This window comes from Tenacibaculum aquaeponti (assembly GCF_052084715.1).
Lineage (GTDB): Bacteria > Bacteroidota > Bacteroidia > Flavobacteriales > Flavobacteriaceae > Polaribacter.
On sequence record NZ_CP197288.1, the window covers coordinates 3,526,029 to 3,641,371 of the forward strand.

At 29.3% G+C, this 115,343-nt stretch carries 92 protein-coding genes and 3 tRNA genes (2 of these 95 cut by a window edge); 27 read left to right on the plus strand and 68 right to left on the minus strand.

The annotated features are described in order from the left end of the window. The 16 genes from ACSIGC_RS16140 to ACSIGC_RS16215 all read right to left on the minus strand — a co-directional run. A protein-coding gene (locus ACSIGC_RS16140) for an efflux RND transporter periplasmic adaptor subunit (protein WP_442265807.1) crosses the window boundary here: on the minus strand, positions 1–1,145 show its 5' portion. 556 nt of this gene lie to the left of the window's left edge; only the first 1,145 of its 1,701 coding nucleotides appear in the window; the start codon lies at positions 1,143–1,145; the stop codon falls past the left edge of the window. Between the two features lie 2 nt (positions 1,146–1,147). Beyond that, the gene (locus ACSIGC_RS16145) at positions 1,148–1,858 is read right to left on the minus strand and encodes a hypothetical protein (RefSeq protein WP_442265808.1); all 711 of its coding nucleotides are present in this window, start codon (positions 1,856–1,858) and stop codon (positions 1,148–1,150) included. Next, complete coding sequence (locus tag ACSIGC_RS16150; RefSeq protein WP_442265809.1) at positions 1,855–2,418, minus strand: DUF2911 domain-containing protein; 564 nt, start codon at positions 2,416–2,418, stop codon at positions 1,855–1,857. Before ACSIGC_RS16150 ends, ACSIGC_RS16145 begins: the two co-directional genes overlap by 4 nt. A 23-nt stretch (positions 2,419–2,441) precedes the next feature. After that, positions 2,442–3,170 (minus strand): heavy-metal-associated domain-containing protein, encoded by a 729-nt coding sequence (locus tag ACSIGC_RS16155; protein WP_442265810.1) that lies wholly within the window; start codon positions 3,168–3,170, stop codon positions 2,442–2,444. Beyond that, positions 3,167–4,396 carry a TolC family protein gene (locus ACSIGC_RS16160; RefSeq protein ID WP_442265811.1) on the minus strand — a complete coding sequence of 410 codons (1,230 nt, stop codon included), beginning with the start codon at positions 4,394–4,396 and terminating at the stop codon, positions 3,167–3,169. The genes ACSIGC_RS16155 and ACSIGC_RS16160 overlap by 4 nt, the downstream gene beginning before the upstream one ends. Further along, on the minus strand, positions 4,386–8,105 hold the full coding sequence (locus tag ACSIGC_RS16165) for an efflux RND transporter permease subunit (protein ID WP_442265812.1): 3,720 nt from the start codon (positions 8,103–8,105) through the stop codon (positions 4,386–4,388). Before ACSIGC_RS16165 ends, ACSIGC_RS16160 begins: the two co-directional genes overlap by 11 nt. A gap of 99 nt (positions 8,106–8,204) precedes the next feature. Continuing rightward, the gene (locus tag ACSIGC_RS16170) at positions 8,205–8,624 is read right to left on the minus strand and encodes an HYC_CC_PP family protein (protein ID WP_442265813.1); all 420 of its coding nucleotides are present in this window, start codon (positions 8,622–8,624) and stop codon (positions 8,205–8,207) included. A gap of 232 nt (positions 8,625–8,856) precedes the next feature. Continuing rightward, positions 8,857–9,825, minus strand: a complete 969-nt coding sequence (locus tag ACSIGC_RS16175) for a succinylglutamate desuccinylase/aspartoacylase family protein (protein WP_442265814.1) — start codon at positions 9,823–9,825, stop codon at positions 8,857–8,859. Next, a complete protein-coding gene (locus ACSIGC_RS16180) occupies positions 9,825–11,249 on the minus strand; it encodes a hypothetical protein (protein ID WP_442265815.1) in 1,425 nt (474 codons plus the stop codon). The genes ACSIGC_RS16175 and ACSIGC_RS16180 overlap by 1 nt, the downstream gene beginning before the upstream one ends. Positions 11,250–11,367: 118 nt before the next feature. Then, the gene (locus tag ACSIGC_RS16185) at positions 11,368–11,781 is read right to left on the minus strand and encodes a VOC family protein (RefSeq protein ID WP_442265816.1); all 414 of its coding nucleotides are present in this window, start codon (positions 11,779–11,781) and stop codon (positions 11,368–11,370) included. Between the two features lies 1 nt (position 11,782). Further along, positions 11,783–12,046 (minus strand): hypothetical protein, encoded by a 264-nt coding sequence (locus tag ACSIGC_RS16190; protein WP_442265817.1) that lies wholly within the window; start codon positions 12,044–12,046, stop codon positions 11,783–11,785. 15 nt (positions 12,047–12,061) lie between these two features. Then, positions 12,062–12,334 carry a hypothetical protein gene (locus tag ACSIGC_RS16195; protein WP_442265818.1) on the minus strand — a complete coding sequence of 91 codons (273 nt, stop codon included), beginning with the start codon at positions 12,332–12,334 and terminating at the stop codon, positions 12,062–12,064. 5 nt (positions 12,335–12,339) lie between these two features. Next, the gene (locus ACSIGC_RS16200; protein WP_442265819.1) at positions 12,340–13,320 is read right to left on the minus strand and encodes a deoxyhypusine synthase family protein; all 981 of its coding nucleotides are present in this window, start codon (positions 13,318–13,320) and stop codon (positions 12,340–12,342) included. Then, entirely contained in the window at positions 13,307–14,248 is a 942-nt protein-coding gene (gene speB, locus ACSIGC_RS16205) for an agmatinase (protein WP_442265820.1), read from the minus strand. Before speB ends, ACSIGC_RS16200 begins: the two co-directional genes overlap by 14 nt. Further along, entirely contained in the window at positions 14,235–15,635 is a 1,401-nt protein-coding gene (locus ACSIGC_RS16210; RefSeq protein WP_442265821.1) for an arginine decarboxylase, read from the minus strand. Before ACSIGC_RS16210 ends, speB begins: the two co-directional genes overlap by 14 nt. Before the next feature lie 413 nt (positions 15,636–16,048). Then, a complete protein-coding gene (locus ACSIGC_RS16215; RefSeq protein ID WP_442265822.1) occupies positions 16,049–18,328 on the minus strand; it encodes a fibronectin type III domain-containing protein in 2,280 nt (759 codons plus the stop codon). 169 nt (positions 18,329–18,497) lie between these two features. Here ACSIGC_RS16215 and ACSIGC_RS16220 point away from each other — a divergent pair, with 169 nt between their 5' ends. Beyond that, entirely contained in the window at positions 18,498–19,367 is an 870-nt protein-coding gene (locus tag ACSIGC_RS16220) for a hypothetical protein (RefSeq protein ID WP_442265823.1), read from the plus strand. 738 nt (positions 19,368–20,105) lie between these two features. Here ACSIGC_RS16220 and ACSIGC_RS16225 read toward each other — a convergent pair. The 4 genes from ACSIGC_RS16225 to ACSIGC_RS16240 form a co-directional block, all read right to left on the minus strand. Then, positions 20,106–26,489, minus strand: a complete 6,384-nt coding sequence (locus ACSIGC_RS16225; protein ID WP_442265824.1) for an MG2 domain-containing protein — start codon at positions 26,487–26,489, stop codon at positions 20,106–20,108. Positions 26,490–26,647: 158 nt separating this feature from the next. Further along, positions 26,648–28,708 (minus strand): OmpA family protein, encoded by a 2,061-nt coding sequence (locus tag ACSIGC_RS16230; protein WP_442265825.1) that lies wholly within the window; start codon positions 28,706–28,708, stop codon positions 26,648–26,650. A gap of 10 nt (positions 28,709–28,718) precedes the next feature. Beyond that, the gene (locus ACSIGC_RS16235) at positions 28,719–29,669 is read right to left on the minus strand and encodes a PorP/SprF family type IX secretion system membrane protein (RefSeq protein WP_442265826.1); all 951 of its coding nucleotides are present in this window, start codon (positions 29,667–29,669) and stop codon (positions 28,719–28,721) included. A gap of 9 nt (positions 29,670–29,678) precedes the next feature. Further along, positions 29,679–32,582: a gliding motility-associated C-terminal domain-containing protein gene (locus ACSIGC_RS16240; RefSeq protein WP_442265827.1), complete on the minus strand. Its 2,904-nt coding sequence runs from the start codon at positions 32,580–32,582 to the stop codon at positions 29,679–29,681. A gap of 111 nt (positions 32,583–32,693) precedes the next feature. Between ACSIGC_RS16240 and ACSIGC_RS16245 the strand changes: the two genes are divergently transcribed. Next, positions 32,694–34,052, plus strand: coding sequence for a UDP-N-acetylmuramate--L-alanine ligase (locus tag ACSIGC_RS16245; protein WP_442265828.1), 1,359 nt, complete (start codon positions 32,694–32,696; stop codon positions 34,050–34,052). Here the strand turns inward: ACSIGC_RS16245 and ACSIGC_RS16250 are convergent. Genes ACSIGC_RS16250 through ACSIGC_RS16265 form a run of 4 tightly spaced genes read right to left on the minus strand, consistent with a single transcriptional unit; the run spans position 34,014 to position 39,806 of the window. Continuing rightward, positions 34,014–35,081 (minus strand): nucleotidyltransferase family protein, encoded by a 1,068-nt coding sequence (locus ACSIGC_RS16250; protein ID WP_442265829.1) that lies wholly within the window; start codon positions 35,079–35,081, stop codon positions 34,014–34,016. The two genes, ACSIGC_RS16245 and ACSIGC_RS16250, sit on opposite strands and share 39 nt — an antisense overlap. Further along, the gene (locus tag ACSIGC_RS16255) at positions 35,071–36,207 is read right to left on the minus strand and encodes a hypothetical protein (protein WP_442265830.1); all 1,137 of its coding nucleotides are present in this window, start codon (positions 36,205–36,207) and stop codon (positions 35,071–35,073) included. The genes ACSIGC_RS16250 and ACSIGC_RS16255 overlap by 11 nt, the downstream gene beginning before the upstream one ends. 58 nt (positions 36,208–36,265) lie before the next feature. Then, positions 36,266–37,192, minus strand: a complete 927-nt coding sequence (locus ACSIGC_RS16260; protein WP_442265831.1) for a septum formation inhibitor Maf — start codon at positions 37,190–37,192, stop codon at positions 36,266–36,268. A 55-nt stretch (positions 37,193–37,247) separates the two neighbouring features. Beyond that, entirely contained in the window at positions 37,248–39,806 is a 2,559-nt protein-coding gene (locus ACSIGC_RS16265; RefSeq protein WP_442265832.1) for an ATP-dependent Clp protease ATP-binding subunit, read from the minus strand. Between the two features lie 299 nt (positions 39,807–40,105). Here ACSIGC_RS16265 and gyrA point away from each other — a divergent pair, with 299 nt between their 5' ends. Together gyrA and ACSIGC_RS16275 are read left to right on the plus strand one after the other, a co-directional pair. Further along, the gene (gyrA, locus tag ACSIGC_RS16270; protein ID WP_442265833.1) at positions 40,106–42,595 is read left to right on the plus strand and encodes a DNA gyrase subunit A; all 2,490 of its coding nucleotides are present in this window, start codon (positions 40,106–40,108) and stop codon (positions 42,593–42,595) included. A gap of 32 nt (positions 42,596–42,627) precedes the next feature. Beyond that, the gene (locus ACSIGC_RS16275; protein ID WP_442265834.1) at positions 42,628–43,872 is read left to right on the plus strand and encodes a tetratricopeptide repeat protein; all 1,245 of its coding nucleotides are present in this window, start codon (positions 42,628–42,630) and stop codon (positions 43,870–43,872) included. A gap of 58 nt (positions 43,873–43,930) precedes the next feature. On the opposite strand, the gene ACSIGC_RS16280 is transcribed toward ACSIGC_RS16275, so the two are convergent. The 3 genes from ACSIGC_RS16280 to ACSIGC_RS16290 all read right to left on the minus strand — a co-directional run bounded on the left by ACSIGC_RS16280 (position 43,931) and on the right by ACSIGC_RS16290 (position 47,275). Next, positions 43,931–45,225 (minus strand): IS3 family transposase gene (locus ACSIGC_RS16280; protein ID WP_442265835.1). Its coding sequence is split into 2 segments (ribosomal slippage): positions 43,931–44,859 and positions 44,859–45,225, totalling 1,296 coding nucleotides; the frame shifts between segments, so codons are not numbered across the junction. Positions 45,226–45,313: 88 nt separating this feature from the next. Continuing rightward, the gene (locus tag ACSIGC_RS16285) at positions 45,314–46,081 is read right to left on the minus strand and encodes a C40 family peptidase (protein WP_442265836.1); all 768 of its coding nucleotides are present in this window, start codon (positions 46,079–46,081) and stop codon (positions 45,314–45,316) included. Between the two features lie 18 nt (positions 46,082–46,099). Further along, the gene (locus tag ACSIGC_RS16290) at positions 46,100–47,275 is read right to left on the minus strand and encodes an acetyl-CoA C-acyltransferase (RefSeq protein WP_442265837.1); all 1,176 of its coding nucleotides are present in this window, start codon (positions 47,273–47,275) and stop codon (positions 46,100–46,102) included. 98 nt (positions 47,276–47,373) lie between these two features. Here ACSIGC_RS16290 and ACSIGC_RS16295 point away from each other — a divergent pair, with 98 nt between their 5' ends. The 4 genes from ACSIGC_RS16295 to ACSIGC_RS16310 all read left to right on the plus strand — a co-directional run bounded on the left by ACSIGC_RS16295 (position 47,374) and on the right by ACSIGC_RS16310 (position 49,785). Continuing rightward, positions 47,374–49,434 carry an HD family phosphohydrolase gene (locus ACSIGC_RS16295; protein ID WP_442265838.1) on the plus strand — a complete coding sequence of 687 codons (2,061 nt, stop codon included), beginning with the start codon at positions 47,374–47,376 and terminating at the stop codon, positions 49,432–49,434. Positions 49,435–49,519: 85 nt separating this feature from the next. After that, a tRNA-Ser gene (locus tag ACSIGC_RS16300) sits at positions 49,520–49,601 on the plus strand. A 21-nt stretch (positions 49,602–49,622) separates the two neighbouring features. Beyond that, a tRNA-Pro gene (locus tag ACSIGC_RS16305) sits at positions 49,623–49,697 on the plus strand. A 14-nt stretch (positions 49,698–49,711) separates the two neighbouring features. Further along, positions 49,712–49,785: transfer RNA gene (locus tag ACSIGC_RS16310), tRNA-Arg, on the plus strand. 203 nt (positions 49,786–49,988) lie between these two features. Here ACSIGC_RS16310 and ACSIGC_RS16315 read toward each other — a convergent pair. The 6 genes from ACSIGC_RS16315 to ACSIGC_RS16340 all read right to left on the minus strand — a co-directional run bounded on the left by ACSIGC_RS16315 (position 49,989) and on the right by ACSIGC_RS16340 (position 56,333). Beyond that, a complete protein-coding gene (locus tag ACSIGC_RS16315; protein WP_442265839.1) occupies positions 49,989–50,693 on the minus strand; it encodes a hypothetical protein in 705 nt (234 codons plus the stop codon). 11 nt (positions 50,694–50,704) lie between these two features. Beyond that, positions 50,705–50,863 carry a hypothetical protein gene (locus tag ACSIGC_RS16320; protein ID WP_442265840.1) on the minus strand — a complete coding sequence of 53 codons (159 nt, stop codon included), beginning with the start codon at positions 50,861–50,863 and terminating at the stop codon, positions 50,705–50,707. A 241-nt stretch (positions 50,864–51,104) separates the two neighbouring features. After that, the gene (locus tag ACSIGC_RS16325; RefSeq protein ID WP_442265841.1) at positions 51,105–52,484 is read right to left on the minus strand and encodes a S41 family peptidase; all 1,380 of its coding nucleotides are present in this window, start codon (positions 52,482–52,484) and stop codon (positions 51,105–51,107) included. A gap of 16 nt (positions 52,485–52,500) precedes the next feature. Further along, complete coding sequence (locus tag ACSIGC_RS16330) at positions 52,501–53,055, minus strand: hypothetical protein (protein ID WP_442265842.1); 555 nt, start codon at positions 53,053–53,055, stop codon at positions 52,501–52,503. Positions 53,056–53,071: 16 nt separating this feature from the next. Then, entirely contained in the window at positions 53,072–54,997 is a 1,926-nt protein-coding gene (locus ACSIGC_RS16335) for a hypothetical protein (protein WP_442265843.1), read from the minus strand. A 193-nt stretch (positions 54,998–55,190) separates the two neighbouring features. Continuing rightward, a complete protein-coding gene (locus ACSIGC_RS16340) occupies positions 55,191–56,333 on the minus strand; it encodes a helix-turn-helix domain-containing protein (protein WP_442265844.1) in 1,143 nt (380 codons plus the stop codon). A gap of 495 nt (positions 56,334–56,828) precedes the next feature. On the opposite strand from ACSIGC_RS16340, the gene ACSIGC_RS16345 reads away from it, so the two are divergent. The 5 genes from ACSIGC_RS16345 to ACSIGC_RS16365 all read left to right on the plus strand — a co-directional run bounded on the left by ACSIGC_RS16345 (position 56,829) and on the right by ACSIGC_RS16365 (position 62,449). After that, the gene (locus ACSIGC_RS16345) at positions 56,829–57,566 is read left to right on the plus strand and encodes a LytR/AlgR family response regulator transcription factor (protein ID WP_442265845.1); all 738 of its coding nucleotides are present in this window, start codon (positions 56,829–56,831) and stop codon (positions 57,564–57,566) included. Between the two features lie 33 nt (positions 57,567–57,599). Then, positions 57,600–58,127 carry a peroxiredoxin family protein gene (locus ACSIGC_RS16350; protein WP_442265846.1) on the plus strand — a complete coding sequence of 176 codons (528 nt, stop codon included), beginning with the start codon at positions 57,600–57,602 and terminating at the stop codon, positions 58,125–58,127. Positions 58,128–58,138: 11 nt separating this feature from the next. Next, positions 58,139–58,915: an alpha/beta hydrolase-fold protein gene (locus tag ACSIGC_RS16355; protein ID WP_442265847.1), complete on the plus strand. Its 777-nt coding sequence runs from the start codon at positions 58,139–58,141 to the stop codon at positions 58,913–58,915. A gap of 26 nt (positions 58,916–58,941) precedes the next feature. Beyond that, on the plus strand, positions 58,942–59,436 hold the full coding sequence (locus ACSIGC_RS16360; RefSeq protein WP_442265848.1) for a DinB family protein: 495 nt from the start codon (positions 58,942–58,944) through the stop codon (positions 59,434–59,436). A 106-nt stretch (positions 59,437–59,542) separates the two neighbouring features. Next, positions 59,543–62,449, plus strand: coding sequence for a histidine kinase (locus ACSIGC_RS16365; RefSeq protein ID WP_442265849.1), 2,907 nt, complete (start codon positions 59,543–59,545; stop codon positions 62,447–62,449). A gap of 13 nt (positions 62,450–62,462) precedes the next feature. Here the strand turns inward: ACSIGC_RS16365 and ACSIGC_RS16370 are convergent, their stop codons facing one another. The 6 genes from ACSIGC_RS16370 to ACSIGC_RS16395 form a co-directional block, all read right to left on the minus strand. Beyond that, positions 62,463–63,347, minus strand: a complete 885-nt coding sequence (locus ACSIGC_RS16370) for a hypothetical protein (protein WP_442265850.1) — start codon at positions 63,345–63,347, stop codon at positions 62,463–62,465. A gap of 4 nt (positions 63,348–63,351) precedes the next feature. Continuing rightward, complete coding sequence (locus ACSIGC_RS16375; protein ID WP_442265851.1) at positions 63,352–63,531, minus strand: hypothetical protein; 180 nt, start codon at positions 63,529–63,531, stop codon at positions 63,352–63,354. Beyond that, positions 63,528–64,496 (minus strand): hypothetical protein, encoded by a 969-nt coding sequence (locus ACSIGC_RS16380; RefSeq protein WP_442265852.1) that lies wholly within the window; start codon positions 64,494–64,496, stop codon positions 63,528–63,530. The genes ACSIGC_RS16375 and ACSIGC_RS16380 overlap by 4 nt, the downstream gene beginning before the upstream one ends. 68 nt (positions 64,497–64,564) lie before the next feature. Beyond that, entirely contained in the window at positions 64,565–64,729 is a 165-nt protein-coding gene (locus ACSIGC_RS16385) for a hypothetical protein (RefSeq protein ID WP_442265853.1), read from the minus strand. Positions 64,730–64,798: 69 nt separating this feature from the next. Continuing rightward, complete coding sequence (locus ACSIGC_RS16390; protein WP_442265854.1) at positions 64,799–64,963, minus strand: hypothetical protein; 165 nt, start codon at positions 64,961–64,963, stop codon at positions 64,799–64,801. Positions 64,964–65,002: 39 nt separating this feature from the next. After that, positions 65,003–65,158, minus strand: coding sequence for a hypothetical protein (locus ACSIGC_RS16395; RefSeq protein WP_442265855.1), 156 nt, complete (start codon positions 65,156–65,158; stop codon positions 65,003–65,005). 583 nt (positions 65,159–65,741) lie between these two features. Between ACSIGC_RS16395 and ACSIGC_RS16400 the strand changes: the two genes are divergently transcribed. From ACSIGC_RS16400 to ACSIGC_RS16425, 6 genes are all read left to right on the plus strand, one after another. Further along, positions 65,742–69,074 carry a leucine-rich repeat protein gene (locus ACSIGC_RS16400; RefSeq protein WP_442265856.1) on the plus strand — a complete coding sequence of 1,111 codons (3,333 nt, stop codon included), beginning with the start codon at positions 65,742–65,744 and terminating at the stop codon, positions 69,072–69,074. A gap of 18 nt (positions 69,075–69,092) precedes the next feature. Then, entirely contained in the window at positions 69,093–69,260 is a 168-nt protein-coding gene (locus ACSIGC_RS16405; RefSeq protein ID WP_442265857.1) for a hypothetical protein, read from the plus strand. Positions 69,261–69,482: 222 nt separating this feature from the next. Continuing rightward, on the plus strand, positions 69,483–70,286 hold the full coding sequence (locus tag ACSIGC_RS16410) for a helix-turn-helix transcriptional regulator (protein ID WP_442265858.1): 804 nt from the start codon (positions 69,483–69,485) through the stop codon (positions 70,284–70,286). 65 nt (positions 70,287–70,351) lie between these two features. Further along, positions 70,352–71,692, plus strand: coding sequence for a serine hydrolase domain-containing protein (locus ACSIGC_RS16415; RefSeq protein ID WP_442265859.1), 1,341 nt, complete (start codon positions 70,352–70,354; stop codon positions 71,690–71,692). A 394-nt stretch (positions 71,693–72,086) separates the two neighbouring features. Further along, positions 72,087–74,408 (plus strand): GH92 family glycosyl hydrolase, encoded by a 2,322-nt coding sequence (locus ACSIGC_RS16420; RefSeq protein WP_442265860.1) that lies wholly within the window; start codon positions 72,087–72,089, stop codon positions 74,406–74,408. Between the two features lie 479 nt (positions 74,409–74,887). Continuing rightward, positions 74,888–75,253, plus strand: coding sequence for a hypothetical protein (locus tag ACSIGC_RS16425; protein WP_442265861.1), 366 nt, complete (start codon positions 74,888–74,890; stop codon positions 75,251–75,253). A 93-nt stretch (positions 75,254–75,346) separates the two neighbouring features. Here ACSIGC_RS16425 and ACSIGC_RS16430 read toward each other — a convergent pair whose 3' ends face one another. From ACSIGC_RS16430 to ACSIGC_RS16535, 22 genes are all read right to left on the minus strand, one after another. After that, the gene (locus tag ACSIGC_RS16430) at positions 75,347–76,618 is read right to left on the minus strand and encodes a S8 family serine peptidase (protein ID WP_442265862.1); all 1,272 of its coding nucleotides are present in this window, start codon (positions 76,616–76,618) and stop codon (positions 75,347–75,349) included. 371 nt (positions 76,619–76,989) lie between these two features. Then, positions 76,990–77,484 (minus strand): phosphoglycerate mutase family protein, encoded by a 495-nt coding sequence (locus ACSIGC_RS16435; RefSeq protein WP_442265863.1) that lies wholly within the window; start codon positions 77,482–77,484, stop codon positions 76,990–76,992. 245 nt (positions 77,485–77,729) lie between these two features. Next, positions 77,730–78,812, minus strand: a complete 1,083-nt coding sequence (locus ACSIGC_RS16440) for a hypothetical protein (protein ID WP_442265864.1) — start codon at positions 78,810–78,812, stop codon at positions 77,730–77,732. Continuing rightward, a complete protein-coding gene (locus ACSIGC_RS16445; RefSeq protein WP_442265865.1) occupies positions 78,805–79,269 on the minus strand; it encodes a hypothetical protein in 465 nt (154 codons plus the stop codon). The genes ACSIGC_RS16440 and ACSIGC_RS16445 overlap by 8 nt, the downstream gene beginning before the upstream one ends. A 10-nt stretch (positions 79,270–79,279) precedes the next feature. Continuing rightward, positions 79,280–80,149: a nucleotidyltransferase gene (locus ACSIGC_RS16450; protein WP_442265866.1), complete on the minus strand. Its 870-nt coding sequence runs from the start codon at positions 80,147–80,149 to the stop codon at positions 79,280–79,282. A 673-nt stretch (positions 80,150–80,822) separates the two neighbouring features. Further along, positions 80,823–82,940 (minus strand): hypothetical protein, encoded by a 2,118-nt coding sequence (locus tag ACSIGC_RS16455; protein WP_442265867.1) that lies wholly within the window; start codon positions 82,938–82,940, stop codon positions 80,823–80,825. Positions 82,941–82,964: 24 nt separating this feature from the next. After that, complete coding sequence (locus ACSIGC_RS16460) at positions 82,965–84,221, minus strand: hypothetical protein (protein WP_442265868.1); 1,257 nt, start codon at positions 84,219–84,221, stop codon at positions 82,965–82,967. Between the two features lie 36 nt (positions 84,222–84,257). Further along, complete coding sequence (locus ACSIGC_RS16465; protein ID WP_442265869.1) at positions 84,258–86,477, minus strand: hypothetical protein; 2,220 nt, start codon at positions 86,475–86,477, stop codon at positions 84,258–84,260. 18 nt (positions 86,478–86,495) lie between these two features. Then, positions 86,496–88,145: a hypothetical protein gene (locus ACSIGC_RS16470; RefSeq protein WP_442265870.1), complete on the minus strand. Its 1,650-nt coding sequence runs from the start codon at positions 88,143–88,145 to the stop codon at positions 86,496–86,498. Positions 88,146–88,171: 26 nt separating this feature from the next. Further along, the gene (locus tag ACSIGC_RS16475; RefSeq protein ID WP_442265871.1) at positions 88,172–88,546 is read right to left on the minus strand and encodes a hypothetical protein; all 375 of its coding nucleotides are present in this window, start codon (positions 88,544–88,546) and stop codon (positions 88,172–88,174) included. Between the two features lie 112 nt (positions 88,547–88,658). Next, positions 88,659–89,075 carry a hypothetical protein gene (locus ACSIGC_RS16480; RefSeq protein ID WP_442265872.1) on the minus strand — a complete coding sequence of 139 codons (417 nt, stop codon included), beginning with the start codon at positions 89,073–89,075 and terminating at the stop codon, positions 88,659–88,661. A gap of 124 nt (positions 89,076–89,199) precedes the next feature. Continuing rightward, positions 89,200–89,514, minus strand: coding sequence for a hypothetical protein (locus ACSIGC_RS16485; protein ID WP_442265873.1), 315 nt, complete (start codon positions 89,512–89,514; stop codon positions 89,200–89,202). Between the two features lies 1 nt (position 89,515). Continuing rightward, positions 89,516–89,701: a hypothetical protein gene (locus ACSIGC_RS16490; RefSeq protein WP_442265874.1), complete on the minus strand. Its 186-nt coding sequence runs from the start codon at positions 89,699–89,701 to the stop codon at positions 89,516–89,518. Between the two features lie 2 nt (positions 89,702–89,703). Further along, the gene (locus ACSIGC_RS16495) at positions 89,704–90,282 is read right to left on the minus strand and encodes a hypothetical protein (protein WP_442265875.1); all 579 of its coding nucleotides are present in this window, start codon (positions 90,280–90,282) and stop codon (positions 89,704–89,706) included. 1 nt (position 90,283) lies between these two features. Then, complete coding sequence (locus tag ACSIGC_RS16500; RefSeq protein WP_442265876.1) at positions 90,284–91,357, minus strand: late control protein; 1,074 nt, start codon at positions 91,355–91,357, stop codon at positions 90,284–90,286. A gap of 7 nt (positions 91,358–91,364) precedes the next feature. Beyond that, positions 91,365–91,937: a DUF6046 domain-containing protein gene (locus ACSIGC_RS16505; protein WP_442265877.1), complete on the minus strand. Its 573-nt coding sequence runs from the start codon at positions 91,935–91,937 to the stop codon at positions 91,365–91,367. Beyond that, positions 91,937–94,114: a hypothetical protein gene (locus ACSIGC_RS16510; protein ID WP_442265878.1), complete on the minus strand. Its 2,178-nt coding sequence runs from the start codon at positions 94,112–94,114 to the stop codon at positions 91,937–91,939. The genes ACSIGC_RS16505 and ACSIGC_RS16510 overlap by 1 nt, the downstream gene beginning before the upstream one ends. 179 nt (positions 94,115–94,293) lie before the next feature. Beyond that, positions 94,294–94,584, minus strand: coding sequence for a hypothetical protein (locus ACSIGC_RS16515; protein WP_442265879.1), 291 nt, complete (start codon positions 94,582–94,584; stop codon positions 94,294–94,296). A 192-nt stretch (positions 94,585–94,776) separates the two neighbouring features. Further along, the gene (locus ACSIGC_RS16520; RefSeq protein ID WP_299682975.1) at positions 94,777–95,202 is read right to left on the minus strand and encodes a hypothetical protein; all 426 of its coding nucleotides are present in this window, start codon (positions 95,200–95,202) and stop codon (positions 94,777–94,779) included. A 43-nt stretch (positions 95,203–95,245) separates the two neighbouring features. Then, positions 95,246–96,415 (minus strand): DUF2586 family protein, encoded by a 1,170-nt coding sequence (locus ACSIGC_RS16525; protein WP_442265880.1) that lies wholly within the window; start codon positions 96,413–96,415, stop codon positions 95,246–95,248. A gap of 4 nt (positions 96,416–96,419) precedes the next feature. Continuing rightward, entirely contained in the window at positions 96,420–96,914 is a 495-nt protein-coding gene (locus ACSIGC_RS16530; RefSeq protein WP_442265881.1) for a hypothetical protein, read from the minus strand. 9 nt (positions 96,915–96,923) lie between these two features. Next, positions 96,924–97,373 (minus strand): N-acetylmuramoyl-L-alanine amidase, encoded by a 450-nt coding sequence (locus ACSIGC_RS16535; RefSeq protein WP_442265882.1) that lies wholly within the window; start codon positions 97,371–97,373, stop codon positions 96,924–96,926. A gap of 281 nt (positions 97,374–97,654) precedes the next feature. Here ACSIGC_RS16535 and ACSIGC_RS16540 point away from each other — a divergent pair, with 281 nt between their 5' ends. After that, positions 97,655–97,948, plus strand: coding sequence for an oxidase (locus tag ACSIGC_RS16540; protein ID WP_442265883.1), 294 nt, complete (start codon positions 97,655–97,657; stop codon positions 97,946–97,948). Between the two features lie 19 nt (positions 97,949–97,967). Further along, positions 97,968–98,426: a hypothetical protein gene (locus ACSIGC_RS16545; protein ID WP_442265884.1), complete on the plus strand. Its 459-nt coding sequence runs from the start codon at positions 97,968–97,970 to the stop codon at positions 98,424–98,426. Here the strand turns inward: ACSIGC_RS16545 and ACSIGC_RS16550 are convergent. The 5 genes from ACSIGC_RS16550 to ACSIGC_RS16570 form a co-directional block, all read right to left on the minus strand. Next, positions 98,423–98,620, minus strand: coding sequence for a hypothetical protein (locus ACSIGC_RS16550; RefSeq protein WP_442265885.1), 198 nt, complete (start codon positions 98,618–98,620; stop codon positions 98,423–98,425). The two genes, ACSIGC_RS16545 and ACSIGC_RS16550, sit on opposite strands and share 4 nt — an antisense overlap. Positions 98,621–98,705: 85 nt before the next feature. After that, on the minus strand, positions 98,706–98,840 hold the full coding sequence (locus ACSIGC_RS16555; protein WP_299682990.1) for a hypothetical protein: 135 nt from the start codon (positions 98,838–98,840) through the stop codon (positions 98,706–98,708). 205 nt (positions 98,841–99,045) lie between these two features. Continuing rightward, positions 99,046–99,693 carry a DUF3164 family protein gene (locus tag ACSIGC_RS16560; protein ID WP_442265886.1) on the minus strand — a complete coding sequence of 216 codons (648 nt, stop codon included), beginning with the start codon at positions 99,691–99,693 and terminating at the stop codon, positions 99,046–99,048. A 17-nt stretch (positions 99,694–99,710) separates the two neighbouring features. Beyond that, complete coding sequence (locus tag ACSIGC_RS16565) at positions 99,711–99,962, minus strand: hypothetical protein (RefSeq protein ID WP_299682996.1); 252 nt, start codon at positions 99,960–99,962, stop codon at positions 99,711–99,713. Next, positions 99,937–100,101: a hypothetical protein gene (locus ACSIGC_RS16570; RefSeq protein WP_299682998.1), complete on the minus strand. Its 165-nt coding sequence runs from the start codon at positions 100,099–100,101 to the stop codon at positions 99,937–99,939. The genes ACSIGC_RS16565 and ACSIGC_RS16570 overlap by 26 nt, the downstream gene beginning before the upstream one ends. Before the next feature lie 492 nt (positions 100,102–100,593). On the opposite strand from ACSIGC_RS16570, the gene ACSIGC_RS16575 reads away from it, so the two are divergent. Then, the gene (locus ACSIGC_RS16575; RefSeq protein ID WP_442265887.1) at positions 100,594–101,304 is read left to right on the plus strand and encodes a S24 family peptidase; all 711 of its coding nucleotides are present in this window, start codon (positions 100,594–100,596) and stop codon (positions 101,302–101,304) included. Between the two features lie 136 nt (positions 101,305–101,440). On the opposite strand, the gene bglX is transcribed toward ACSIGC_RS16575, so the two are convergent. Beyond that, on the minus strand, positions 101,441–103,651 hold the full coding sequence (gene bglX / locus ACSIGC_RS16580) for a beta-glucosidase BglX (protein WP_442265888.1): 2,211 nt from the start codon (positions 103,649–103,651) through the stop codon (positions 101,441–101,443). 220 nt (positions 103,652–103,871) lie between these two features. Beyond that, positions 103,872–104,744 (minus strand): helix-turn-helix domain-containing protein, encoded by an 873-nt coding sequence (locus tag ACSIGC_RS16585; protein ID WP_442265889.1) that lies wholly within the window; start codon positions 104,742–104,744, stop codon positions 103,872–103,874. Positions 104,745–104,978: 234 nt separating this feature from the next. On the opposite strand from ACSIGC_RS16585, the gene ACSIGC_RS16590 reads away from it, so the two are divergent. From ACSIGC_RS16590 to ACSIGC_RS16610, 5 genes are all read left to right on the plus strand, one after another. Continuing rightward, the gene (locus tag ACSIGC_RS16590; RefSeq protein ID WP_442265890.1) at positions 104,979–108,014 is read left to right on the plus strand and encodes a SusC/RagA family TonB-linked outer membrane protein; all 3,036 of its coding nucleotides are present in this window, start codon (positions 104,979–104,981) and stop codon (positions 108,012–108,014) included. Between the two features lie 29 nt (positions 108,015–108,043). After that, on the plus strand, positions 108,044–109,582 hold the full coding sequence (locus tag ACSIGC_RS16595; protein ID WP_442265891.1) for a RagB/SusD family nutrient uptake outer membrane protein: 1,539 nt from the start codon (positions 108,044–108,046) through the stop codon (positions 109,580–109,582). A gap of 187 nt (positions 109,583–109,769) precedes the next feature. Then, positions 109,770–112,976 carry a VCBS repeat-containing protein gene (locus ACSIGC_RS16600; RefSeq protein WP_442265892.1) on the plus strand — a complete coding sequence of 1,069 codons (3,207 nt, stop codon included), beginning with the start codon at positions 109,770–109,772 and terminating at the stop codon, positions 112,974–112,976. A gap of 1 nt (position 112,977) precedes the next feature. Next, positions 112,978–113,952, plus strand: coding sequence for an SMP-30/gluconolactonase/LRE family protein (locus ACSIGC_RS16605; RefSeq protein ID WP_442265893.1), 975 nt, complete (start codon positions 112,978–112,980; stop codon positions 113,950–113,952). Positions 113,953–113,964: 12 nt separating this feature from the next. Continuing rightward, positions 113,965–115,343 carry the 5' portion of a glycoside hydrolase family 3 N-terminal domain-containing protein gene (locus ACSIGC_RS16610; RefSeq protein WP_442265894.1) on the plus strand. It continues 877 nt past the right edge of the window, so the window shows 1,379 of its 2,256 coding nt (coding positions 1–1,379); the start codon lies at positions 113,965–113,967; the stop codon falls past the right edge of the window.

Below are 115,343 nucleotides of genomic sequence, written 5' to 3' on the forward strand. Positions count from 1 at the left end.
TCATCTCCTAATTGTAAACCGGTTTTTACTTCGTAATTCTCACCTAATTTTTCACCTAGTACTATTTCTTTCATTTCAAATACAGGATTATTTGTGTCAGATTTTATGTATACGATTGAGCGTTTACCAGTCCATAAAATTGCCGAAGCGGGTATGATTATCTTTTTTTTAAGGTTTTTTAGTTCTTTGTCTATTTTTCCTAATACAAACATTTCAGGTTTAAATAGCTTTTTTTTATTGGTTAAAATAGCTCTAATTGTTACTGTTCTTGTTTGTGGATTTAAAACAGGATCGATAAAAGATATTTTTGAAGTAAAAACTTCGTTAGGATACGAGTTCGTTGTAATAGTTATAGGTTGTCCTACTTTAAAATTACTGATTTGATTTTCATAAACATCAAAGTTTGCCCAAACTGTTTTAAGATTGATTAATTTTAGTAAAGGTTGACCTTGTTTTACATAATCGCCTTGTTCTACTAGCTTTTTTGAAACTGTTCCTGATGTGTTTGCATATATAGGAAAGTTTTCTCTTATTTTTTTAGTTTTTAAAATTTGATTTATTTGATTTTCTGATAACTTCCATAATTTTAGTTTATTACGGACTGCTTTGTGTAATTCAGGTTGTGTTTCTTTTAATGCAAATGTGGTAAGTAATTCTTGTTGAGCTTTAACTAATTCTGGCGAATAAATGGTAGCTAATAACTGTCCTTTTTTAATGTTTTCACCTGTGAAATTAACATGTAATCGTTCTATTCTTCCTGAAAAATAACTTACTAATACAGCATTGACTTCTTCATTTTCAGTAATTTTTCCCGATAATTGTATTGTGTTATCTGAATTTTGTGAGGTATTACCAATAATAGTGGTTTGCACATTTGCTATAGCCATAGCGTTTTTGGTAAGTTTAAATTGATTAGTTGATAAACCATCTGCTCCAGCTTCAGCAGGAATTAAATCCATTCCACATATTGGGCAATCTCCTGCTTCAGGTTGCATAATTTGAGGATGCATTGAACAGGTCCATTTTTGCGATATACTTACTTCGTTATTATGCTTGTGATTAGTTTCAGCTGAGTAACCAAATAATACTTTCCCCAAAATTAATCCAATCATTAAAATTATGATGTAAATGATATATTTTTTCATCTTTATTTATTATTTCTTCTTACTAACTTTCTAATTGTAGTTGAAGATATATACCACAATAAAAAGCCGCTTAAAACTGTAATTAATCCTAAAAGAGAAAATATTCTTAATATCATAGTATTAAAATTATCTCTACTTTCATAATCCATTGTATGGGTCATCCATAAAAAATCAAACCAACGCCAATTACGATGTCTTAGTGTTTGAAATTTTCCATCTATAATAGAAACATAAGCTTTTAATGAGTCGTCTGTTTTGTAAGATAATACATAGGCTGGTAATAATTTTTCCCTGTATTCGTGGTGCTTATCAACTTTATCGATCTCTTCAATAGAGATAATTTCTAAGTCCGATTTTAAATGGTTTTTTGCTATATATAACGCTTCATTTTTTGATATTCGATTTTTTTTAATACCATTAATCGCATTATATAGTTGTTTTTTATTAACCCAATAATATGGAGTATTATTTATATCTCTTAGTTCTATAGTTTTAATTCCTTCAGAAATTGTTAGTTGAGATGGACTTATTAAGTTAGTGAAAGCTTTTGGTTGATAATTTAAGTTTTTAAAATGATCACCATGAATTGCATCTATGTCTGTCCAACTAAAGTATAATCCACTGAGCGTCCATAATAAAAACTGAATTCCTAAAAATAAACCTAAATAACGATGAGCTTTCCTTATTTTTAAAGCTATGTGTCTTTTTATCATTTTACATTAAAATTAAATTTGACAGTTATTTTTTCCCAAGACAATTTAATTTCACCAGACTCATCATTTGTTTTGTTTATTTCATATTTTAAATGTTCTACATTTTCCTCTAAAAATGTTGGCTTTACTTTAAGCCTAATAATATCATCTTTCTCATCGTACTCGTCTTTACCATGTTGGTTCCAATTTGAGTTAAAGATCAAAGTCCATTTATTTTTAGAAGGAATAGTAAAGAAACCATATTTACCTGCTGGTAAGATAGTTTTGTTAATTTCTAAATCTTTATTAGTTTCAAGCCATGTAGCGTTATGTGCTCCAGCTTGCCAAACTTGGTCGTAAGCTAATAATCCTCCAAAGATTATTCTATCTCGTACTCCTGGTGAAGAATAATCTATATGAATATGAGCATTTCCTATTATTTCCATTACTGAAGTATGAGGACTTAAAACTTTTTTCTTTGAAGATACTGATGTTGTTTGTTCTTGGTTATGTTTTTTATGTTCTGTTTTACAACTAAAAGAAAACATAATAATTATTATAAAGAATACTATTTGTTTCATGATTTTTCTGATTTAAAGATGGGTTAAAAGAGCATTATTATTGCCATAATTATCATTATAGCATTTTCTATAAAAGTAGCTTCTGTCATAGGGAGTTTTAAAGCAGTACCTAAACAAGCGCAACGAATCGATTTCTTATCTAGTAAAGTTTTTGTTACTCCAATAGTTGTAATTCCTAAAATTAATAAAGTTAGTATTAAGGCTACTTTTATTTCAAAACGAAGTAGAAACATTAAGCCTAAAAAAGTTTCAATAAAAGGATACAATTTAGCATATATAGGAACTCGCTTTGCTAATGGATCATACATTCTAAAACTATCTGGGAAACCTTTTAAATCTAACATTTTAAAAAAACTAAATACGATATAAAATAGTCCCATAAAATCGAACATAAAACCACTCCAACTCCAGTTTTTATAATGAATTAATATACTAGAAACAGAAATGTATAATAAAATTAAAAAAAGAGGCTTTAATTGTTCGATTTTACTTTTACCCAGATCTATTTCATCATCTACAAAGGTATTTGTAGGTTTATTTTTAACAGATTTTTTTTCTGAAATAGTGTATTTTTCAGGTAAAGCATTTTGTAATTCTAATATATTAACATGCTTACTCATTGTTATTTCAACTTCCTTGTTTTTTAAATTCACATTTACATTGGTAATGTTTTCTATATCAATTAAGCTATTTTCTACGTTAGCTTTACAGCTTCCGCAAGACATACCATCTATGTTATATATATGTTTCATTTATTCTGAATTAAATAATTAATAATAGTACTTTGTATATAGTAATCGTGTACTGCTTTGATTTGATTAAGTTGAAGTTTTAACTGTAATTCTTGAATATCGAGAACATCGTTAAAGTCAATAGTACCAGTTTGATAACTTTTAACAAGTATGGTTTCTGCACTTTTGGCTTGTTTTAAGTTTTTGGTTTGTGTTTTGTAACTTATTTTTGCAGATAAACGGAGATTTAGAGCTTTGTTAAGTAAAGTTTCTAATTTATTAAGACGTTCTTGTTTCTGTACATTTAATTCTTCTTGTTGAATTTGATTTTGTTTAGTTTTAGAAGTATATTTTTTATTGAAAATAGGAATTGAAAGGGTTACCATTGGCATAACAATATCTTTTCCATTATCGTTAAAATTCATATTAGGTCTTTGGATAACATTAATATAATTTAATCCAAAGCCAATCATAGGACTACTTTCTTTTTGGTTTAAGAGTTCAGACTTTTCAATTGATTGGTATAGTTTATCATATTTTATTAATTCAGGATGAAATTGTAAACTGTCAATATTTATTATTTGGTCTTTTAATGGAATTTTTAACTCAGAATCTATATTTATAAAAATACTTTTATCTCTGTTTAATAATTTGTTAAGTGAAGTTTGTTCTGTTGAAAAATATTGTTCTAAAATTTCTTTTGATTGATTTAAATCATTTTTTCGAATTTGTAAACGTAAAACATCTACAGTTGATGCCGTTCCTACTTCTATTGATTTTAAAGCCATAGTTTCGTAGGTGTTTAATAAGTTTATGTTTTCGATTAAAACTTTTTGCTTAGCTTTAATTGTATGTAGATTGTAATAAGCGGTAGATATTGAAGCTATTAATTTTCGTTTAGCAATTGTAATGTCTTCAAACTTACTGTCTGCTAACGAACTTACATAATTTTCTCGTGAACTTATTGTACCAAACCAAGGTAACATTTGATTAATAGAAACTTTAAAGCGTTGTGCACCTGTTCGTGTTTCTGGTTCACTAACAAAATATCCTAAACCTATATTGGTGTTGGGTAAAGAGTTAACTTCATTTACTTTTTCTGAAATTCGTTTGTATTGTAATTCAAACTGTTTAATTTTAGGATTGTTTTCTAAGCCTTCTTTAATAAAAAATTGTAATTCTTGTGCTTTAGAAAAACAATTAAAAACTAAAATAAATACAAGTGCTAATATGTTTTTAGTTTTCATTATTTCTTTTCTTTTTTAATAAAAATTCTTCTCGTAAACAATATAAAACAGGTAATAAAAAATACGAGGTAATATCTATAATCATACCACCAAATGCAGGAATAGCCATTGGTATCATAATATCACTTCCTCTTCCTGTAGATGTTAATACAGGTAGTAATGCTAAAACTGTTGTTGCTGTTGTCATTAAACAAGGTCTAATACGTTTTTCTCCAGCTTCTATTACTGATTTTCGTATGTCAAATTCTGTTGCAGGTTTATTCTTATTAAAAGTTTGCTTTAAATAAGTTGCCATTACAACTCCATCATCAGTAGCAATACCGAATAAGGCAATAAAGCCTACCCAAACTGCTACACTTAAGTTAATTGGTTGCATTTGAAATAAATCTCTAATATTCTGCCCTAAAAAACTGAAATTTAAAAACCAAGATTGACCGTAAAGCCACATCATTATAAATCCGCCTGCAAATGCTACAACGATAGCTGTGAAAACCATTAAAGACGTTGTGGTTGAACGGAATTGAAAATATAAAATGATAAAGATGATGAGTAATGCCAACGGAACAACTATTGTTAAAGTTTTTTCAGCTCTTATCTGGTTTTCATAAGTTCCAGTAAATTGAAAGTTGATACCTTTTGGCACAATTAATTCACCACTTTTTATTTTTTGTTGTATAGTTTTTTGTGCATTTTCAATAACAGTAACCTCTGCAAAATTGTTTAGTTTATCGAATAACACGTAACCAATTAAAAAGGTATCTTCACTTTTAATAACTTGTGCGCCTTGTTCGTATTTAATACTTGTTAATTCGCTTAGAGGTACTGGATTTCCATTTTTAACAGGTACATAAATTTGCTCTAAATCATTTGGAGTGTTACGAAGTTCTCTCGGATATCGTACACGTACTGTATAACGTTCTCTACCTTCAATAGTTTGTGTTAAAGGTATACCCCCAACAGCAACTTTTAATACATTTTGTACTTCTTGTATAGAAATTCCATAACGTGCAATTTTTTCTCTATTAATATCAATTAATAAATAGGGTTTACCAACTATTCTATCAGCAAATACAGCTTCTTTTTTAACTCCTACAACAGATTTTAAAATTGTTTCTAGTTGTACTCCAAAAGTTTCAATTTCTTTTAAATTTTGCCCTTTTACTTTTATTCCCATTGGTGCTCGCATACCTGTTTGTAGCATTACTAATCGTGTTTCAATAGGTTGTAATTTTGGCGCTGAGGTAACACCAGGTAATTTTGTCACTTTAACAATTTCATTCCAAATGTCATCAGTAGATTTTATATGTGGTCTCCAATTACGATAAAATTCACCATTTCTATCTTCAATTAACTCATTAGTAGAAACATTAGAATAAAATATTTCTGAAGTAAGATTTGTTAAATTTGGATTAGCGACAGTTTTACCATTTTTTAGCACAAACAATCCATTGTTATTTACTTGATAGCGTTGACGTTTTCCTTTAGAATTAACTTTGTATTCTGGTTTGTAGATAATTACATTTTCGTACATTGAAAGTGGTGCAGGATCTAAAGCAGATTCTGTTCGTCCGGCTTTACCAACTACTGTTTTAATTTCAGGAATATTAGCAACACTCATATCTAATTGTTGTAATACACGTTTGTTTTCTTCAACTCCTGAATGTGGCATAGATGTAGGCATGAGTAAAAAAGAGCCTTCATTTAAAGAAGGCATGAATTCTTTGCCTGTATTTTTAAAGATTAAAAAACCAAGAATAGTAATTGTTGTAGGAATAGTTAAAAAAAGTATTTTATTAGCTAATGCCCATTGTAAAATCAAACTATAATACTTCCGTAGTAAAGAAAAAACACCTAATAACCCAAAACAGATAATTGCTACAAATAATACGTTAAAAAGTAAGCTTTTTTCTAAGCCAAAAGGTCTCCAGTATTCTGCTAATAATAAGATAATTAATATAGTTACAATAATAATATTTATGAGGTTGGTTTGTTTATCTGAAATTTTACCTAATAACTTTGAGATACTAGTAATTCCAAAAGCAATTAAAAATATACCTAACCACTGCTCAAGGATGATAGAAAATACTCCTAAAGTTGTTAATATGATATTAATCAAAAAAGAAAGGTTTTTAGAACTACTTCTTCTTTTAAAAATAATTGCAGCAAAAGGAGGAATTAAGAATAAAGCGACCAACAAGGCCATAATTAGCGCGAAGGTTTTGGTGAAGGCTAATGGACTAAACAATTTACCCTCGGCACCAATCATTGTAAAAACAGGTAAAAAACTAATAATGGTTGTCATTACAGCCGTAACTATAGCACCAGATACTTCAATTGTAGCATTATATACTACAGTATTAATAGGGAGATTATTTTTTTCTAAATGATTTAAAATGTTTTCAGATAAAATTACACCAACATCAACCATTGTTCCTATAGCAATAGCAATTCCAGATAGGGCTACAATATTAGCATCAATGCCAAAAGCTTTCATCGCAATAAAAACCATTAAAACAGCAACTGGTAATAAACTTGAAATTAATAAAGATGCTTTTAAGTTATATACCATTATAATAATTACTAAAATCGTAATTAGTATCTCTAGTGTTAATGCTTCATTGAGAGTGTTTAATGTTTCTTGAATTAATTCAGAACGATCATAAAAGGGAACAATGGTTAGTTGTGAAGTTGTTCCATCTGCTAATACTTTTGATGGTAATCCAGAACTTAATTCTTTTATTTTTTCTTTAGTATTATTAATTACTTCTAAAGGATTTGCACCATATCGAGCTACAACAACTCCACCTACGACTTCTGCACCTTCTTTATCTAAAATTCCTCTACGTGCTTTTGCGCCGATTGAAACTTTAGCAATATCTTTAATTTTTATAGGTGTAAAATTGGTAGAGGAAACCACTGCATTTTCTATATCTTTTATAGATGTTATATAACCTAAGCCTCGAACTAGATATTCTACTTGGTTAATCTCTATAGTTTGTGCTCCAATATCTTGATTACTTTGTTTAACAGCTTTTACAACTTGTTGTAAATCTATATTGTACTGACGCATTAATTCAGGATTAACGTCAATATGATATTCTTGAATATATCCACCAATAGATGATACTTCAGATACACCACTAGCAGATGACAAAGCGTATTTTACATAGTAGTCTTGTATGCTTCTTAGTTCATGTAAGTCCCAACCCCCTGTTACGTTTCCGTTTTTGTCTCTACCTTCTAGTGTATACCAGTAAACTTGCCCTAAACCTGTTGCATCTGGTCCTAAAGTAGGATTTACACCGTTAGGTAATAGGTTGTTTGGTAGTGAGTTGAGTTTTTCGAGAATACGAGAGCGACTCCAATAAAATTCAATATTTTCCTCAAAAATTACATAAATACTTGAAAAACCAAACATAGAAGAACTTCGAATAGTTTTTACTCCTGGTATTCCTAATAAGGATGTGGTTAAGGGATAAGTGATTTGATCTTCTATATTTTGAGGAGAACGTCCTTCCCATTTTGTAAATATAATTTGTTGGTTTTCTCCAATATCAGGAATAGCATCTACTGCGACAGGAGCATTAGGTAGAAATCCTGTATTCCAATTAAAGGGTGCGGTTATAATTCCCCATCCAATAAATATGATGAAAATTAAAACTGAAAAGAGTTTATTTTCTATTAAGAATTTGATGCTTTTGTTGAGCATAAAAATGATTTTAAACAATTAGATATAGGTATGTTAAATACCTTGTATAAGAAAAACTCCATTGAGTTTTCAAAGGATAGGTTGTCTAAATGTTTGTAATCAAATTAAATATACTTCGTCAAGAACCTGAATGTCTTTAATAACGAGTGGAGGTGAGTAATCTTTAAAAGGAATTACTTTGTTGTGTAATCCTACAAATAAATTAATATATGAATAATAAAAAGATAGAACGAAAAGTTGTTTATTGAAAGATACTTTGTCAAGTGAAGTTTTCTTTAGGTTATTTTGACCTTCTACTAGCTGTGTGATATCTTTACAACAGTTTTTCTTGGTAATAGAACATCTTTCATTATCTATTTCTTGCGTTATTTCCATTCCGCAAGTTTTTGCTTTATTAAAATAGCTTGTATTTACCAATGTATCACCACAAAAATGACTATTGATAGTAAACGACATTGTAGAAAATACTACTACTAATGCCATTAAAATAGATACTATTTTATTTATAAGTATGTTCATTTGTTACGAAACAAAATTACAAATATTATATAACTAATGGAAAAAGAATTATTTAATTCGCTAATTATTATGCTAATTTTAACTATAATGCAATTAATAGATTACAGATAAATTAATTGTTAAAAACAATTTAATGTTTTTAGTTTTTATATCTAGAGGTAATTGAAAAAATAGGATTTTAAACTTTATTATATAATAAAAAACTCTTCAGAATATGAAGAGTTTTTATAAATTATTTTAATATACCTAAATGAATAATTCTACTACCAGTTTGTCCAATAGGATTGGTGCTTTTACCAATAACAATACCGTCTTCTGGTGCAAAATATTCTTTTAAAATTGTACCGAAAACATCTCTTACTGTTGCTATTAGATCTCCTTTTTTTAAAAGTTGAGTTAATTCACAATGAACTTGAATTATACCACCAACTTGACTGTAAATCCAATATGATTTTTTACAAATTAGTGCTTTTTGCTCTGCTTTGTCTATAGGGTCATCATACATACTTAAAAAAGAAAGAGTATTATAAACACCAGTTAAGCTTGATCGAATCATACCTTTTTGAAATTTATCAGGATCTCCAACTTCAACAGTGATGGCATCAATACCTAAGTCAGCAGCAGCACCTCTAAGAGTTCCGTCTTTTGGAGGAGCGTTAAGTATTATTTGGGGGTTTTGAATTAAAGCTAGTTGTTTTGCTATTTTAGAAGATAAATCTGCTCTAATGTAATAAGAATTTACCCTACCAAAACTAGCAGTATGTAGGTCTAGTAAGTAATCGAAGTTTTTAATAATTCTATTTATAATTCTATTAGCATAAACTTTACTTCTATTGCCATCTTTATCACCAGGCATAATTCTATTTAAGTCAACACCATCAACAAATCTTCTCTCATTAACTAAAATTGAGGGAACATTAACAACAGGAATACCGATTATTGTTCCAGAAAGTTTTTCTAAGTTAATAGAATTAAATAATCGTTGTATTACAGACATACCGTTTAGCTCATTACCATGAACTACTGCTGTTATTCCTAGTACAGGGCCATCTTTTATTCCTTTGCCTATAATTACAGGAACGTAAATTGGTTGAGCAATTCCGTTAGAAACTAAATGTATCCAACGATGCGATAAAGAATTATTATCATATTCATTTAGTTTAATTTTTTTGATGATTGGAATTTTTTCGAATTTAGCCATTATATTATTTCTTTAATTAAAGAATCATCATCGTTTAAAGACTTAAATAATTTGTGTTTAAACCCCCCTTTTTTATTCAGTAATTGAATAGCCATTTTATCTATGGCAATAGAAGTTAAAACAGTTTGAATATAAGCTTCGATTAAATCGTCTAACCCTATACCTAAATTATTAAATTCTTTTCTTTCCATTAATAAGAGTCTATTTGTATCTGAACCCCAATCACCATTTTCTTTTTTATAAGATAAATTTGTTCCTAAAATATCCCATGAAGCTTTACCGTCTTGTAATGTGTCTTTTAAAGGAGCTTTAGCTCTTCTTGAATAAATAGAAATAGGTTTGTATCCTTCTTTGGTAGCATGAATCATCATTCTAAAATCTAGAACAAATGACTGTCCTTTTTGGTTAGGAACTGTCCCTACATGATAATACTTTCCTTCCGACGTAGTGGAGCTCCAATTATAGTTTCCTACTAAACTTTGAACAATGAATTTATTATAATCAAAATCCATTTTCATAAAATTATCTAATTCTTCTTGGTTAACTATAGTAAAAACTCCTTGTCCTGCATTACTATAGGGAATTTTTACAACAGCTTTACCACCTAGATTATCAACCCACAAAGGGACTTCATTTTTGTTAACATCCCAAATTGTATGAGGAGTTATAATTTTTAAATTTTTTTGTTGTAATTCAGAATTATAAAAAGAATATGCTTTTGAAGCAATTAATTTATTTCTTCCTCCTGCTAAACAAACAATAGTTGGATTAATGATTTTAGTTTTTGAAGATATAGGTAGACGATTCCATGGTTTTTGAGTTAAATATCTAAAAACTAAATCTAATTGTATCCATTCTCCGTTAATGTTTAAACGAATAAAATCTCCAGAAATATCTATATGATTTTTATCTAAGTCATTATAGTAAGGAACAAGGTAAACCTTTTTATTTAGCATATCTGACATGGCATGAGCATAACCAGAAGCTTCCATATAATTTTTGTCGTAAATAACAGCTACAGCATTATTTATTTTCTTTTTAAGTAAAGGTTTAATAGTGTGTTCCATAAACTTTCTATATCCACCTTGTTCTTTAAATTCATTTAAAAGAGGCATAGATTTTTGTCCGGAAGGACAAGAATTATTTTCTATAATTACCATTTGTCTTTTACCTTTTTCGGTAGTAACATGTAGTAAATCAGCTCCTGATAGATGATAATATTTTGGGTTATAACTCAAAATCTCTTTTAAATCGTTTGAGTTTACCTTAGGGTTTAAATGGCAGTAACGTTTTACTATTCTATCATTAGTTAAGTTTAAAAAATAACTAACCATTGGATGTATAGTTGCATTTAAAGATTTTTCATACCAGTGATTTTCAGATTCAAAGGTATTTGGTTCTATAATTTCAGTGTACTTAATCACGAATTAAAATATGTATTACTTTTTACAATTAAATTTTTTATAATAGAAAAAATTAAAATCAATTCAGTTAGAATCGTGTAAGAATTGATTTTAATTTTTAAATGAAGTTTACTAGCTGTTACATGAAAATCTCATTAGATTTTTTAAAAGTTTTGAACTCAATGTAATAGCCATTAGGATCTTGAACAATGAAGGTGTTTTGTTCACCGTTTTTATCTTCAAAGAAGGTCTTTTTTATAATCGTGTCAAAAGACCATTGTCTATTTAAAATTTCATAAATATTTTCCCAAGCATCATGATCTAAAACAACACCAAAATGAAAAGAAGGTAACTTCTCATTATCTAAAGAATAGAAAGGGAATTGAAAATCGAATTTTTCTGATAAAACAAATGTTACTTGATGACCAAATAAATTGATATCAACCCAGTTATTGGTTTTTCTCCCAATTTTTAAATCTAATTGATCGCGATAGTAGTTTATTGTTTCTTCAATGTTTTTACATGGAAGGGAAATGTGAAAAGAAGCACTCATATTATTTAATCAACTTAATCTCTTGTAATTTAAATACAACAAAATCTTCATCATCTAAATCATCGATGATTTCTTTATAAATAATTTCAAACTTTTTGCCTTTAAATTCATTTGATTTTAAATCGAATTGAACTAATATCATTTTATTAATCTCATCAAAATCAATAATATCATTATTTTCTAAAACAAAAGTATAATACCCATCTTTGTAACCTGCATATACACCGAAAGCAGACATGCTTTGTTCTGTACTGTAATAATTCATGTTTAAGTTTTTAAATTAAAAATCGTTATCAGTAAAATCATCAAGATTATTTTCATCAAAAGAATTTTCATCTTCCATATAATCATCCATAGTTTTTTCAAGTTTTCTGCTGATTTTCACTAAATAAATAGTGTCATCAGTTCTTACTTCTACAGCACTAATGGTTTCTCCTTTCGAATTTTGAAAAGAAATAATGTCATCGTAGTCATATCCATCTGGATACTTTTCTATCAGCAAGTCTAATATATTTGCTGTTAATTTTTCATAATCAACAATTATTCGTTTCATAAGAGTTACATTTTTAATATATAAGCAAATATTAATGGGGCTACAATAGTAGCATCACTTTCTATAATAAATTTAGGAGTATCTATATCTAGTTTTCCCCAGGTAATTTTTTCATTTGGAACGGCTCCAGAATATGAACCATAACTTGTTGTAGAGTCCGAAATTTGACAGAAATAACTCCAAAAAGGTGTGTCTTCTCTCTCTAAATCTTGATATAGCATTGGTACTACACATATTGGAAAATCACCTGCGATACCTCCACCTATTTGGAAAAATCCTATACCATTTTTAGAATTTTTTGTGTACCAATCGGCTAAGAAAGTCATATATTCAATCCCCGATTTCATGGTAGACGCTTTAAGTTCTCCTTTTACCACATATGAAGCAAAAATGTTACCCATTGTAGAATCTTCCCAACCTGGTACAACCATTGGTAAATTTTTTTCGGCTGCGGCATACATCCAAGAATCTTTAATATCTATTTCATAATATTCCTCTAAAACTCCAGAAAGCAAAAGTTTATACATGAATTCATGAGGAAAATAACGTTCACCATCTTCTTCCGCATCTTTCCAAATTTTGAAAATATGTTTCTGTAATCGTCTGAAAGCTTCTTCTTCTGGAATACAGGTGTCTGTTACACGATTTAAACCTTTTAGTAATAAATCCCATTCATCTTGGGGTGTTAAATCGCGATAATTTGGTACACGTTTGTAATGCGAATGTGCAACCAAATTCATAATATCTTCTTCAAGATTGGCTCCTGTACAAGAAATAATTTGAACTTTATCTTGTCTAATGATTTCTGCAAAGATTTTACCTAACTCAGCTGTACTCATAGCCCCAGCTAATGATACTAGCATTTTCGAACCATCTTCTAATTGTTTTTCGTAAGCTTTAGCAGCATCAACTAAAGCTGCTGCATTGAAGTGAAGAAAGTATTTTTCTATGAATTCAGATACTGGATGTGTATTAGTATTCATCATTGTCTTTGAATTTTGTTAGTTTATTAAAAGGTGAATCGTTAGTGTCCTCTTCTTCATAATTATCATCTCCATCATTAGAGTTAAATTTATAACTCAACATTTTATAATATAATTTAGCAGCTAAAAAATCTGAAGATTTATCCTGCTCGTTAGGACATAATTCAACAATATCAAATCCTACAACATTTTTTTCTTCAAATACTTTTCGAAGAAATTCTAAGGTTTCATACCAAAATAATCCTCCAGGTTCTGGAGTTCCAGTACTAGGCATTATAGAAGGATCAATAGCATCTAAATCAAAAGTGATAAAAACATTTTTACCAAGTTGTTCAATAACATCATCCATCCAATATTCATTAGTCGCCATTTCATGAGCAAAGAAGATTTTATCTCTGTTCATAATACGGGTTTCCGATATATCCATACTTCTAATACCCACTTGAACTAGATTTGTATTTTGATTTGCCTCGTAAACTGCGCAAGCATGATTACAAGAGCTTCCTTCATATTCTTTGCGTAAATCTGCGTGAGCATCAATGTGTAAAACAGTTAAGTTATTAAAACATTCATTAAAAGCTCTAATGGAACCAATCGATATAGAGTGTTCTCCGCCAAAAAGAGTTACAAATTTATTCTTGTTGATATATCTTTTAGTGACTTGATGTACTTCTTCAACCATAGCTTCAGGAGAAGAATCTTCGGTTATCGGATTAGCTAAATATATTCCTTCTTTGTACACTTCACTATTGGTTTCTATATCGTATAGTTCCATGTTTTCAGATGCTTGCAAAAAAGCTTCTGGTCCTTTATCGGATCCTTTTTGCCATGTGCTAGTTCCATCATAAGGAACAGGTATTAAAACTATTTTAGCGGTTTCTAATTTCCCATATTTTTCAGGAATATCTGCATAAGTTCTATTCGTTTTCATATCCTAAAATTGAAAGTAATTCTTCACTTTTTTGTTGTTCTTTAAATAATTGAGTTGTAATATCTCCGTTTTGGTTTTTTGTTATCAGAATGTGTTTTGGGTGTGGAATTAAACAGTGTTGTAATCCTCCAAATCCCCCGATAGATTCTTGATAAGCACCAGTGTTAAAAAAACCAATGTATAATGGTTTTTCTTTCTCGTATACTGGTAAATAAATAGCATTAACATGTTGTTCTGAATTGTAATAGTCATCACTATCACAAGTTAAACCTCCTAATAATACACGTTCATATTTATGTTCCCATTTATTTACAGGGAGCATGATAAAACGTTTGTTAATTGCCCAGCTATCTGGTAAAGTAGTAATGAATGATGAGTTTATCATGTTCCATTTTTCTCGATCATTTTGCTTTTTTTGATACAAAACTTCGTATAAAGCACCTCCGCTTTCACCTACGGTAAAACTTCCAAATTCTGTAAAAATGTTAGGAGTTTGAACATTTTCTTCATCACAAGCAGTTTTAATTTGATTGATAATTTCTTCAATCATATATTGATAATCGTATTCAAAAGCTAATGAGTTTTTAATAGGAAAACCTCCACCAATATTTAAACTATTTAAAGTAGGGCATACTTTTTTTAATTGAGTGTATACTTTTAAACATTTTAATAATTCATTCCAATAATAAGCGTTGTCTCTTATTCCTGTATTGATAAAAAAATGTAACATTTTTAATTCTACTTGAGGATTGTTTGCTATTTCTTTTTCATAAAAAGAAACTATATTTTTGTAGCCAATTCCTAAGCGACTTGTATAAAATTCGAATTTAGGTTCTTCTTCAGAAGCAATTCTAATTCCAATATTAAGTTTACTTTTTGTTTCTTCTAAAAGTAAATTTAGTTCTTCATAGTTGTCGATTATAGGAATACAATTTTTATGTCCTCCTTCAATTAAGCTGACAATGTTAGCTATATATTGATCTCTTTTAAAACCATTGCATAAAACAAAGGCATCTTCTTTTAATCTTCCTTGTTTTTTTAATGATTTAACAATATCAATATCAAAAGCAGATGAAGTTTCTATATGGATGTTGTTTTGTAATGCTTCATCTAAAACGTACTTAAAGTGTGAGCTTTTTGTACAATAAGAATAGTTGTATGTACCTTTATAGTCATATTTTTCCATAGCATTTTTAAACCACTTCTGTGCTTTTGTAATGTTTTCGGAAATTTTAGGTAAATACGTGAATTTTAATGGAGTTCCATATTGTTTAATTAACTCCATTAAATTGATACCATGAAAAAACAAATCTTCATGTTTTGTTTGAAATTCCTCTTGTGGAAAATCAAAAGTTTGTTCGATTAAATCTTTATATTTAGTATTCATTTAATTTCAATTAAAATTATAGATAACAAACCCTTTAGCTATCTAATTGCTTGATTTGATATAACCAAAATTGAAATTGAGGTACTAAACTCTAAGTTCTAAATACACACCTCGTAAACGAAGATTTTGAAGTGTGTTTAAAGTAAGATCGGAAGAAACCTTAATTTTTTCGTTGTGTTTCTCAAACACAAAACAATTTTTTATCTTCCTTAAAAAATTGTTTACGAAATAAGTAAAACTTAACATTTTATTTTACCATAGGTAAATCAAATGTAAACTTTTTTTAAATACAAAATAATAATTATTGCTTTTTTGCATTATAATATTTTGATATAAAAAACCGCTAATCCATTTTTCAGAATTAGCGGAATAAAGATCAAAAAAAATTCTCCCGGTTTTTTTTGATTAATTATCTATTTCTTAATAAGTTTTTTCTTCATTATAATTTCATCACCTTCTTTAATATGTATGAAATATATTCCTGAAGCTTCTGATTTTGGTGTTATTATTTTACTACCATTAATATCTTTCATGCTTTTTTCTTGGAATACAATTCTCCCATTTACATCATATATGATGATTTCTATCGGCGCGCGAATATACATTTTTTTCATAGAAATAGTAATGTAGTTTGTAAATGGATTTGGTTTTATTTCAAAATCATTAACAGATAGTGTAGGAGGGTAGTTAAGATTATTTTTAGAATAAGATCGATTAGTTATAGTTTCACAGGTATTCAAAAATTTCCATTCGCTAGATGTTTTCTCAAATAAATTACCTTGGTAAACCACTTTTGTACCTATTGAATATCTCACACCACTTTTCCATTCAGGAATACTCGAGCAAACGTTTGGATTAGTAGGGTTTTCATTTGTTGTATAGGAAACAATTAATCGAGCTGCTTTTCCAGATCCGCCTTCGTAAGAATCTGCGACACGTTTAGCAGAAGTGTTTGTTAAACTTATTCCTTTACCTTTAATAATGAAACTAAGATTGTTTCCAGAAGCCCATTCACTTTTATTTACTAAACTTTGAACCATCGCTTTTAAGTTTGGGGAGCGTTGTGCGCTTCCATTTTGACCACTAGACCAAGAACTAGGACTCCAAACTATTTTTGAATTAAAAGTGGTTCTTGAAGAAACATTATTAGAATTAGAGAAACTAGGAGAGTTACTGTTATCGTGTAAACTTATTTCAAGTTCGGCATTAGTACTATTGCTCTCATCTGCATTAAACTGTATATAAGCATTAGAAATAGTTGCATTTTTGGGAAGGTTTACATTCGTAAAACGTAAGCCAATTTTTTGATATCCATTATTATTATAGCTATCATAAACAAGCTCTAAGTCACTACTATTAGTGTAAATTGAACCGTTTTCACTTTCTTCAACATCATCATTCCCAGAAGCAATGGCAACTTCAATAGTTTTAAGATCGTTATCAGAATCTCCGTCTCCAGAAGTATTCCTGTTTATGGTAACAACACTACCGTTTGAGGGATTCCAAATATCTAAATTAGAAGGAATTTGAAAAGGATTACTATTAGAAACAGAACCGACATCTGCAGCATTGTCTACACGAATAGTTCTGATTTCAATTTTTTTTTCATCAACAAATATCCATTTAAATTGATTAAATCTCCCTGAATTACGAGTCCAATCTTTATTATCATCATTAGAACGTAATGGAGCTCCCCAACAACCTTCACCAGCATATACTGTTCCGTTAGTGTTGTCTCTTACAAAACCTTCATCATTTCCAGAACTAGTAGAAGGTCTAACTGGCCAAGTAGTTTTTACTGTATGTGCATCGCACTCTACAACTAATTGTACTTTATTGTCATAAAAAGTACGTGCCCAATTACTGTATTGACTATTTCCTTCTGATTTAAAACGAACGTGCGGACGCATAGGTTTGTGGTATTGAGCAATTTTCCATTTTGTACTTGAGTTATTTGCTAAGTCACTACGCAACCAACTTGTTTGATTTCCTGAAATAGAAATTTCTGTATTTAAAGTATAAGTTCTTACTAAATTATTCCCAAAAGTAATAGCATAGTATATATTTGAAGAGGGTGTGTCAAAAAGGTTATAAATACTATTATTACTATCTTCATGATTACCTCTTGCAGTAATAATAGGAAACATTCTTCCGTCTGAGGCAATAGTTAATTGCCAGTCATTAAACCAAGTTTGCCATTGACTATTAGTGTCGTCATCTGTCATATCTCCACCAAATAAAACTGCATTTGGTTTTAATTTAGAAACTAATAAGTTAGCATTTCTTCTTGGAGTTCTGTTGTTTCTAGAATCTCCACCAGCAATAAAAGAAAGTTTACTGTTATCTGAAGTAGCAGTCTTAAACCATAACCTTTTGCTTACTCCTTCACTATCTCTAATTACAAAATAGTAAGCAGTATTAGGGTTTAACCCTGTTAAACGGACAAAATGGTTATTCATTCCTTTATAAAAAGAAGTTCTACTAGGTGAAGCAGAATAAGGATAATTACTATAATTTGTTCCATAATCTGTAGTTCCAAAATATACTTGTGGGTTACTACCTGAAATTTGATTCCATCCAATAACGATAGAAGTAGCTGGATTTCCTCTTAATGTTAAACGATATTTATCGTTGCTAGCATTAAGATTGAATCCTACTAATAAAAGAATTACTAATGATAAAATTTTTTTCATTTTGAAGTAGGGGTTAATTGGTTAAGTTGCAACGAATGTATAAAACTTATAAAATGATTTATGTTGATTTTCAATTGTTAATTAAAAATTAAATCACTTAACTATTACTTCAAGTAAATTTAACATCTCCGTTTTTATCAGTTAACATTGTTTACACTTAATTTGGGGTATGAATAAAATTAATCTCCTTAAACTATCTGTTTTTTTTATTTTTATTGGTAGAGCTTGGCAACATCTTTTTTGGGATGCTCCTTATCGAACTTTTTTCTGGGATGAATCTCTTTTAAAGCCTATAATTGAAAATTGGTTTGGTGTTTCTTGGAGAATTTATGCTACAAGTAGTACTACTGATTTTTTAGTACAATCATTAATTATAGGAAAAGGGTTTTTATATGTGATGGCTGCAATTTCAAGTTTGTTAATTACAAAGTCTAATAAAAAAATATTAAAGATTCCAATATTTATAGGAGGAGTAAGTTTGGTTATTTTAACTATTCTTTTAACCAAAGAAAAATTTTATCATTTTGCTCAATTTTTCGAACATAGTATTCAATTTGGTTTGCCGTTTGTTCTATTGTATTCTTTAAAAGAAGGTTATAATAAACAAAAACTAATTGTCATTTTAAAAATATTAATTGTAGTAACATTTTTCTCTCATGGTTTGTATGCTTTTGGAGTGTATCCTGTACCGGGGAAATTTGTAGATATGGTAATAAATATCTTTGGATGCTCTGAATCTTTTGCGCTTTCATTTTTATATATAGCAGGAATTTTAGACTTTGTTATAGCGGTCTTGATTTTTATTCCGAAGTTAAGTAAGTATGTATTGATTTATGCAGTAGTTTGGGGCTTGTTGACTGCTTTGGCTAGAGTAGCCGCTAATTTTTATTGGGATTTTCCTATACAATCTCTTCATCAAAATTTGTATCAGGTAATATATAGGTTACCTCACGGTATTACTCCATTGATAGTGTTAACTGGTATTGTAGTTTATTTAAAACAGAAAAAAACTTTAAAAATTAAAGAAATTACCGGTTGAAATTTCAAATTTATATCACTTTAATCATTGTAACTATTGGTGTTATCTTTATATTAAGTTCATTCGTCTATAAAACCCTGTTTTTTATTAAAGTAATTTATAATTTTAAATTGTTTAAATAACAATCCCCAAAATTATAAGTTATGATCACCAATACAATGCTATTAAAAAAGTTGTGTTTTAAGAACGCAGATAGAAAAATGATATTAGAATTAATTAAATCTGAAGACTTTTTCAAAAAAGAAAGTATACTAAATAATAAGGAATTTGAATATTTACTGAGGTTGCAGATTAGTAATTAATTTAATAGTTGTGTTCTTATACACAGACATTAATCTTCTTAAGTTTTTTGAAGAGTACAAATTTTATTTTTTTTCTGAAATTTAAAATAGTTACTATTTCTACGACCCTTAGCTTTATGCTAAATATCACTCGTATAGTTTTGATCTAAAAAGTAAAGCAACTTTTCCTCTACATAATATTAATTCTACATATCCATCTGTTAATTAATGAAGGAGATTTATATCAAACTCTCCTTGATTTTTATTCTAAGCATTCGTATTAATTAGTGAAAACACAAAACTTTTATTGTCGATCATTTTTTTAAATAAATATATGACTAAGAAAACCTCAATCTAAATCAAGTATTGAGGTCTTCTTAGTGTCACTTGGCTATATGTTATAAAGATTAATTATATATTTTTATTTATAATATTAAGTTTCTGTATAGGAAGAAGTTTATTTTACAGAAACACGAGTTCCTATAGAATGACTTGTAAATTCTGGTGCATACATGCTTTGTATGGTAGTTATACCATTACTAAAGTTACCTTTACTATTTACACGAACATCATATTCAAAAACATAAACTCCTTTAGGCAAACGATCAAAGAAAAAGTGAGTTGCTGCATCTTTAGTGCTTTCATAATAACCTAAACCATCTTGCCATTTGTATTTTGATAATACATTAACAGGTTCAAAAGCTGAAGCTCTCATGTCTTTCATGTGAATGAACTCCATATTTCTATCAACTTTTAATTCAATTCTTACAGTAATCAAATCACCAATTTCCAAATCAGTTTCCGATAGTTTTCTTAATTCTTTACCAGAATCTGAATTTACCTTTTTAAATAATTTTTTAGTGATTTGTAAAGGCGTTTTAGCGTGTGTAATTTTATCTAAATCTTCAAAATATTGCCAGTATAATCCACCCCAAGCAATACCTTTGTTGTTTTTAGTTAAGGTAACTTTTGCTTTATCTGGAGTAACTTCTTTTCCGTTCCAAGAAGTTTTAAAATAACCTGTTCCAGCTTCAATTTTAGTGTTTTCAAGTTGAGTTGGATCGATGATTTTATTTCCAACAGTAACAGTTACTAACTCGTCAGAAGCTAGCCAATTTGTGCCTTGTAAAAGTAACGCATAAATTGCTTCAGAGGTAGATTTTGTGGTTTTCCAACGATTTACTTGTTTGTTTTTAAGTAACCAAACTTTTAAGTTGTCAATAATTTTAGTGTCATTTTTAATTTCAGCAAAAACTTCAATTAATAAAGCTTGAGTTTCTACAGGCGCTTGATGCCAATACCAACCTGCTTTATTTTCTTTCCAATACATTCCTAATTCTTCTGAAGTAATACTGTTTTCTTCTAAAGATTTTAAAATTAAATTGGCAGATTTTTTATTGCCATTTCTAAATTGAATTAAAGCATTTAAACCTTTTCCATATAAATTAAAACTATTCCAATATTTTGCAGCTTGTTTAGTGTAATAATCAATAGCTTTTTTAGTTTTCTTTGAAGTTTTATAATCTTTAAAGAAACTTTTCATGTATAAATACTGAAGTTCGAAATAACCGATATGTTGTTGAGCTAAAAATTCATCATATGCTTTTTTATTTTTAGAAACTTTTACACGTTTAGCACTATCTAAAAGTAAATTATATTGATATTCAATATGTTCATCTAAAAATTGAATAGCTCTTATAATCATGTCTTCTGAAACAGTACCTTCATTTGTCACACCAAGTTTTTGTAAATGACCGAATCCTGTTACGATGTGATTTGTAATGTTCGGACTAGCATAGTTTGATCCTTTAAACCATGGAAAACCGCCATTTTCCATTTGCATGAGTTGTAATTTGTTAATTGTGTTACTTTGCTCATTTTGCATTTTGTTTAAATCGAAAAGTAAGGCAATACGTTTCTTTTGTTCATTTTCTGATTGTGCGTCCCGTAACCATGGTGTTTCTTGAATGATTAGTGATTTTAATTCTTGATTTTTTTCTAGATTACTGATTAAAGTCTCACTATTTTTCCATTGATTAAATACATTCTGAATCTTGGGATTATTGTTTGCAATAAAACTAGCTAATGTATTAGCGTAATAACGAGAAAAAGTTTGTTCTGCACATTCATGTGGATATTCCATTAAATATGGAAGTGCCTGAACAGCTTCCCAAGCAGGATTAGAAGTAACCTCTAAACTTAGTTGGTGATGTTTTAATGTTGTAGAACTATTGTTTTTTAATTTGTTTAAAGTGAATGTTTTAGTCTGGTTTCCTCTTACCCACATTGGTAGAGTTTCTGTAACCAACATTCGATTAGAAAGTACAGGAAGTACATTTTGTTCTCCGTCACTAAATTGATCTGCTTGTGCTACAATTTTATATTCAACAGCTTGAATTGTTTCTGGAATAACTAGGTTCCAAGATACATTTGTGTTTCCGTTAGCATCTACAGAAAAACTTTTTTGTACTTGTTTGTTTTGTAAATCAGTATCAATAGCTTTTCCTGTGATAGCATCAGTTAAAATTAATTGACTTACACCTTGAAGTGTTTTATCGGTTAGATTACTAATTTTAGCACTAATTGTAATTTGATCTTTTTCACGTAAAAAACGAGGTGCATTTGGTACAATCATTAATTCTTTTTGAGTTACTGTTTCTAAAACTTCAGTAGAAGAATGTAATGCTTTAGTGTGCGCTAATAATTGTAGTTTCCACTTTGTTAAGGCTTCTGGCATTGTAAATGTAAAAGAAACATCTCCGTTTTTATCAGTTAACAATTTAGGATAGAAAAAAGCTGTTTCTTGTAAGTTTTTACGTGCTTTTATATTCGATAATGTTTTTTCATTTTTTGTGCTATACTTTTCTTGAGAGTCTTTAGGAGTCCATCCTCTAGAATCAATAGAATCATAGTTTTTATTAGAAGCTTCTATACCTGAAGCTCTACCTCTTATTTTAGTTGCAGAAGAAGCAACAGCTACTTTTTCTCTTGTTTCACCATATCCTACAACAACAACTTCTTCTAGTACGCTATCACTTTCCATGTAAATATCTAGTTTAGAAAAGCTTTTTACTGGAACTTCTACAGTTTTCATTCCAACAAAACTGAATATTAGAACATCACCATTGTTAACTTTAATCGAAAATTCACCATCAATATTACTTTCATCTCCATTAGTTGTTCCTTTAACTAAGATAGAAACACCCGGTAGAGGTCCGCTTTCATCACGAATTATACCCGAAACTGCACCAGTAAAACTTCCTGATTTCTTAACTTGTGTTGGGCGGCCTAATCGACTCAAATATTGTTTGTTAACCCAATTGCTATTATTAAAGCTAAAACCAAACCAATTAAAACTATCGTATTTTAAAGAAGGATAATTTGTGTAATTGTTATGATTTAAGTTTTGAAAAGCAAAACGTGTAGTTCCAAAACCTCTTGAACTACTTAGGCTAGAACTATAATATTTAGGTTTGTCAATAGGGTAAAAATCCCACTCGTGATTTTTAAATTGATCTAAAGAAGCATCATACATTCCAGCTAATAATTCGGCTGATACTTTTTCTTTTTTAGCTCCTTTTATTGTAAAAGACCAAGTTTCTTTTTGTCCAGGTTGTAATTTATCTCTAAAGGTTTTAGTTATAATTTCTAAATCTGTATTTGGATAAGGAACATCAATAATTTGTCTTCCTTGTTTAAAATCATTGTAATTTACTAGATGGTAATGAACGCCAAAACCTCCTAAGTCTTCTTTTGTAACAGGTATTTCAATGGTTTTACTGTTTTTGTTTAAATGTATATAGTGAGAAGAAATTACTTCATGTTTTTTTTCTACAAACAACATTACAGTAAGATCATTAGAGTTTGTACTTACAGTTATTTTAGCAGTTTCTCCAATTTTGTATGATTTTTTATCGGTTCTAAAAGTAAATAGTTGATTATCTACAGGAACTTTATCTCGATCTGAAAATACAGTGAAATAACTTTTATCACTCACAGCTTGTCCGAATTTATCTTTTGAAGATAACTCTATAACATAACTTCCCGAAATCCAGTTTTTAATTTTTTTAAGTGAAATTTCTTTAGCTTTTTCAGTATTAAACTTTTCATTAAAAACTAAATCTCCTTTTTCCCAATGTCTGCGATTATTTTCATTTTTATACGGATCGTGAGGAAACTTTTCTTCAAATTCTTGTTGAGAAATGGTTTGGTAATCAGGACTCATCCAAGGTCTTTGTCTTAAAGGATGTTTAGGTGCTTTTAATTTATAGATTTTTATTTCACCAACAGCAGGAACAAATTCACCATTTAAATTTTTACTATCAATTTCAAAAGAATGTTTTTTATCATTCTTATTTAGTTTATCATCAATATTAATAGTAGCAACTAAACTATGATAACCTACTTTAACTATCGTAGTTTTGCTTCTTGTTTCTCCGTTAAGATCGGTAACATCTGCTGTGATTTCATAGTTGAAAATAGGTAATTGATCTTTAGCTACGCTTTCATCTGGTAAGGCTTTAAAAACAATTTCAAACTCTCCTTTATCGTTAGTAGTCACTTCACCATTTCTTATTTCTTGCGATTCAGAATGGTTAAAAGAAGGACGATACCAGTAATACCAACGAGGAAATTGCACTTTTCTATGAACACGGTAAGTGACTTTTGCATCAGTAATATTAGTTCCTGCATAAGATTTTGCAAAACCAACAACTTTAATACTATCATACATTTTGAAAGAAGTAGTAATTGGCTTAAAGTCAGTTTCGAATTTAGGTCGTTTGTATTCTTCAACCGAAATGTATTCATAACTTCTTCTTCCGTTTATGGTAGTAACAATTTGAAAACTTCCTGTTAAACCGGAGTTTGGAAGTATAAACTCTCCTGATGCAGAACCAAATTCATTCGTTTTTAATCTTAATGTATGCAACGTAACATTGTTAACATCTTTAATTGCTATTTCAATATTCTGATTTGCAATTACTGTTGATTTATTTTTTAACTTTTCTAAAGAAATACTTTTAAAAAATACAGTTTGTCCAGGTCTATAAATACTTCTATCTGTAAATAAAAAAGTTTCGGTTTGTCTTGTAGATTCATGAAAATCGTTATACAATCTTCTTAAGTATAGGTTATCTATTAATACGACATCATTCTTGTATGTGATTTTAGCAGTAACATTTCCATAATAATCTTTTGGATTATATTTTATTTCTCCATTTGCATCGGTGAAATATGAAACATTAATACTTTTTCCATGTCTTCTTTTTTTATTGCTGAAGTTTACTAGAGCTTTTTCAATAGGTTTACCAGTATTTCTATCAACAACTTGATAAACCGTTGTTCCAGTTTGAGTTCTTGTTACTAAAGTTAAATCTGAAACTTGAAAAGAAGCAAAACCATAAATATTTTTATGATTTAATTCTTCGCTAATTGAGGCAACAAGTATATATGTACCTTTTTCTTGTTTAGGAATAATGACTTCATTGGTATGACTTTGATAATCGAATTCGTTAGGAAGTTTTTGAGACCAAGTATTTATTTTTTTTAGTTTGTTAATACGACTAATCTGTATTTTATTAGGAAATGATTTCTTGATTTCTTCTAATTCTTTTTGGTTGACATTATATATAGAAAAATGAAGTTGATCGATATTTTTATAGTTTACTAAAACTCTAGAAAATGTTTGAGAAGGAATATATTCTTCTGCAGTAATTGAAATGTTTTTCTTCTTTATTTTTAATTTTAATAACTCACTTTTATCCGCGGCAAAGCTTTTTGGGAACTTTTGAATAATAGCATTACAAAGCTTTAAAGCTTCTTGGTTTTTAAAACGTAAAGATTTGTTTTTGTTTTTTGAACTACTATATTTATTAGCATCATTATGGTACTTGTTCGCAATTTCAAAAGTATATAAACCAGAGGCTTCATGCGAATTAAATTTCTTTTCAGAGTCTAATAAAGTTTTTAAGTATAATTCATTTTTTTCTGAAAAAGTAGCTTTAGATTTTACAAAGTTTAAACGTTTTAAATCGACATCTACTAAAGCATTGATATTTTGTTTTAGTAAATGGAAAGCAATTAAATCTTGATAAATTTTTAAGGCATTAAATTGTAAAGACAATTTATCTTTACTTTCTAAATTTAATGAAGCATATTGTTCGGCTTCAGAAATTAGTTTTTCTTCTGTTACTTTAAATTGATAGGTAGGCTTGGTAATTCTTGTTTCATCAGTTTCATAAAAACTTAAAGCATTATGTGCTAAAAAATCATATAATGTTGGACGATATTTTTCTGAATTCTTTTCTTTAACAAGTAAAGAATGAAAAGTTTTAATATCAATATTCTGAAGTTCGTTTTTCTGTGCTAATGAATTTTGAAATTCTAAATGAATTTCTGCAAAAAGTGTTTCTAAATCCCAAGTTCTAAAATCAGACTCATCAACTTTAGAAGCTGTTTTTGTTCTTTGATAAAATTTCCATCTATTACTTTGAAAATATTGCCAATACATATTGGCAAGAATATTTTGTAATACGTTTTTTGTTGGAGTGTTACTTTGGTTTATATGTTCTTTAAACTGAGAAATAATTTTTAATTGTGCATCCTCATTTAAAGTCAACGAAAACTTGCTTTTATATAAAAGTGTTTTTACAATTTGTGGAGCATTATTTTTCTTTTTTGCTTGCTTGTAAATTTTTTCAACAACTTTTAATGCAGATTTAGGCTGATTAAATAATTCAAAATGATGCACTTCTTTCCATAACTTTTCATAGTTATTTTGTGCAGATAATACGGTAGAGAAAAACGTAAGCATTAGTATTGCAATCGATTTATTTTTCATGGTATGATTTTTAATACTTTTTTACAAAGTACTCAGATAGGTTCAATATACTAAAGTTTAAATAAGTAAACTAGTTAGATCTTGAAGTTAAACTATCTTTTTATTTAGTGTATGAATTAAATCAATTGCTATACCAATTTTTGATAAGACAAGAAGAATTATAGAATTTTCTTTATAATAAATTCACATCTTCTATTTATTTCATGTTGTTCTTCTGTACAAGATTCTTCTGTCTTACATTTTACAAGAGGTTGTGTTTCACCATAACCAATAGCAGAAATTCTATCAGGTTCAATACCTTTTTCCATGAAATACATACGAACTGCTGTTGCTCTTTTTTGAGATAATTCTAAGTTATAACGATTATTACCTCTTATATCTGAATGTGTTCCTACCTCAACAATCATATCAGGGTATTTTTTCATTAAATTAATAACTCGATCAATAGCTTTTTTACTATCTCGTCTTAAATACCATAAATTATAATCGAAACTGATTTCGTCTGTCTTAATAACTATTCTGTCTTTTTGCTTTTCTATATCTTTTTCTTTCTCAACGATTTCTTTACGTTTTTTATCCTTTGCAAATTTTAGCTTCTCAGCATTTTTTAGTTTTAATTCTTGTTCTTTTTTTAATTTTAAAGAAAGCGCTTCTCTTTTTTCTTTTTCTATAATTGCTAAAGATTTTAAAGTCATTGAAGCATCGTTGTCTTTATTTCTAACTTTCCTTAGAATTATTGTTTTTTGATTGGTTTTGTATCCAACTTTAGAAGCTTTAACTGTATAAGTAGTTTGACAATTAACCTTGAACTTGAATTTTTCACTGTTAGAAGTGTTTATCTTCGTGATTTCTTTTTGATTTTCATCTACTAAAATCAATTGTACATCATTAAGAATTACACCCGAATCTTTATCAGTAATTAATCCAGAGATGAATTGAGAACAAGGTTCAATTTTTAATGGCTTTTGTTCTACTATTTTATAAATGTCATCGCTTCCTTTTCCGCCTTTTCTATTAGAAGCAAAGAAACCTTCTTTAGTTTTAGAGTTAATATTAAATGAAAAATCATCATAACCAGAATTTACAGGAAATCCGATGTTATCAGGTTTCGATATTTTTCCATCTGAAATTGAGCAAACAAATACATCTAAAGATCCAAAACCAGGGTGACCGTTAGAAGAAAAATAGAGTTTATTGTCTTCGCTTATGTAAGGAAATTGCTCTTTATTTGGAGTGTTTATTTTTTCTCCTAAGTTCTTTGGTTTTCCAAAACTTCCGTCATAATCAATCGTTACAGCGTATAAATCAAATCCGCCAAATCCACCAGGCATGTCAGAAGCAAAATATAAAGTTTTTTCATCTGGGCTTAAAGCAGGATGTTCGGTAGAGTAAGTGTTAGAGTTAAAAGATAGTGAGGTGATGTTTTTCCATTCATTATCAATAAATTCTGCTTTGTATAGTTGAACGTGAGTAACTTTTTTATCGTCTGTATTTCTTTTTCCTTTTACTAAATTATTTCTAGTGAAGTAAGCTGTTTTTCCGTCTTTGGTAAAGATGATATTAGACTCATGTAGTTTAGAGTTAATTTTCTCTGAAAAAGGTTGTGCTATACTGTCTCCTAAATAAATTTGATTAGCATTAACCTGATAAATATCTAAATAATGTTGTCCATTCCAACCAAAACGTTTTCCGTAAATTTCTTTTCTTGGAGCAGCAAATATGATTGAATTACCTGTTTGAATTGCACCAAATTCAGAATCAGGAGTATTAATACCTAAATTTTTTATAGAAAAGCGATTCCCTAAAGCTTCAATATTCTCTAAATACTCAATTTCTTTTTGAAGTTGAGTGTATTTAATTTCATCTTTAGTTTTATAGTAGTTCAGTAAAACATTATTTGCTTTCTTGTATTCACCTAATGCTTTTAATGAATTTGAAAATCTATGATAATAAATTTCAGAAACAACTTTATGGTAATTTTTAAGTAAGTAACGATAATTTACAGTTGCTTTTTCCATATTATATGTATAGTAGTAAGCATCTGCTAGATTTTTTATTGCTTCAAAACTTTCTCTTTCTTTTAAAGCTTTTTCATACAGAGGAATAGCTTCGGTATAAAATGTTCTTTCAAAATATTTATGCGCTCTTTTAAGAGATTGACTTTGAGAAAAGCAAATAAAAACAGAACTGAATAGTAGTAAAAAACTTATTTTCTTCATAGTAATCTTTTTAAAAGAATCTTGGTGATTTGTCGTATCCTTTTTTTAATCCCAATGTGTCAAAATCAAACAATAGCATGAATTCGTGAGTTCCAGAGTTAAAACTTCCTAAATTGTTTGTGGTGTAATCAAAGGCATATCCCATTCTCAAAGAATCAAAAAGGCGGAAGTTAAACATTAGACTTACAGCGTCATTAACTCTATAAGCTAAGCCTGCTTCAAATTTGTGGTTATACAGAACATTTACAGCTGTATCTAATACAATTGGAGATCCTTTTACAGCTTTGGCCATAAATGATGGCTTTAATTTAAAAAGATCAGAAACTTGAAAAACATAACCACCATTTACAAACAAATGAATTTCTTCGCCACCAATACTGTTTAATCCATTATTTTCTTCAAAATGTTCTCCTTTTACTAAGTTTGGAATAGCAGCTCCGATATAATATGTATCAGTAAAGTAAAATAAACCTGCTCCAAAGTTTACAAAAGTTTTATTTTGATTTTCAAAAGCTAAATCAGTAGGGATGAAACCAGAACTTATATTTTCATCAGGAAACCTGAAATTATTGAAGTTGGTGTTGAAACTAGTAAAACCGGCTTTTAAACCAAATGATAATTTATGTCCTTCAGCAATATTTATCATATAAGCAAAATCTGCATAAAAATTATTTTCTTTTAAAACTCCATCACCAATGTCGTCTGTAACTACAGATACACCAGCTTCTATATTATTACTTAAAGGTGCATGTGCAAAAAAATTATAGGTTTTAGGTGTTCCAACTGCAGAAGTCCATTGTCTTCTATGCATTACACCAAAATTTATAACTCCTAAATTGTTTGTAACGTAGGCAGGATTTACAATGTTTTGGTTATACATGTATTGTGTGTATTGAGGATCTTGTTGAGAAAAGAGCTCAAAAAAGGAACAAATACAAATAAGATATATTAATTTTTTCATTAGCTATTTTTATTTACTTAAGTAAATTCTTCCTTGTTTAGGTTTTAAGTTGTCTTTATTGTAGTTAAGTATATAAAAGTAAACACCACTAGTAACTTCCGATCCAGAAGCGTTTTGTCCATTCCATTTTGGATTATCAATGTTTCCTTTAAATAAAGATTGACCGTATCTATTAAAAATTTCTAATTCGTAATTCGGATAGAAAAATTCAATAAAAGGAATATAAAAATCATCGTTAGTTCCGTCGTTATTTGGAGAAAAACCATCAGGAATGAAGAAGTCATAGTCTTCAGGGTTACAATCTGATAAATCGATATTTATTGCAGCTCTTTCTCCTTCACAACCAGTTGTCGGATCAACATAAACAGCAAAGTAAGTAGTATCTTGCTCAATAGGATCGTTTTCACTTAATTCATTCCCGCCTTCATTGGCATCATACCATAATAAATCATACCCACTAACAATTGTGATTTCTGAAGCAATATCAGCTAAAGTAGGGTTACTTAATCCACAACGTTGTGTATCACCAGTAAATTCGGGAGTAGGAGGAGTAATAACAGATGCAATAAATTCTAACCGTTCATGATGTTCACAGTCATCTATTTTTGACACAGCAAAATAGCTTTTATTATTCTCTATAATTGTTGAAGAATCTAATATAGATCCTCCAGTATTAGCATCATACCAAATAACAGTACCAGTAGAAACTGATGCATTAAAGTCAGCTAGAGTAGGGTTATCTAAACCACAAAAAGTAGGATTAGTATCAGTAGAACTAACCATTTCCGTTGTTATAATTTTGATGTTTACTACAGAACGATCTGAACTTTCACAACTATTGTTAAGGTCACTAGCTGTTACAAAATATGTTTTTCCGTCCTCTAAAGCTGTATTTATATCTAAAGGAGTTGTAGTGCTGGAATTTTCATACCAAGTTAGATTTTCTCCTTCATCTACAGTAATATTATTTAGAGTTGGTTGATTAGGAAAAAAATCAGATAAACATAAAGTTTGGTTCTCTTCTAAAACGGGAGCATCAGGAATACCATTTATAGAGAAGGATTCTGTGAGTTCGAATTCAAATTGTGTTCTACAAGGATCAGTGTCATTTTGTACACTTTTTAATAATACATTGTAATTTCCTTGAGCTAATCCGGAAATATCTACATTGAAATTTGCATTTCCTCCTGAGAAAACAATTGTATTTTCTATAAGTTTAGTAGAGCTATTTAATTCTGTAACCTCATAAGTGATAGTATATTCACCGCTACTTAAATTAGGAGCATCAATTAAGATTTTCATGTCTGTAGCATTACAAGCGTTATCTACTTGTAGATCGAGAGTAATGTCTTCAGGAACTCTTTTGATGGTAAAAGTTTCTTCAACACAGTTTAAACCAATAGCTGTTGGAGAAGTTATATCGATTGTATATTCTGCTATTTGTGGTGGGAAAGATGAAAAATCTAAAGGTAAAGTAGCTTTTCCATCAGTAAATAAAACATTTAAATCGTTGACTACAATTAAATCAGAATTAACATTATTAGAAACTACATAGCTAAGTGTGTGTTCACTGTTGGTAATTGTTCCGTCATTGTTGGTTAATTCAGAAATATCGATATCTATTATATCAGTATCGAAACAAATATCCTCTACATTAACTTTTGCGTTATAAATTGTAAAGTCAAACTCTTCAACAGTATATGTATCGCAAATAATATTTCTGAGATCTTTTATAGCTACGGTTCTTATGGTGTAACTTCCAGGAGATAAAATAGATGAGCTAAGCTCAAATTCGTATTCAAATAAGGTTCTTGTACCTAAATCATCATCAAAAATAGAAAAGGGAACGTCATTTTGTGTATCTGAATATACTACTAATCCGGTGTTTTTATCTATTATTTCATAGTCTATATTATAAACCATTTGAGCTTCTTCAGAGCCTTCATGTATAATTTTAATAGTTGTGTTTTCTATATCACATAACTTTTCAACGGAGAATTTTCCAGAGATTTCAGGAATAAAAATATTTACAGTACTTGAAGTTTTAGAACAAACTCCATGGATTGGAAAAACAGTATAAGTAAAAGAATAAAATCCAGGTCCAAAATCGTTGTAAATTTGCTCAACATTGATGATATGATCAGTTAGAGAAGTAATTTGTCCAGTGGTGTCATTATCTGACCAAATACCATCACTATCATTACCCGCTAAATAATCAAATAAATCTAAATTGCTATAGATGCTTAAATTGTCTGTGTCACAAATATTAAGCTCAGAAGCAATTCCTGAATCTGAAGCTCTGTGAACTTCTAATATGATTGTTGCTGTTCTAGAGGGGCACGAATCTATTGTGTCAACAGTATAAATTAATGTATGAGTTCCACGACCAGCAACTGTTGCATTGAAGAAGCTGCCATTTAAAGCAATAGGCGGTGTTCCAGTACCAACACTCCAAGTTCCATTAATATCTGAACTTAAACTAATTAAATCATTATCTAAAAAAGAGAATAAATCTACAGCAGTGTCGTCTTCACAAGCATTTGCTCCTCCATCTATGTTGTCTTCACCAGGATATCCTCCTAAAAAAACTGTTACAGTAGCACTTTCACCACAATCATCATTCGTGTAAATGAATTTATGCTCACCAAAACGATTGATACTCCAAAGGTTTAATATTCCAGTACTAGAATTTAAAGCAAATCTATTTATAGGGTTTTCGCTAGTCCATGTTCCCCCAGTAGTAGGTGAACCGTTTAATTGATTGAAAAGGTTAAATTGTTGATAATTAGTGTCTAATTCTTTGTTGCAAATAGTTGCAGAAGCATCATTTCCTGCGCATTGTGAGTAAGAAAAAAATAAATTAAAAAAAATCACAATAAGTGAAAGAGTTATAGTATTTGGTCTAGTTTTCATTTTACAAAAGCAATAGCTGAAAAGCAAAGCTACTATAAAATTTATAGACTGCAATTATTTAATATTTACGATTTAGTTTGATTATTTTAGCCAATCATTATAAGAGATCTGATGAGAGTACATTTTATAGCAATAGGTGGTAGTGCAATGCATAATTTAGCTATCGCATTACATCAAAAAGGATATCAAATAACAGGAAGTGACGATACAATTCACGATCCTTCTAAATCTAGATTAGAAGCTAAAGGTTTATTACCTGAAAGTTTTGGTTGGTTTCCTGATAAGATTAATAAAGATCTTGATGCTATAATTTTGGGAATGCATGCTAAAATTGATAATCCAGAATTAATAAAAGCTCAAGAATTAGGTTTGAAAATTTATTCTTATCCAGAGTTTTTATATGAACAATCGAAGCATAAAACTCGTGTAGTTATTGGAGGTTCTCATGGAAAAACTACAATTACTTCAATGATTTTACATGTTTTAAACTACCATGATAAAGAAGTAGATTACATGGTTGGCGCGCAGTTAGATGGGTTTGAAACAATGGTACACTTAACAGAGGAAAATGATTTTATTGTTTTAGAAGGAGATGAATATTTAAGTTCACCAATAGATCGAAGACCAAAGTTTCATTTGTACAAGCCAAATATTGCATTGTTAAGTGGAATTGCTTGGGATCATATTAATGTATTTCCAACTTTTGAAAATTATATAGAGCAGTTTCAGATTTTTACAGACTCATTAGTAAATGGAGGTATTATGGTTTATAGTGAAGAAGATGAAAATGTAAAAAAAGTAGTTGAAAACTCGACAAATTCTATAAAAAGGTATCCGTATAGTTTACCTGAACATTTTATAGAAAATGGGATTACCTATTTAAATACAGTAGAAGGAGATTTACCTTTAGATGTGTTTGGAGATCATAATCTACAAAATATAGCTGGAGCTAAATGGATTTGTCAGCATATGGGAGTAGATGAAGAAGATTTTTATGAAGCTATTATGTCTTTTAAAGGAGCGAGTAAAAGATTAGAAAAAATAGCTGAGAATGATTCTACTATTATTTTTAAAGATTTTGCTCATTCGCCTTCTAAAGTAAAAGCTACTACTACGGCTGTAAAAGATCAATATAGAAATAAGAAACTTATTGCTTGTTTAGAATTACACACCTATAGTAGCTTGAATGCTGATTTTTTATCAGAATACAAAAACACTCTAAACAAAGCAGATGAAGCTATTGTGTTTTATTCTCCTCACGCAGTTAAGATTAAAGAATTAGATGAAGTAACAGAGAAACAAATAGCAGATTCTTTTCAAAGAGAAGATTTAGTGATTTTTATCAATCCAATTCAGTTTAAAGAATATTTGTTTAAAAAGAATTTAAAAGATTCTGTTTTATTGTTAATGAGTTCGGGTAATTATGGTGGTTTAGATTTTGAAGAAGTTAAAAAAATGGTGGATTCTTGATTTTAAATATATTCTATATTCCTTTTTGTAGGTTGATTTAAAAATTGTTTTAAAGGCTTTAGTATTAAATATTCGCCATGAAACAAGCTTTTTTTTAAGCTTTGACATTGGGTGTTCTAAAAGTTTTATTTGATTAGAAAAGAAAGTTTGGGCAAGTAGGGTATTTTCATAACTAATGGAGTTAGGTTCATTAAAAATTTTAAAACTACTATATAGAAAATTGTTTAGATGTTTATGGTTTTTGAGTTTTTTTACAGATGTAATAGGTGAACATTTTTTTGATAGAAGAAAGATATCGTAAGAACTTCTTAAATTGAAATTCTTAAAAATTTTACCATTGTCATTAAATTGTTTATTACAGGTCGTTAAAATAATATTATCGCTGTAAGACAATGTGGATATGTTTTTTTTCTTGATGTTTGGAAAAATAAAATCATAATTGAATTCCGAAATTTTAGAAGAACTTACCATCTTATAATGAATTTCAGTAGATGCAATTTTATTTTTCTTTATCATTTTTGGATAGTGCCTATTTGTTATTGTGGTGTCAAATTTATCCTTATGAAATTTGTAGTATCCATCGTTTTTTAATACCCTAATAGATTCAGTAAAGCTGTTGTTGTTAACTAAAAAATCAATATCCCCAACCATTCTCTCAGCAATATCGTCATACAGACCTTCAAGTAAATTACCTGTTCCTTTTAAAAAAATAGGAGTAATATTATGAGAAAGTAACAATTCATTAATCTCTTTGGCTTGCTGAATTATTTGTGTATTACGTTCTCGATTTAAATCAGCAATATGTTTCATATACCCGACCAAATCTTCGGGTAAATATTTTAAAAAATCAGCTTTTCTTAAATTACAATATAGAGCAGGAAAAACATAATGTTCTGTACTAAGCTTAACAATATTGTCCCAATCAACAGTATTATTTTTTAAATGTTCTTCTACAATACGTTTATTGTGAGCTTCATGGTTTATAGTTAAACATTTTCCAATAAAAAATAATGTTTCTTTATATGTCATCGTTAAGTAAATTTTTAATGGTTTTTACCATTTTTTCATTGTCAGAATAAGTTAAACGATAACATTTGGTATTCGAGAACCATTTTAAAAATACTTTTACATTTTCAGGTTTACTTGAAATCCAAGAATCAGGAATTAACTGTTGGAAAGCTTCTAATTTAGAAATAGAATTAAAGTTTAAATCACTATTTTTTTCATATTTAATAAAAACAAGATCGTTACAAGGTAAGTTGTAATCAGAGGTATTTGTTTTTGGAGGTAGAAATCGAACAATTTTATTTAATCTTTTGAAATGAAACTCAGCAGAAGTTTCTAATTCAGGATACATAGGTAGTAGGGTTTCCAAACTGTTTTTCTTTATAGAAATCGCAGAAGGAAATGTATAAATATTTTGTTTGTTAATATCTATAGGAACAAAGTCGTCGGCTAAACAAGTTAATCCGTTGGCTTGTAAGATTGCTAGAGATGTACTTTTTCCGTTACCAGAATCTCCTAATAAAAGTAAAGATTTATTTTTATTTCCTAATCCTGAAGCATGAAAAATTCCCATCCATTCATCTTCTGGTTTGTTGTGTATATATTGAACAATATACATTGAGAACTTTCCTTGAAAATAATGAATATCTTTTCTATGCCATGAACCAATGTGATTGTTATCTATCAATAGATGAGTGATGTTTTTTTCCGTAAAAACTTGAAAATGGTAATCACTGTCTGTTTGGTATTCAATTTCTAAATGAGAGAATTTAGGGTGGACTAAATATTCTTCAAATTCAGAAAGAAAATCTACTTTAAAAACTAAGTTATTTATTTTGTAGAATTTCGAAATTTGAAAAGTTGGAATTTCATGCTTTCTTTCTGTTTCATTTAAATTTTCATTTTTCTTAATGTTAGATAAATAAACATTTGAATAGATCTTTTCAGTAAAATCTAAAGCGTCATCAAAAGAAACTTCAAGTTCTTGTTCAAGTCCCTTACTAATTTCTTCAATCGAGATTCCTTCATTTAGATTAAAAATTATTTCTGCTACTTTATTTTCTAATACGATGTATTGATTAGTTTCAGAAAACCAAACAACTGATTTGTCTTCAATATGTTCTCTAAGTAATGTAGTTTTTATTCCCATTGGGGTAAAAATAACTAAAAACCTCAAGAATACTCTTGAGGTTTTTTTATTTGTTTAGCTATTTCAAATTTAATTTATTTCTCCAGATAGAATCTTTATTTTGATTTTTATTCCAATAGTCAACTTTAATAGTATTCATTAATGAAGCTTCTGTAGTCAATATTTTTTTGTTTTTTCCATAACCACTATTGTGTGATTCTTTCCAGTTCAATATTTTATGAGGAAAAGAAGATTCAAAACTGATTTGTAAAGTTCGGTTGAGTTTTGAGTATGAAATTTTATAAGTTGATATATCTTCTGATTTATTTAATTCAATATTTGCGATATAGCTTTTAAATTCTTTATGTTTTGAATTTAAAAAAAAGAAAGAAGGTATGATTTCTATATCTCCAGTAGGAAGTAATTCAGGGTTTAGTCTGATTAAAGACCATAAATCATCTTCTAAAAGTACTTTTTTGATTTTTTTATTTAGAAAAGAAGCTCCTTCAAAATAAGAATTAAAGTTTAAAAGAAGGTGGTCTTTATTGTTTTTCATTTCAACATAAGTCATACCACACCATTCTTGCATTGATGAAGCTATTTTTAATGAATAATTATCTTTTTCAAAAGGGAAAAATGTACTATTCATCATTGAATAAGGATAAATTCCAGTATTAAACTTCTTATTCATATTTAATTTTAGAACAGGAATATTATTGGGGTTAGGGTAATCTGCTTTAGTGTTTGAGGTTTGTGAAAATGGTTCGGTGACAAAAATCAAAGTAGCAGTTCCTTCGTGAATTTCTCCATATCTTGCTTGTGAAAGCTTATAGCTTGAGATTTCAGCATTACCATCATACCAATATTTTTTTGTTTCAGGAGATACAGTTCTTGTTTTTTCTACAATTATTGCTGAATGTTTAATTTCACTTGCGTTTGAATTTATACATGAATATATTGTTAAAGTTATAAGTGTCGAAGTTATAATAGTTGCTAATCTTTTCATTTTTAAAATGTATAAATAAAAAACCCAAGTTGATTAACTTGGGCTTTAGTTTTTTTTATTCTTCGTCTATTTCAGTTCGGGTTTCTTTAGGTTTTTCACCTTTTTCAATTTTTATAGTTAAGCGTTTAGTTTCTTCGCTTAGATCCATAAAAATAGAATCACCTTCATCTAATTTAGAGTTTACAATTTCTTCAGCTAGAGCATCTTCAATATATTTTTGAATTGCTCTTTTTAGAGGTCTTGCTCCATATTGCTTATCAAATCCTTTATTAGCAATGTAATCTTTAGCTTTTTCAGAAAGATTTAAATGATAACCTAATTCAGAAATACGAGATAAAAGTTTCTTTAATTCGATATCGATAATTTTGTGAATATCTTCACGCTCTAGAGAGTTAAAGATAATTACATCATCAATACGATTTAAGAATTCAGGAGCGAATGATTTTTTAAGTGCTCCTTCAATTATACTCTTAGCATGCTCGTCTTCCTGATCTTTCTTAGATTTAGTTCCGAAACCAACTCCACCGCCAAAATCTTTTAATTTTCTAACTCCAATGTTAGAAGTCATTATAATAATTGTGTTTCTGAAGTCGATTTTTCTTCCTAAACTATCAGTGATATGTCCATCATCTAAGATTTGTAAAAGCATATTAAATACATCAGGATGTGCTTTTTCAATCTCATCTAAAAGAACAACAGAGTAAGGTTTACGACGAACTTTTTCAGTTAACTGTCCACCTTCTTCGTATCCAACATAACCTGGAGGTGCTCCAATTAATCTTGAAATGGCAAATTTCTCCATGTATTCACTCATGTCAATTCTGATTAAAGATTCATCAGAATCGAAAAGTTCTTTAGCTAAAACTTTTGCTAATTGAGTTTTACCAACGCCTGTAGAGCCTAAAAATATAAAAGAACCAATAGGTTTATTAGGGTCTTTTAAACCAACTCTGTTACGTTGAATTGCTTTAACTACTTTTGTAACGGCTTCGTCTTGACCAATTACTTTTCCTTGAATTAAAGAAGGTAATTCAGCTAAACGATTACTTTCTGCTTCTGCAACTCTATTTACAGGTATTCCTGTCATCATAGAAACAACCTCAGCAACATTATCTTCGGTAACAGTCTCTCTGTGTAATTTAGAATCTTCTTCCCATTGTTGTTGAGCAGAATCTAATGCTGCTTCAATGTTTTTTTCGTCATCTCTTAGTTTTGCAGCTTCCTCGTATTTTTGTCCACTAACAGCTTTAGTTTTACGTTGTCTTATTTCCTCAAGCTTAGCTTCTAATTCTAAGATTTGTTGAGGAACAACAATATTTGTAATGTGAATACGAGATCCAGCTTCATCTAAAGCGTCAATAGCTTTGTCTGGTAAGAAGCGATCTGTCATATATCTATTCGTTAATTTTACACAAGCTTCAATAGCTTCATCTGTAAATTCAACATTATGATGTACTTCGTATTTTCCTTTAATATTATGAAGAATTTGAATTGTTTCTTCTACAGTTGTAGGGTCAACCATTACTTTTTGAAAACGACGTTCTAATGCACCGTCTTTTTCAATATTAGTTCTGTATTCATCAAGAGTGGTTGCACCAATACACTGAATTTCTCCACGCGCTAAAGCTGGTTTTAACATGTTTGATGCGTCTAATGATCCAGTTGCTCCACCAGCGCCAACAATAGTGTGAATTTCATCAATAAAAAGAATAATATCATCATTCTTTTCAAGTTCGTTCATTAAAGCTTTCATTCGCTCTTCAAATTGCCCTCTATATTTTGTGCCGGCTACAAGACTTGCTAAGTCAAGAGAAACAATTCTTTTGTCAAATAAAATTCGAGACACTTTTCGGTTAACAATTCGTAAAGCTAACCCTTCAGCAATTGCAGATTTACCAACTCCTGGCTCTCCAATTAACATAGGGTTGTTTTTCTTACGCCTACTTAGTATTTGAGAAACACGTTCTATTTCTTTTAATCTACCAACAACAGGGTCTAATTTCCCGTTTTCAGCCAAAGCTGTAAGGTCTCTTCCAAAATTATCTAAAACTGGAGTTTTTGATTTTTTATTAGTTTTACTCCTAGGATTTTGTTGTTGCCCGTATGGTTCAGATTTATCGTCAGCAAAATCATCACCTGGAGTTTCAGCAATTGGATTAATTGGTAAATCTCCATCCTCAATATTTAATTCTTTGTAAAGAGCTTTTGCTTGATCATAGTCAACATCATATTTTTGAAGTAACTTAGTTGTCGGGTCATTTTCATTACGCAAAATACATAATAATAAATGAGCAGTGTCTATAGCATTGCTTTGATATAACTTAGCTTCTAAAAAAGTAGTTTTTATAGCTTTTTCAGCTTGCCTAGTTAGATGTAAGTTGTTTTTTTGATTAAGTTCATTAGCAGAAACAGGATTTAATCTTTCCAATTTGTTGCGAACTAAATCTAAATCAATATCAAAAGTTGATAATATATCTATAGCTTTTCCATCTCCTTTTCTAATAAGTCCAAGTAAAAGATGTTCAGTGCCTATGAAATCATGGCCTAATCGTAAAGCTTCTTCTTTACTAAAAGTGATAACATCTCTAACTCCTGGTGAAAAATTTTCGTCCATAAATTAATTTCTTTTGTTGTAAAGTTAGTAAGAATTTTGTAGAAAAATTACAAAAACAATGCCAGTGAAAAAAAAAGACAAAAAGGCAGGTTTGAGTAAAAGAAATTATCTCATAAAAATTCTTTTCAATTGTTAATAAATATAATGAAAATAAAATAAGAAAACTTGGCAAGTTTTAGTTAAAATAATATCTTGCGTTGCTTATCGGAGGTGATTAAGTTATAACGAAAAGTGAATTTTATAAAAGTAAAATTCACTTTTTTATAAAACAAATACTAATTTTTTAAAAAAAGATTAATATGGCAGATGGTGAAAAGTTGATTCCAATCAATATTGAAGAGCAAATGAAGTCAGCCTACATTGATTACTCAATGTCGGTTATTGTTTCTAGGGCTCTTCCAGATGTAAGAGATGGTTTAAAACCTGTACATAGGAGAGTTTTGTTTGGAATGCATGAATTGGGAATTAGATCTACAGGTGCATATAAAAAGTCCGCAAGAGTAGTAGGGGAAGTGCTAGGAAAGTATCACCCACACGGAGATACTTCAGTATATGATTCAATGGTGCGTATGGCTCAAAATTGGAGTATGCGTTACATGATGGTTGACGGACAAGGGAATTTTGGATCTGTTGATGGGGATAGTCCAGCAGCTATGCGTTATACAGAGGTTAGAATGCAGAAGATTTCTGAAGAAATGCTTTCAGATATTGAAAAAGAGACTGTAGATTTAAAACTTAATTTTGATGATACTTTACATGAACCAACTGTATTACCAACTAGAATTCCTAACCTTCTAGTAAATGGAGCTTCAGGTATTGCTGTAGGTATGGCAACTAACATGGCTCCTCATAACCTTACTGAAGTAATTAACGGAACTGTTGCTTATATAGATAATAGAGAGATAGAAATAGATGAGTTAATGCAACACATTAAAGCACCTGATTTCCCTACTGGAGGTATTATTTATGGTTATGACGGGGTAAGAGATGCTTTTCATACAGGAAGAGGGCGTATTGTTATGCGTGCTAAAGCTACTATTGAAGAAGTAAAAGGAAGGGAGTGTATTATCGTTACTGAAATTCCATATCAAGTCAACAAGGCAGAAATGATTAAAAAAACTGCTGATTTGGTAAATGATAAAAAACTTGAAGGAATTGCAAGTATTCGTGATGAATCGGATCGTAAAGGAATGAGGATTGTTTATGTTCTAAAACGTGATGCAATTCCTAATATCGTTCTTAATAAGTTATTTAAGTATACGCAGTTACAAACTTCTTTTAGTGTAAATAATATTGCACTTGTAAAAGGAAGACCTGAGCAATTAAATTTAAAGCAGTTAATTCATTATTTCGTTGAACATAGACATGAAGTAATTGTTCGTAGAACACAATACGAATTAAAGAAAGCAGAGGCGAGAGCTCATATTTTAGAAGGTTTAATAATAGCTTCTGATAATATAGATGAAGTAATTGCCATTATAAGAGGTTCTGCAAATGCTGATGAAGCAAGAGAAAGCTTAATTGAACGTTTTGAGTTAACTGAAATTCAAGCAAAAGCTATCGTTGAAATGCGATTACGTCAGTTAACAGGACTAGAACAAGATAAGTTAAGAGCAGAATACGATGAAATTGTTAAAACTATAGCAGATTTAAAAGATATTCTTGCAAATGAACCAAGAAGATATCAGATTATTAAAGATGAGTTAATCTTAATAAGAGATAAATACGGTGATGAAAGAAAGTCTACTATAGAATATGCTGGAGGAGATATGAGAATAGAGGATATGATTCCTAATTCTAAAGTGGTAGTAACCATTTCTCATGCAGGATATGTAAAAAGAACGAATTTAGATGAATATAAAGTTCAAAACAGAGGTGGAAGAGGTCAAAAAGGAGTTACAACCAGAAATGAAGACTTTTTAGAGCACCTTTTTGTAGGTACAAACCATCAACATATGCTTTTCTTTACTCAGAAAGGTAAAGTATTCTGGATGCGTGTTTATGAAATTCCTGAAGGAGGTAAAAATACCAAAGGTAGAGCTATTCAAAATCTTATTAATATTGAACAAGACGATAAGGTAAAAGCATTTTTGGTTACAGATGATTTAAAAGATGAAGATTATATCAATAATCATTATGTAATTATGGCTACTAAAAAAGGGAAGGTTAAAAAAACTCCTCTAGAACAATATTCAAGACCAAGAGCAAATGGTATTAATGCTATTACTATTAAAGAAGGAGATGAGTTGTTAGAAGCTAAATTAACTACTGGAGATAGTCAAGTAATGTTGGCGTTACGTTCTGGAAAAACGATTCGTTTTGAGGAAGAAAAAACTAGACCAATGGGAAGAACTGCATCTGGAGTTAGAGGTATTACTTTACAAAGTGAAGAAGATGAGGTTATTGGTATGGTTTCTGTAAATGATATGGAAAGCAATATTCTAGTAGTGTCTGAAAAAGGATATGGAAAGCGTTCTAAGTTAGAAGATTATAGAATAACTAATAGAGGAGGAAAAGGTGTGAAAACATTGAATATTTCCGAAAAAACAGGTAATTTGGTCGCTATAAAAAATGTAGATGATTCTAATGATTTAATGATAATCAATAAATCAGGAATTACTATTCGAATGGCTGTTGAAGATTTAAGAGTTATGGGTAGAGCTACGCAAGGAGTGAAACTAATAAATATTAAGAATAATGATAGTATTGCAGCAGTAGCTAAAGTTATGCATGAAGATGAAGAGGATGAAAATGGCACGGAAATTGAAAACCAAATTAATGAGAATTAAAGAACTGTATAACAATAACTAAAACAACAAAAATGAAAAAACAAGTTTTAGCACTTTCTTTAGGTTTAATTACAATAGCCTCTTTCGGACAGAAAAAAGAGCTAAAATCTATGGAAAAAGCCATAAATAAAAATGATTTTAATGGGGCGCTTACCATAGGTAATTCTCTAACGAGTACCATAGAGAGTGCTGACGATAAGTATAAAACTAAATATTACTTTTTAACAGGTCAAGCATTATTAGGGATTAAAAAATATGAAGAAGCATCTAATTCTTTTAATCAATTATTTGATTATGAGAAAAAAATAGGAAAAGAACGTTACTCATCTGAAGCAAGACCAATGTTAAATAAGATTATACAATCGGTTTCAGATAAAGCTGTAGGTTTTTATAATAATGATAAAAATTACGTTGAAGCAGCAAAGTTCTTTTATTTAACATATAAATTAAGTCCTAGAGATACTTCTTTTGCTTATAACGCTGCAGTAAGTGCTACTCAAGCAAAAGATTATGATGCTGCTTTAAAATATTATAGAGAGTTAGAAAAAGTTGGATACACGGGTAAAGAAGTGATGTATTTAGCTACAGATAAATCAACAGGAGAAGAAAAAAACCTGGGAACTAAAGATAATAGAGATCTTATGGTTAAAACAGGTAGTTTTATTAAGCCTGTAGATAAAACTTCTGAAGGGAAATTCGCAATTATAAAAAAGAATATAGCTTTAATATTAAAAGAGCAAGGTAAAACAGATGAGGCTTTAGCAGCTATGTCTGCTGCTAGAAAAGCTTTACCAGGTGATTTGAGCTTGCTTTTAAATGAAGCTCAATTATACATTGATTTAAACCAAATGGATAAATTTGGGGAGTTAATGAATGAAGCTATTAGTTTAGATCCTAAAAACCCTACATTGTATTACAATTTAGGAGTGGTAAATACGAATCAAGGTAGAAGAGAAGATGCTGTTAAATATTATAAGAAAGCTATTGAATTAAAGCCAGATTATGCTGATGCTTATATGAATTTATCTGCTGTAATTTTAGAGGAAGAGAAAACTATAGTAGAAGAAATGAATAAAAACTTATCAAACTTTAAAAAGTATGACGAGTTAGCATTAAGACAGAAAGAGGTTTATAAGGAAGCTTTACCATATTTAGAAAAGGCTGATAGTTTAAACCGTAGTGTAGATACTGTTAAGTCTTTAATGAGTATTTATGAAGTTTTAGAAATGGGAGCGAAAGCGAAAGAATTTAGAACTATATACAAATCAATGAAATAATAATTGTTTGATTGACTAGTCCTAAATAACCGTTACAGTTATTTATTGATTAAATATATTAAACATCATCTAAATCTATAGCTTTAGATGATGTTTTTTTTCGATATGATTTTATCTTCATTTTATTTTGTTGATGTGCCTGGTTAGGAGTTTTAAAATGACATGACCAATGCGGTCTTTTAGAGTTATAAATAGTTATTGATTGCTTTACTATTTTCTTCATTATCTTAATATCTAGATTTGTGGTAGCAATAAAGAACTCTTGTTTTAAGATTCCATTAACCCGTTCAGCTATCGCATTTTGATATGGATCGTATGATTCTGTCATACTACATTTAATATTATGTTTTGATAAAATATTTTGATAGATGTTACTACAGTACTGCAATCCTCTATCTGAATGATGGATAAGTTCCTTCTCTGGATATACTCTATTTTTCATAGCTATCTCCAAGGCTTTTACCGTTGAGCTTACTTCTAAAGTTTTATCCAAATGATATCCTATGATTTTCTTAGAATATGCATCTGTAATTAATGATAAATACATAGGGTTCTTACGATTGCCTAAATATGTAATATCTGCTACCCATACTTGTTCTGGTCTATTTATTTCCAGATTTTCAATAAGATTAGTATGTTTTCTAAAACGATGATGAGAGTTGGTTGTAATGTGATAACTCTTTTGTCGTTTTATCAATAGTTTATTAGCTCGTAAAATATCAAATAATCGATCTCTTCCAACAGCTAAACTGCTTAATTCCTCCGAAAGAAGATAATACAGTTTTCTTGTCCCAATACTTGGTTGTTCCATTCTTACACGCTTAACCAATTCAACAACCTTATTGGCTATTGATTGAGATTTCTTAACTCTATAGTTAGCTCGATAATAGACCTGTCTGCTAAACCCAAGTAATTTACAGGTAGAAGAAATACTTTCTTTCTTTTGTAAAACAAACATATCAATTACTCGGTTTTGGAGTTTTTTCTAATAGGAATATTATACTCTTTCTCAGCTAAATCAATCATCATATCAAACAGTATCGCTTTCTTCTCTGATGCTGCTGCTTGAGCTTTTAAACGATTGTTTTGCTTTTCTAATTGACGTAATTTTTGCTCTAACTCTAATAATTTTTGTTCTGGTGATTTTGGCATATTAGATGGTGTTTGATCAGTCCAATCAAAGTTACCATATTTTCTCAACCATACTAAAACAGTACTTCTTCCTTGAATCCCATATTTAAGTTGAGCTTGTTTGTAGGTTAATTCGCCTTTTTCTACTTCCGATACAACCGAAAGTTTAAAACTCATCGTATAATCTTTCTGAGTACGTTTGCGGTAAATGTTGTCGTTCATAAGGTTACAAATTTGTGTAACGCTATTTCAGGACGAGACAGATATAAAATAAAAAAAGGATAGTTGAAAAACTATCCTTTTTTTTATTTTATACTATTTTCTTTATAACTCGTAATTTATGAGTGTGTTGTTGTGTGTCAGTATTATAAATCCCACTATGATCTAGTTTGTCAATCCTTACTTTACCATGTGCGTGAATAATGTTGTAATCATTCATTACAATACCTACGTGAGTAATAGTTCCTTCATCATTATCGAAAAATGCTAAGTCACCAGGTTCACTTTCTTCAATAAAGCTTAAAACATCTCCTTGAGTAGCTTGTTCACTCGCGTCTCTTAAAAGTTTAAAACCACATAATTTATATACGGTTTGAGTAAAACCAGAGCAATCGATACCAAAAGGAGTTTTTCCACCCCATAAATATGGAACATTTAAAAAGTGATAAGCAGTTTCAATGATAGAATTTTTATTTAATACACCATGGTTAACTTTTCCTTCATAAGAAAATTTCTTATCGTTTAATGAAAAACTTTTATCCTTATAAAATGGAAGTCTAGCACCCAAAGGAACGGTTGTTAAATTATTGTCTTTATCAAAGATAAAATCAATTAATTCTCCTGAATAATATTGTTCTTGATTATCTAATTGATGGTACAATTCTTCGGAGATATTTTCATACTGTTTATTATCAATATATCCTTCATAGCCATCGTAAGAAAGCTTTATTTTGCTCCATTTTTTAAATTTCTCAAGAACAGTAAAATGCTCACCGAAAACCAATTGATTTACCATTTCAGATACATCAGTTGGCTCCAGTCGAAGCGGTACAATACTTAAATTACAAATTCCGTACAAATAGAAAATCTTTATATTTTAGATTCTTTCAATAACCATTGCGCTAGCACCACCACCACCGTTACAAATACCAGCAGCACCAATTTTAGCGTCGTTTTGTTTTAATATAGATGTTAAAGCAATAACAATTCTAGCTCCAGAAACACCTAATGGATGTCCTAAAGAAACTGCTCCACCATTTACATTTACTTTATCTGTAGATAAACCTAAAATTTTGGTGTTAGCTAAACCAACAACAGAAAAAGCTTCATTTAATTCAAAATAATCTACATCTTCAATTGCAACACCAGCTTTTGCTAAAGCTTTTGGTAATGCTTTTGCTGGTGCAGTAGTAAACCATTTTGGTTCATGAGCGGCATCAGCATATCCTTTAATTTTAGCTAAAGGAGTAATGCCTAATTCTTGAGCTTTTTCAGCAGACATTAATACTAACGCTGCACCACCATCATTAATTGTAGAAGCATTAGCGGCAGTAACAGTTCCTTCTTTAGTGAAAGCAGGACGCAAAGCAGGAATTTTCTCCATTTTTACATTCTTATATTCTTCGTCTTCACTAAAAATAACAGGTTCACCTCTTCTTTGAGGGATTTCTACAGGAACAACCTCGTCAGCAAATTTTCCTTCGCTCCATGCTTTAGCAGATCTGTTATAAGACTCGATAGCAAAGTTATCTTGATCTTCTCTCGAGAAATCATATTCTACAGCACATTCATCAGCACAAACTCCCATTGCAACTTGTTCGTAAGCATCTACTAACCCATCTTTTTGCATTCCATCCTCCATTTTTACTGGACCAAACTTAGTCGCAGATCTTGCATGTTGATAATGAGGAATCATACTCATGTTTTCCATACCACCAGCAACAACGATATCAGCATCACCTAAGGCGATTGCTTGGGCTCCTAGCATGATTGATTTCATTCCAGAAGAACAAACTTTATTTACTGTAGTACAAGGAACTGTATCTGGAATTCCTGCTAAAATAGCAGCCTGACGAGCAGGAGCTTGTCCTAAACCAGCAGAAACAACATTCCCCATAAATACCTCATCAACCAATTCAGGTTTTAAATTAATTTTATCTAAAGCGCCTTTAATCGCTACCGAACCTAATTTTGGAGCAGGAGTTGTTGATAAAGTTCCTAAGAAACTTCCAATTGGAGTTCTGGCAACAGAGGCTATAACTACTTCTTTCATGTTAAATTTGTTTGCTTTTTGTTATGCGAAAATAACTATTTTATGATAAGTTCTCAAATAATATCAAAAGGTTATATTTACATAATTAATTAAGGGTAATGAATAAAATAATTAACAGTCTATACAAAAACAATTCAGCGATTTACAGAGTTTTTCTTTTTGTTATAACCGCTTTTTTTATTGTGTATTTATTACCTAAAGGAGGAAAGTTTCGTTATGATTATTCCCCCGGTAAACCTTGGTCTTATAACAATTTATATGCTCCGTTTGATTTTGCTACACAAAAAACTAAAGATGAGATTTCTGAAGAAATAAATCAAATCAAATCATCTGTTCAACAGTATTTTTCTTTTGATACAGAAGTTTCTGAGTATACTAAGAATGAATTTATTTCTGCCATAAATGCACTTCAGGTTTCAGATAGTTTGTCTGAACATGATGTTAATAGGTTGAAAAAAAAGGGGGTATCGGTAATTAATAAAATTTATGAATTTGGCTTTGTAGATGAGGTTTCTAAAGGAAAAGTAAATAGTAGTCCTACAATTGTTTTAAGGAAATCTAATGAAATATCTAATATCCCTTTTTCTAAACTAATTCAATCGAAAGATATACTTTCTATCATTGTAAATGAATTATCTGTTTTAAAAGAAGATTATGGAAGAGATTTTGTAATTAAGAAACTTTCAGAAATTTTAGAGCCTAATGTTACTTTCGATGAAGAGTTTTCTCAGAAAGAATTAGATCTAGCTTTAAAAGAGATCTCCTATACAAAAGGGAAGATTAATAAAGACGAATTAATTATTCAAAAGGGAGACATAGTTGAAGGAGAGAATTTAAATAAGTTAAATTCTTTAAAGGAAGCGTCTAAGTCTCAAATTTGGACAAAATCTAACTATAACTGGTTGGTTTTTGGATATACAATTTTGGTGTCTTTAGCTTTGTTAATGCTTCTTTTGTTCTTGCATCGTTACCGAAAAGAAATTTTTGATAATAATAGCAAAATCACGTTTATATTTTCGAATATTTTACTGATGATTTTTGTTCAAACTTTGTTGGTTAAATACAATTCAGATTACTTATATGTAATTCCATTAACAATTTTACCGATAGTTTTAAAAGCTTTTTTCGATGCTCGTTTAGGATTATTTACACACATTTTAACTGTATTGTTATTAGGTTTTATTGTGCCGAATAGTTTTGAATTTATTTACTTGCATATTATTGCTGGAATTGTAGCTGTACTTTCAACTTCAGAGTTATATAAAAGAGCTAGTTTATTTATTTCTGTAGCTCAAATTACATTGATTTATATGCTAACCTACTTTGCGTTTTCAATTATAAAAGAAGGAAATGTAAGTAGTATTAAAGGGATTTATTTTGGATTATTTGCTATGAATGGTTTATTATCATTTTTAGCAGTTTTTTTTATTTATTTCTATGAAAAAGTATTCGGGTTGGTTTCAGATGTAACATTATTAGAACTATCCAATACAAATTCACCATTATTGAGAGAATTGAATGAAAAAGCACCAGGAACTTTTCAACATTCAATACAAGTCGCTAATTTAGCTGAAGCAGCAGCAAATGAGATAGGAGCAAATTCAATGTTAGTAAGAACAGGAGCCTTGTATCATGATATTGGTAAGATGGTAAACCCGAAATATTTTACAGAGAATCAGATTACAGGTGTAAACCCCCATAATGATTTATCACCTAAAGATAGTGCTCAAATTATCTTAAATCACGTTATAAAAGGGATTGAAATAGCTAAAAAGAACAACTTACCAGATAGGATTATAGATTTTATTAGAACACATCATGGAACAAGCCTAGTATATTATTTTTATAAGAAAGAACAAGAAAATAATCCTGATATGGAAGTTGATGAAAAGAAGTTTAGATATCAAGGACCCATACCATTTTCTAAAGAAACAGCAATTTTAATGATTTGTGATGCTGCAGAGGCAGCTTCTAAGAGTTTGAAAAAACCATCAGCACAATCGATAGATGAACTTATAGATAGAGTAGTGGAAGGCCAAAAAAACATGAATCAGTTCATAAATTCAGATATTACGTTTAGAGAAATAGAAAAAATAAAAAAAATTATTAAGAGTAAGTTGATGAATATCTATCACTTACGAGTTGAGTATCCAGAATAATATTTTTTTTTCTAAAAAAAACTTGTGAGATTCTTTTTCTAATCTTAAATTTGCACTCGCAATTTTTAAGTTTTCAAAACTTAAAGGAGAGGTGGCAGAGTGGTAATGCAGCAGCCTGCTAAGCTGTCATCCTTCGGGATGCCCGGGTTCGAATCCCGGTCTCTCCGCAAAAGATTGTAAAAACACCTCGGGGTGTAGCGTAGCCCGGTCATCGCGCCTGCTTTGGGAGCAGGAGGTCGCAGGTTCGAATCCTGCCACCCCGACAAAAAGACTTATTGGTCGCGTAGCTCAGCTGGATAGAGCATCTGCCTTCTAAGCAGACGGTCACAGGTTCGAATCCTGTCGCGATCACAAGAAAACAAAGACTTTCAGGAAACTGGAAGTCTTTCTTGTTTTAAAATTGCTTGTTTTTTGATCCAAAAAAACTATTATTAATTTGTTACTATTATATTCAAATTAAAATTATGTAGTTATTAATTGATAAGGTAATTTAATCGTTAGATTTCATAATAAGGTATCATTAGGAAAATTTAAAGGACACTGTTTGTAGTTTTTTAATTACCAGGAAACTCATGTATCCTAGTAAAGATTTTTACAACTAAGCTGTCAGAATTTAAAAGTCTTAGGGATATTTGTTTATCATTATATTCAACTTTCCAAAAACTTCTTTTAATTTTATCGTTATAAGGAATAAATTGAATTTCAGGTTTATGTCCATGAACATTATATATTCCACGTATTCTTCCATTAGAAGAATTGATTAAAAATCTTTTGTCCCAACGTAAAAATAAATATTCATTATTTTGAACTGATTCGTCAAAGAAAATTCCATTACCATTCGATTTTTCTAATTTCCATAGACCTAATAATTTATCTCCATAAGTTTTTGGGAGCTGATTTGTTTTTTCTAAAGTTACTTTTACATTTTGCCCTTCTTCAATTCGTTTCCAAATCATTTTATTAGTGTCAAAAGAAACCTTAAAAGGTTCATTTTGATCTGTTAAACCATTAGTGTTTTTAATTGATAGTTCTTGTGAATTTTGATTAAAATTCCAAGTTCCAATAGAATGTTGAAACCAGCCGTTTCCTGATTGTTGGGTAAAATCAGAATTAAACTTCATCCATCTCGAATTTGGAGTCATTATTTCATCTCCAACCATAACTGATTTAACAATCCAAAATCCTTTTACTGTCTTATCTTTTTTACAATTTGAGAAAGATAGAGTTATAGTGAGAAGTATTATAATTTTTGTTTTCATGCTTATTATCATTAAATTAATATGTTTACAATTTTCTGTGCGAGTTGCATCTCGTTAGTTCTGTCTCCTATTATTACTAAAAACAAAGCAGCTATCATAGATTTGTTCACCGAAGCTGCGTCTAACTTTACATCTTTGTCAAATGGAAGATTCCAAGTTCTATCAGCCAACCTTAAGTAGTTTTCGTAGATAGTTTATTACTACACCACCGTGAAATAGGTTTTGCTCATTAAGGGTTTGAAAAAGTGAGTCAACTTTCTTTGTATAAATGGATTTTTCTCCTAAGATCGATTGTTATTCTTGTAAATGGCATCCGAATATCATTAATATTCCGAATATTTCAATCCGTAATTTTAACCGGTATACTAGATTTCTCATTTGTACAAGTATGATTTTTTAAATAACAAATGCTTATTGAGGGGGAATTTTGTCAAGCAATTCTTCCAAAATTTCATCCTTTTCATCTAAAAGATGATCTTTAATAATGATATCAGGAATAACTCCTTTCTTATTATCGATTCCACTTACTCGATTAATTTTTCCTTTAGAAACTTCTACAACAATCCCTGTTTTTGGTAATTGATAATTATAAATTGAAGCGTATAAGTTTGGATATTCACCTGTTTCTTCACCTACTATAGTTCCAAAATTATAATCTTGTATTTGTGCAGCAGTTACTGTTGATTGTGAATAAGATTGTCTATTAACTAGCACGTAAACTTTTCCTTGAAAACGTTTATTTAATGGTTGCGGTTTATAAAAGCCAAAGTCATAATCATAGATATCTCCATCTTTATGTTTTAAGATAGATTTCCAATATCTTTGAGTTGTATCTTTATATTTTCTTGTGTGTTCTTTTAAATGTTTGCTAGTTTTTAATTGAAACTTAGATGACCATTTAAAAGGTTTGTCAGCAATATAGGATACCAAAAAATCACCAAAAGCATCATCTCCACCAGAATGATTGCGTAAGTCAATAATTAAATTTTCAGGTTTCTTATTTTTTATTTCTACAAACGAAGAATCTATAAACTGTTTGTATTTATCTATATCACCACCAAAATCTCCAGGTCTTATATATACTATTTCTTTTGACAATAATTTAAATAGCATATTGTGTTTAAGAATATCATCACGCTTCATTTCATATTCTTCTATAGCTTTTATTGATTGCAAATTATAAGAGGTTTTAATATCATCTCGAATAATATCAACTTCAAAAGTTTGTAGCTCACCAAAAGTCAACCAATAAAATCTAGGGAGAGTTAAGTTTTCTAATTGAGCGTTCTTAAAGTATAATCGTTCAGCTGAGATTTGTGGATAAATCTTCTGGAGTACTTTGTCAATAGGTGTATTATTAATACTTATAAGTTCATCTCCAACTTTAATACTTGCGTTTTTTGACCAGTTTTTTCTAACATAAACATTACCATTTTCAACAGCTACTTCTAGAGGGAAAATAGTTCCTCCAGATTGAGCATATGTAACATATGATTGAACAGGAAAAGGAATTCTAGTATGTCCATTATTAACTTTAGAAACTATTTTTTGAAATGTTTTTGTAGTTTCTAGGACACTAAAACTATCTTTTTTAATTTCTTGTTTAATATTACTGTAATTTTTTTCAAATTCAGTTTTGCTGGTATATGCATATAAATTTATATGGGTGTCTTCTAGAGAAGTTTTTAAATACTTTAAATCTGATAATATATCAGCTTTTGAAAACTTATTTTGACTATAAACTATGTTTAAACTAATGATTGAAAAAATAAATATGAATTTGATTTTCATTAAAACTGTTTTTTTATTATTGATTATTCATTTTTTTTAAGGCTTCCTTTTGTTCTTTAAGAGTTTTTACACCATATTTTTTACGTTCTTGATCATCTACTTTAAGAGAATCATAATTTTCTTGTATCCAAGGTTTACCTTCTTCTTTAAAGAATTGGGTTCCATAAATTTGAGGTTTGCCAATACTTAAAAGATAACGATCTATAGCTGCAGCATATAGTGATTTATTTATCGTAGAATCAATAGCTATTGCTTTTTTTATAAGTTCAACTGTTTTGGCATAACTTACAGAATCATCTCGGGCATGTTGAAAAATCATGGCTGCTCTTGCGTAATCTTTACCAGTTTTGATTTTTCCTGAATCTAATAATTGTTGTACCCTTATTCTACGAATACTGTCATTTCTATGAAGATTATGCCAATCTATAGTATCAATTTTTCGTTCATTTTGATCATCGTTATAGATATTGATTAACTCTAAGTTATCCTTAGTTGTTATTTTTTTATTTGAGTTAACTTCTTTACAACTGCATATTTTTAAAAAAATGACTAAAATTAACAATTTCCTCATATTTCTAGTTTTTATACTATTTAACATGAATAGATTTTTTATAGGTGGTTTTACCTTTTTCATTTGTGATAACAAGAATAAACTTGCCTTTTGGTAAATAAAAATTTAGAGAAGGTCTTTTTTTATTTAAATAAATTCGATCTATAGGAACTCCGTTTTTTTCATCTGAAACAAAAACCTCTGCTATCCCTTTTTTTACCATTTTAGGGGAAGTAATGGTGATATGCTTACGTTTTCCATTAAGAGACTTCCACAGAGGTCTTTGATTTTTATAATTTGTCCTAGGATGAATTAACTGAATGTCTACTTTTCCTTTTTTGTCTTCTGTCACCCAATACTCTTTGCTTTTGTTTTTTAAAACTAAATATTCTTCTGGATTTATTTTATTAATTATATGTTGGTAATTTGGATCAGAAAATTTAAAGTTTCCTTTCTCCATCAATCCAACTTGGTCAATTGTTAGTGGGTCTATACCTGTCAATTCTTTAAAACACTTTGCCATCATATCTAATCCAAAGTGTTCTTTTTCCATAATATGGTCATACCCCGCATGTACTAATACTTTTGCTTTTGGATCAATATCAAAAATCCTTTCTTTTAAATTTTGTGCTTGAGCTGTTTCTCTTTCAATAATACTTTGCCTCTGGGCTTTTTGACTATCAGATAAGGTTACCATTTTTGGATTCTCTTGCTCATAAGGAATAATTTTATATCCTATCGTAATAGCAGTTCTTATTAAATCAGCATATTCTGGTTCATTAATATAAGAAAGCATACGTTCTTTTTGTTGAATGATTCCAGTATCCTTTGGCATTAAAGTTTCAGCTGCAAAATAGCGGAAACCTTTATTGTATAATTTTTGTAATAGTTGATGAGTAAACGCACGATGCTGAGGTACATGATGAGCTTCATTTATAAAAATAGCTTGATGTTGGTCTCCTAAAGTTGTAATCTCATTAATAGCTTTGTATGGTTTAAACTGATCTAGATTTACAGTTTTTTTTGATGAACGAGTATAATTACTTGCTAAGTCTCTAGCTTCTAAAGCTTTTTTATATCTTCCAGCTATGGCTAAATTTGTTGAATATAGATCGTAATAAAAGTTCTTAAGTAATCTATCTTCTTTGTACATTGCTTCTAAAGTACTCATGCTTTCCGTAGCAGCGAAATAACTTTTAGTTTTATTAAATACCTCTTGAGGAATTTTATCAGGACTTGGTAATATTGCCTTCTTCTTTATTTTGGATGTTTTTTTGGTTTTATCAGAAGATACCTCAAAAAAACTCTTTTCTAATTTAGGGTTTAGCTCAATACTTTCAGTTGTAATACGTTGTTGGTATTCTATAATTTCACGTTCAAAAGGAAACAAAATACCATTTACTTTTTTATAATTTGAAAAGACAGAAGTTATAGTAACTAAACCTAATTCTTCATGATATAAGTTCGTTTCTGATTTTGCAAGTGTGTAATCATGATTCTTAATCCAATAAATATTACCATCGGACCTCTTAATTACGAAGCAGTCTACTCCATTGTATTTGTCTTTTTTAAGAAGTGTAAAACTCCCTTTTAATAAAGGACTAGGGAAATCAGAAACTATATTAGCTAAATATTTTGCTCTTTTGCGGCTAGTTTTTGAAACTTTTCCTTTTTCTATTTTATAAGCATCTTTTAGGTTGAAAACTTCTGTACTCTCTCCAGAAACAGAAGAAGCTTTAAGTTCAGTTTTTACTCCTTTTTTTTTATCAATAGCCACAATACTTTCAATAGAAACTCCTGCTTGTTCGAGATGAATATTTCTTTTTTCAATAGTTCCAGTTAGTTTTAGTAATCTATTTTTTCCTCCTAATCTTTCTAAATGTTTTCCTATTATCTTTTCTATAGATTGACCAAAAGAGAAACTGGTTATACCTATAAAAAATATAATTAGTATTTTCTTCATAATGTATTCCTTTTTAAAAGCAGCAAATCTATCTGTAAGAAGAGATTGAATCGTCCGAATGCTTCTATTCGGACGTATATAAGTGTTAATGTTTGTTAAAAAACAACTAATGTTATTAATAATTGTTTTAAGAATCAGCTTTTATTAAAGTAAAACAACCGTTGTGAGTATAATGGAGAAGTAAGGATTACCTTTAAGAGTAATTTTTTAGAGTTTTAATATATTGAGTAGGCGTAAGTTTTGTTTGTTTTTTAAACACACTATTGAAGGTGGATTTTGAATTGAAGCCGCAATCGTAAGCAAGACCTAATAAGGAAAGTTTTTGATTATTATTAGATTTTACTCGCTCCTGAAACTCTTTAACTCGGTAAGAGTTCACAAAGTCATAGAAATTTTTAGAGAAGTTTTGATTTATTTTTAATGATACTTGTTTGGGTTTCATTTCTAGCAATTCTGACAACATGGAAAGATTGAGTTCTTGATTTAAGTAGGGTTTTTGAGTATCCATTAAAGTGTTTATTTTGGATAAAAAAATAGTATCTTTTTCAATAGTATCTTTTTCATAGGATTGCTCTTTGATTTTTAGAGGTAACGATTTTAGGTTTACAAGGTCACGTTCTTTTTGAATATACCCTTTAAAACCGATCCAACAATTAATGACTGCAAGTATCACAAAATTGGGTAAAAAATAATATTCTCGATAATAACTATCAAAAACAAATCGATCTGTATCCGAAATAATTCTCCATAAAATTTGGTAACTCACATAAATAATAATAGGGGTTTGAAGCCATTTTAAGGAGATGTTTTCAATTTTAGAATAATATTCTTTTAGCTGTTTTTGATGTTTTATAAGAATGCGTAATGAAATAAAACTGTACACAAAAATAGAAAACACTCCAAGCCACTGTTGAGTTAGATATACATATGAGTAAGTAGGTAATTCATTTAAATACAATCCATCAGAGCCAATTCTATAGAAAGAAGTTCTATAAAAAATAAATTCTAAAACAAGTGGTAAAAAGTGTAAGAAATTAGATCTTTTAAATTTGAATTTATGGTCACTAATGCACTTTGTATAAAAATAAAGAGCTGGACCACTTCCGAAAAGCATCTCCATTTGAATATAGCGAAATACATATAATAAACCTTGATCTTTTAACACATTTACCAAAACGATATTTACAACAATGAGTGCATAAAAAAACACAAGTGAAGCAAGAAAGATATTTGCTAATCTTCGAGGATGTTTAAAAGCAATTAAACCACTTAAAATCATTGCTTGTAAACCACATACACACATAATAGTAAATAAAATGGGATTGGATGTAATCATTTAAATTAGTTTAATTGTTGTCAATTTGCAATAAACGCACTAATGTAAATATTTATTATAAAAATTAAATAGGTGTAAACCTATTTTAGGACGACTCACTAGAGTTTATACTGTGTAAAGCGGTAGCGTGTTTGTTTAAATAAAATGATTTTATTTTGATGTGTTGATTTTTGTCGAATATTTAATGAGTTAGAGCGCATATTAATGGAAATACTTCAAAAAGATAATTGCTATTTTTCATAATCCTTACAAATGCTATTTTTATTTTTTAGAGCCCATTATACATGGTACATTACTTTTAAGATATATAAGCTTAATAATATTATTGTTAAACTTAAAGCTTTTAAATTGAAAGAATCGATCTTCTTTGTAATTAAGAATTTTCTTTTTCTTTTCAAAAAAAGTTTTAATAATAAAGTAATGATTAAGTGTGAAAATAATAATAAATAACAATGATTGAATCTATAATCTATTATATAACAAAGAGATAATCTGATGAAAGCATTGCTCATAGAAGATAAAGAATATATAAGGAAAGGACTACGAAACTTATTACAATTAGTAGATGCCAAAGTAAAAGTAATTGGAGAATGTGAATCTGTAAAAGATGCAGTTGTTGTAGCAAACGCTTGTAAACCAGAATTGGTTTTTTTAGATATTAATCTTATTGATGGTAGTGGATTTGATTTTTTGGAACAAACAGAAAATTTAAATTTTAAAACCATTTTTATAACTGCATACGAAGAGCATGCATTAAAAGCTTTAAAAAAAGGAGCTGTAGATTATATTTTGAAACCTGTAGATATTGATGAACTTAAAGAAGCATTAAACAAAGTTGAGCAATTGTCTTTTTCAGAACAAAGAAAACAGTTAAAAACAGCAAAACAAGTTTGGAAAAATGAAAATTCTAAACTGATTTTATCACTTCAAGATAGTTTTCAAGTTATAAATTTAAATGAATTAATGTTTTGTGAATCAGATAAAGGATACACTACTTTTTATTGTAATAGTAATAAAAAATATGTGGTTTCTAAAACTTTAAAAGAATTTGAGGAGCGATTAGGAAAAGTTAGTTTTACACGTCCACATCAATCTTATATAGTTAATCTAGATTTTATTGATAAATATGACAAATCTGGAGCCATTTACTTAAAAAATGGCAAAAAGATACCTGTGTCTTCTAGAAAAAGAGAACAGTTTTTGAATGAATTTTTAAAGTGGAATAGTAATTAAAGGTAATAACATGTATAAAGATTTGTAAAGAGAATGAAGATAATTATAATATTTATTCTTATCCTTTTTAGTCTTAAAAACTATGGGCAACAATACAGAATAGGGGAAATTGCTAATTTTAGTTCAAAAACTTACCTAATCCCTTTTGAAAATAGAAAAGAATCTGCTTTAGATTGTAAAGCACTTTTAAATTATGATGGTCCAATTACAATTTTTTTCTGGCTTTCTACTTGTAGTATATGTATTAAAGAACTGAATAATTTTAAAAAAATGAACGATTTTAAGTTAATAGAAAATCGTTCAAAAATTATAGTAGTATCTGAAGATAGTCCAAAAAAATATGGTGTTGCTAAAATGATTTCAAAAAAAAATCAATGGGAATTTAATATGTTTTTTGATAAAAATTATCGCCTTAGAAATAGTTTATTAAATAGATGGTATGGAGTTCCACAGGTAATGATAATTGATAAAAACAAGAAAATAATACTACATAAAATAGGATATAAAAAAGGAGATGAGAAGATAATATTCGAAAGAATTAAAAGAGAATTGAAAATGTAAGCTATTAAAAAATGAAAAATCAAATTCAATTTGCCCATTCGAATGGATTTCCAGCACAATGTTTTAATTCGCTTTTTAACATGATAGAAAATGCAGAAATAAATTACATAGAACGAATGGGGCATAATAAGTTTCTTTTGAATAGTAACCTAGAGAATTTAGCCCATGAACTTATAACTTCTATTGAACAACGATTTAATAAACCTATTACAGGTATTGGACATTCTACAGGAGGTGTTTTAATGCTAATAGCAGCTTCAAAAAAACCTCAACTTTTCAAAAATATCATTGTTATAGAACCTATTTTATATCATCCAAGGAAAAGAAAAATAATTGAAATAATGAAAAGAGTAGGGCTTTCTGGTTATATCGGGCCAGCTAAAAGTACTTTAAAAAGAAAATCTTTTTTTAAATCAAGAGAAGAAGCTAAAGCATATTTTAAATCTAAAACTCTGTTTAAAACATTTCATGAAAATTGCTTAATAGATTACATTAAATATGGTTTAAAAAAAACAGAAAAAGGTTTTGAACTTTCTTTTTCTAAAGAAATAGAATCTGAAATATACCGTAGTACATATACAAAAGTTCCTTTGGGAATAGAAAAATTAAAAGGTACTCTTATTTATGGGAAAAAAAGTAATATGTTTAGTAAAACTGATGTTAGATGGTGGAAAAAAAGTTTTCCCAATTTTGATGTAATTACACTAGATACTGGACATTTATTTCCTTTAGAAAACCCTTCTCTAGCTGCAAAAATTATAAATAAGATACTAAAAAAAGTAGTGTAAGAATAATTAAAATAAAAAAATATTTTTTGGAAACTAAAGTAAATCAACTTAAAGAACAAATTCTTTTAGTAAATAAGAAAACAAATGAATTAATAGAAAATATTTCAAAAGATAGATGGAATATTACTCCAGATATAATAAATACGAATCTTAATTGGCAATTGGGACATATTATTTTGGCAAATTATTTACATGGGGTTGCATCAATAATTGGAGCAAATGATGAATTTAAAGAAAAAGTAAGTCTTCCTAATTATATAAAGTTTTATGGTCCAGGATCTAAACCAAGTAATTATGATAGTGATAAACCTACTGTAGAAGAATTAATCCAGGTTTATAAATTTACTATGGATATTATTATAGAAATTATAGAAAATATTACCATTGAAGATTTGGATAGTGAAACTGCTGTGCCTAACCCTTCGGTAAATATGAAATATGAGGCGCTTATGTGGCTTCCTCAACATCAAAGTTGGCATAATGGACAGATTGCGATTTTAAAAAGAGTTTTAAATCTATAAAAAATATGTTTTTAAATAAAATATAGTTGAATCTGATTAAGAATTTTATTAAAAAACAATAGCTTAGCACAAACTATTACATTTCATGTAAACTAACAAACAATACATGGTTAAAAGTATTAAACAGACTTGCTTATTTATTGTTTTTTTATCCCTTACAGTAACAACAAGTGCTAAGTTAAAGATAACTCCTCTGAAGATTAAATTGAAAGAGAATAAGAAAAGTTATCGTAACTATAAATTCAATTTATCTGATTCAAACAATTATAATTATATAAACTTTAATTTAAAAAATGGTTTAGCGAGTAATGAAATTTATGATTCATATCAAGACTCTAATGGTTATTTGTGGTTTTCAACTGATAGAGGATTAACAAGATATAATGGTTATGAATTTCAAAATTTTGGAAAAGAACATGGAATACCAGGAAACGTAATTCTTGATTTTTTTCCGCAAGAAAATGGACAAATTTGGTGTTGGACTAGAAATACTAATGAACTATTTTATTTTAATCAAGGAAAAACAGATTTCACATCTTATAAATATAATAACCAGTTAAAAAAACTAATTAATAACCCTCATCAAATTATTGAAAGTTTATACCTTGATGATAAAGGAAATTTACACCTAGCAGGACGTTATATAATTGGTGAAATTATTATAAACAGTTTAGGTGAAATAACTAAAAAAAACAAAAAAATATCCAGTGAAGTTAAAGAGTTATGTTTTGTAATAAAAAACGATAAAAACTTTTATTTTTTCGATGATAAAAAAAAAGATTGTAAACTTAAATATCTCTTAAATGATAATTTTTTTGACGGGTTACGTTTCAACGATAGTACCTTTATTTTGTCAAACAATCAAAAAGTAAAAGTTGTTAAAGATAATCGAAAAGAATTAATTATTTCTAATTTAAGAAGATCACCTCTTAGTTTGGGAACTGTTAGTGAAAATGAATTTATTGTTACATTTATTAATGGAGGAGCTACTGTATATGATATAGAAGGGAATAGGAAAAAACATTTTTTAAACAATACAACTGTTACAAGTTTTTTAAAAGATAACGAAGGAGGATATTGGTTTACTACGCTTGAATCTGGCGTTTATTATATAAAAAGACCAGAAATAGAATTTGTGAATACTGAAAGTTATGGTATTAAAACACTTACTAAAAACAATAAGGAAGAATTAATAATTGGAACTTCTGATGGAAGAGTAATTAAAAGAACTATTAGCGGTAGTCTAAGAAATTTATATGAGTTTAAGCATAGAAAGACTTCAGTTATGGTTGAATTTGATAATATAACCAATGAACTGTATTATATTTCTTCTTCTTTTATGAAACGAAGTTTAAATCATAAAATTAATTTAGAAACTAATTTAGGGTATACCTTAAATTTATCGTTACCTGAAAATAGAACACTATTAACTTCACACATTGGTAAAATAACTAAGATTAAAGATAGAGAGTTAAAGCAAATTAGTTTATCTGAGAGATGTATAGATGTTTCTCTTTTTAATAATCACGCATACATAGCAACTCCAAACGGTCTTTTTAAAGAAGTAGATACTACCATAGAAAAAGTAGCGCATAAACATCTTAACTTTAGAATACAGGACATAGAGAAAAAGTATAATAAAAATAAAATGTTTTTAGCTACTCTTGGTAATGGTATCGTAACATATACAAAAGATACTATTAAAACGATAAGAGAAAAAGATGGTTTATTTAGTAACAATATTGAAAAGCTATACTTAGAAGATAAAAATAATTTATGGGCAATTACAGATAGAGGTATTAATAAAATTAAATTTACTAAAACAGGATATTTAATAGAAGGTATTTCTCTGAAGAACATAAATCATGATAGTAAAATAAATGATCTTGAAATTATTGGGGATACTTTATGGTTAGCCACTAACAGTGGACTTTTTAAAAGTCCTAAAAATGTATTAGATAAACAATATGTTAAAACTCCTAATTTAAAAATTAACCAAATAATTGTTAATGATTCTATTATCGTTAATAAACCTAACATAGAATTATCTCATAATGAAAACAGAATAACATTTAATATTGAAGGATTATCTTTTAAAGAAAAACTGATTTATACATACCGGTTAACAGGATTAAATGATACTTGGTATTCAACTAAAAACAGAAAAATTACATTTGCATCTTTGCCTCCAGGGCAATACACTTTTAATGCTTCTTATTTAAATCATAATCAAAAAGAGTTACAAGAAGTTTTATCATATTCGTTTTTTATTAAAAAACCATATTGGAAAAAATGGTGGTTCTATCTTTTGATAAGCACAGGGATATTATTGATTATAATTTATTTTTTCTGGTTAAAACTGAAGAATGAAAAATCTAAAATAAAAAGTGCAATTATAGAGCAAAAATTATTGCGTTCTCAAATGACTCCTCATTTTATATTTAACTCGTTATCAATACTTCAGGGGATGATTCTGAACAAAGAAGACAAAAAATCAATTTCTTATTTATCTAAATTCTCAAAACTACTTCGTGTAATTTTAGAAAATTCTAGAGATAAAACAGTCTTATTATCAAAAGAATTAGATGCTTTAAAGAATTATATTTCACTTCAAAATTTAGAAAATGAAAACTATGAGTTTACAATTACAGTAGATAGTTCTTTAAAAGAAATGGCAATTAAAATTCCTCCAATGCTTATTCAGCCATTTGTAGAAAATGCTATTGAACATGCCTTTACTAATTTACAAGAAAATAGGCAGATAAATATTAAATTAATATATAAAGAGAGAAAATTAATTTGTACTATTATAGATAATGGTATTGGTATTGATTCTTTCCAAAAAAAGAATTTTCATGATAAAAAATCATTATCAACATTAATAACTTCAGAACGTATAAAAATGTTGTCAAAAGATTTTAATATGAAAAGTTCAATAACCATTGAAGATAGAAGAAAATACAATGAGCAAGGAACTATTGTTACAATATATATTCCTTATAAACTTTGTTAAGCTAAAAACTAATTTAATTATTTAATTCTTTCCAAGTAGCCGTGTAAGGATCGTAATTACATGCCGTTTTATGAAACCATTCATGTTTGTTTTTTTGATATGGAATTCTATCATCTACACACATATATCTAAATTCACAATCTTTACAAATAGCACATATATCTTTTTTAACCTTCCAATATTTTTTGAAATTAGGATTAAAAATAGCTTTCTTAATTACTTTGGTAATATGATATGAATAAATATTTCCAAAAGAAATATCAGAATTTGGAGAGTTTTTAATATTTCCATTTTCATCAATAAATATCTTTTTATTAAAGTAATTATGAGAAAATTGCGACTCTAAAAATAAAGAAGAATTTAATTCCATTGAATCTATGTGTACAAAAGGTTTTGTGTCTTTTTTTATATACAATATTCGGAATTTATTTTCTTGAGCATAAATTTTTACGTTATCAGAAACAATAGACACAGATTCTGGATAAGAATTATTGATTAAAAAACTATTTACTTTTTTAGTTAAATCATTATTTGTTACAATTACTAAATGTGGTATTTTAAAGAAAGAACAAATTTTTAAAGCTTTCTGTACAGTTAAATCATCTTTATGTTCAAGAACTAAATATTCAATAAGGTGTTTTGAGTTGTATTCTATTTTTTTAGGAGGAAATTGTTGAGTGATTTTAGAGTTAATTTTATAAATCATTCTATACTCCTTTAAAAATGAAATTAAATCCGAAGATATTTCTTCTTCTTTAAAAAAACGTTGTTTAATAAGTTTTATTAATTCTCCAGCTTCTGAATTATTTATATGAAATATATCAAGATTTTTAAAGTTTATTAAAAAACTTTTTCTGTATCCTTTTACAAAGGAAACACTACTAGAAATGCCATACATAGAATTAATACGTTTTTTTGTTAGGAATAAAATAATAACTCCAAAAAGCTCGGTTAATTGAAGAATAAAATTGTTTTTTTTCGGTAGGAATTAAATCTTTTATCGGATAAGCCTTAACGTTAAGTACATCTATAGGAAAAGCAATTTCCTTCATTTTTTCTTTGTAATCGTTGCTGTTTTTCATAGTTTAATTATTTCTTCTGCAATAACTTTATCTAAATCAATTCCACAAACATTACCTAAATAGCCAAATTGACCAATAGGATTAACTTCTAAAAAATAATATTCTCCTGTTTTAGTATATATAAAATCAAAAGAACCAGTATTTAATTTTAGTCGCTCCATTAAATCAAAGATTTTAATTTTTAATTCATTAGGAATAATAAAAGGCTCGTCTAAATAAGGAGTTTCTTGATTGTATACTCGATAATCAACAACAGACTCTTCATTCATTTGAGAAAAGATAGCCATTGCGTACATCTTTTTTAAAAAAACAAAGACTCTAATTTCGAATAGTTTTTTAATCTCCGTTTGAATTAATGATGTCATAAAACTCTTTCTATTATTAGAAAAATCTACCTTACCAGTATAGGTCATAAATCTTTTAGAGTCTGACTCTATGACTAGTGGTAAAGCTATAGTTTTAGAGATGTAAGATTGTTGTGAAGAAAGTGTATCTAAATTTGTTTTTAAATAAGTTTTAGGAATGTTTAACCCAACTTTAACGGCTTCTTCTAATACAATAAGTTTATTAATATAAGCATTGCTCCATAAACCAACTACATTAAAATTTTGTGAAAAATAATATTCTAAAAAACTATCTAATGTTTTATCATAAAAAAAAATATAATCGCTTATCCCTTTTTTAAATCTTAACGATTCTGAAATACTGTTTATCTTAAATTTTAAACTACCATTTCTAATAAATATAGTTTTGATGAATTCAAATGAAATTTTACAACTTTCAAAGTCGTTAGTAACTTTTAAAATCATGTTTTTAGATTGCATGTTGTAATCAAATATGCTTATAACATCTCTATCTATATTAATACAAAAATAATTAGCATCATAAAAGCTAAGCCATTCAGTAATTGGTTTAAAATTTAAATCTTTCTCAGAAGATATAATAAGAATTTCAGGTTTTTTCATGATTTTTTAATGGAACAGAATGTCTTTAAAATTTCTCATAAACCTTAATGGTTCATGAGAAATTAATTTTAACGAGCAATTAAGCAGTAATTAGACGATTTTTCACCGTCTCCAGGATCAGTAATTTTCTCACCGTCGCCATCCAAGTCAGGATCGGTAATATCACCTAAAATACCACCGTTAATAGTTAACAATTCTTCTTTTGTAAGAGGTTTAAAATAGGTTGCTTTCATATTTTTTTAGTTTTTTTAAGTTTAAGAACCTATTAACTGCTCTATCAGTTAATAGGTTGTAAATAAAAGTTAACGAGCAATTAAGCAGTAATTAGGTGATTTTTCACCGTCGCCAGGGTCAGTAATTTTACTACCATCTTCATCTAAGTCAGGATCGGTAATATCACCTAAAACACCACCGTTAATAGTTAACAATTCTTCTTTTGTAAGAGGTTTAAAATCTATTAATTTCATGATTTGTAAAATTTAAATAATTATTTATTGTATTAGTGTTTATTTATCATCATGTACCATATCTTTTGTATACGTTTCATATCTAGGATCATATGTGCGTTGATTATAATAAGGATCACGAGAGTTTCCACCAGTAATATTCTTTAATACAGATTTTTCTAGTTTTTCGTTTGTAAATTTTTTAAATAATTTCATTTTTAAAATGTTTAATACCTACTCTTATATTAATTTGTTGTATCACATTTTACCTACTAAATTTTCGGCTACCTAAAGTTTGTAAAATGGCATTGTATGTAGAAAAAAGCATATTTATTTCTTCATTTAAATTCAATATGTAATTACCATAAACTCCCTAGTAAAATTTGAAATTTAGAATTTAAAATATTGTTATAAATAACTATCCTTCTTGTCATACAATTAGCTATAGCATGGTATAAAACTAGTATATGATTTAGGAAAATGATATAGCGTTTTTTTTTTTGAAAGCTTTAATTTAAGAGATGAGTACTTTCAATTAATATTCGTAAAAGTTAATTTAAAAAGAAGGTGTTTTTATAGAAGTTAAACTTACTTTGTTAAATTTTAAAGTATTTTATTTATGTATTACAGAGTAATGTTGTGTTTGAGGTTTATTCTATAGGTAATAGTAAAAATGTATAAAAACTTAAATATTAATTTCTATCAATCGAAAATTTATTTAGAGTTCACGGATGTTTAATTCTATTAGTGTACCCATTTAAACTCCTTTAGCTTCGCGCAAGATTTTAAACAAAAAAACATGATTAGAAAATTATTTTTTTTAATAACCATGAGTTTTTTAACTATTGGTTATGCGCAAACATTTACAGAAAACTATATTACTTATGAAGTTATCTCAAATAGTAATAATGTGAAAACTACTGATTACAATGTTGCTGGAGGTACTGTTGTAAATATTCCAGATACAGTAGTAAATAATGGTGTAACGTATACAGTTACAGAAATTGGAGCAATGTCTTTTGTAAATAAAGGGTTAACAAGTGTTGATGTTTCTGATAATGTAACTACTATAGGTATACAAGCTTTTGAAAACAACCAGTTAACAACTGTATCACTTGGAACAGGAATTATAGAAATAAAAGAAAAAGCTTTTCATAAAAATAAACTGGTGAATTTAATTATTCCTAATAATATTACCTCTGTTGATAGGTATGCTTTTTTTGATAATTTATTAGAAAACGTTACAATTTCCAATAATATAACTCAAATCGGGTTTGCAGTGTTTGGTAAGAATAAATTAGCTAATATTAGTATTCCAAGCAATGTTACTATAATTGACGATTATGCATTTTATGATAATCTACTTACTAGTGTTATAATACCTAATACTGTTACATTAATTGGAAGCAAATCTTTTATGACAAATAAACTAACAAGTATAGAAATACCTAATAGTGTTACTGAAATTGGAATTGAAGCCTTTCGTAATAATTTATTATCTAATGTTTTAATTGGGAGTGGATTATCAGAAATAAAATCAGGAGTATTTCGTACTAATAAATTGACAAATGTTGTAATACCAAATAATATAACCTCAATTGGGAATATGGCATTTCGAACGAACGAATTAGTTAGTGTTAGTCTATCAAATAACTTAGAGGTTATTAGTGGTTACGCTTTTGAGGTTAATCAATTAAATAATGTTACTATACCTAATAATGTAATAAGTATAGGGGCTGGAGCTTTTTTAACAAATAATTTAAATAATGTTATTTCAGAAAGTAGCACTCCACCTACAGTACAGGTAAATACTTTCGGAGATCGCAGCGGAATAAGTTTAACGATACCATCGGGTACTATGGGAGCTTATGTTACAGATGCAGGAGCATTATGGACAGGGTTTAGTAGTGTTACAGAGCAAGTACAAACATTTACAGAAAATTATATTACTTATGAGGTACTTCCTACAGCTAATAATACAGTAAAAACTATCGGTTACGATGTTGCTGGAGGTACTGTAGTAAATATTCCAGATACAGTAGTTAATAATGGTGTAACGTATACAGTTACAGAAATTGGTTATATAAGCTTTAAAGATAAACAACTTACGAGTATTTCTTTACCTAGTAATCTTTTAGTTATTGGAGCAGCTTCTTTAATGAATAATCAATTAACTAGTATTTCTATACCTAATGGAGTTACAACCATTTGGGATTCTGCTTTTCGAGATAATCAATTAACTAACATTACATTTCCAAATAGTGTTACAAGTATTGGTAATTTTGCTTTTGTTCTAAATCAATTAACCAATGTCACCTTGCCAAATAATATTAGCACTCTAGAGGAAGGTGTTTTTGGTAATAATCAATTAACAAATATAAATATACCCAATAGTGTTACGACGATAGAACTTTTTGCGTTTTCACAAAATCAATTAACAAGTGTAACTATTCCTAATAGTGTTACCAGTATGGAGATGGGAGTTTTTTATAACAACCCTTTGGTTAGTGTTATTTCTGAAAGTATAATCCCACCTGCTATAGCAACTCATGCTTCATCACCATCAGAAGATACTTTCGGTAATCGTAGTGGTGTAAATTTAACGATACCATCGGGTACTATGGGAGCTTATGTTACAGATGCAGGAGCATTATGGACAGGGTTTAATTCTGTGGTTGATACTGCTATTACATGGACAGGGGCAACTAATAATGATTGGAATACAGCTTCAAATTGGAATATTAATTCTATTCCAGTTGCTAGTTCTATGGTAACCATACCTGACAACTTAACAAATTACCCAACTATTTCTTCAGCAGTTACAGTAAGCTCTATTAACATTGCTTCTGGAGCTAGTTTAATTGCTAATGCTTCAATTACAGGAAATGTTACTTACACAAGAAATTTACCGACAACGAATTGGTATTTAATTTCATCGCCTGTAAATGGAGAGACTTATGATAATTTTATTATTAATAATTCATTTGCAACAGGAAATGGAAATAATATAGGAATTGGTTTTTTTTCTAATCTAATAGGTTCGGCATGGAATTATGCTACAGCTTCTTCTACAGGCACTCTTCCTAATCATGGATATTCAGTAAAATTGGCAACAGCAGGAAATTTATCATTTACAGGATCAATTAATTCTGTTAATATAAATAATAGTATTTCTACAGGAACAAGAAATAATTTTAATTTAATAGGTAACCCTTTTACATCTTATGTGAATTCTACCGCTTTTACAGTTGCTAATACAGGTTTGTTAAGTGAGGAAACAATATGGTTATGGGATGGTAACCAATATGTAACATATAATGCTTCTACACCTATTGAAATAGCACCTACTCAAGGATTCTTTGTCGAAGCTAATGGAAATGGGAGTGTTACTTTTGCTGCTTCTAACCAAAGTCATCAAAGTACAGATACATTCATGAGGCAAACACCTAACCCTTCATTTGAATTGTTTATAGAAAGCGGAGAGGATAAAAAAGGAACTAAAGTGTTTTATATCGAAGGAAAAACTAAAGGTTTTGATAATGGTTATGATTCAAAGATATTTGGTGGTGTAGATTATGACTTTGCTCTTTTTACTCAATTGTTAAATGATAACGATGGCAGAAATTTAGCTATTCAAACATTACCGAATTCAAATATAGAAACTATGGTAATTCCAATTGGTTTAATAGCTAGTGCTAATAAAGAAATTACATTTTCTGTAACAACAACAAATTTACCATCTGGAGTTGAAATATATTTAGAAGATAGAACGAATAATACTTTTTTTAATCTTTCAGAAGAAAATCATACGATTACAACTCAATCTAATATTAACGGAGCAGGTCAATATTTTATTCATACAACATCGCAAAGATTAAGTAATGAAGATGTTATTCAAAATGTAGCTAATATTAAAATATATAAATCAGCAAAACAAGAAATAACAATTACAGGTTTGCAAGTTGAAACTAATGTGAAAATATTTTCTCTTACAGGTAAAGAGTTAGTTAATAATGATATTAACACAAAAGGTTCTACTAAGATTACATTAGATAATTTATCTACAGGTATTTATTTAGTTAAATTAAACTCTGCTTTAGGTAAAGTCTCTAAAAAAATTATCATAGAATAAACAATTTTCTTAATTATTATGAAAAAAACAAGTCAACATAAAGAAGACATTACAAGAAAAGAAGCATTGAAAAAGATCGGTAAATATGGTAAGTATACAGCGTTAACAGCGTTAGGAACTTACTTGATTTTAAATCCTAAAAAAGCTCAAGCAGCTTCTCCAGAACCTCCTGGAGATGGTTTTTAAAGCAATTAAGTAAATAGTTTTAAAATAGATTGATATTTATATGTTATAAACCTTTTGAGTAATCTCAAAAGGTTTTTTTATGAGTAATTTTTAATAATGTTTTAATTTTTTTGTTTTTGAATTGTTTATGTGTTTGTGCGTATTTGTTTGGGTAGATAGCGAAATATTTATTTTGATAACATTTAAGTAATTTTGAAGAAAATTCAGATTTAAAATTAGTTGATGAAGATAAAGAGTTATATCCCAGAAGAACCTTATAAGTGTATTTATAAAGAATTTTACGATATAATAATAGAGGAGAATAAAGAAAGAGAATATATTCCCTTAATTGATGATTGCTGTTATGATATGGTATTTTTTAAAGAACAAAAAGGGCAATTTATTTACGGAAAAGATCAAAAAAGAATTCCTTTAGAAGCTAAGGTGTTTACTATTCATAATTTAAATATACCACCTTATAAATTACAGATAAATAAAAAACTTTCTTTTGTTACAATTAAGTTTCAACCTTGGGTGAATTCTTATTTTTTTTCTGATTTAAACACAAATGGTATAGTAAGTTTATCAGAAGATAATAGAGAATTAGAATTATTTCATCAAACAATTTTTGAAGAGAAAAACATAAAGGAAAGATTAAATCTTATATATAATTATATTGATAAGAAAGAAGTAATGTTTACTGAAAAAATGAAATTTGTTAAAAGTATTTGTGAGCATATTTATAAAAGAAATGGTAAAGTTTCAGTAAACGATTTATGTTCACATTATAATAAAACACGTCAATATTTGAATAGAATCTTTAAAAGTGAAGTTCTTTACACGTTAAAAAGTTTTATCATTACTGTTAGAATTTTAGATTTAGTAAAATTTAAACTTAAAAATAGTGAAATCACACTTACACAATTGAGTTATGAATATGGGTATTTTGATCAATCTCATTTTATAAGAGATTTTAAGAAAGTTTGTGGTGTAACTCCAAGAAAATTTTTCGAAAATCCTTCAGAATTTATGTTAAGGCACAAGTAGTTTGTTTCCCTTTTTACAATTAAAGCATTAAAAAGAGTAGTTTTTTTGTAAAAAAAAAGCAAAGAATGAATAACAAACAAATAGTCAATAATAATTTCATATTCATATTAATTAGTATTTATCTACTTATAGGATGTAATTCTAAAAATAAAAAAAATGAAATAGAAGAACAACTGATTACTAACGTTTCTATTAAGTTAGATGAGTATTTTCAAAAACTAAAAACTTTAAAAAAATTTAATGGAGTAGTATTAATCAAACAAGAAGGGAAATGCTTACTTTTTGAAACATATAATATGTCTGAAAGTACTACAAGTAGCCTTAATGTAAAAAAAGAATCACAATTTGATATTCATTCTATATCAAAACTAATGGCGAAAGCTGCAATAATAGATTTAGAACAAGAAAATCGTATTTCATTAACTGATAAAATATCTCATTTTATCCCTGATTTTCCTAATGGAAATAAAATAACAATTCAACATTTAGTAGAAAATCAATCGGGTCTCCCAAGAGAATTATCGATTAAAGTAGATAATTTAATAGAAATGAAATCAGAAGAAATAATTGCTTTAATAAAAAAGGAAAAACTATTGTTTGAACCAGGGTCAGATACTGTTTATTCAAATTTAGGATACCAGTTACTTTACTATATAATTGCTAAACTCACAGAAAAACCTTTTGTTCAGTATCTAGATGAAAAATATTTTCAACCATTAGAAATGAAAAGTACAGGAGCTCATTTTAATTTATTGAAAAACAATCTCAATAATTTAGTTAAAAATCATGAAAAAAATGATAATGAAATAGTTGTAGTTCCTAATATTGAAAAAGATGGTAAAAATCAGGCTAAAATTTATTCAACAGTAGAAGATTTAATGTTATTCATAAATCACATTAAAAAAATATCTTATCGAGAAAAAATTAAAAACCATTCAAATAAAATAAGCTGGTCTGGTGGTGGAAATGGAATTTTATCTCATGCAGAATATGACATTTCTAAAAAATTTGAATTCGTTTTTTTTTCTAATTATGATGAAATACCATTTGGTGATATTTTAAAAACCGTGGATAAAATAATGAAAAATGAACCTTACGAATTACCTAAAAAAATTAATAGAAAAGAAATAGAAATTTCAGAGAATGTTCTTAAAGAGTATGAAGGAAAATATAGAGTTAAAGAGTTTAATAATCACATTTTTGAATTTAAAATTGAAAATAGGAAACTAGTCATGTATCAGAATGGTAAAAAAAATGGAGTATTAAAAGCAGAAACTGAAAAGACTTTTTTTGGAGAGCCAAGTGATGAAGATTATTTTGAGTTTAGAAAAGAAGAAGGTAAGTATAAATTGATTTTTCATTATAAAAAAATTGAGATAGAAGGGATAAAAGAAATTAGAAAATGAATTTAAATAAATAGTAAATTTATTTTTTAATAAATAAATGTGAAGATCTTTTAAAAAAAACTAATTATTTTTGTTTTGTGTTTAAGAAAATGAGTTCTTCAATGTTGAATTTCAAATGTTTAAAAACAAACGATTTTATTTATTTTGTTTAATTATACTTTTTAATACAAAAGTGTTTTTTGAAATCTGTAAGTGCTTGTTTTTTAGTTGTTTATTTTTTGTTTTTTACTGCTTGATTGATTGTCTTCATACGTTAGCCTGATTAAATTTTGTACTGTAGTTTTTGTTGTTATATTCGTGAATATTATAAAATAAACTAATGTTAATTTGATACCTAAAATAAGATTTTATTAAAAGATCTTGTATTATTTATTCATATAAGTTATTTGAAAAAATGAAAAAACTATCCGTACTTCTCCTGAGTTTAATGGTATTAAACTCTTGCCAAAAAAAAGATGAAATAATCAGTAATTCTAAAAAGTCAAAAACAGATTACACTAAATTTGTTAATCCTTTTATTGGAACTAGTAAAATGGGACATGTTTTCCCTGGTGCTACAGCTCCATTTGGAATGGTACAATTAAGTCCACAAACAAATTTTGAAGTAATGTTTAGTGAAGATGGTAGATATAATGCTGAAACTTACGAATATTGTGCAGGTTATCAACATAAAGACTCAACTATCATTGGTTTTGCACATACTAACTTTAGTGGAACAGGACATTCTGATTTGGGAGATTTTCTTGTTATGCCTACTACTGGAAAGTTAATTTTAGATCCAATACAAACACAGGAAGGAGATAAAGGATTTTACTCTACATTTTCACATAACAAAGAAGAAGCCTCTCCAGGTTATTATAAAGTAGATTTAGATACATATAAAATTAAAGCAGAATTAACTGCCAGTGAGAGAGTTGGTTTTCATCAATATACATTTCCTAAGTCGGAAAATGCACATATTATTTTAGATATGGTTTACAATGTTTACCATCATGATAATAAAAATGTTTGGACTTTTCTTCGTGTAGAAAATGATTCTACAATTACAGGTTACAGGCAAACTAAAGGTTGGGCACGAGATAAGAAAGTATTTTTTGCCGCTAAATTTTCAAAACCTTTTAAAAGTTATGGACATAAAAAATATGAAAAAGTAAAATACGATGGTTTTTACAGGCGTTTTAAACAAGATGAAAACTTTCCTGAAATGGCGGGAAAAGATTTGCGCGCATATTTTAACTTCGATACTGAAGAGAATGAAAAAATTCAAATCAAATTTGCTCTTTCTAATGTAAGTTCTGCTGGAGCAATGAAGAATTTAGAAGTTGAAATCCCTCATTGGAATTTTGATAAAACACATAAAGAAACAAATGAAAAATGGAATGAAGAGCTTTCTAAAATCGAAGTAGAAATGTTAACTAAAGAGCAAAAGGAAACTTTCTATACGGCAATGTATCATACTAATTTATCTCCAATAGTTTATGAAGATGTTGATGGGAAATACAGAGGTTTAGATCAAAATATACATACTTCTGAAGGTTTTACAAATTACACAATTTTTTCACTTTGGGATACATATAGAGCTTTACATCCATTATTCAACATAACTCAGCCTAATAGGAATAACGATATGATTAAATCTATGTTAGCGCATCACGATCAAAGTGTTCATAATATGTTGCCTATATGGTCACATTATGCTAATGAAAATTGGTGTATGATTGGTTATCATGCAACTTCAGTTATAGCCGATGCTATGGCTAAAAATATCGGAGATTTTAATCATGAAAGAGCTCTTAAAGCTTCGGTTAATACAGCATCGGTCAGATATTTTGATGGGTTAGGGGATTATATAGATAAAGGTTATGTTCCTGATGATAAAAGTCATTCTTCTGTATCTAAAACTTTAGAATATGCTTATAATGATTGGTGTATAGCTCAAATGGCAGCACAAGTAGGTGAAGTTTCAGTAGAGGAAAATTTCTCAAAGCGTTCAGAATATTACAATAATGTTTATGATTCGTCAATAGGTTTTATGAGGCCAAAACTTTCTGATGGAAATTTTAGAGAAAAATTTGATCCAATGGATACACATGGTCAGGGATTTATTGAAGGAAATGCTTGGAATTATGGATTATATGTACCGCAGAATATAGAAAAAATGATAATGATGATGGGTGGGAAAGAGAAATTTTCACAGCAATTAGATTCATTATTTACTATGGAAATTGAAGATAAATATATTGCAAATCATGAAGATATTACACGTGATGGAATTATTGGGAATTATGTTCATGGAAATGAACCTGGGCATCATATTCCATATTTATATAATTGGACAGGTTATCCAGAAAAAACACAATCTCGAGTTCGCATGATTATGGATACTATGTATGCTTCTAACGTTGAAGGTTTATGTGGAAATGATGATGCAGGTCAAATGAGTGCTTGGTATATATTTAGTAGTTTAGGTTTTTATCCAGTTACTCCTGGTTCTCCAAATTATGCTTTAGGTAGTCCTTTAGTTAAAGAAGCAACGATACATTTAGAAAATGGAAAAACACTTTCTATTAAAGCAAAAAATCAAAGTAAGGATAATATTTTTGTAAAAAGAGTTATAATAAATGGGAAAGAATTAAATGGAACTCTTTTACATCATAATAATATTATAAATGGAGGTGAAATTGTTTTTGAAATGAGCAACGAACACAAAAAATAAATTATAAAGAGAAAAACTAACAGTATATTTATTATTAAGTACTTAATTTTCTTTTGTAAAAAACCTTTGAAAATCTTTTCAAAGGTTTTTTATTTTTTAAATTGAATTATAAACACATTATAAGCTTTTCAATGGTTACTTGAAATAAAGCAAGCATTGATAATAAATTTTAACTTCATTAAATCTGATGTTATTTTTGTTGAAATGAATTTGCTTTTTTAATTCATATGAATTGAAAATCAACAAAGTAAAATTTGTGAAACAAACTGAACTACAATAAACACTTCATATACAAAAAACAAAAAAGTCTCTCAAATTTTGCGAGAGACTTCCTGATCTTTTTACAAAGATCCGGGGGAAAGAAAGTTATTCAAATATAAATTTTATTAAAATAACTAATACAAGGTAAAACACCGTTTTTAAAATTAAATTAGTTTTAAACGAAAGGATATAGTAATAAATCACAAAAAAATGATAAGATGAAAGAAGATGTAATAGAACAACCTTTATTCTCTAAGAAATGTGGTCATGCATGTTTGAGTATGGTAACAGGAGATGATATTTTTCATATAGCAAAAACATTACAAAATTTTAATGAATTAAGTTTAGAGAAAGAGATAATGTGGTATTTAAATCATAAAGGATATAAAGTTCAAATGATAAGAAAGTTTGAAATTAATTCTGAAGAAATACCTAATAACTCAATTGTACGGATTGAAGATGAAAATGAAAGTGGTCATTTTGTATTAAAGCAAAATAACCTATTTAAAGATCCCAATGTTGGAATTGTTAAGAGCTACATTAAAAGAAAAAGAATAACGCACTATCTTATTATAGAAAGTTAATATAAATAATAAAATTAACATTATTAATTATAAAACCATCTACGACTAAGTAGATGGTTTTTTGCATTATTATGAAATAAATTCTTGTAAGAATTATCTTACAGCAATAGGATAATTTTCTCCTCTATTACTTACAGTTCCTGATGTTCTTGGAGCACCACCTCTAGCGTGCATAATTCCAGCAACATGAGGAGCAGCCATAGATGTACCGCTTAAGGTTGCATAACCACCATTTAAATAAGTACTTCTTACACTAGAACCAGTAGCTATTACATCAATAGGGTTCATGTTATAGTTTGAGAAAGAAGAAAAACCACGGTTACAAGTCATTGAAGCTACAGTAAAAATATTTGTCCCATTTATACAAGCAGGATCATACTTAGCTGCGTTATCTGAATCATTTCCAGCAGCAATAGAAACAAAAGTACCTGCATTTCCTAATGCACGAATAGCACTAATGTATGAAGAAGAACTACCACAACCAGAACCAAAGTATCCACCTAAACTTAAATTAGCAACATCACCTGGAATATCATACCTACCAACATGATTAATTCCTGCTAAAATAGTAGAAGTAGCACTACCACCACTACAGCCAAACACTCTCACAGGTACTACTGTAGCACCAGCAGATACACCTACAACACCAATATTATTGTTAATTGCTGCAGCTGTTCCAGCAACATGAGTACCATGTCCATTACAATCGTTTGCAGAACCACCAACAAATGATCTAGCATAAGTAGAATTTGTTACTACGTTTAAATCTGGATGATCTAAATCTATACCGCTATCTATAATCCAAATCCATTCATCTTTAGAGGCACCATTAGTAAAACCTCCAGCTCTTGAAATACCACAAGGAGTTTGTTGAGCCATTCTTTGTGATACACCTTTAGATTGTACATCTTCTACTTGGAAATCTGGTAACTCTACGATTCTGTCGTGCTCAATTGCAGCTACATTTGGATCTTGCGATAATTTTTTAAATTCTTCATCTGTTAATTTTACAGCTAAACCTGAAATTTTTGTAGTGTAGTAATTTGAAACATTATTCTGATCTAATCCATTTTCAGATAAAATAGTTTTCATCTTTAAAATTGATTTTTCGGAAATATTATCTGCTGCTTTAGCTTTTAAATTTCTATTTGTAAATCTTGTTTTAGACAAAAGTTTAGAAGATGGAGTTACAGAAGATTCTTTAAAAACAACTATGTACTGGCCTGGAATAATGTTACCATCCTTAGCGTTTGCTTCAATGTTGGTGTTTAAATCATTGTCTGATGTGTTTTCATTTTGACAAGATGTGATTAGTAATGCTGAAACTACTAATGCACTTAAAGAAATTTTGATAAAATTTTTCATGATTATAAGGGTTAATTAAATTTTTAAATTGGTCAAATTTAGAAATTAACCGATAAAAAAAAAGACAGACTTGTAGAGTCAACTACTTGTTTTTTAGTTTTTTATTTGTGTGTGAGGTGGAAATTAAATAATTTAAAGCAACAGTGTTGCTTTAGTAAAAATCATGCTTTAAGTTAAATTAGAGGTTAAAAAAACAATCATTTTTAAAAAATTATAAGGTCTTTTTTATTTTGTTAAATTATGTTAAAAAATATTAAATTTTAACTTTTTTTTAACTAAATAAAATTATGAAAAACATGTTTTTCATAATTTTATGAATCTAATAAATAGATGAGCTATTTTCCATTTAGATTTAACTTTTGGATACAAAGTTATTCAATACTTAACATAATATCGTGTACACTTTTTTTGTCAACTGTAACTATATATAAATTTCCATATATAGATTCATTAATATCTTTGTATTTTTCCTGACCTATAAATTTATTCACAAGAGAAGGAATGGTATTACTATGCCCAACAATAACAATATTTTTACCTTGATATTTAGATAAGATCTTTTCAATATTAAATTTGAATGGGTGATAAATTTGAGTTTGTAATTTATACTTTTTAGCTATGGGTAATGCCGTTTGTATTGTTCTTTTAAAGTTAGTAGAAAATACTTCATCAATTTTATAGTGATGTAATATTTTAACCCAGTTTAAAGCTCTTTGCTCTCCTTTTTTAGTTAAATCAGGATTTTTAACATTTAACTCTTTTTCAGCATGACGAATAAAAAAATAAGTTGATTTTTCATTTTTTTCTTGAGCAGAACTTAAAAGACTAACTATGGTAAATATTAAGAGTAGTATTGTTTTTTTCATAAAATGAAAATACAAGTTTTTTATTAGTTTAAGGTTTTATTTTTTTAAATATAATAGAAAAAGCCTCCATAGAAGAGGCTTTTAAATGCGTTTAGATTTCTTGAAGGGAACGCGGGGGAATAATGAGAGTACAAGTTAAGTAATTTTAAAGTGTTTAGTTATAGGAAAAACACTGTAATACATTTTAAATGAGATTATTTTTTAAAACCGCCCGAAGGCGGTTTAAGGAGATTATTAAAATTAATCTAAGAAACTGGGTTTATCCCAACATATTTAATTAAAGCAATAACTTTATATTTAGGTCGGTTATCAAAAGCTTGGTTACCTCCTTTCAATTGAGTTGTAAATGAGTGATTATGGTTTCCGGTAGCATTAGTATTTATACTATGGGTATGATTTCCTGCAGTATTAGTAGTAATACTATGTGTATGCGTACCAGCATAATTAGAGGTAAAGCTATGGCTGTGGTTTCCAGCACTATTAGTTTGAATATATTGGTCAATACCATAGTTATGTCCTCCCCATTCACCAACACTTGTGTCTACACTTCTTGGGGTTCTATTATAATCATTCTTAATACCATGAGTATGACTTCCATTATAAGAAGTGTTACCAGTATGTCTGTGATTACCAGCAGAAGAGGTGTTTCCAGAGTGATTGTGATTTCCAGCGGCAGAGGTGCTACCAGTATGAGAGTGATGACCGTTTGTAGAAGTCGTACCAGTGTGATTATGTGCAGGCATTTGTGCTTGTGTTAAAACTCTGCTATTTGCCCCACCAGTTTTACCAATTAAGTTATAATCTGGATTTGTAGGATCATAAATTACAGGGAAATGTCCTGATAAGATTTCACATAATTCCCAACCAACAGGAATATCCTCAATAGCACCGACATAAGGTAATCTTACATCTTTAAAGAATGTGGTAAACATTTGATTTGCTACACCTTGAATAAATGGTTTTAATTCAGAAAAGCTAAATGTTTGAACTCCACCTGTACCAAATTCAGCCCTTCTTCTTACATATGCTGATTTTTCATCACCTAATCCGTCTCCGTCTTGATCTGTTTGATATGTTACCTCTTCCTTAACTTCAATTATGGTTACATTTGATTGAATCGGCCCACCTGTAAAAGGTAAAATTTCTCCTTTATAAACAATCATACCATCAGTAACGTTACTCCCTTGAGTAATTACTCCTGATAAAATGTAAGTATCGCTTCCTCCTAGTGCCGTTAAAGTTGAAGCCATATGACTCTGACCTTGTAAGAAATCTAAAGTTTCTGTAGCTAACGGAAAACCTCCGTCAAAAAGTTCTAATCTATTCATCTTGTGTAGTTATTTTATAAGTTTTACTAGCTAATTTGTAATAATTAATTAACGATCTCATTCGGATGTCTTCCTCATCTGATACCGAAATATCAGATGGAAGTACAACAACAAAATCAACATCTTTAAATTCTAATTCAGTTTGATTAAAAATGTATTGTGTATTTAGGTAAATATCTTTTTGATCTTCATGAGGATATACATAAGTAGGGTTGTTAAATAATCCGTCTGATATGTAAATTCTTCTTTGTGTTTTATCAAATCTGTCATTTAAAACTTTTTGTAAATACACTACCTGACCATTATGATTAATTTTATAAAGAGTATCTTTTCTAAATCTTTTAAAAATTTGAAAAAGCTCAGTTAGTGGTTTTATGAGAGATTTTAAAAAGTTTATAATTTTAGTTTTTCTCTTGAAAGTAGGAAGTAATAAACTTACTAGTTTATTAAAATCCATATCATATATTTTATAGCGTGACATCTCTAGGTATCCAATTAATAGTTAAGTTATCTTCGTTAATCTTCATGTGTCCAGCATCTGATTGATAAGTCTCGTTAATTGGAGTCCAATCTTGTTGGTTTCCAAACTTATAATATGCTTCTTTTATAACTGGCATTTCTATACCTTGTACTTGTTGTAACTGATCTGTTAATTTTGTTAAAACAAGTTCCCCATTAAATTCAAATTCTTTTAAATACTGTTTTAATTTGTTCTGTAAAGGTTCATTGTCAGATCCGTCTAAACGAGCTCCATTAGCATCAATCTCTAATGGGTTATAATATGCATCGATTTCTAATTTCAATAAATCTGCATCTCTGTTAATTAGAACTACTTTTACTCCAGCATCTCTAATTAATTTTATATACTGAATTAAAGCAGCTTCTTGAGGATCTGAAAGTTTTGCTCTTACGGTATTGTTTTCTCCGGCAACTTTTACATATAAAATAGAGTTAATTTCTACTACAGCTGCATACTTTACAACTTTAGCATCTTCTATTTGTTTTTGAGTAAGTCCGTCATTATTATAAATATCTTTTTCATTTAATTCGTGACCAAATTGAAAGTCTAATACTTTTTTTCTGTACCAACTTGGTTTATGTGGTTTTAATAGATATAATAATTCTTCAATTTCTTGTTTTAAAGTGTCAAATAGTTTTTCTATTGTCCAAAAACTTACAGATATAATAAATACAAATAATCTCCAGATAGATACCTTTGAAGTACTTGTTAAATTATCTTTTTCATTATTGGTTAATACTTCTAAAGCATTTAATTCTGTGTCAGAATTAATGCTTTCAAGAATACTTTCTTGTATTTCATTAATGCTTCTTGCCATGATACTTGTTATTTAATAAATGTTATTTTGTTGTTTAATTCGTGTCCAAGGCGACAATCACAATTGTGACTGTCGTTTTCCCAGGACATCAAGCTCATTTAAGAGCTTTTTTTCTGCGTATCTCATTCAAGAGTTACGATTTTAGGAGTATCTCATCAAAGAGTTACCATTTTTTTATATATGATTTTTTAGTTTTTTGAATTCGTGTCCAAGGCGACAATCACAATTGTGACTGTCGTTTTCCCAGGACATCAAGCTCATTTAAGAGCTTTTTTTCTGCGTATCTCATTCAAGAGTTACGATTTTAGGAGTATCTCATCAAAGAGTTACCATTTTTTTATATATGATTTTTTAGTTTTTTGAATTCGTGTCCAAGGCGACAATCACAATTGTGACTGTCGTTTTCCCAGGACATCAAGCTCATTCAAGAGCTTTTTTTCTGCGTATCTCATTCAAGAGTTACGATTTTAGGAGTATCTCATCGAAGAGTTACCATTTTTTTATATATGATTTTTTAGTTTTTTGAATTCGTGTCCAAGGCGACAATCACAATTGTGACTGTCGTTTTCCCAGGACATCAAGCTCATTTAAGAGCTTTTTTTCTGCGTATCTCGTTAAAGAGTTACGATTTTAGGAGTATCTCATCGAAGAGTTACCTATTTAATCAGATATTTTAAACTCTTTCGAAACTTATTTTATGTTTTTCATGTTTGTCAATAAAAACTCTTAAAGTTTCAGAAAAAGGAGATAACATAGTTTTTCCTTTGTAGGTTAATTGTAACCTTAGTTTTATGTAAAAATGAGCTTGAGAACGACTCTTTTTCCTATACAATGTATTTTGATTACTATTTTTCATTCCCATGGCTAAAAGTCTACTAGATGTAGAAGAAATTTCATCTTTAAAGAAGTGTTCTAATCCGAAATCTAAAGTTGAACTTCTGTTAGTAATAGGAATAATTGTTTTTCTTTTACCAAAATCTTGATAATGATAAAATTTAGCCTTTTTAGTAAACAAGAAAGGTTGATTAGTTGTTTTATCGTAATAAGTAACTTTCTTTTTAGATTTATATCTGTATAATAATATTTTAGGTTCGTAATTTAAAAAGTTATTAGAGCCATTTGTTAATTCACAATCTAATAAATTTACATTTCCTGAATACGTTTTAGTTGAATCATTAGTGTAACTTTTTGTGTAATTTCTTGATACATTTCCCCATGAGAAATTAAACTCTGGAAAAATATTTTGATGATCTGATTGATCAATTTCTATAGAATTGTTTGTTGAATCTATAGTAACTCCTTTAAAAGTAACTTCATCATTTTCTTTAGATGCAGAAATTGTATTAACACCGTCTGTAATAGAACTAAAACTATTTAAATTAATTTTAGCTAATTTGTTTTTTTCTTCATCTGTGAAATCATTTGTAGATAGTTGTTTTCCAGTGATTTTGTCTACTTTGCTTTCGTCAGTTTTTCCTTGAATTAAATTATTACTAAGAGTTTTGGTGATTGTTCCAAACGTATCAGTTTGTTCTATTGTAAATTCATTTTGTATTCTTTTAAGTAAAATGTCATCTAAACCACCATTGTATCTACCAGTAATTTTAGTAATTGCAACATTAGCGAATCTAAAATCAGTATCTAGTTCTCCAATATATATTGCTGCATTTTCTCCTCTTTCAAAACGGACATTATAGTCATGTTTTTTATCCGAAGCAATTGTTCTAACAGATTCTGTATGGAAATTCGTTCCAGTTTCAGGGTTTTGATAAATAAAAGCATTGATAATCATACTTGTAGATACTTTATCAGGACCTTGATAACCTGTGCTTATATCTAAAAATAAAGTAAAAGAATTAAGCTGAATGTCTTTAGGTACGTTAATTTTAATAGCACCAACTTTAATTACGGGATACCCTATTTGAGATGGAATAACTTGAAAAGTATTATTGTTTTTTAAAGGAGCTCCTGCTACTGCTAAATTTAAATCGTTATTTAATTCAGAAAGATTTTCAACCTGATTTATAACTATTTTATTTTGCTCAGTATCTATAGTAACTCCATCGAAAACTAATTCGTCTGCTTGTCCGTTGGCAATAATTTTATTTTCTCCATCAGATATAGTAGAGAAGGTACTTATATTAAAATTAGCAAGCTTCTCTTTTTCTTCCGTAGAAAAGTTTTCATCAGAAAGTTGTTTGCCTTCAATGATTTCTACTTTGTTTTCTAAATCTTGATTTATTTTTGTTAAAGACTCTTCTAGTTCTTCTATATAACTAATTGGTCTAGATTCTGGAGCGATATAGTTTTTTAAATTAGCAAGTTTTTCTTTTTCTTCCGCAGAAAAATTTTCATCAGAAAGTTGTTTACCATCAATAAGATCAACCTTACTTTCTATAGCTTCTTGTAAACCTTTCACATCTGTAATTTCATGAAATTCAGGATGGATATAGTTTTGTAAACCTTCTAATTTTTGTTTTAATTCTAATGAGAAATTTTCATCAGAAAGTTGCTTACCAGTTTCTTTGTTTACTTTAGAGTTTAAAGTTTCAATTAAACCATCAATAAAGTTTTGAGGCATTGTGTTAGGTAAAACAAACTTTTCAATTAGTGTATTGGTGCCATCTGAAAAGGTGAATGAAACATCTCCGTTAGATAGAACTTCATAGTTTGTAATAATATTTCCATCATCTTTATGATGAAAACTATCAATAAGGTTTTCAAATTGATTTTCTGTAGGAGTGTCTCCAGTTTGAAACCAACTTTTTAATATGTCTAAACTTGTCTTCATTTTCTTTTTATCGGATCTTAAAATCTAGAATGTTGCCTGAGGAACAGTCTCTGAGATAATTGGTTCTTCTTTTTTAATATCTATAGTGAAATATTCGATTCTTATAGTTATAGTTCCTTTTAAAGTATCGATAATCTTATTAGGTTCACCAATTAGTCTTATTTCTTGTTGAAATTCAGTTGAATAATCTTTAAGGTTACTATATCGAATTGTTAAAGGTGTGTATACAATTGATGGAGCTTCTGCTGAAAAATTACTTAAAGTTGTTAATGGGAATATGTGAAATGTATTCTCGTATGGCTTTTCTTTAGTTAAATCGGCAAAACCTAATGATAATGCATAACCATATTCTGTAAAAGGTTCTGCATAACCCGTAATAGTTACATTTTTAGGAACAAATACACTATTAGTTTTAGGATTTTTTAAAAGAGATAATATTTTTATTTCTTTGTCATCTATGGTATTAAAGTAGTCGAGATTAATTTCTTTTTCTATGACGAAACTGTTAGTTCCAATAAGAACAATATTATTCTCTGTGTCTATTTTCGCTCCTTTTAAAACTAATTCATCTGCCTGACCATTAGCAATAATTCTATTTTCTCCATCTGAAATACTTGAAAAAGTACTAATGTTAAAATTAGCAAGTTTTTCTTTTTCTTCAGTAGAAAAGTTTTCATCAGAAAGTTGTTTTCCTTCTATTAAATCAACTTTGTTTTCTAAGTCTTGGTTGATTTTTGTTATGGTTTCTTCAAGTTCTTCGATATAACTAATCGGTTTCGAATCTGGAGCAACATAATTTTCTAAACCAGCAAGCTTTTCTTTTTCTTCCGTAGAAAAATTTTCATCAGATAATTGTTTTCCAGGAACAATATCAACTTTACTTTCTATTGCTTCTTGTAAACCTTCTATATCTGTAATTTGATGGAACTCTGGATGAATATAATTTTGTAAACCTTCTAGTTTTTGTTTTAATTCTAACGAGAAATTTTCATCAGATAACTGTTTTCCAGTTTGTTTATTTACTTTAGAATTTAAAGTTTCAACTAAGCCATCAATAAAGTTTTGAGGCATAGTATTAGGTAAAACAAACTTTTCTATTGATGCTGTATTACCATCTGAAAAAGTAAAGGAAACATTCCCGTTATCTTGTATTTGATATTGTGTAATGATATTTCCATCATCTTTATGATGAAAACTATCAATAAGATTTTCAAATTGATTTTCAGTAGGCTTATCGCCAGTTTGAAACCAGGTTTTTAATATGTCGATACTTGTTTTCATTAGTTTATAATTAAGTAAAAAAAGAGTATTATAATTTTATCTAACTTGAGACGAAACGTAATGGGTATAAACGTTGGTAGTGTAAGTTCCAGATACATTTATCACACCATTTTTAAAACTCAAACCAAACCAAGTATTAGTATTAGAAGTTTCTCCAGTTCCTTTGTTAAACATTATTTTATCATCACCGAAGTTTGTTCCTACAAGTGAAGTAAAAGGAATATTACCTCCAGATGTAGTTACTTGATAATTAAATGTATTAGGTTGTTTATTAGGGCCTTGTGGAAAAGGAAGTTTTTCTATAAATAAAGTACCATTAGGAGGTGTTTCTATATCATTAATATTATTTAAAATTATTTGAAAACTAACTAAGTTTCCTATTCTTGTATAACTTGCTATTTGTATATTAAAACTATATGACTCTGAAGATGCGCTTGTTAATATGGGTTTAAAAGAACCGATTTCATAAAAATCAGATTTCATTAATCCTGCATTGGTTGCATTTGCAGAAGGTATAGTAGTTTCATTTCCTGTGCTTGAGTAAATAATTCCATTTACAGGGCTTGGTTTATAACTTAAATCTGTGGCACCAGAACTAGAGGAATAATTAGCGTCTGCATATTCTTTTGTAATTAAAGATTTAGGCTCGTTTATTTCAGCGATTTTGTAGCTCGGAGCAATTATTTTTCCGTTCTTAAAAACAGTTAAAGCATCAGCTCTATTGGTGTTGCTGTTACCAATTCCGATATTAAATATTCTGTCTGTTAAAACTATTGAAGTAGGATTACCATCAGAAGCTTTTGTTCCATACATTCCAATTGAAGTTTCAGAAAAAGAATTAGCTTCATTTTCTATTCCTCCTGAATGTGAATTATTACCAGAAGCTGAGTTAGCTGTGCCTTCAGCATGCGAAGCTTTACCAGAAGCCAATGTTTTGTAACCTGACGCATCTGAGTAATGACCAGTAGCAGATGTGATATGACCAGAAGATCTTGATCCACTTCCAGAAGCACTTGTTCTGTCACCTGTTGCATGAGAAGAAGAACCGGTAGCTCTAGATTGATTTCCACTTGCAAAAGACCAATTTGAACCAGCATAAGTACTTTCTCCTAGTGCATTTGAACCTTGACCCTTTGCTATTGATAATAGATTAACATAATAGGTATATTCACCAGAAGGGAAATTCCAAGTTGTTGTCCAAGTGTCTGTAGCATATTCATAAACATCAGATAAAGTCATCGATGTATCACTTGTTATTTCACTAAGAATTATTCCTATAGCTCCATTTTCAGGGGTAATAATTGTTAATTGGTACCAAAAGCTAACATCACCATTTCCATCTTTTAGAAATTCAGTACCTTCAATGCCAGATATGTTATTTGAACCATTGGTCATTACTAAACGACCTTTACCTTTATAATTCTGATTTATTGAGACACCATGTAAAAAATCATGGTTTTTTGTCCCCAATGTATGAGTTAAATTATCAATTTTGATTGTTCCGTCTTCAGAGTCAATTGTTATGCCATCAAAAATCAACTCATCTGCCTGACCATTAGCAATAATTCTATTTTCTCCATCTGAAATACTTGAAAAAGTACTAATGTTAAAATTAGCAAGTTTTTCTTTTTCTTCAGTAGAAAAGTTTTCATCAGAAAGTTGTTTTCCTTCTATTAAATCAACTTTGTTTTCTAAGTCTTGGTTGATTTTTGTTATGGTTTCTTCAAGTTCTTCGATATAACTAATCGGTTTCGAATCTGGAGCAACATAATTTTCTAAACCAGCAAGCTTTTCTTTTTCTTCCGTAGAAAAATTTTCATCAGATAATTGTTTTCCAGGAACAATATCAACTTTACTTTCTATTGCTTCTTGTAAACCTTCTATATCTGTAATTTGATGGAATTCTGGATGAATATAATTTTGTAAACCTTCTAGTTTTTGTTTTAATTCTAACGAGAAATTTTCATCAGATAACTGTTTTCCAGTTTGTTTATTTACTTTAGAATTTAAAGTTTCAACTAAGCCATCAATAAAGTTTTGAGGCATAGTATTAGGTAAAACAAACTTTTCTATTGATGCTGTATTACCATCTGAAAAAGTAAAAGAAACATTTCCGTTATCTTGTATTTGATATTGTGTAATGATATTTCCATCATCTTTGTGATGAAAACTATCAATAAGGTTTTCAAATTGATTTTCAGTAGGCTTATCGCCAGTTTGAAACCAGGTTTTTAATATGTCGATACTTGTTTTCATTTTTTTAATTTGAAAAAATTAATAAACCATCACCACTGATGCTTGTGTCCATATTCTAAATGGAGAGTTAGTAAAGTTTAATAACAATTTGTTGTTATCTGTTTTATTAGGAGTTTCTGATAACGGATAATCAAAATATGTTCTCGGGTATGTTTCTGTTTTTGAGTATGCTGTTTGCAATGGTTTAGCACAATCGATTTCAATATTTTGTGTTATAAATCGAACCCCATTAGCATTATGGGTTACTATGTCGGTTATTAAAACAATATCATTTAAGTAAACTAATTTTGAGGGCTCAAAATTTATAACAGTTATATTGAAAAGAGTATAAGCAGAATTTAAATTTCTAATTAAACCAAGTTCAACTGAAAAATTGAAATTCTTTTGAGTTATTTCAACATTATCTGGAATGTAGCACCTTAGAGTAGAGTTTAATTTGATGGTATTGAATTCCCTAAGTAATTCATATGCGATAAATGATTGATCTAATAGATTAATTTTACCAGCTTGAAGTTCTTCTGGATCATAGAAAACAGATTTTGAATCTTTATATATTTTAAGACTTTGATTTCCTAATCCAGCAAGTTTCTGTTTTTCTGCGGTTGTGAAATCATTTGTAGAAAGCTGCTTTCCTGGTACTTTATCTACTTTGTTGTTTAACTCAGATTTAATTTCTACCAATTTATCATCAACTTGATTTTCATTTAACTTGTTGTCTATTTCAAGTTTTATTTGATCTAATTCATCATGAAATTCAATTCCGGTTACTCTTTCATTAATTTGGTTTTCTAGATTTTTAACAATAGGATCTAAGCTAACTTTGTCTACTTTGTTATTTAATTCATTTTCTAAATTTTGAATACTACTGATAGGGAATGAAGTAGGAATTTCAGGTTGATCTATAACGATTATATTTTTATCAACGTCAATAGTTGCACCATCAAAAACCAACTCATCTGCCTGACCATTAGCAATAATTTTATTTTCACCATCAGACACACTAGAGAAGGTGCTAATATTAAAATTAGCAAGCTTTTCTTTTTCTTCAGTAGAAAAATTTTCATCAGAAAGTTGTTTGCCTTCAATGATTTCTACTTTGTTTTCTAGGTCTTGATTGATTTTACTTAAAGACTCTTCTAGTTCTTCTATATAACTTATAGGTTTAGATTCTGGAGCTATATAATTTTTTAAATTGGCTAATTTTTCTTTTTCTTCCGTAGAAAAATTTTCATCAGATAATTGTTTTCCAGGTACAATATTAACTTTACTTTCTATTGCTTCTTGTAAACCTTCTATATCTGTAATTTGATGGAATTCTGGATGAATATAGTTTTGTAAGCCTTCTAATTTTTGTTTTAATTCTAATGAGAAATTTTCATCAGATAATTGTCTTCCAGTTTCTTTATTTACTTTAGAGTTTAAGGTTTCAACTAAACCGTCAATAAAGTTTTGAGGCATAGTATTAGGTAAAACAAATTTTTCGATAGATACAATATTACCATCTGAAAAAGTAAAAGAGATATTTCCGTTATCTTGTATTTGATATTGTGTAATGATATTTCCATCATCTTTATGATGAAAACTATCAATAAGGTTTTCAAATTGGTTTTCAGTTGGTTTGTCACCAGTTTGAAACCAGGTTTTTAATATGTCTATACTAGTTTTCATTTGTTTTTTTCTTGTTTGATAGCCTTTTAAGATTTTTCAAATAATGGGTATCCATCATTAATCACAACATCTATATCTTCTTTATTTATATCGTTGCTTTCTACTTTAAAATTAGATCCAATAATCCAGTATCCAATTCCTTGAAGACCTTGAGTAATTCCTTCATCACTTTTGGTTAAACCTGATGCAGGAGATAAATTTTGTTGATTGTAATAATTTTTTATAGTTGTATCTTCTATAATATTATTTGGAATAGTTAAAACACTTCCTACAGTTAGGTTATTAGTAATAGATAACCCATTTTCTTGTGCAATAATTAAAGCGTTAGCAGCTATACCTGTAGTTTGAATAGCGATATCAAATAAAGATTGGTTGTTACTAACTGTTACTGTATTTATCATAATTCTATAGTGTTAGATAAAATAGTTACTCAAGCTAAATAATTTTAGCTCGTAATATTTTTTATTATAATTTGTTTGACTAGACGTAGTTTTAAAAGAAAAGTAGATGAGGTTAAACTAATCCTTTCTTAATATAGTATCGAATAGAAAAGTGTTTTAAAAATTGATATTTGACAAAGTTTATAAATCTATTACTAGGGTTGCTAGCATTATTCCATTTAAGAAATTCTTTGTTTGAAAACTGTAAAGCTTCGTAAATGTTACCAAAATATTCTATTTCACTAATTTGCTCAGTCCATAATCTATCGTAAATTAATGTGGCAATCGAAACTTTTTGAGTAGAGAAAGAAAGCTTTTTAATCCATTTTGGTATGTTGGTAGATTGTATAATATATCCTTCTGGTATTGAAAGCTTTCTTCCGTCTGAGAGTGTTATTTCTATAGTTTTTGTAATTATAAAACCGTTTTTAATAGCATTTAATTTTGATACAGGGATGAACGATGGGAGTTCTAGGTAATTTAATTTCATTGTTAATTTTTTTTTGTTTGATTCTCAATACAGCTTTGAAAAATAATTTTAGAATTTTAATTAATCGCTAATACTGTGCTTTTTAACTATAGATTACCTTAAACTTTTGTTAATTCTGTAAATATTATGCTATTTTATGATCGTTTTTATAAACTTCAAATTCATCTTTTAAACCTCTGTATTTACTTTTCCATAAGTCTAAATTGGTTCTTAATTGTTTTATTTCTATTTCTAATTCGTTGAATTTTTCGTCATATCTCTTTTTTAAGTCATCTAATGCTTCTTGATATAAATCCACTACTTGTTGTTGGTTTTGGGTTTCTTCTTTAATGAGCTCTTGTCTTCTTTTTTTTCTTTCTGTCCAGGCTGTTAATAATCCGCCAGCTCCGAATAGATAACCAATTATGATATCTATATGATTTACGATAAACTCTTTCATATTATGTAATAGTTAAGCTTAATGGAGCTCCTTGATTTCCAACTCCAATTATGGTCATTGTTTTTACATAAGTATCTATAGCGCTTGCTAAGTCTGCAGCTACTTGCTCATAGTTGTTTTCGGTATTGTTAGAAGGAGCTAAAATACTTTTGATTTGAGCTTCTAAAGCAATTTTATTTAAAGGCATAATTAAGGTTTTAGTATTTTATCTAATTTCGTGTTTAAAGTACTAGTAACAGCAGTTTTAATTTGTGTTATTGCAGCAACATTCGGAGTAACCCCAACAGAAACAACAATTTTGTTTACTTCATCACAAAGACTTCCTATTTGATTTTGAATTTCATTGATAATGTCTTTTAATCTGACATTACCTTTTTTAATAAGATAACCGTCGTCTGTGATATTGAAATGAACGTTATCTTCTCCTTTTTCAATTATATAACCATCTTTGTTAATTAAAAAGTGAGTATCTTCTATAGTTCCTTCAATACTCTCTACTTCACTTATAGCACTTACAAAAAGAGTATTATCGTCGTTTCCAATTCTGCTAACTAAAACAGTAGTTTCTTCTTTTGGATATTGCACTACTTTATTTGTATCGTCTATTACACTAGTTAATCGCACATCATCAAAATCAAAACCATCAGTATCAATAACTTCAATAGTTTTTGTTTCTTTGTCAACTTTTGTCACTGTAGCAATGAATGTTTCGGGTTCTTTAGCAACTAATTGTCTGAATGCATCTTGTAAATCTTTATCTCTTCCCATATTATCCGATTTTGTCTTTTGGTTCAATAATAGCTCCTAATTCAACTTTTCTTCTTGCTCCGTTTTGTCCGAATGTTGTAGTTACTTTCGGAACAAAATATTGTACAGAGGAATTGTTAGATTGAGTCGAACCTGAATCTGTGTTCTTTTGTTGCCCATTTCTGTATGGGTATCTGTTATCTGTAATGGTAACACCCATACCTCTAGTAGCATAAGGGATTAGAAAACTAGTTAAATCGCCTCTATATCCTGTGTATTTAAGTTTGTCTAATTCAGCTTCGCCTCTTTCTTTTAATTCTTTTTCAGTACCTAAATTGTAAAAATGCAAGGTGCGTTGCTCACCAGTTTGTTCTCCAACTATGGTTTCTATTTTAGTATTATCCTTTTGAACACCTATTACTTTTACATACAGCTCTACATCTTCTTTTTTAATGTATTTTAAATCATGACTTACCACATTTTTTTGAACATGGTAATTAGCAGATTTCCCAATATTTATATCCATTCTTAAACCAGCATGAAGTTTCCCATCATCGTCTAAGAATATCGAAAGTCCATATTCGTCTTTTATTTTCTTAAGAGCTTGAGCTCCGTTTTTGCTTTTTATAGCAAATTTTTCAAAATTTACATCAGGAATATTTCCACCTAATTCGATGTTTACATCGTTTTGAGTTTTATTAGTTTCATCTAGAATATGACCAAGAACTTCTTTTAATGTTGTTTTTTTAAAGTTTTTATTAATTCTTGTCTTTCTAATATGATAAACTGCATCTTCACATTCTATATTTACGATGTGATTTTTAGGACTTACGTGTTTTACAAAACCTTTAAACTCTTCACGCTCCACATCTACACCTTTGTAAGATAAATTTATACTTACTGGCATTCCTGTTTTTATTTCACTTTCCAGTTGTTTTCGTTCTTTTGTGTTGTTTTTTGAATCAAAGAACGCACTGGCAGGCATTTTAATCACAGCTGTATCAGATAATAGGTCTACTGATTTTACTATCTGTACATCGTGTACACGTTTAAATGTGTATTCGCCTATTTTAATGTTACAGTCTAAAACAAACATGTTCTTTTTATTTTGAAAGTAATTTATCTCTGTTATTTAATTCAGCAAAGAAATCATCATCACTGATTGCATCTATGGTGTATCTTTGAGAGTAGGGTTGACCTTGCATTTTGTCAATGCTATATCCTGTTATTACAATTTTTTCTATCCCAAATAGTTGAGCTAAATCATTTTTTAATTCTAAAGCTTCTTGTTGTTGACAAAGCTTTATGATTTTATTAACCTGATCTGTAGGATATTCACGTTTGCCAGGTTCTATACAAACACCTTCAATTTTAATTTTATAATCATTAGCACTTATTAATTCTTTAACTGTACCACGGTTTTGACTACCAACAACTACAGTTTGAATTATTCTTTTTTGAGTGCTAAATGTTAGTAGAGGTTCATTTGGTAATCGAGTTCCTCCAATTTCAACATCCATAAAAAATGGAGTTCCTAAATGTGTTCTACCTATTCTAGCAGTTCCAATAGAGTTTTTGTTTTTTAAACTTTGCTTTAATAAAGATTTATCAAACTCTTTTCCTGATTTATTATGAGCTTTTTGTGTAAAGTCTCTAATGTTAAAAATATTGATCATTACGAATTATTTGTTTGCATGTGATTTACAGAATTTAAAACACGTAATAGTGATTTAATTAACATGTCTTCCATATCGTTAGTTCCTTCTTTTAAGTTTTCAGATTGAATAACCATATTTTCAACTAATCGATCAAAATGAACATTAATATGGGTTTGTTTTTTGCCGCCATCAGTAATGTTACTTATGCCTTGAGTTGTTGTATTATTAGTTGTAGAACTTGTAGGAGCTTTATCTGGAAACTTAAAACCTTTCTGCATTTTCTTTAGGTCGGCTTTAAATCCTTTTGAGTCAAAAGAAAGGCTTCCCATTTTTCTTACTCCGTTAAGAGCTTGTAATGCATTAGATGCTGTTTTTTGTTTAAAATCGTTTACTCTTTGCTTTCTTTCTTCTTCAATTTTTTTGAGTTTGATTTCAGCTTCAGTTGTGATTTTTTCGTTCAATTTATCACGTGCTCCAGAAAAATCTCCATTCCAAGCAAGTTTAATAGCAGCCCCAACATTTTTTACATATTGAATTGCTCTTTGTCCAAAGTCAACAACGTTATACCAAGCTTTTTGAAAACCGTAAACGATAGAATCTATGAAAAAACTAAAGTTTTCTTTTAGTTGACTCCAAACTGCACTTAATATGTCTTTGAAACCTTGCCATGCTGTAGCCCAACCTTTAGTGTATTTTATAACAATGGCTATTACGGAAATTAAAGCAACAATACCAAGAACGATCCATGTAATTGGGCTAAGTCCCATGATAATATTCCAAACTAACCAAGCTCCAGCTACGGCTCCAATTATTGGAGCAGCGGGTTTTAGCACTTCAAATAGAGTATTTAGTCCTAATGCTATGTATGAGATTGGAGTTACTAAAAAATCTAAAACTTTTTTAAAAATACTTATTGCACCAGCTGCTGCAGAAGTTCCTTCTTTTAATCCGAACATAGCTCTTAAAAATCCGCCTACTGTACCTGCAAGATTAACAATCATACTAATTATTGGTTCAGCTGCTTTAGATATAGTTTTAAAGCCTTTAACGAATTCCGTAGCAAAATCAATTAGTTTGTTAGCGACTGGTTTAAAAACACTTGTAATTCTACTTAGCTCTTTTTTATAAAGTTTGTTAAGGTTAGCTAGTTTTTTTTTGTCGCCAAATTTTTTAACGAACTTGCTAATTTTATCATATGTTGACTTTAGCTTTGTTTTTATTCCTTTAAAATTTAGAGAAGGAACAGCGTACTTTTTTTGAAAAGCTTCATATTTAGCTTTAAATTTACCATATTTTTCAACAGTAGCTTTTATCAGTTTAAAAGGTGCAGAGATAATTTTTGAAACTACATTTGCTCCTTTTTTTGCTGCTCCTAATGCAGTATTAGCTAATGAAGCTAATCCTTTGCCTACTAATCCAAGTGAAGCACCACCAATTTTTGCAATTCCATTAGCAAATATTTTTACAATATTTGATACTACACTTTTTCCAGGTAAAGAGTTAATTAAGCTATTGAAAAATTTTGAAGTTTTTTCTGCTAGAGGTTGTATTTTATTTGATAAAGCAGTTGTTAAATTATTAACACCTTCAGAAATATAGCTAGCTACACCACTTGAGAAATTTTTAATTTGTGTTGATACATTATAAATTGTTTTTCCAAAATTTATAAGATGAGTAACAAATTGGCTATCTATTATACCTTCTGTTCCTAATGTAAAAAGAGCAGCAAAGCTTAATGCTTTAAATTGTTTTTTAGAGTTTTCAATAAAAGACTCTACTCCTAAAGAAGCTTTATTGAATCCTTTATTGATAAGATCGGCAGCTCTTTTTGAATTCGAATCTACAAAGTTTGTAATTTCTTTAAATTTTTTGTTTACAGACCCTGCAATATTATTGTATACTTCGTTTATAGATTCTGCAGTTTTATTAATTCCTTTTCTTACAGGATCAAAAGTTTTGCTTATAATTCCAGTAAAGTTTTTAAAACTTTCCTGGGTTTTTGAAGCGGCTTTTTGAATATCACTAAAGCCGCTTTTTAAATTATCTAAATGTTCTTGATAAGAGATTGTGTTTTTAGAAGCTTCTTTAACATTTTCGTCTAACTTCTCTATTTTATCAATGGTTTCAGAAATAGGTTGTACTATTTTGTCGAAGGTTGTATTTAGTTCTTTTAGTACTTTAAGTAATTCTTCCATGATTATAATATGATTTTAACTTGCGGCTTTAGCTTCTTTTTGTCTAATATCTTCTAATTGTTTAAACTTCTCTGCCCATTGTTTATCGGTTAGGACAGAGGGTTCAATATTTAAATGATACTGCATAAGTGTATCTACATAAGTAATCCAGTTATGTTTCGGGTCCCCTTGGGCACCCTCTAGCACTTTTTTAGCTCAGCCTCTTTTATTTCAATTAATTTGTCAATTTGTCCGGCAGCAGCGAAGAATAAACTATCATTAGTTTTAATATCATCGTCTCCGCCTAACCAACAGTTTTCTAATACTACTTCAGCAAAACCTAAAGGATTCGTTTGTGCATTTGTCATAGCATATGAAAGGGTTTTACGATCTGGTTTTTTTAAATATCCTTTTTTACCATCTACGGCTACTTCGAATACTTCTCCGTGTTGTTGCTTCCAGCTGTTGATTTGTTCTTTATTAATTTTCATAATATTAAATGTTTATAGTTTTAAAGTATTTGTGTTTTTGAATCTTGTTTTGGTAAAAGTGTTTGTTGAAGAAAGGAGCAAGGCTTTCTAATAAAGGACATATTATTAGCCCTGCTCCTGAAGAATGAAACAAATACACTAGCTAAAAAACTAATCTTTTGTTCACAAACACTAATTACCGAGTGTTGGTGTTTATGCAGCTAATCTGCGTAAATACATGATTGGTAAAGTGATTTCCATGAATTTATCACCTTGTTTTAATTCTCTGTTATCTTCAGTGAATTCTACTCCTTTTAACATATATGTTGCAATTTTATCTGGAGCAGAGTTTCTTACGAAAGAAACAGTGATGTCGAATGGAGGTAAATCTGTTAAATCTTCCTCTGGAGCTAATAATAATTGTAAAGCTTCCACTTCGCTTTGTAATAATGTTAATTCTCCTTCTGGAGTTTTGTTACCATATTGTATAGCGTGAGGATCTTCTCCTCTTGCCATTAAATATTCTTTTTCTCTTTTTACAGAAAATTTTACTCCACGGACACGAGTAAGAACTCTTCCTAACATTACAATTTGTACATCTGCCCAACGATATTCAGGGCTTTTACTATCAAAAGTCATTTTTTAAATTTTATTAATAAGTTAAACGTTAGTTTTAAGGGGGTTACGATAAGCTAGTAGTAAAGCCTAGTTCAACAGTGATATATTTTGCATATCCTACGGGTAAAATATCTAATGATACTCTTACTTCATTAGTTGCTAATACATCTTGAGCAGGGTCGATAAAAGTTCTAACAGCAGAAATTTCACCATTTTGAGTCATAGTTAAATTAATTGCATTGTCTACTAAACCTTCCCAACTCTTAATTAAAGCTGGAGCAATTTTACCGTTCGCTTCTAATGGAATTTCATCTAAGATTTCGTTAACAAATACTCCATAAGCAACACGTCTTGCTTTGTAAATTGTACGAACTCTTGTGATGTTGTTTAAATCATCGCTAGCAACAGTACAAGTAGGAGCATCATTAAAGAAATATCCAGAACGACCTACGAAAGATCTTAAAAAGATGTATCCTTTATTGTGGATATTATCCCATGCGTTTTCTAATTCTTCAATAGCTTGTTCGTTAGTAAAGAAACCTTCAATTGCAGGTAATGATCCAGATTTTACACGACCTGGGTTTCTCATTACAGGATCTTTAGCTAATCTACCTAATAATAAACCTACAGCAGCGTTTTTACTTCCGTCTGTGTTTGATAAAAGGATAGAAACGAATTCTTGATCTGAAGTAGAATAATCTTTTAAGTCAGCAACCGTTCCATTGAAGTCTTTTCCGTCAATAATAACAGAAGCTTCTTTGTATTTGTCAGCATAACTTTCAATTAAAGCTTGAGCTTTTACTACAGCATTATCAACGTCAGCATCTACACCATTTGCAATAGTTGCAGAACCATCAGATTTTCTAGAAACTGCAATTAAGCGAACAGCTCCTTTAGCATCATCTAATAATTTTTTAGCGTAGTTTTCGTCTGAAGAAACCATATCTTCCATAGAAACAGCATCAGCAACTAACATTAACCAAAGCTCAGCTCCATTGCCAGCTTCTTGATAGAATTGTTGTACGTGTTTGTAAGCATAAGGGTTGGCAGTTGATGTGATACCAGCTGCTTCAGCTTCGTCTAAGCTAAATACTTGAAATGATTCTCCAACTTGAGCGCCTCCAGAAACAGAAGTTCCTGTTAAAATCATAGCAGATACGCCATCTTCGGTTTGAGCTACTTGCCCTAAACCATCATTGTTTACATTAATTTTTACTTTAGGTAATCCATTCATTTTTTTATAGGATTTTTGGTTTAACAAATTTCACAATCGTTCCTCCTAGGAAAAGGATTAGTACAATTCCACCAATCCAAATCAGGGGTTTCAACAGTTCAGGTATATATTTTTGTGGAATCACAATAGTTTCCTGTTTTTGTTGATTAATTTCTTTATAGTGTTTTATAATTTCTTTCTGTAATTCTAAAAGTTCTTTTAGTTCATCAGCAATACATTCAGCTTCAATAGTGTTTCCCACTCTTTTAATGCTCAGCTTGGTGTAGTTTGAGCGTTTTACAATAGCTTCTTCAGTAAGTTTATTGATAGTCTCTCTAAGTTTTACAGTGTCAGCTTTCCTGGCAATCACAATGGTGTCTATTGTATGAGATTCTTTATATATTGAATCTTTAATTTTAATAGTGTTTTGTGTTGCTGGTAGCTTTTTAAAACTTCGACAAGAGTTGATTAAAAGAGAGAGAAGTATTAAACAGCTTAAGAGTTTAATTTTTCTCTTCATTTTTATTTTTTAAAGGTTACAGTATTCTTTTCTAGCATCGAAACATGGACAAGCTTTTATGAATTCAAAAGGCTCTATAATACCATTCTTATTTATGTCTGTAGAAAAATCTCTGTGTCCTAAAATTCTTGCTTGAGGATATTTTTCTCTTAATATTGATAGTAATTCTCTTAAGGCTCTTTTTTGTTTTCTTGTTCTTGTGTCTTTTGGAGAAAGCCTTTTATTTAAACCTCCGACATATACAATTCCGATTGAGTTTCTATTATGTCCTTTAACATGAGCGCCGATTTTATATTCTGGTCTTCCTTCTTCTATAGTTCCGTCTAATCCTATTACATAATGATATCCTATTCCTTTCCAGCCTCTTTCTTTATGCCATAAGTCAATATCTTTAGCTGTAAACTTTTTTCCTGCAACAGTAGCGGTACAATGAATAACAATGTGTTTAATTTCTCTCATTCTTTTTTCTTTTTTAATTCCCCCGAAGGGTTTGCAGTTCCCTCATTCATAAGAAGAGGTGAACTGCCTTTTGGTGACTCTATAATAGTATAGTTTTTATACTTCGTTCGAGTTGTTTGACGATGCAAAGATGGGACGGAATTAGAGTTCTGACAACTTGATTATCAGTGTTTGCAGGTAGATTTACAATGATTGTATTTCGATTCGCAATGGTTGATTTTGGGTTTTAAAAATCCATGTAGTTAAAGCAACTTTGTATCAGAATTTAAACTAAAAAAAATATGAATGATTTTAAATTAGACGAAACAGGTGATTTACTAATTGTAAACGGAGATTTTGTAGTTACAGATGCTACATTACAACATCAAGAGCATATTATTTTGGCTCAAAAAGGAGAATATAAAGAATATCCAGAAATAGGAGTTGGAATTTCAAATATGTTAAATGATGAAAATCCAAGAGATGTTATTACTCAAATCAGAAGAAATTTTCAATATGATGGTATGGAAGTAAAGCAATTGGATTTTAATCAAGCAGGAGATATTATTGTAGATGCTCCTTATAAAGAAGTATAATTAAAAAATAAAAGTAATTATGAGTGTAAGAGTAGAAATATTTAATGAGCTATCATCTAGGTTGGAAAACATGAATTTCTTTCAAATTATTGATATTTATAAAGGACAGTTTTCTGATGAAGAGGCAAATGGGATAACTAATTTTCCAGCTGTTTACATTTCTATAAGTAAGATTGATTATGAAGAAATGACGGTTGATTTTATTGAGGGTAGAGCAGTAGTGGATGTTTATGTGTTTTTTAAACAGTTTAATAACACAGATATCTTAGATAAAAATAAACCTAGTTCTTTGGAGATTTTAACTATAATGGATGAAACTGTAGATAAGTTGCATGGAGCTACTGGAAGCTTCTTCTCAGAGTTATCACAAACAGGTGAAGAAGATTTGAGCTTTATATATGAAAAACCCGCTTTCAAAATTTCATTTTCAACTGAAATTAGAAAGCGAGTTGAGCTTGGTAACTATATTTTAAACTAGTTTAAAAAGGCGCTTTTATAAGCGCCTTCATTATTTAATATTGCAGAGATAGTTCGTTTACTTATAAAAAACTCTAAAGATAAAGTTTCTAATACTGCGTCGTATTTCCATTTAGGATATTTATTTGAAATTTGACTAAAACGTTGTTTTACTTTTTGATTTCTCAGTACAATTAAATTGTTATTTCTTGCCATAGATATTTCGTTTATAAATGGAGGTTTGTAGTAAAGTTTTAAAAGACTGTGAAAGTTTTATTTACACAGTCTTTCGAGTTGGTTTTTAATCTTTTAAAATAATTGTTTTATTATTCAATCTTTTGTATTTAGCGCCTTGACTAAGTTTGTCTTTTTCTATTTCCTTAGCAAGTTTTAACGCTTTCTTTCCTTTCTTTTTTAAATAATTTTGAGATTCCATAGATTTTATTGAGAGTTATTTTTACTGTTTTTTTCTTCTAAAAGAAAATGAATTACTATTGCGCAAATCATAATCATAGCTGTATTAGCTTGAATTTTTAGAAGCATACTCACGTCAATCGAGGTTAGTTGTATCAAAACAACTGTAATCAGTAATGTAATACAAGAAATACCAATTACAATAAGCCTGAAATTTTCCATAAGGTTTACAAACTAGAGAATTGAATGTTAATGTCTTTCCACTTATTGTTTTCATCTCTAGTCTTTACGCGACAGTATTTAGAAGACCCGGAAACACGTTGGCAATCACTTAATTTTTCAAATTCTTCAATTAGTTTTTCGTCTCCCATATCTTTAACTTGTTTACGAGCTTTTGCTAATAACTTTGGATCATATTCACCTTTGTTTCCTTTAATTAACAAGCCATCTAAAATGTTGTATAAACCTTTGTTTCGGTTTGCAAACTTATTTTTAAAGATTTCTTTAATAGCATTAATATGAACATTAGCTTCTTCTGTAAACTCTATACGTTCTTGATAATCTACAGTAACCATTATATTGCCTTCTTTGTTTTTTCTAGAGAATGATTTTACTTCTTTTGGTTGTCTTCCGTTTAAATTATACATTTCTTTATACAATCTATTTGCTTCTCTAATGGTTTCGTCTTTAAGTTGTTTTAATTGATTAGAAAGAATCGCAAATTTTTCAGCTGTTTTACTACAAAAGTTTTCATTTTCTTTTTCTAATTGAGCTCTTTTGTTTTGATAAATTAACTTTCTTTCTTGTTGTTTTTTTGCTAAAGCAGCTACTAATTGATGTTCAGTTAATGTGTCGAGGTTAATCGCGGCATTCATAAGCTTTTTTTTCTTTTTTAAATTATTTCAGGTTTAATCCAGTTTTCTTCTATAATGCAATCATTAATATCTAATACCTTATCGTTTACAATTTCGCTAACAGTATATTTGGGTTGAGAGCTTTGCCCGTCCATTACCCTAAACCATGAAGCTATTTCGAGATTACAGCAAATTCCCTCTCCAATAGTCATAATTTTTTGTTCGTTTCTACTATAAGCAATAGCGTTTCTTAATTCTTTAATTCTATTTTCTATTTCTCTTAATCTCATTTTTTTGGTTTTTTTTAAGTTCTAATTCAATTTCATTTTTATCCTTTAATAATGCTGCATAAATTTCATCATCAAAGTTCTGAGCTAGCATGAGTTCGTATTCCTCTATGCGTTTTTGGAGTTTTTTTTGTGTTTTCATACATTTTGTTTTTAGTATAACTGTTTTTTAAAAGGAAGTTTTTCATAGAATATTTTTTAAGTGATAATTTTCTTCTTTTTTCATTTGTGTTTTGTTTTTGTTTAATTTGAATCTCTTTTACTTTTTATAATTTTTTATTATAATAATAATTCAACCTGTTTTCTTAGTATTCTTGGAAGAATTGATTAAAATGATAATTTTCAATTATTTTTACTTTAAAATCTTGTTTTAGTGATTTTTATTTCTTTATATTTGTTTAGTTGATTATTTCATGACAAATATAGTTGATAATTTTCAATAAAAAAACTTTAGGAAGAAAATTATTTCTTTTTTTTATATTAAATTTTATTTTTTTTGATACTTCCCCCGAGAATTCCTGAATAAATTAGAGTAAAGTTTTTAAGTGTAATTTTAAATAGCGCTATATTGGCTTATGGATAAGTAGGGTTATGTTTGTTCTTAAAAGTTGAATATGAATAAAAGTAAATTATTATGGGTACTATAGATAGAATAAAGGTTTTGGCTGATCATGAGAATATTAAAATTACAGCTCTTGAAAAGCAAATAGGAGCAAGTAAAGGTGTTCTAAGTAGAGCTTTTAATAATAAGACAGATATACAAAGTAAATGGTTGACTAAGATAATTGAAAATTATCCCCATTTTGATTCTTTGTGGTTGTTAACAGGAAAAGGTGAGATGTTGGTTAAGTCTGATTTGGTTGTAGATAGTGAGGTTGTAGCAAACAATGTGTTTAAATTAAAGACAGATCATGCTATTGGTAAGCAATCAGTGCCGTTATATAATGTAGAAGCGGCTGCGGGTTTAGTGGAGTTGTTTCAATCTCATGGCGATACTCAGCCTGTTGGGACTTTAAATATTCCTAATTTGCCTAAATGTGATGGGGCGGTTTTTGTGACTGGAGATAGTATGTATCCGTTGTTAAAAAGTGGTGATATTGTGGCGTATAAGCAAATTTATGATTTTCAATCAGAGATTTTTTGGGGTGAAATGTATTTAATATCGGTAGAGGTTGCTGGTGAAGAATTTATAAGTGTGAAATATATCCAAAAATCAGAAAAAGGTGAAGATTATATTAAGTTAGTGTCTCAAAACAAGCATCATCAACCTAAAGATATTAACATGTCTAAAATTAGGGCTATGGCTTTGGTTAAGGCTTCTGTTAGAATGAATTCTATGGCTTAGTTCTGGTGATATAAAAACCCACTCATTAAAAAATGAGTGGGAAAATTGCTATGAAAAAGAAAAGTACAGAACGTCTTCCGTACTGTACTTTAATGTAAGCATAAATTATGCCAAAAACAAATTAATTTAAATTTTCTTATTCAGTGAGTTCAAATCCTTTTTCAAGAGTTGTGGTTGAGCTCCCTCCAATGAAAACTAGAAATTTTCCAGCTTCTATTACGTGTTCTCCTTCATTGTTAAAAAAACCAAGTTCTTTTTTTGACAAGTTAAACTCAATAGTTTTGCTTTCTCCTTTTTTTAAGTTAACTAATTCAAAACCTTTTAATTCTCTTACTGGTCTTGTTATACTTCCTACCAGATCTCTTATGTATAATTGAACGACTTCTTTTCCGTCAAACTTACCTGTGTTTTTTAAATCTACAGTTACTTTTACGGTGTCTTTAATGTTGAATATTTCTCCGTGAACTTTTAAGTTGCTGTATTTAAATGTAGTGTAGCTTAAACCATGTCCAAATGGGTATAGAGGAGTGTTTTTAGAGTCGATATAATGAGACCAAAAAACATTAGGTTCTTCTTTAGGTCTTCCTGTGTTTTTGTAGTTGTAGTATATGGGGATTTGTCCAACATTTCTTGGAAAAGTCATTGGAAGTTTTCCGCTAGGATTGTAGTCTCCATAAAGAACGCTAGCAATTGCATTTCCTGACTGAGTTCCTAGTTGCCATGTTTCTACAATTGTAGGGATATTTTCATCAGCCCATTCTATAGTTAATGGTCTACCGTTGGTTAATACTAAAATAATATTTTTGTTTGCTTTATAAACTTCTTCAAGTAATTCTTGTTGTAGTCCAGGTAGGTTTAATTCAGTTCTGCTTCTTCCTTCGCCACTTTGGAATCCGTGTTCTCCAAGAACTAGAACAACTACATCTGCATTTTTAGCGGTGATAGCAGCTTGTTTAATTTCTGAACGATCTGTTGTGTTTATTTTTACTTGCTGGGTAAAAGAAGTTTTTTCTTCTGTTAAGTTTAGGCCTTTTTCAAATAAAAGTGTATTTCCTTTATATTTTTGCATTCCTTCAAGAACAGAAACGGCAGTATTGTCATCGGAGCCTAATCTCCAACTTCCTAAGGGGCTGTTTTTTTCGTCTGCTAATGGTCCGATTAAGGCTATCTTTTGTCCTTGTTTCTTAAGAGGAAGTAGGTTGTTTTCGTTTTTTAATAAAACAATTGATTTTTTTGCAACGTCTAAAACAGCATCATGATGTTCTTTGTTTCCAATGTTATTTTTTTCGTTTTCTGGATCACAATATTTGTAAGGATCATCAAATAGGCCTAATTCAAATTTAACAGTTAAAATTCTTCTAGTGGCATCGTTTATTAATTCTTCTTTAACGATGCCATCTTGAACTAATTTAGTAAGTTCTCTAATATAAACGTAACCTTCCATGTCCATGTCAGATCCTGCGATTGATGCTAGTTTTGCTGCTTGTCTTTTGTTTTCCGCGTGTCCCCAGATAATGATTTCATTTATCGAGGCCCAATCGGATACTACAAAGCCATTAAATCCCCATTTATCTTTTAAAATATCTCTTTGCAAGAATTTACTGGCTGTTACAGGAACTCCATTAAGTTCGTTGAAGGAGTTCATTAGTGTTTTTACTCCACTGTCAACGGCAGCTTTAAAAGGAGGTAGTACTGAATTGTAAAGGGTAGAAGTTCCAATGTCTACGGTGTTGTAGTCTCTTCCAGCTTCCGAAAATCCGTATGCAGCAAAGTGTTTTGCACATGCTGCTATTGTGTTATTTTTAGATAAATCGTCTCCTTGGAAACCTTTTACTCTAGCTTTCGCAATTTTTGATCCTAAATAAGGGTCTTCTCCAGCGCCTTCCATAACTCTTCCCCATCTAGCATCTCTAGAGATGTCGACCATAGGGGCAAAAGTCCAGTTGATTCCAGAAGCAGAAGCTTCTATTGCTGCTATTCTCGCTGATTTTTCAATGGCTTCTAAATCCCAGCTTGCTGCTTCGGCAAGAGGTATTGGAGCTAGTGTTTTGTATCCGTGAATTACATCGAATCCTATAATTAAAGGTATTCCTAATCTTGTTTCCTCCACAGCTATTCTTTGTACTTCTCTTACGTTTTCGGTGCCTCTTACATTTAGCATAGATCCTACCCATCCTTTTTTAAGGTGTTCAAACTTAAGTTTAGCTGTTCCAGCTTCGGGTACTGGACCTGTAACATCCCAAAAACCATTGTATTGATTCATTTGACCAACTTTTTCTTCAAGGGTCATTTTAGAAAGTAAAGAATCTACTCTTTCTTTTATAGTTTCGTTTTTAGTATCAATCATTGAGTTATTGTTTTTTTTGTAAGAACATCCAAAAAGAAATATAGAAGACATATAATATATTGTAGTTTTTCTCAGGTGATGTTTCATTGTGATCTGTATTTTTAGAAAAGTGGTGTAAAATTAAGCTACAAATCCATTAATTAATTTACTCAAATGATCAAAATTTGATATTTTTTTTAATTATTTAATATTTTTTTGTTATTTAAATGATGAAAAAGTATTACAAAACTTTTTGTATTCCGTTAAATTCTGATCTAAATTCACTTGGGGTGTTGTTTTTTATTTTTTTAAACATTCTGTTGAAGTTAGCTAGGTTGTTAAATCCACATTTATATGCGATTTCACCAACGCTTAAATCTGTTTCAAGTAAAAGTCTGCTTGCGTAGCTAACTCTTGTGTTATTTATATATGATACAAAGGTTTTTCCTGTTCTTTTTTTAATGAATCTATTGAAGGAGACTGGAGTCATGTTAACTAGTTCAGAGATTTCGTCTAAAGAAATTTTTCTACTGAAATTGTTTTGAACATACTCGTATACTTTTTTGATTTTTTCACTATTTTCAAAATCGTTGTAGTTTGAAAAAGATGTGGATAGAAGTTTTTGATTTCTAGAAATTGATAAATCATGAAGTATAGAAATGAATTCTAGAAAGTAGTCTATTCCAGATGTTTTAGGTAGTTCAAGTAGTCTAGGCATGATTTCTTTAATTGTTTTTTCGGAAAATGAAATGCCGTGAATAGATCTGTTGAGCATATCTCTTACTGATTTGAAAACTCTTCTAGATAGTAGTTTTTCGTCAAGTAGATCATTGTGTATGTGTATTGTTATTTCGTGTATTTCCTTTTCTTTACAGTTGTGTAGTTCCCAGCAATGCGGTAGATTAGGGCCTACAAGAACAAGTTCATAGTCGCTTATTTCTCCTATGTGATCACCTATGACTCTTCTTACTCCAGAGCCTTTGTGTATGAAGTTTAATTCGTATTCGGGATGAAAATGAATCGGAAAGTCAAAATCATCTTTAATTCTATAGTAAACTAAAAAGCTATCTGAGGGAGATAGTTGTGTGATTTCTCTGTGGATGTTTTTATTCATTTTGTAAAATTTTACGCTTGTTTTTGTATTGTTTGTAATTTTTATGGTTCAATAATATTAAAAAATTATTAATGAATGACAAAATTATATTAACGATTAGTTAATATTGGATATACTTTTGTGTTAAACAATAATTTTTGTAGCTAAAAGTGTATCAAAACATTTTGATATTATGTTAATTAATATGTTTTGAAATTGCTTTTTGATCAAAAAATGACCAAATTACTTATTAATATGAAAAAAAATATCTTTTCGTTTTTCTTGCTAACATTTATACTGATATCTACTTTCGGTCTAAATGCACAAAATGTAAATGGAGTTGTATCCGACAAATCCGGACCGCTTCCTGGGGTTAATATAATTGTCAAGGGAACCACTCGTGGAACTGAGACAGATTTTGATGGTAAATATTCGTTGAAAGATGTAAAACCTAATGATGTTTTAGTTTTCAGTTATTTAGGATACAAAACAATTGAAATTGCTGTAGATGGAAGAACTAATGTTAATGTGATTCTTGAAGAAGATACAAGTACATTAGAAGAAGTAGTTGTAGTAGGTTATGGAACTAAAAAGAAAAGTTTGGTAACTGGTGCTATTTCTAGTATAGATAGTAAAGAAATACAAAGTGTTTCTAATCAACGCGTAGATCAAGTTTTACAGGGGCGTGCATCAGGTGTAACGGTGTCTTCGTCTTCTGGTTCTCCAGGTTCACAGACTAAGATTCGTATTAGAGGTACAGGATCAAGTGGAAGTTCAAATCCATTATTTATTGTAGATGGAATGAAAGTGACTACAATTGACAATATTGCGCCATCTGATATTGCTAATATAGAGGTTTTAAAAGATGCGGCTTCTGCAGCTATTTATGGTACTGAAGGAGCTAATGGAGTAGTAATTGTAACTACCAAAAAGGGACGTGTTGGAGGTCCTCAGTTTTCTTTTAGTTCTCAGTTAGGTATGCAATACTTAAACACTAACATGGAATTAATGAACGCTGAGCAGTTCGTAACTTACATGAATGAAGGAGGAATAACAGCTGTAGTTGATAATGGTGTAGATACAGATTGGATTGATGAAACTTTTGATTCTGCATTTATGCAACGTTATGATTTTAGTATGTCAGGAGCGACAAAAAGTACTTCTTATTATTTTTCTGTTGGTCATACAGATCAAGATGGAATTGTAGGGGGAGATAACTCCAATTTTCAAAGAAATTCAATGCGTTTGAACATTAAAACAGATATAACAAATTGGTTAGAGTTTGGTGGAAATGCTAATGCTGCATTTATAAAGAGAAGAGGTATTTCTGAAAATAGTGATACTAGAGGTGTGATTCAAAATTTATTAATTATAGATCCTTTAACGCCTGTTACTTATGAGGTAGGAAGTGTTCCAGCAAGTGTAATACAAAGATCAAGAGATAATGGAGTACCAGTTTTAAGAGATAGTAACGGAAATGTCTATGGTTATCCAACTTATTCAACAGGAGAAGTTATTAATCCTGTAGCTTTTGCTAACTCAATTCAACAAAATTTAAGTAGTACAAGTCAATTTTTATCAACACTATATTTAAAGGCTAAAATAATTGAAGGGTTAAATTTTACAACAAGATATGGTGTTGAACAAAATTTATTTTTAAATAGTACCAATACAAATGCTTACTATGTAGCTTCTGAAGCGTCTAATACTCAGTATAATATTAGAGATTCTAAAGTTCGTTTTAGCAGATGGTTATGGGAGAATTTTGCATCTTATGAAAAATCATTTGATCAACATAATTTTAAAATTTTAGCAGGTTTTTCAGCAGAACAAAGTAGAAGGCCTACATTTACAACAAGATCATTATCTGCTCCAGTAAATTTATTTAGAGGTTTTAATCCTAATTCATCAGCATTTACATTTGATCCTAACTCACCTATTACTAGAACTTTTAGGGATAATTTAGTTTCAATGTATGGTCGCTTATCATATGATTTTAATGAGAAGTACTTATTTGAAGCTACAGTAAGAAGAGATAAGTCAGATAAATTTCCTTCAGCAAATAGAGCTGCGATATTTCCATCATTTTCTGCTGGATGGGTAATATCAAAAGAAGATTTTTGGTCTGATGATTTTAAGGTGAATTATTTTAAAGCCAGAGCTAGTTGGGGACAAAACGGAAACAAAGGTAATTTAGCAGGAAATTCAGATGTGATTGCAGTAACTAATGAAGATAATGGAGCTACATTAAGTTATTTAGGAAATGTAGGAGCTCAAATTACTGGTTTTGCAAATCCGAATTTAGTTTGGGAAACTTCAGAACAATTAGGTTTTGGTATTGATATAAGAGCTTTTGAAAGTAGATTAAATTTTTCTGCAGATTATTACCAGAAAACAACAAGAGATTTAATAGTGCTAGATGGTAGTTTGATCACTCCAGGTTCTGCTGGTTTTAATTCAAATTCATTTAATGCAGGTACAATAGTAAATAAAGGTTTTGAGTTCGAAATTGGGTATTCTGATACGACTTCAGGTGATTTTAGTTATCAAATTAATGCAAATATTTCAACTTTAGATAATGAAGTGACAGAAATTAAATTTTTACCAGACGGTACTTCTTTAGTTGGAGCAGGAGCACCACAAAATGATGATGGTGTTACAAGGTTTTCTGAAGGATTTCCAGCTTGGTATTTTTATGGATTCGAAACTAATGGTATAGATGCTACAACTGGAGAAGTTAATAAAGTAGATACTAATGGTGATGGGATTATTAATAATGCTGATAAAACTTTTATTGGCTCTCCGCATCCAGATATGTTATTCGGAGGTAATATAAGATTAGGTTATAAAGCATTCGATTTTAATTTACAGTTTCAAGGAACTATAGGGAATGATATTTTCGCAACATATCATCAACCTTCAAGACCAATAACAAATAAACCAGTTCAGTTTTTTGAGGGAAGATGGACTGGTCCTGGAGATACAAATGCTACTTTCCCTTCTGCAGCAAATGTTACATCTGCATATGACACAGATTTGGTTGTAGAAGATGGTTCTTTTATGAGAATTAAACAAATTCAATTAGGTTACACATTACCGGAAACTTTTGCAAATAAGTTGCATATGAATAGAGTAAGATTGTATGTGTCTTTGGATGATTTTTTCACTTTTACTGGGTATAATGGTTTAGATCCAGAAGTAGGTAACTTCAGTTTTAATGATACGGGGGTAGATAGAGGTTTTTATCCAACAGCGGCAAGAGCACTTTTTGGATTTTCAGTTAACTTTTAATCATTTTTAACAAAATAAAAATTAATTAAATGAAAAAAATAATTTTTGTATTAGCGTTTATTTGCTTAGGAATTATTGCATGTAGTGAGGATTTTACAAACAATCCTCCAGAGAATGTTCAAGATCTTGATACTTTCTTTTTAGAAGAAAGTAATGTTGAGCAAGCTGTTATTGGAATTTATGATCTAATGCAGTTTAATTATGCTAGAGATTGGCATAGTGCATTTTTAGTGAAATTATTACCAGGAGATGATGCAAATGCAGCCGGAGGAAATTCAGGTGATCAGCAACGATTACAAGATATTGATGATTATACAAATGTATCTACATCAAATTCTTCAATACAAAGTATTTGGGATTTGTATTATAGAACTATTGCATTATCTAACTTAGTTATTCAAAATTTAGATGGTAGTAGTTTAAGTAATAAAGATAGAGCAGCTGCTGAGGCTAAGTTTTTTAGAGCTTGGTGTTATTTTGAGCTAACCACAATGTTTGGTGATGTGCCATTACGTTTACAATTACCACAAGGTGCTGAAGATTTTGGTTTAGGTAAATCACCACGTTCTGAAATTTATGCGCAAATTAAAGCAGATTTAACAGATGCTATTCAGTTTTTACCATCAAAATCAGCAGTGTCAGATGTGTTTAGAGTTTCTAAAGGAGCGGCTGAAGCTTTAATGGGGAAAGTTTTAGTTTTTGAAGGAAATTATAATCAAGCTATTCCATTTTTTGAATCAGTAATAAACGATCCCTCTCATGATTTAGAAGCAACTCCAGCAGATGTTTGGTCTGTAGATAATGAATTCGGTCAAGAATCATTATTAGAATTAGGATATATTTCTACTACAGGAAGAGATTGGGGAAATATTGCTTGGGGAGGTAGAAACGAAAGTAATTTACATATCCAATTAATGGGGCCAAGAGGAGATGGGATTTTTGATGTGAATTCTATTGGTTTATTAAATGGTTGGGGATTCAATTTACCAACGAATAAATTAGCAATGGCATTTGATACTAGTGGTGATGTAGTGAGAAAAAGAGCAACTTTAATGACAGAAGCTGAGTTAATTGCAGCAGGTGGAGCAGTAGATGCTGGTTCAGCTACAGGAGGTGTAATTTGGGATTATGAAGGTGCTATACGTTTAAAGTACGCTACAAAATCTGAAGATACTAGTTCAGGAGGAGTTCGTGAATTAAATTATACTACAAATTTCCGTTTATTCCGTTACGCAGAGGTATTGTTATTAGCTGCTGAAGCATACAATCAAGCAGGAAATGACCCAGCTGCTAGAACTGAGTTAAATAAAATTAGACAAAGAGCTGGTTTAGCTGATATTGATCCTGCTACTTCTGGGAGTAGTTTATTTGATGCTATTGTGAATGAAAAATTCTTAGAATTAGCTCACGAAGGTCAACGTTTCTGGGATTTAGTAAGATGGGGAAGAGCAGCTACAGAATTAGCTGGTACTGGTTATACATCTAAAAACGATTTATTCCCAATTCCTCAAACTGAAATTGATAAGAATACTGGACTTACTGATGCAGATCAAAATCCAGGATACTAATTTTAATAAAATATCATAGCTGTAGATTGTATTTGAATTAATAATCTAAACTTAGTAAAGCAGTATGATTTTTCATGCTGCTTTATTAATTATTTATCTGTTATTTATGAGAAGTTTTCAGAGTTTTTTTCTTATTGCCCTTTTATTGGGATGCAAACCTCAAACTGAAAAAAAAATAAATTTTAAAATGTTTTCTAAGGTAGATTCTAAGGAGACAAATGTCAATTTTAGTAATGATTTAAAGGAAACAGAAAAATTTAATTACTTCACTTATACTTCTATTTATATGGGAGGGGGAATTTCTATTGGAGATATTAATAATGACGGATTATTAGATGTTTTCTTTACTGGAAATCAGGTTTCTAATAAGTTATATTTAAATAAAGGTGATTTAAAATTTGAAGATATTACTGATATTTCAGGGATTTCTGGAGATAATAGATGGTATACAGGAACTACAATGGTCGATATCAATAACGATGGTTATATGGATATTTATTGTTCTGTTTCAGGTATCGATGGTGATAAAAAAAATCAATTATTTGTCAATAATAAAGACAGTACATTCACTGAAAAAGCTGAAGAATATGGTTTAGCTGATACAGGAAATTCTGTGCAAGCTACTTTTTTCGATTATGATAATGATGGAGATTTAGATGCGTACATAGCTAATTATCCACGAGCACATCCTTCAACTTCAAATATGGTATACAAGCATCGTATGGAAAATATTAAACCTGAAGAATCAGATAGGTTGTATAGAAATGATGATGGAAAATTCACTGATATTTCTAAAGAAAGCGGAGTTCAAAACTATAGTTTTTCATTAGGAATTACAGCTTCAGATATTAATAATGATGGATGGACAGATTTATATGTTTCTAATGATTATAGTGTGCCAGATTTCTTGTACATCAACAATCAAGATGGAACTTTTAAAGAAGTAATTAAAGAAGCTACTTCACAAACAGCTTTTTATGGTATGGGAATCGATATTGCAGATATCAATAACGATGGTTTTATGGATGTTTTTCAAGCAGATATGGATTCTGATGACAATCGTCGTCAAAAAGCCAACATGTCTAGTATGAATCCAAGGTTGTTTTATGAAACAGTTTTATATGGTTTTCATTATCAGTATATGCACAATTGCTTACAGTTAAATTCTGGATATATTGAAAATGGAATTCCAAGATTTTCTAATGTTTCACGTTTAACCGGAACTTCTTCTACAGACTGGAGTTGGGCTCCATTATTTGCCGATTTTAATAACGATGGTTATAAAGATTTATATATCACAAATGGAACAAGAAGAGAAGTAAATAATAAAGATTTCTTTAATAGTATTGGTGATGAAAAATACGATAATCTTACCTTATTAGATAAAACAAAAAAAATACCAAGTGAGAAGATTGATAATTTTATGTTTCAAAATCATAACGGATTAGAATTTTCAAAAGTCAATCAAGAATGGGGAATTGAACATAAAGGTTTTTCAAATGGTGTAGCTTATGGAGATTTAGATAATGATGGAGATTTAGATTTAGTTGTGAATAATATTGATGAGGTTGCCACGATTTTTAAGAATAATGCTTCGGAAAAGAATAACTTCTTAAAAGTGAAACTTAAAGGAGATTATCAAAATTCTTTCGGAATAAACGCGAGAGTTCTCGTTTTTACTAAAAATCAAAAACAAGTTCAAGAGTTAACATTAACTAGAGGTTTTCAATCTTCAGTTGCTCCAGAATTATTATTCGGATTAGGAAATATTTCAAAAATAGATAGTGTAAAAGTTATTTGGGACACAAAAAATATTGAGGTTGTAAAAAATATAAAACCCAACCAAACATTATTTTTTAGTAAAGAAAAAGCTATAGCAAAAGTTAGTATAAATAAGGAAAGTGCAAACTTATTATTTACCACCAATCAAAAATTATCTGAAGAAATCAAACATTTTGAAAACGAACACGACGATTTTCAAACGCAAGTTTTGTTACCGCATAAAATGTCAACTTTAGGACCAGCTGTTGGAGTTGCAGATGTGAATAACGATGGTTTAGAAGATATTTATATTGGAGGTTCTTATGGAAAATCAGCAAAATTATTTATTCAAAACAAAGATGGTTTTCAAGAAGATAAAACCACAATTTTCAAAAAAGATGAATTATCAGAAGACACAGGAACTTTATTCTTTGATCCTGATAATGATGGGGATCAAGATTTATATGTAGTTAGCGGAGGTTACGAATTTTCTTCAGATTCTAAGAGATTTATAGATAGGTTATATATAAATGATGGAAATGGAAAATTCTTGAAATCGAAATCAATTCCAGAATTAAAAATTAGTGGATCTAAAGCGTATAAAATTGATTTTAATAAAGATGGAAAACAAGATGTTTTAGTTTTAGGAAGACAATTAGCAGGGAAATATCCAATGCCAACATCTTCTTTTATTCTCGAGAATACATCTACAAATACTTCAGTTCAATTTAATAATGTTACAGAAAACATCGCGCCTAGTTTTCAAGATTTAGGAATGGCAACTAGTGCTTTAGTTGTTGATTTTGATAATGATAGTTGGGACGATATTATCATTGTTGGCGAATGGATGCCAATAAAAGTATTTAAAAATAATAAAGGAAAGTTTGCGGATGTTTCCGAAAAATTAGGTTTATCAAAAGATACTACAGGTTGGTGGTGGAGTATCGCAAGTGGAGATTTTGATAACGACGGAGATTTAGATTTTGTATTAGGAAACAACGGATTAAACTATAAATATAAAGCTACTGAAGATGAAACTTTCGATATCTACATGAAAGATTTTGATAAAAATAGAAAGTCAGATATCGTATTAAGTTACTACAATAAAGGAAAGCAATACCCTGTAAGAGGAAGGCAATGTTCTTCTGAACAAGTTCCTGGGATTAAAAAGAAATTTAAAAATTATGATGAGTTTTCTAGAGCAACTTTAATTGATGTTTATGGGAAAAAGAATTTAGAAAACTCGTTGCATTACCAAGTAAAATCATTTGCCAGTATTTATCTAGAAAATAAGAATGGAAAATTCGAAATTAAAAAGCTTCCTGTAGAAGCACAGTTGTCGAGCATTAATCAAATTCTTGTAGATGATTATAATGGTGATGGTAATAAAGACATTTTAATCGCAGGAAATTTACACAATTCAGAAGTAGAAACACCTCGAAACGATGCAGGTTATGGATTGCTATTACATGGTGATGGAAACGGTAATTTAAATCCTGTTCCGGTTACAGAAAGCGGTTTCTTTACAAATGGGGATGTGAAAGATTTACAGCGAATACATATAGCAGGAGAAGAACACATAATTTCTATCAAAAACAACGATTACATTCAGTTTATAAAAGTTGAAAAATAAGATGAAGAAAATAATAGTCCTTTTGGTAATTTTAAACGCGATAGCGTGCAAAGAGAATGTAAAACAAGTTAAAGAACAAGCAGAATTAGAGTTTAAAATTGATGCAAAATTAGGAGAAGGAGCAATATGGAATCATATTTCTAAAGAATTGTATTGGATCGATATAGAAGGAAAGAAATTACATATTTATAATCCAAGTTCAAAGCAGAATTCTTCAATAGAAATGCCTTGTAGAATTGGTACTGTTGTCCCAAGTGAAGACAAAAATAAAGCTATTGTAGCTTTAGAAGACGGAATTTATGTTGTAAATACAAGAACTAAAGAATTATCGTTGTTGTCAGATGTTGAGTCAGATATTACGGAAAATCGTTTTAACGATGGAAAGTGTGATCCGAATGGAAATCTTTGGGTAGGTTCAATGCATTTAGCACAAAATAAACCAAATGCGAACCTGTATAAAATTAATGAAAAAGGAGAGAGTGATAAAATGCTAGATGGAATTACAATTTCTAATGGAATTGTTTGGTCAAAAGATAAATCTACTATGTATTATATCGACACACCTAAAGGAACAATTCGTGCCTTCGATTATGATAAAAAAACAAGTGAAATTTCTAATGAAAGAGTAGTGGTAACTGTCGATCCAAAAGATGGTTTTCCTGATGGAATGGCAATAGATGATCAAGACATGTTATGGGTTGGTATGTGGAATGGAAATGCTGTGGCAAAGTACAATCCAAAAACAGGAACCTTAGAGAAGAAAATTAAAGTACCAGCACACAACGTAACTTCATGTGCTTTTGGTGGCGATAATTTTGATGAATTATACATAACTACAGCTTCTGTAGATATGACTGATGATGAGAAAAAACAATTTCCTTTAGCAGGTTCGGTGTTCAAAATTAAACTAAAAGAAAAAGGAGTTAAAAGCAACTTTTTTAAGAAACCAAGTATTCAAATTGCTGAATTAAAATAAACAACTATTTAAATGAAAATAACCAAATTAATCATATATACACTTGCATTAGTGTTGGTTTCATGTAAAAATGAAGAAACAAAAAATACAAGTAATAACCCTGTTGAAGAGAAAGTTCAAGTTTTATTGGCTAAAATGACCATTGAAGAAAAAATCGGACAATTAAATTTAAGAGGAACATCGAGTAGAGTAAAAGGTTCGTTACCAGAAGAATTAAAACAAGCGGTGAGAGATGGTAAAGTAGGAGCTTTTTTAAATGTAATGAATACGGATTATGTAGATGAATTACAAAAAATTGCAACAGAGGAAAGTCCGAATCAAATTCCATTAATTTTTGCTAGAGATGTCATCCATGGTTTTAAAACAATTTTCCCAATTCCTTTAGGATTGGCAGCATCTTGGAATCCAGAAACTGTAGAGGCTTCTTCAAGAGTAGCTGCAGTAGAAGCTTCATCTTCAGGTATTCGATGGACATTCGCTCCAATGTTAGATATTGCTAGAGATAGTCGTTGGGGAAGAATCGCAGAATCTCCTGGTGAAGATCCGTATTTAGCATCAAAATTATCAACAGCATATATAAAAGGTTTTCAAGGAGAAGATTTAACAAGTTCTACAAGTATGATTGCTTGTGCAAAACATTTTATTGGTTACGGAGCAGCTATTGGTGGTCGAGATTACAACACAGCAATCCTTAATAAGGAGTTAATGCAAAATGTGTATTTGCCTCCTTTTAAAGCGGCTTTTGAAGCAGGAAGTCAAACGGTAATGACTTCGTTTAATGAAACTAACGGAATTCCAGCTTCTGGTGATAAAAAGTTATTGCAAGATATCTTAAGGGAACAATTGAAGTTTGATGGTTTTGTAGTTAGTGATTGGAATTCCGTAACTGAAATGATTCCTCATGGATTTGCTAAAGATGAAAAACATGCTGCTGAAATTGGAATTACAGCTGGTTTAAATATGGAAATGACTAGTAATTCCTATGAAAATCATATAAAAGATTTACTAAAAGAAGGAAAATTAAACGAAACTCAAATCAACAGTTTAGTAGCTGAGATTTTACGAGTAAAATTTAGAATGGGATTATTTGACAATCCGAATAGAGATAAAAATCATACTGGAAATTTATATGCTGAATCACATTTAGAATTGGCAAAAAAATCTGTAATTGAAAGTTCTGTTTTATTAAAAAATGAAGGAAATATTTTGCCTTTCAGAAAAGAAACTAAAATTGCCGTAATCGGACCATTAGCTGATAAACCACGAGAACAATTAGGAACTTGGACTTTCGATGGAGATAAAACCCATACAATAACTCCAATAGCAAGTTTTAAAAAAACAAATGTGAATTACAACTTCGTAGAAGGATTATCGTACAGTAGAGATTTGTC

What these genes read in the sequence shown, in the direction of transcription:
- ACSIGC_RS16145 (WP_442265808.1), bottom strand. Translation starts at nt 1,858, where the DNA reads ATGATAAAAAGACACATAGCTTTAAAAATAAGGAAAGCTCATCGTTAT.
- ACSIGC_RS16150 (WP_442265809.1), bottom strand. Translation starts at nt 2,418, where the DNA reads ATGAAACAAATAGTATTCTTTATAATAATTATTATGTTTTCTTTTAGT.
- ACSIGC_RS16155 (WP_442265810.1), bottom strand. Translation starts at nt 3,170, where the DNA reads ATGAAACATATATATAACATAGATGGTATGTCTTGCGGAAGCTGTAAA.
- ACSIGC_RS16160 (WP_442265811.1), bottom strand. Translation starts at nt 4,396, where the DNA reads ATGAAAACTAAAAACATATTAGCACTTGTATTTATTTTAGTTTTTAAT.
- ACSIGC_RS16165 (WP_442265812.1), bottom strand. Translation starts at nt 8,105, where the DNA reads ATGCTCAACAAAAGCATCAAATTCTTAATAGAAAATAAACTCTTTTCA.
- ACSIGC_RS16170 (WP_442265813.1), bottom strand. Translation starts at nt 8,624, where the DNA reads ATGAACATACTTATAAATAAAATAGTATCTATTTTAATGGCATTAGTA.
- ACSIGC_RS16175 (WP_442265814.1), bottom strand. Translation starts at nt 9,825, where the DNA reads ATGGCTAAATTCGAAAAAATTCCAATCATCAAAAAAATTAAACTAAAT.
- ACSIGC_RS16185 (WP_442265816.1), bottom strand. Translation starts at nt 11,781, where the DNA reads ATGAGTGCTTCTTTTCACATTTCCCTTCCATGTAAAAACATTGAAGAA.
- ACSIGC_RS16190 (WP_442265817.1), bottom strand. Translation starts at nt 12,046, where the DNA reads ATGAATTATTACAGTACAGAACAAAGCATGTCTGCTTTCGGTGTATAT.
- ACSIGC_RS16195 (WP_442265818.1), bottom strand. Translation starts at nt 12,334, where the DNA reads ATGAAACGAATAATTGTTGATTATGAAAAATTAACAGCAAATATATTA.
- ACSIGC_RS16200 (WP_442265819.1), bottom strand. Translation starts at nt 13,320, where the DNA reads ATGATGAATACTAATACACATCCAGTATCTGAATTCATAGAAAAATAC.
- speB (WP_442265820.1), bottom strand. Translation starts at nt 14,248, where the DNA reads ATGAAAACGAATAGAACTTATGCAGATATTCCTGAAAAATATGGGAAA.
- ACSIGC_RS16210 (WP_442265821.1), bottom strand. Translation starts at nt 15,635, where the DNA reads ATGAATACTAAATATAAAGATTTAATCGAACAAACTTTTGATTTTCCA.
- ACSIGC_RS16215 (WP_442265822.1), bottom strand. Translation starts at nt 18,328, where the DNA reads ATGAAAAAAATTTTATCATTAGTAATTCTTTTATTAGTAGGATTCAAT.
- ACSIGC_RS16220 (WP_442265823.1), top strand. Translation starts at nt 18,498, where the DNA reads ATGAATAAAATTAATCTCCTTAAACTATCTGTTTTTTTTATTTTTATT.
- ACSIGC_RS16225 (WP_442265824.1), bottom strand. Translation starts at nt 26,489, where the DNA reads ATGAAAAATAAATCGATTGCAATACTAATGCTTACGTTTTTCTCTACC.
- ACSIGC_RS16230 (WP_442265825.1), bottom strand. Translation starts at nt 28,708, where the DNA reads ATGAAGAAAATAAGTTTTTTACTACTATTCAGTTCTGTTTTTATTTGC.
- ACSIGC_RS16235 (WP_442265826.1), bottom strand. Translation starts at nt 29,669, where the DNA reads ATGAAAAAATTAATATATCTTATTTGTATTTGTTCCTTTTTTGAGCTC.
- ACSIGC_RS16240 (WP_442265827.1), bottom strand. Translation starts at nt 32,582, where the DNA reads ATGAAAACTAGACCAAATACTATAACTCTTTCACTTATTGTGATTTTT.
- ACSIGC_RS16245 (WP_442265828.1), top strand. Translation starts at nt 32,694, where the DNA reads ATGAGAGTACATTTTATAGCAATAGGTGGTAGTGCAATGCATAATTTA.
- ACSIGC_RS16250 (WP_442265829.1), bottom strand. Translation starts at nt 35,081, where the DNA reads ATGACATATAAAGAAACATTATTTTTTATTGGAAAATGTTTAACTATA.
- ACSIGC_RS16255 (WP_442265830.1), bottom strand. Translation starts at nt 36,207, where the DNA reads ATGGGAATAAAAACTACATTACTTAGAGAACATATTGAAGACAAATCA.
- ACSIGC_RS16260 (WP_442265831.1), bottom strand. Translation starts at nt 37,192, where the DNA reads ATGAAAAGATTAGCAACTATTATAACTTCGACACTTATAACTTTAACA.
- ACSIGC_RS16265 (WP_442265832.1), bottom strand. Translation starts at nt 39,806, where the DNA reads ATGGACGAAAATTTTTCACCAGGAGTTAGAGATGTTATCACTTTTAGT.
- gyrA (WP_442265833.1), top strand. Translation starts at nt 40,106, where the DNA reads ATGGCAGATGGTGAAAAGTTGATTCCAATCAATATTGAAGAGCAAATG.
- ACSIGC_RS16275 (WP_442265834.1), top strand. Translation starts at nt 42,628, where the DNA reads ATGAAAAAACAAGTTTTAGCACTTTCTTTAGGTTTAATTACAATAGCC.
- ACSIGC_RS16290 (WP_442265837.1), bottom strand. Translation starts at nt 47,275, where the DNA reads ATGAAAGAAGTAGTTATAGCCTCTGTTGCCAGAACTCCAATTGGAAGT.
- ACSIGC_RS16295 (WP_442265838.1), top strand. Translation starts at nt 47,374, where the DNA reads ATGAATAAAATAATTAACAGTCTATACAAAAACAATTCAGCGATTTAC.
- ACSIGC_RS16315 (WP_442265839.1), bottom strand. Translation starts at nt 50,693, where the DNA reads ATGAAAACAAAAATTATAATACTTCTCACTATAACTCTATCTTTCTCA.
- ACSIGC_RS16325 (WP_442265841.1), bottom strand. Translation starts at nt 52,484, where the DNA reads ATGAAAATCAAATTCATATTTATTTTTTCAATCATTAGTTTAAACATA.
- ACSIGC_RS16330 (WP_442265842.1), bottom strand. Translation starts at nt 53,055, where the DNA reads ATGAGGAAATTGTTAATTTTAGTCATTTTTTTAAAAATATGCAGTTGT.
- ACSIGC_RS16335 (WP_442265843.1), bottom strand. Translation starts at nt 54,997, where the DNA reads ATGAAGAAAATACTAATTATATTTTTTATAGGTATAACCAGTTTCTCT.
- ACSIGC_RS16340 (WP_442265844.1), bottom strand. Translation starts at nt 56,333, where the DNA reads ATGATTACATCCAATCCCATTTTATTTACTATTATGTGTGTATGTGGT.
- ACSIGC_RS16345 (WP_442265845.1), top strand. Translation starts at nt 56,829, where the DNA reads ATGAAAGCATTGCTCATAGAAGATAAAGAATATATAAGGAAAGGACTA.
- ACSIGC_RS16350 (WP_442265846.1), top strand. Translation starts at nt 57,600, where the DNA reads ATGAAGATAATTATAATATTTATTCTTATCCTTTTTAGTCTTAAAAAC.
- ACSIGC_RS16355 (WP_442265847.1), top strand. Translation starts at nt 58,139, where the DNA reads ATGAAAAATCAAATTCAATTTGCCCATTCGAATGGATTTCCAGCACAA.
- ACSIGC_RS16365 (WP_442265849.1), top strand. Translation starts at nt 59,543, where the DNA reads ATGGTTAAAAGTATTAAACAGACTTGCTTATTTATTGTTTTTTTATCC.
- ACSIGC_RS16370 (WP_442265850.1), bottom strand. Translation starts at nt 63,347, where the DNA reads ATGTATGGCATTTCTAGTAGTGTTTCCTTTGTAAAAGGATACAGAAAA.
- ACSIGC_RS16375 (WP_442265851.1), bottom strand. Translation starts at nt 63,531, where the DNA reads ATGAAAAACAGCAACGATTACAAAGAAAAAATGAAGGAAATTGCTTTT.
- ACSIGC_RS16380 (WP_442265852.1), bottom strand. Translation starts at nt 64,496, where the DNA reads ATGAAAAAACCTGAAATTCTTATTATATCTTCTGAGAAAGATTTAAAT.
- ACSIGC_RS16385 (WP_442265853.1), bottom strand. Translation starts at nt 64,729, where the DNA reads ATGAAAGCAACCTATTTTAAACCTCTTACAAAAGAAGAATTGTTAACT.
- ACSIGC_RS16390 (WP_442265854.1), bottom strand. Translation starts at nt 64,963, where the DNA reads ATGAAATTAATAGATTTTAAACCTCTTACAAAAGAAGAATTGTTAACT.
- ACSIGC_RS16395 (WP_442265855.1), bottom strand. Translation starts at nt 65,158, where the DNA reads ATGAAATTATTTAAAAAATTTACAAACGAAAAACTAGAAAAATCTGTA.
- ACSIGC_RS16400 (WP_442265856.1), top strand. Translation starts at nt 65,742, where the DNA reads ATGATTAGAAAATTATTTTTTTTAATAACCATGAGTTTTTTAACTATT.
- ACSIGC_RS16405 (WP_442265857.1), top strand. Translation starts at nt 69,093, where the DNA reads ATGAAAAAAACAAGTCAACATAAAGAAGACATTACAAGAAAAGAAGCA.
- ACSIGC_RS16410 (WP_442265858.1), top strand. Translation starts at nt 69,483, where the DNA reads ATGAAGATAAAGAGTTATATCCCAGAAGAACCTTATAAGTGTATTTAT.
- ACSIGC_RS16415 (WP_442265859.1), top strand. Translation starts at nt 70,352, where the DNA reads ATGAATAACAAACAAATAGTCAATAATAATTTCATATTCATATTAATT.
- ACSIGC_RS16420 (WP_442265860.1), top strand. Translation starts at nt 72,087, where the DNA reads ATGAAAAAACTATCCGTACTTCTCCTGAGTTTAATGGTATTAAACTCT.
- ACSIGC_RS16425 (WP_442265861.1), top strand. Translation starts at nt 74,888, where the DNA reads ATGAAAGAAGATGTAATAGAACAACCTTTATTCTCTAAGAAATGTGGT.
- ACSIGC_RS16430 (WP_442265862.1), bottom strand. Translation starts at nt 76,618, where the DNA reads ATGAAAAATTTTATCAAAATTTCTTTAAGTGCATTAGTAGTTTCAGCA.
- ACSIGC_RS16435 (WP_442265863.1), bottom strand. Translation starts at nt 77,484, where the DNA reads ATGAAAAAAACAATACTACTCTTAATATTTACCATAGTTAGTCTTTTA.
- ACSIGC_RS16440 (WP_442265864.1), bottom strand. Translation starts at nt 78,812, where the DNA reads ATGAATAGATTAGAACTTTTTGACGGAGGTTTTCCGTTAGCTACAGAA.
- ACSIGC_RS16445 (WP_442265865.1), bottom strand. Translation starts at nt 79,269, where the DNA reads ATGGATTTTAATAAACTAGTAAGTTTATTACTTCCTACTTTCAAGAGA.
- ACSIGC_RS16450 (WP_442265866.1), bottom strand. Translation starts at nt 80,149, where the DNA reads ATGGCAAGAAGCATTAATGAAATACAAGAAAGTATTCTTGAAAGCATT.
- ACSIGC_RS16455 (WP_442265867.1), bottom strand. Translation starts at nt 82,940, where the DNA reads ATGAAGACAAGTTTAGACATATTAAAAAGTTGGTTTCAAACTGGAGAC.
- ACSIGC_RS16460 (WP_442265868.1), bottom strand. Translation starts at nt 84,221, where the DNA reads ATGAAAACAAGTATCGACATATTAAAAACCTGGTTTCAAACTGGCGAT.
- ACSIGC_RS16465 (WP_442265869.1), bottom strand. Translation starts at nt 86,477, where the DNA reads ATGAAAACAAGTATCGACATATTAAAAACCTGGTTTCAAACTGGCGAT.
- ACSIGC_RS16470 (WP_442265870.1), bottom strand. Translation starts at nt 88,145, where the DNA reads ATGAAAACTAGTATAGACATATTAAAAACCTGGTTTCAAACTGGTGAC.
- ACSIGC_RS16475 (WP_442265871.1), bottom strand. Translation starts at nt 88,546, where the DNA reads ATGATAAATACAGTAACAGTTAGTAACAACCAATCTTTATTTGATATC.
- ACSIGC_RS16480 (WP_442265872.1), bottom strand. Translation starts at nt 89,075, where the DNA reads ATGAAATTAAATTACCTAGAACTCCCATCGTTCATCCCTGTATCAAAA.
- ACSIGC_RS16485 (WP_442265873.1), bottom strand. Translation starts at nt 89,514, where the DNA reads ATGAAAGAGTTTATCGTAAATCATATAGATATCATAATTGGTTATCTA.
- ACSIGC_RS16490 (WP_442265874.1), bottom strand. Translation starts at nt 89,701, where the DNA reads ATGCCTTTAAATAAAATTGCTTTAGAAGCTCAAATCAAAAGTATTTTA.
- ACSIGC_RS16495 (WP_442265875.1), bottom strand. Translation starts at nt 90,282, where the DNA reads ATGGGAAGAGATAAAGATTTACAAGATGCATTCAGACAATTAGTTGCT.
- ACSIGC_RS16500 (WP_442265876.1), bottom strand. Translation starts at nt 91,357, where the DNA reads ATGTTTGTTTTAGACTGTAACATTAAAATAGGCGAATACACATTTAAA.
- ACSIGC_RS16505 (WP_442265877.1), bottom strand. Translation starts at nt 91,937, where the DNA reads ATGATCAATATTTTTAACATTAGAGACTTTACACAAAAAGCTCATAAT.
- ACSIGC_RS16510 (WP_442265878.1), bottom strand. Translation starts at nt 94,114, where the DNA reads ATGGAAGAATTACTTAAAGTACTAAAAGAACTAAATACAACCTTCGAC.
- ACSIGC_RS16515 (WP_442265879.1), bottom strand. Translation starts at nt 94,584, where the DNA reads ATGAAAATTAATAAAGAACAAATCAACAGCTGGAAGCAACAACACGGA.
- ACSIGC_RS16520 (WP_299682975.1), bottom strand. Translation starts at nt 95,202, where the DNA reads ATGACTTTTGATAGTAAAAGCCCTGAATATCGTTGGGCAGATGTACAA.
- ACSIGC_RS16525 (WP_442265880.1), bottom strand. Translation starts at nt 96,415, where the DNA reads ATGAATGGATTACCTAAAGTAAAAATTAATGTAAACAATGATGGTTTA.
- ACSIGC_RS16530 (WP_442265881.1), bottom strand. Translation starts at nt 96,914, where the DNA reads ATGAAGAGAAAAATTAAACTCTTAAGCTGTTTAATACTTCTCTCTCTT.
- ACSIGC_RS16535 (WP_442265882.1), bottom strand. Translation starts at nt 97,373, where the DNA reads ATGAGAGAAATTAAACACATTGTTATTCATTGTACCGCTACTGTTGCA.
- ACSIGC_RS16540 (WP_442265883.1), top strand. Translation starts at nt 97,655, where the DNA reads ATGAATGATTTTAAATTAGACGAAACAGGTGATTTACTAATTGTAAAC.
- ACSIGC_RS16545 (WP_442265884.1), top strand. Translation starts at nt 97,968, where the DNA reads ATGAGTGTAAGAGTAGAAATATTTAATGAGCTATCATCTAGGTTGGAA.
- ACSIGC_RS16550 (WP_442265885.1), bottom strand. Translation starts at nt 98,620, where the DNA reads ATGGCAAGAAATAACAATTTAATTGTACTGAGAAATCAAAAAGTAAAA.
- ACSIGC_RS16555 (WP_299682990.1), bottom strand. Translation starts at nt 98,840, where the DNA reads ATGGAATCTCAAAATTATTTAAAAAAGAAAGGAAAGAAAGCGTTAAAA.
- ACSIGC_RS16560 (WP_442265886.1), bottom strand. Translation starts at nt 99,693, where the DNA reads ATGAATGCCGCGATTAACCTCGACACATTAACTGAACATCAATTAGTA.
- ACSIGC_RS16565 (WP_299682996.1), bottom strand. Translation starts at nt 99,962, where the DNA reads ATGAGATTAAGAGAAATAGAAAATAGAATTAAAGAATTAAGAAACGCT.
- ACSIGC_RS16570 (WP_299682998.1), bottom strand. Translation starts at nt 100,101, where the DNA reads ATGAAAACACAAAAAAAACTCCAAAAACGCATAGAGGAATACGAACTC.
- ACSIGC_RS16575 (WP_442265887.1), top strand. Translation starts at nt 100,594, where the DNA reads ATGGGTACTATAGATAGAATAAAGGTTTTGGCTGATCATGAGAATATT.
- bglX (WP_442265888.1), bottom strand. Translation starts at nt 103,651, where the DNA reads ATGATTGATACTAAAAACGAAACTATAAAAGAAAGAGTAGATTCTTTA.
- ACSIGC_RS16585 (WP_442265889.1), bottom strand. Translation starts at nt 104,744, where the DNA reads ATGAATAAAAACATCCACAGAGAAATCACACAACTATCTCCCTCAGAT.
- ACSIGC_RS16590 (WP_442265890.1), top strand. Translation starts at nt 104,979, where the DNA reads ATGAAAAAAAATATCTTTTCGTTTTTCTTGCTAACATTTATACTGATA.
- ACSIGC_RS16595 (WP_442265891.1), top strand. Translation starts at nt 108,044, where the DNA reads ATGAAAAAAATAATTTTTGTATTAGCGTTTATTTGCTTAGGAATTATT.
- ACSIGC_RS16600 (WP_442265892.1), top strand. Translation starts at nt 109,770, where the DNA reads ATGTTTTCTAAGGTAGATTCTAAGGAGACAAATGTCAATTTTAGTAAT.
- ACSIGC_RS16605 (WP_442265893.1), top strand. Translation starts at nt 112,978, where the DNA reads ATGAAGAAAATAATAGTCCTTTTGGTAATTTTAAACGCGATAGCGTGC.